The organism is Pseudomonas sp. Y39-6 (assembly GCF_023651955.1).
Classification (GTDB): domain Bacteria; phylum Pseudomonadota; class Gammaproteobacteria; order Pseudomonadales; family Pseudomonadaceae; genus Aquipseudomonas; species Aquipseudomonas veronii.
Map to the genome: position 1 here is coordinate 4,631,286 of NZ_CP069594.1, position 114,848 is coordinate 4,746,133.

At 56.7% G+C, this 114,848-nt stretch carries 104 protein-coding genes and 7 pseudogenes (2 of these 111 cut by a window edge); 64 read left to right on the top strand and 47 right to left on the bottom strand.

What is annotated here, in order from left to right:
• On the top strand, positions 1 to 422 hold the final stretch of the coding sequence (locus JN756_RS20910) for a sigma-54-dependent Fis family transcriptional regulator (protein ID WP_201021288.1). Its footprint begins 1,447 nt before the window's first position; only the last 422 of its 1,869 coding nucleotides appear in the window; its start codon lies off the left edge, out of view; it ends in the stop codon at positions 420 to 422.
• A 50-nt stretch (positions 423 to 472) separates the two neighbouring features.
• Here JN756_RS20910 and JN756_RS20915 read toward each other — a convergent pair.
• Positions 473 to 595: pseudogene (locus JN756_RS20915) on the bottom strand (electron transfer flavoprotein subunit alpha/FixB family protein); the annotation flags it as partial.
• Positions 596 to 835: 240 nt separating this feature from the next.
• On the opposite strand from JN756_RS20915, the gene JN756_RS20920 reads away from it, so the two are divergent.
• The 6 genes from JN756_RS20920 (at position 836) to JN756_RS20945 (ending at position 8,343) form a co-directional block, all read left to right on the top strand.
• The gene (locus JN756_RS20920; protein ID WP_201021289.1) at positions 836 to 1,738 is read left to right on the top strand and encodes an alpha/beta hydrolase; all 903 of its coding nucleotides are present in this window, start codon (positions 836 to 838) and stop codon (positions 1,736 to 1,738) included.
• A gap of 117 nt (positions 1,739 to 1,855) precedes the next feature.
• Positions 1,856 to 3,451 (top strand): flavin-containing monooxygenase, encoded by a 1,596-nt coding sequence (locus JN756_RS20925; RefSeq protein ID WP_268933209.1) that lies wholly within the window; start codon positions 1,856 to 1,858, stop codon positions 3,449 to 3,451.
• A gap of 29 nt (positions 3,452 to 3,480) precedes the next feature.
• Entirely contained in the window at positions 3,481 to 4,233 is a 753-nt protein-coding gene (locus JN756_RS20930; RefSeq protein ID WP_201021290.1) for a glucose 1-dehydrogenase, read from the top strand.
• Positions 4,234 to 4,375: 142 nt separating this feature from the next.
• Positions 4,376 to 5,428 carry an alcohol dehydrogenase gene (locus tag JN756_RS20935; protein ID WP_201021291.1) on the top strand — a complete coding sequence of 351 codons (1,053 nt, stop codon included), beginning with the start codon at positions 4,376 to 4,378 and terminating at the stop codon, positions 5,426 to 5,428.
• Between the two features lie 18 nt (positions 5,429 to 5,446).
• Positions 5,447 to 6,877: an NAD-dependent succinate-semialdehyde dehydrogenase gene (locus tag JN756_RS20940; protein WP_201021292.1), complete on the top strand. Its 1,431-nt coding sequence runs from the start codon at positions 5,447 to 5,449 to the stop codon at positions 6,875 to 6,877.
• A gap of 548 nt (positions 6,878 to 7,425) precedes the next feature.
• Positions 7,426 to 8,343, top strand: a complete 918-nt coding sequence (locus tag JN756_RS20945; RefSeq protein WP_201021293.1) for a transporter — start codon at positions 7,426 to 7,428, stop codon at positions 8,341 to 8,343.
• Between the two features lie 273 nt (positions 8,344 to 8,616).
• Here the strand turns inward: JN756_RS20945 and JN756_RS20950 are convergent, their stop codons facing one another.
• Positions 8,617 to 9,234, bottom strand: a complete 618-nt coding sequence (locus JN756_RS20950) for an IS5 family transposase (protein WP_442966356.1) — start codon at positions 9,232 to 9,234, stop codon at positions 8,617 to 8,619.
• On the opposite strand from JN756_RS20950, the gene JN756_RS20955 reads away from it, so the two are divergent.
• Positions 9,178 to 10,194 carry an IS110 family RNA-guided transposase gene (locus JN756_RS20955; protein ID WP_201021294.1) on the top strand — a complete coding sequence of 339 codons (1,017 nt, stop codon included), beginning with the start codon at positions 9,178 to 9,180 and terminating at the stop codon, positions 10,192 to 10,194. The genes JN756_RS20950 and JN756_RS20955 overlap by 57 nt on opposite strands.
• Before the next feature lie 238 nt (positions 10,195 to 10,432).
• Here JN756_RS20955 and JN756_RS20960 read toward each other — a convergent pair.
• A pseudogene (locus tag JN756_RS20960) lies at positions 10,433 to 10,942 on the bottom strand (IS5 family transposase); the annotation flags it as partial.
• Between the two features lie 280 nt (positions 10,943 to 11,222).
• Between JN756_RS20960 and JN756_RS20965 the strand changes: the two are divergent.
• Positions 11,223 to 12,775, top strand: a protein-coding gene (locus JN756_RS20965; protein WP_250690793.1) for an IS3-like element ISPpu4 family transposase whose coding sequence is annotated in 2 segments (ribosomal slippage) — positions 11,223 to 11,685 and positions 11,685 to 12,775 — 1,554 coding nt in all. Because the reading frame shifts where the segments join, the coding sequence is not laid out codon by codon here.
• Positions 12,776 to 12,901: 126 nt separating this feature from the next.
• Here JN756_RS20965 and JN756_RS20970 read toward each other — a convergent pair.
• From JN756_RS20970 to JN756_RS21000, 7 genes are all read right to left on the bottom strand, one after another.
• The gene (locus JN756_RS20970) at positions 12,902 to 13,804 is read right to left on the bottom strand and encodes a helix-turn-helix domain-containing protein (RefSeq protein WP_250690794.1); all 903 of its coding nucleotides are present in this window, start codon (positions 13,802 to 13,804) and stop codon (positions 12,902 to 12,904) included.
• 270 nt (positions 13,805 to 14,074) lie between these two features.
• Entirely contained in the window at positions 14,075 to 15,004 is a 930-nt protein-coding gene (locus tag JN756_RS20975) for an electron transfer flavoprotein subunit alpha/FixB family protein (RefSeq protein ID WP_250690795.1), read from the bottom strand.
• Entirely contained in the window at positions 15,005 to 15,754 is a 750-nt protein-coding gene (locus JN756_RS20980) for an electron transfer flavoprotein subunit beta/FixA family protein (RefSeq protein ID WP_219060792.1), read from the bottom strand.
• Between the two features lie 61 nt (positions 15,755 to 15,815).
• Entirely contained in the window at positions 15,816 to 17,054 is a 1,239-nt protein-coding gene (locus tag JN756_RS20985) for a CaiB/BaiF CoA transferase family protein (protein WP_250690796.1), read from the bottom strand.
• Between the two features lie 25 nt (positions 17,055 to 17,079).
• Complete coding sequence (locus tag JN756_RS20990) at positions 17,080 to 18,282, bottom strand: 3-oxoadipyl-CoA thiolase (RefSeq protein ID WP_250690797.1); 1,203 nt, start codon at positions 18,280 to 18,282, stop codon at positions 17,080 to 17,082.
• 23 nt (positions 18,283 to 18,305) lie between these two features.
• On the bottom strand, positions 18,306 to 19,835 hold the full coding sequence (locus JN756_RS20995; RefSeq protein WP_250690798.1) for a 3-hydroxyacyl-CoA dehydrogenase: 1,530 nt from the start codon (positions 19,833 to 19,835) through the stop codon (positions 18,306 to 18,308).
• A 3-nt stretch (positions 19,836 to 19,838) separates the two neighbouring features.
• Positions 19,839 to 20,624 (bottom strand): enoyl-CoA hydratase, encoded by a 786-nt coding sequence (locus tag JN756_RS21000; RefSeq protein ID WP_250690799.1) that lies wholly within the window; start codon positions 20,622 to 20,624, stop codon positions 19,839 to 19,841.
• Between the two features lie 237 nt (positions 20,625 to 20,861).
• Here JN756_RS21000 and JN756_RS21005 point away from each other — a divergent pair, with 237 nt between their 5' ends.
• The 4 genes from JN756_RS21005 to JN756_RS21020 all read left to right on the top strand — a co-directional run bounded on the left by JN756_RS21005 (position 20,862) and on the right by JN756_RS21020 (position 25,937).
• Complete coding sequence (locus JN756_RS21005; RefSeq protein WP_250690800.1) at positions 20,862 to 21,728, top strand: IclR family transcriptional regulator; 867 nt, start codon at positions 20,862 to 20,864, stop codon at positions 21,726 to 21,728.
• A gap of 58 nt (positions 21,729 to 21,786) precedes the next feature.
• The gene (locus JN756_RS21010; RefSeq protein ID WP_250690801.1) at positions 21,787 to 22,941 is read left to right on the top strand and encodes an acyl-CoA dehydrogenase family protein; all 1,155 of its coding nucleotides are present in this window, start codon (positions 21,787 to 21,789) and stop codon (positions 22,939 to 22,941) included.
• Between the two features lie 64 nt (positions 22,942 to 23,005).
• Positions 23,006 to 24,280, top strand: coding sequence for an MFS transporter (locus JN756_RS21015; RefSeq protein WP_250690802.1), 1,275 nt, complete (start codon positions 23,006 to 23,008; stop codon positions 24,278 to 24,280).
• Between the two features lie 658 nt (positions 24,281 to 24,938).
• On the top strand, positions 24,939 to 25,937 hold the full coding sequence (locus tag JN756_RS21020) for a phage integrase central domain-containing protein (RefSeq protein ID WP_350339031.1): 999 nt from the start codon (positions 24,939 to 24,941) through the stop codon (positions 25,935 to 25,937).
• Between the two features lie 356 nt (positions 25,938 to 26,293).
• Here the strand turns inward: JN756_RS21020 and JN756_RS21025 are convergent.
• The 16 genes and pseudogenes from JN756_RS21025 to JN756_RS21110 form a co-directional block, all read right to left on the bottom strand.
• Positions 26,294 to 27,347: pseudogene (locus tag JN756_RS21025) on the bottom strand (transposase); the annotation flags it as partial.
• Between the two features lie 381 nt (positions 27,348 to 27,728).
• On the bottom strand, positions 27,729 to 28,835 hold the full coding sequence (locus JN756_RS21035; RefSeq protein ID WP_502941153.1) for a methyl-accepting chemotaxis protein: 1,107 nt from the start codon (positions 28,833 to 28,835) through the stop codon (positions 27,729 to 27,731).
• A 271-nt stretch (positions 28,836 to 29,106) separates the two neighbouring features.
• Positions 29,107 to 29,328 carry a hypothetical protein gene (locus JN756_RS21040; protein WP_250690804.1) on the bottom strand — a complete coding sequence of 74 codons (222 nt, stop codon included), beginning with the start codon at positions 29,326 to 29,328 and terminating at the stop codon, positions 29,107 to 29,109.
• Positions 29,329 to 29,930: 602 nt separating this feature from the next.
• Complete coding sequence (locus tag JN756_RS21045) at positions 29,931 to 30,779, bottom strand: alpha/beta fold hydrolase (RefSeq protein ID WP_250690805.1); 849 nt, start codon at positions 30,777 to 30,779, stop codon at positions 29,931 to 29,933.
• Between the two features lie 140 nt (positions 30,780 to 30,919).
• The gene (locus JN756_RS21050) at positions 30,920 to 32,293 is read right to left on the bottom strand and encodes an OmpP1/FadL family transporter (RefSeq protein ID WP_250690806.1); all 1,374 of its coding nucleotides are present in this window, start codon (positions 32,291 to 32,293) and stop codon (positions 30,920 to 30,922) included.
• 306 nt (positions 32,294 to 32,599) lie between these two features.
• Positions 32,600 to 33,634: a 4-hydroxy-2-oxovalerate aldolase gene (dmpG, locus tag JN756_RS21055; protein WP_250690807.1), complete on the bottom strand. Its 1,035-nt coding sequence runs from the start codon at positions 33,632 to 33,634 to the stop codon at positions 32,600 to 32,602.
• A gap of 20 nt (positions 33,635 to 33,654) precedes the next feature.
• A complete protein-coding gene (locus JN756_RS21060; protein WP_250690808.1) occupies positions 33,655 to 34,575 on the bottom strand; it encodes an acetaldehyde dehydrogenase (acetylating) in 921 nt (306 codons plus the stop codon).
• A 17-nt stretch (positions 34,576 to 34,592) separates the two neighbouring features.
• A complete protein-coding gene (gene dmpE, locus JN756_RS21065; RefSeq protein WP_480416841.1) occupies positions 34,593 to 35,393 on the bottom strand; it encodes a 2-oxopent-4-enoate hydratase in 801 nt (266 codons plus the stop codon).
• A gap of 216 nt (positions 35,394 to 35,609) precedes the next feature.
• Positions 35,610 to 36,542 carry a VOC family protein gene (locus tag JN756_RS21070; protein ID WP_250690809.1) on the bottom strand — a complete coding sequence of 311 codons (933 nt, stop codon included), beginning with the start codon at positions 36,540 to 36,542 and terminating at the stop codon, positions 35,610 to 35,612.
• 10 nt (positions 36,543 to 36,552) lie between these two features.
• Positions 36,553 to 37,383, bottom strand: a complete 831-nt coding sequence (gene bphB / locus JN756_RS21075) for a cis-2,3-dihydrobiphenyl-2,3-diol dehydrogenase (protein WP_250690810.1) — start codon at positions 37,381 to 37,383, stop codon at positions 36,553 to 36,555.
• A gap of 40 nt (positions 37,384 to 37,423) precedes the next feature.
• Positions 37,424 to 37,714: an oxidoreductase C-terminal domain-containing protein gene (locus tag JN756_RS21080; RefSeq protein ID WP_502941154.1), complete on the bottom strand. Its 291-nt coding sequence runs from the start codon at positions 37,712 to 37,714 to the stop codon at positions 37,424 to 37,426.
• A gap of 48 nt (positions 37,715 to 37,762) precedes the next feature.
• Positions 37,763 to 39,315 (bottom strand): IS3-like element ISPpu4 family transposase gene (locus JN756_RS21085; protein WP_250690811.1). Its coding sequence is split into 2 segments (ribosomal slippage): positions 37,763 to 38,853 and positions 38,853 to 39,315, totalling 1,554 coding nucleotides; the frame shifts between segments, so codons are not numbered across the junction.
• A gap of 41 nt (positions 39,316 to 39,356) precedes the next feature.
• Positions 39,357 to 40,328 (bottom strand): NAD(P)/FAD-dependent oxidoreductase, encoded by a 972-nt coding sequence (locus tag JN756_RS21090; RefSeq protein WP_502940987.1) that lies wholly within the window; start codon positions 40,326 to 40,328, stop codon positions 39,357 to 39,359.
• The gene (locus JN756_RS21095) at positions 40,325 to 40,654 is read right to left on the bottom strand and encodes a non-heme iron oxygenase ferredoxin subunit (protein WP_250690812.1); all 330 of its coding nucleotides are present in this window, start codon (positions 40,652 to 40,654) and stop codon (positions 40,325 to 40,327) included. Before JN756_RS21095 ends, JN756_RS21090 begins: the two co-directional genes overlap by 4 nt.
• A 574-nt stretch (positions 40,655 to 41,228) precedes the next feature.
• Positions 41,229 to 41,789 carry a 3-phenylpropionate/cinnamic acid dioxygenase subunit beta gene (locus JN756_RS21105; protein ID WP_250690813.1) on the bottom strand — a complete coding sequence of 187 codons (561 nt, stop codon included), beginning with the start codon at positions 41,787 to 41,789 and terminating at the stop codon, positions 41,229 to 41,231.
• 227 nt (positions 41,790 to 42,016) lie between these two features.
• A complete protein-coding gene (locus tag JN756_RS21110) occupies positions 42,017 to 43,396 on the bottom strand; it encodes an aromatic ring-hydroxylating dioxygenase subunit alpha (protein ID WP_250690814.1) in 1,380 nt (459 codons plus the stop codon).
• A gap of 621 nt (positions 43,397 to 44,017) precedes the next feature.
• Between JN756_RS21110 and JN756_RS21115 the strand changes: the two are divergent.
• The 3 genes and pseudogenes from JN756_RS21115 to JN756_RS21125 all read left to right on the top strand — a co-directional run bounded on the left by JN756_RS21115 (position 44,018) and on the right by JN756_RS21125 (position 46,158).
• Positions 44,018 to 44,766 (top strand): annotated as a pseudogene (locus JN756_RS21115) (IS5 family transposase).
• Between the two features lie 85 nt (positions 44,767 to 44,851).
• Positions 44,852 to 45,020 (top strand): annotated as a pseudogene (locus JN756_RS21120) (IS5/IS1182 family transposase); the annotation flags it as partial.
• Positions 45,021 to 45,159: 139 nt separating this feature from the next.
• On the top strand, positions 45,160 to 46,158 hold the full coding sequence (locus JN756_RS21125; protein ID WP_250690815.1) for an AraC family transcriptional regulator: 999 nt from the start codon (positions 45,160 to 45,162) through the stop codon (positions 46,156 to 46,158).
• Positions 46,159 to 46,493: 335 nt separating this feature from the next.
• Here the strand turns inward: JN756_RS21125 and JN756_RS21130 are convergent.
• The 6 genes and pseudogenes from JN756_RS21130 to JN756_RS21155 form a co-directional block, all read right to left on the bottom strand.
• A pseudogene (locus JN756_RS21130) lies at positions 46,494 to 46,595 on the bottom strand (IS1595 family transposase); the annotation flags it as partial.
• Positions 46,596 to 46,688: 93 nt separating this feature from the next.
• Positions 46,689 to 47,432, bottom strand: coding sequence for an ABC transporter permease (locus JN756_RS21135; RefSeq protein WP_250690890.1), 744 nt, complete (start codon positions 47,430 to 47,432; stop codon positions 46,689 to 46,691).
• 26 nt (positions 47,433 to 47,458) lie between these two features.
• Positions 47,459 to 48,658: an ABC transporter substrate-binding protein gene (locus JN756_RS21140; RefSeq protein ID WP_250690816.1), complete on the bottom strand. Its 1,200-nt coding sequence runs from the start codon at positions 48,656 to 48,658 to the stop codon at positions 47,459 to 47,461.
• Entirely contained in the window at positions 48,645 to 49,472 is an 828-nt protein-coding gene (locus JN756_RS21145) for an ABC transporter ATP-binding protein (RefSeq protein WP_250690817.1), read from the bottom strand. The genes JN756_RS21140 and JN756_RS21145 overlap by 14 nt, the downstream gene beginning before the upstream one ends.
• Positions 49,469 to 50,545: an acyl-CoA dehydrogenase family protein gene (locus JN756_RS21150; RefSeq protein WP_250690818.1), complete on the bottom strand. Its 1,077-nt coding sequence runs from the start codon at positions 50,543 to 50,545 to the stop codon at positions 49,469 to 49,471. The genes JN756_RS21145 and JN756_RS21150 overlap by 4 nt, the downstream gene beginning before the upstream one ends.
• Positions 50,546 to 50,624: 79 nt before the next feature.
• The gene (locus JN756_RS21155; protein WP_250690819.1) at positions 50,625 to 51,185 is read right to left on the bottom strand and encodes a carboxymuconolactone decarboxylase family protein; all 561 of its coding nucleotides are present in this window, start codon (positions 51,183 to 51,185) and stop codon (positions 50,625 to 50,627) included.
• 114 nt (positions 51,186 to 51,299) lie between these two features.
• Between JN756_RS21155 and JN756_RS21160 the strand changes: the two genes are divergently transcribed.
• Positions 51,300 to 52,211 (top strand): AraC family transcriptional regulator, encoded by a 912-nt coding sequence (locus JN756_RS21160; RefSeq protein WP_250690820.1) that lies wholly within the window; start codon positions 51,300 to 51,302, stop codon positions 52,209 to 52,211.
• A 180-nt stretch (positions 52,212 to 52,391) separates the two neighbouring features.
• The gene (locus tag JN756_RS21165) at positions 52,392 to 53,336 is read left to right on the top strand and encodes an ABC transporter substrate-binding protein (protein WP_250690821.1); all 945 of its coding nucleotides are present in this window, start codon (positions 52,392 to 52,394) and stop codon (positions 53,334 to 53,336) included.
• A 2-nt stretch (positions 53,337 to 53,338) separates the two neighbouring features.
• On the opposite strand, the gene JN756_RS21170 is transcribed toward JN756_RS21165, so the two are convergent.
• The 9 genes from JN756_RS21170 to JN756_RS21210 all read right to left on the bottom strand — a co-directional run bounded on the left by JN756_RS21170 (position 53,339) and on the right by JN756_RS21210 (position 61,952).
• Positions 53,339 to 53,626 (bottom strand): DUF971 domain-containing protein, encoded by a 288-nt coding sequence (locus JN756_RS21170; protein WP_219061932.1) that lies wholly within the window; start codon positions 53,624 to 53,626, stop codon positions 53,339 to 53,341.
• The gene (locus JN756_RS21175; protein WP_502940989.1) at positions 53,623 to 54,594 is read right to left on the bottom strand and encodes a HEAT repeat domain-containing protein; all 972 of its coding nucleotides are present in this window, start codon (positions 54,592 to 54,594) and stop codon (positions 53,623 to 53,625) included. The genes JN756_RS21170 and JN756_RS21175 overlap by 4 nt, the downstream gene beginning before the upstream one ends.
• Complete coding sequence (locus JN756_RS21180) at positions 54,591 to 55,439, bottom strand: ABC transporter ATP-binding protein (RefSeq protein WP_250690822.1); 849 nt, start codon at positions 55,437 to 55,439, stop codon at positions 54,591 to 54,593. Before JN756_RS21180 ends, JN756_RS21175 begins: the two co-directional genes overlap by 4 nt.
• On the bottom strand, positions 55,439 to 56,221 hold the full coding sequence (locus JN756_RS21185; RefSeq protein ID WP_250690823.1) for an ABC transporter permease: 783 nt from the start codon (positions 56,219 to 56,221) through the stop codon (positions 55,439 to 55,441). Before JN756_RS21185 ends, JN756_RS21180 begins: the two co-directional genes overlap by 1 nt.
• Before the next feature lie 102 nt (positions 56,222 to 56,323).
• On the bottom strand, positions 56,324 to 57,730 hold the full coding sequence (locus tag JN756_RS21190) for an ABC transporter substrate-binding protein (RefSeq protein WP_250690824.1): 1,407 nt from the start codon (positions 57,728 to 57,730) through the stop codon (positions 56,324 to 56,326).
• Positions 57,731 to 57,861: 131 nt separating this feature from the next.
• The gene (locus JN756_RS21195; protein ID WP_003180418.1) at positions 57,862 to 58,107 is read right to left on the bottom strand and encodes a 4Fe-4S dicluster domain-containing protein; all 246 of its coding nucleotides are present in this window, start codon (positions 58,105 to 58,107) and stop codon (positions 57,862 to 57,864) included.
• 56 nt (positions 58,108 to 58,163) lie between these two features.
• Positions 58,164 to 59,894 (bottom strand): fumarate reductase/succinate dehydrogenase flavoprotein subunit, encoded by a 1,731-nt coding sequence (locus tag JN756_RS21200; RefSeq protein ID WP_250690825.1) that lies wholly within the window; start codon positions 59,892 to 59,894, stop codon positions 58,164 to 58,166.
• Positions 59,891 to 60,652 (bottom strand): GntR family transcriptional regulator, encoded by a 762-nt coding sequence (locus JN756_RS21205; protein WP_250690826.1) that lies wholly within the window; start codon positions 60,650 to 60,652, stop codon positions 59,891 to 59,893. The genes JN756_RS21200 and JN756_RS21205 overlap by 4 nt, the downstream gene beginning before the upstream one ends.
• Before the next feature lie 253 nt (positions 60,653 to 60,905).
• Positions 60,906 to 61,952 carry a LacI family DNA-binding transcriptional regulator gene (locus tag JN756_RS21210; protein ID WP_250690827.1) on the bottom strand — a complete coding sequence of 349 codons (1,047 nt, stop codon included), beginning with the start codon at positions 61,950 to 61,952 and terminating at the stop codon, positions 60,906 to 60,908.
• 222 nt (positions 61,953 to 62,174) lie between these two features.
• Here JN756_RS21210 and JN756_RS21215 point away from each other — a divergent pair, with 222 nt between their 5' ends.
• The 4 genes from JN756_RS21215 to JN756_RS21230 are packed head-to-tail and all read left to right on the top strand — an operon-like array spanning position 62,175 to position 67,775.
• Positions 62,175 to 64,397, top strand: a complete 2,223-nt coding sequence (locus JN756_RS21215; protein WP_250690828.1) for a TonB-dependent receptor — start codon at positions 62,175 to 62,177, stop codon at positions 64,395 to 64,397.
• A 2-nt stretch (positions 64,398 to 64,399) separates the two neighbouring features.
• Positions 64,400 to 65,743, top strand: coding sequence for an LLM class flavin-dependent oxidoreductase (locus JN756_RS21220; RefSeq protein WP_250690829.1), 1,344 nt, complete (start codon positions 64,400 to 64,402; stop codon positions 65,741 to 65,743).
• Positions 65,743 to 66,780 (top strand): L-glyceraldehyde 3-phosphate reductase, encoded by a 1,038-nt coding sequence (gene mgrA / locus JN756_RS21225; protein ID WP_250690830.1) that lies wholly within the window; start codon positions 65,743 to 65,745, stop codon positions 66,778 to 66,780. The genes JN756_RS21220 and mgrA overlap by 1 nt, the downstream gene beginning before the upstream one ends.
• 56 nt (positions 66,781 to 66,836) lie before the next feature.
• On the top strand, positions 66,837 to 67,775 hold the full coding sequence (locus tag JN756_RS21230; protein WP_250690831.1) for a sulfonate ABC transporter substrate-binding protein: 939 nt from the start codon (positions 66,837 to 66,839) through the stop codon (positions 67,773 to 67,775).
• Positions 67,776 to 67,817: 42 nt separating this feature from the next.
• On the opposite strand, the gene JN756_RS21235 is transcribed toward JN756_RS21230, so the two are convergent.
• Positions 67,818 to 68,096 carry an alpha/beta fold hydrolase gene (locus JN756_RS21235; RefSeq protein ID WP_250690832.1) on the bottom strand — a complete coding sequence of 93 codons (279 nt, stop codon included), beginning with the start codon at positions 68,094 to 68,096 and terminating at the stop codon, positions 67,818 to 67,820.
• Between the two features lie 15 nt (positions 68,097 to 68,111).
• Here JN756_RS21235 and JN756_RS21240 point away from each other — a divergent pair, with 15 nt between their 5' ends.
• From JN756_RS21240 to JN756_RS21280, 9 genes are all read left to right on the top strand, one after another.
• The gene (locus JN756_RS21240; protein WP_250690833.1) at positions 68,112 to 69,227 is read left to right on the top strand and encodes an ABC transporter substrate-binding protein; all 1,116 of its coding nucleotides are present in this window, start codon (positions 68,112 to 68,114) and stop codon (positions 69,225 to 69,227) included.
• Between the two features lie 365 nt (positions 69,228 to 69,592).
• Positions 69,593 to 70,414 (top strand): energy transducer TonB, encoded by an 822-nt coding sequence (locus JN756_RS21245; protein ID WP_250690834.1) that lies wholly within the window; start codon positions 69,593 to 69,595, stop codon positions 70,412 to 70,414.
• Between the two features lie 113 nt (positions 70,415 to 70,527).
• A complete protein-coding gene (locus JN756_RS21250) occupies positions 70,528 to 71,253 on the top strand; it encodes a MotA/TolQ/ExbB proton channel family protein (protein ID WP_219061946.1) in 726 nt (241 codons plus the stop codon).
• A gap of 1 nt (position 71,254) precedes the next feature.
• A complete protein-coding gene (locus JN756_RS21255) occupies positions 71,255 to 71,656 on the top strand; it encodes an ExbD/TolR family protein (RefSeq protein WP_250690835.1) in 402 nt (133 codons plus the stop codon).
• A gap of 563 nt (positions 71,657 to 72,219) precedes the next feature.
• Entirely contained in the window at positions 72,220 to 74,442 is a 2,223-nt protein-coding gene (locus JN756_RS21260) for a TonB-dependent receptor (RefSeq protein ID WP_250690836.1), read from the top strand.
• Positions 74,443 to 74,496: 54 nt separating this feature from the next.
• On the top strand, positions 74,497 to 75,579 hold the full coding sequence (locus tag JN756_RS21265; protein ID WP_250690837.1) for an ABC transporter substrate-binding protein: 1,083 nt from the start codon (positions 74,497 to 74,499) through the stop codon (positions 75,577 to 75,579).
• A 39-nt stretch (positions 75,580 to 75,618) separates the two neighbouring features.
• A complete protein-coding gene (locus JN756_RS21270; RefSeq protein WP_250690838.1) occupies positions 75,619 to 76,287 on the top strand; it encodes a class II aldolase/adducin family protein in 669 nt (222 codons plus the stop codon).
• 48 nt (positions 76,288 to 76,335) lie between these two features.
• Complete coding sequence (locus JN756_RS21275) at positions 76,336 to 77,367, top strand: LLM class flavin-dependent oxidoreductase (RefSeq protein WP_250690839.1); 1,032 nt, start codon at positions 76,336 to 76,338, stop codon at positions 77,365 to 77,367.
• A 60-nt stretch (positions 77,368 to 77,427) separates the two neighbouring features.
• Complete coding sequence (locus JN756_RS21280) at positions 77,428 to 78,558, top strand: LLM class flavin-dependent oxidoreductase (RefSeq protein WP_250690840.1); 1,131 nt, start codon at positions 77,428 to 77,430, stop codon at positions 78,556 to 78,558.
• A 107-nt stretch (positions 78,559 to 78,665) separates the two neighbouring features.
• Here the strand turns inward: JN756_RS21280 and JN756_RS21285 are convergent, their stop codons facing one another.
• Positions 78,666 to 79,400 carry a class II aldolase/adducin family protein gene (locus JN756_RS21285; protein WP_250690841.1) on the bottom strand — a complete coding sequence of 245 codons (735 nt, stop codon included), beginning with the start codon at positions 79,398 to 79,400 and terminating at the stop codon, positions 78,666 to 78,668.
• A 387-nt stretch (positions 79,401 to 79,787) separates the two neighbouring features.
• Here JN756_RS21285 and JN756_RS21290 point away from each other — a divergent pair, with 387 nt between their 5' ends.
• From JN756_RS21290 to JN756_RS21335, 10 genes are all read left to right on the top strand, one after another.
• Positions 79,788 to 80,954, top strand: coding sequence for an LLM class flavin-dependent oxidoreductase (locus tag JN756_RS21290; protein ID WP_250690842.1), 1,167 nt, complete (start codon positions 79,788 to 79,790; stop codon positions 80,952 to 80,954).
• Between the two features lie 84 nt (positions 80,955 to 81,038).
• Positions 81,039 to 82,820, top strand: a complete 1,782-nt coding sequence (locus JN756_RS21295) for an ABC transporter ATP-binding protein (RefSeq protein WP_250690843.1) — start codon at positions 81,039 to 81,041, stop codon at positions 82,818 to 82,820.
• Positions 82,813 to 84,666 (top strand): ABC transporter ATP-binding protein, encoded by a 1,854-nt coding sequence (locus JN756_RS21300; protein WP_250690844.1) that lies wholly within the window; start codon positions 82,813 to 82,815, stop codon positions 84,664 to 84,666. The genes JN756_RS21295 and JN756_RS21300 overlap by 8 nt, the downstream gene beginning before the upstream one ends.
• A gap of 223 nt (positions 84,667 to 84,889) precedes the next feature.
• Positions 84,890 to 85,945: an ABC transporter substrate-binding protein gene (locus JN756_RS21305; protein ID WP_250690845.1), complete on the top strand. Its 1,056-nt coding sequence runs from the start codon at positions 84,890 to 84,892 to the stop codon at positions 85,943 to 85,945.
• Positions 85,946 to 86,025: 80 nt separating this feature from the next.
• Positions 86,026 to 87,081: an ABC transporter substrate-binding protein gene (locus JN756_RS21310; RefSeq protein WP_250690846.1), complete on the top strand. Its 1,056-nt coding sequence runs from the start codon at positions 86,026 to 86,028 to the stop codon at positions 87,079 to 87,081.
• An 18-nt stretch (positions 87,082 to 87,099) separates the two neighbouring features.
• Positions 87,100 to 87,870: an ABC transporter permease gene (locus tag JN756_RS21315; RefSeq protein ID WP_250690847.1), complete on the top strand. Its 771-nt coding sequence runs from the start codon at positions 87,100 to 87,102 to the stop codon at positions 87,868 to 87,870.
• Between the two features lie 9 nt (positions 87,871 to 87,879).
• Positions 87,880 to 88,650, top strand: a complete 771-nt coding sequence (locus JN756_RS21320; RefSeq protein ID WP_250690848.1) for an ABC transporter permease — start codon at positions 87,880 to 87,882, stop codon at positions 88,648 to 88,650.
• A 14-nt stretch (positions 88,651 to 88,664) separates the two neighbouring features.
• Complete coding sequence (locus JN756_RS21325) at positions 88,665 to 89,462, top strand: ABC transporter ATP-binding protein (RefSeq protein ID WP_250690849.1); 798 nt, start codon at positions 88,665 to 88,667, stop codon at positions 89,460 to 89,462.
• A 138-nt stretch (positions 89,463 to 89,600) separates the two neighbouring features.
• A protein-coding gene (locus JN756_RS21330) for an IS3-like element ISPpu4 family transposase (protein WP_250690811.1) occupies positions 89,601 to 91,153 on the top strand; the annotation gives its coding sequence in 2 pieces (ribosomal slippage) (positions 89,601 to 90,063 and positions 90,063 to 91,153; 1,554 coding nt in all).
• Positions 91,154 to 91,354: 201 nt separating this feature from the next.
• Positions 91,355 to 92,464: a sigma-54 interaction domain-containing protein gene (locus JN756_RS21335; protein ID WP_201021296.1), complete on the top strand. Its 1,110-nt coding sequence runs from the start codon at positions 91,355 to 91,357 to the stop codon at positions 92,462 to 92,464.
• Positions 92,465 to 92,819: 355 nt separating this feature from the next.
• Here the strand turns inward: JN756_RS21335 and tnpC are convergent, their stop codons facing one another.
• The 4 genes and pseudogenes from tnpC to JN756_RS21355 all read right to left on the bottom strand — a co-directional run.
• Entirely contained in the window at positions 92,820 to 94,367 is a 1,548-nt protein-coding gene (gene tnpC / locus JN756_RS21340) for an IS66 family transposase (RefSeq protein WP_201021297.1), read from the bottom strand.
• Positions 94,368 to 94,448: 81 nt separating this feature from the next.
• On the bottom strand, positions 94,449 to 94,784 hold the full coding sequence (tnpB, locus tag JN756_RS21345; protein WP_236255050.1) for an IS66 family insertion sequence element accessory protein TnpB: 336 nt from the start codon (positions 94,782 to 94,784) through the stop codon (positions 94,449 to 94,451).
• A complete protein-coding gene (gene tnpA, locus JN756_RS21350; protein ID WP_236255051.1) occupies positions 94,781 to 95,113 on the bottom strand; it encodes an IS66-like element accessory protein TnpA in 333 nt (110 codons plus the stop codon). Before tnpA ends, tnpB begins: the two co-directional genes overlap by 4 nt.
• 98 nt (positions 95,114 to 95,211) lie before the next feature.
• A pseudogene (locus JN756_RS21355) lies at positions 95,212 to 95,400 on the bottom strand (transposase); the annotation flags it as partial.
• A 207-nt stretch (positions 95,401 to 95,607) separates the two neighbouring features.
• On the opposite strand from JN756_RS21355, the gene JN756_RS21360 reads away from it, so the two are divergent.
• The 23 genes from JN756_RS21360 to JN756_RS21470 form a co-directional block, all read left to right on the top strand.
• Positions 95,608 to 96,363 (top strand): hypothetical protein, encoded by a 756-nt coding sequence (locus JN756_RS21360; protein WP_201021299.1) that lies wholly within the window; start codon positions 95,608 to 95,610, stop codon positions 96,361 to 96,363.
• Positions 96,364 to 96,474: 111 nt separating this feature from the next.
• A complete protein-coding gene (locus tag JN756_RS21365; protein WP_201021300.1) occupies positions 96,475 to 96,705 on the top strand; it encodes an AlpA family transcriptional regulator in 231 nt (76 codons plus the stop codon).
• A 4-nt stretch (positions 96,706 to 96,709) separates the two neighbouring features.
• Entirely contained in the window at positions 96,710 to 97,552 is an 843-nt protein-coding gene (locus tag JN756_RS21370; RefSeq protein ID WP_201021301.1) for a ParA family protein, read from the top strand.
• An 85-nt stretch (positions 97,553 to 97,637) separates the two neighbouring features.
• Entirely contained in the window at positions 97,638 to 97,847 is a 210-nt protein-coding gene (locus JN756_RS21375) for a hypothetical protein (protein WP_046481915.1), read from the top strand.
• A gap of 14 nt (positions 97,848 to 97,861) precedes the next feature.
• Positions 97,862 to 99,490 (top strand): ParB family protein, encoded by a 1,629-nt coding sequence (locus tag JN756_RS21380; RefSeq protein WP_046481912.1) that lies wholly within the window; start codon positions 97,862 to 97,864, stop codon positions 99,488 to 99,490.
• Positions 99,487 to 100,035, top strand: coding sequence for a DUF2857 domain-containing protein (locus JN756_RS21385; protein ID WP_046481910.1), 549 nt, complete (start codon positions 99,487 to 99,489; stop codon positions 100,033 to 100,035). The genes JN756_RS21380 and JN756_RS21385 overlap by 4 nt, the downstream gene beginning before the upstream one ends.
• Entirely contained in the window at positions 100,032 to 101,222 is a 1,191-nt protein-coding gene (locus JN756_RS21390; protein WP_201021303.1) for an STY4528 family pathogenicity island replication protein, read from the top strand. The genes JN756_RS21385 and JN756_RS21390 overlap by 4 nt, the downstream gene beginning before the upstream one ends.
• 242 nt (positions 101,223 to 101,464) lie before the next feature.
• Positions 101,465 to 102,220 (top strand): PFL_4669 family integrating conjugative element protein, encoded by a 756-nt coding sequence (locus tag JN756_RS21395; protein ID WP_201021304.1) that lies wholly within the window; start codon positions 101,465 to 101,467, stop codon positions 102,218 to 102,220.
• Complete coding sequence (locus JN756_RS21400) at positions 102,217 to 102,735, top strand: DUF3158 family protein (RefSeq protein WP_201021305.1); 519 nt, start codon at positions 102,217 to 102,219, stop codon at positions 102,733 to 102,735. Before JN756_RS21395 ends, JN756_RS21400 begins: the two co-directional genes overlap by 4 nt.
• Complete coding sequence (locus JN756_RS21405; protein ID WP_201021306.1) at positions 102,732 to 103,202, top strand: single-stranded DNA-binding protein; 471 nt, start codon at positions 102,732 to 102,734, stop codon at positions 103,200 to 103,202. The genes JN756_RS21400 and JN756_RS21405 overlap by 4 nt, the downstream gene beginning before the upstream one ends.
• A 226-nt stretch (positions 103,203 to 103,428) precedes the next feature.
• Positions 103,429 to 105,396: a DNA topoisomerase III gene (locus JN756_RS21410; RefSeq protein ID WP_201021307.1), complete on the top strand. Its 1,968-nt coding sequence runs from the start codon at positions 103,429 to 103,431 to the stop codon at positions 105,394 to 105,396.
• Between the two features lie 930 nt (positions 105,397 to 106,326).
• Positions 106,327 to 106,908 (top strand): STY4534 family ICE replication protein, encoded by a 582-nt coding sequence (locus tag JN756_RS21415; protein ID WP_201021308.1) that lies wholly within the window; start codon positions 106,327 to 106,329, stop codon positions 106,906 to 106,908.
• A gap of 71 nt (positions 106,909 to 106,979) precedes the next feature.
• A complete protein-coding gene (locus JN756_RS21420) occupies positions 106,980 to 107,237 on the top strand; it encodes a hypothetical protein (protein WP_201021309.1) in 258 nt (85 codons plus the stop codon).
• 12 nt (positions 107,238 to 107,249) lie between these two features.
• On the top strand, positions 107,250 to 107,552 hold the full coding sequence (locus tag JN756_RS21425; RefSeq protein ID WP_201021310.1) for a hypothetical protein: 303 nt from the start codon (positions 107,250 to 107,252) through the stop codon (positions 107,550 to 107,552).
• A 74-nt stretch (positions 107,553 to 107,626) separates the two neighbouring features.
• The gene (gene radC, locus JN756_RS21430) at positions 107,627 to 108,121 is read left to right on the top strand and encodes a RadC family protein (RefSeq protein ID WP_201021311.1); all 495 of its coding nucleotides are present in this window, start codon (positions 107,627 to 107,629) and stop codon (positions 108,119 to 108,121) included.
• Between the two features lie 48 nt (positions 108,122 to 108,169).
• A complete protein-coding gene (locus JN756_RS21435) occupies positions 108,170 to 108,916 on the top strand; it encodes a DUF5983 family protein (RefSeq protein ID WP_201021312.1) in 747 nt (248 codons plus the stop codon).
• Positions 108,917 to 109,025: 109 nt separating this feature from the next.
• Entirely contained in the window at positions 109,026 to 109,571 is a 546-nt protein-coding gene (pilL2, locus tag JN756_RS21440) for a PFGI-1 class ICE element type IV pilus protein PilL2 (RefSeq protein ID WP_201021313.1), read from the top strand.
• Positions 109,568 to 110,239, top strand: a complete 672-nt coding sequence (locus tag JN756_RS21445; RefSeq protein WP_201021314.1) for a chemotaxis protein — start codon at positions 109,568 to 109,570, stop codon at positions 110,237 to 110,239. Before pilL2 ends, JN756_RS21445 begins: the two co-directional genes overlap by 4 nt.
• 9 nt (positions 110,240 to 110,248) lie before the next feature.
• Complete coding sequence (locus JN756_RS21450) at positions 110,249 to 110,968, top strand: TIGR03759 family integrating conjugative element protein (protein ID WP_052743309.1); 720 nt, start codon at positions 110,249 to 110,251, stop codon at positions 110,966 to 110,968.
• The gene (locus JN756_RS21455; RefSeq protein WP_201021315.1) at positions 110,950 to 111,498 is read left to right on the top strand and encodes a lysozyme family protein; all 549 of its coding nucleotides are present in this window, start codon (positions 110,950 to 110,952) and stop codon (positions 111,496 to 111,498) included. The genes JN756_RS21450 and JN756_RS21455 overlap by 19 nt, the downstream gene beginning before the upstream one ends.
• On the top strand, positions 111,495 to 112,010 hold the full coding sequence (locus tag JN756_RS21460) for an integrating conjugative element protein (RefSeq protein ID WP_201021316.1): 516 nt from the start codon (positions 111,495 to 111,497) through the stop codon (positions 112,008 to 112,010). Before JN756_RS21455 ends, JN756_RS21460 begins: the two co-directional genes overlap by 4 nt.
• A gap of 9 nt (positions 112,011 to 112,019) precedes the next feature.
• Positions 112,020 to 114,179: a type IV conjugative transfer system coupling protein TraD gene (gene traD, locus JN756_RS21465; RefSeq protein ID WP_201021317.1), complete on the top strand. Its 2,160-nt coding sequence runs from the start codon at positions 112,020 to 112,022 to the stop codon at positions 114,177 to 114,179.
• A 23-nt stretch (positions 114,180 to 114,202) separates the two neighbouring features.
• Positions 114,203 to 114,848: the 5' portion of a TIGR03747 family integrating conjugative element membrane protein gene (locus tag JN756_RS21470; protein WP_201021318.1), read on the top strand. 86 nt of this gene lie beyond the right edge of the window; 646 of the gene's 732 nt are visible here — the first part of the coding sequence; the start codon lies at positions 114,203 to 114,205; its stop codon lies beyond the right edge, outside the window.

Genomic DNA, 114,848 nt, shown 5'->3' on the forward strand with positions numbered 1-114,848 from the left:
TACCGCCGCTACGTGAGCGCAAAGACAAGCTCGCGCTGATCAACAAGCTGCTGGATGAAGAGTGCCAGCGTTCGGGAGAGCGGCTCGAACTGAGCGAAGCGGCGCTGGAAATGCTCTTAAACTACAACTGGCCAGGCAATATGCGTCAGTTGCATCACGTGCTGCGCTACGCGTGCGCAGTCTGTGCAAGCCATGTAATTGGTGTAGAGGACTTGCCTGCCACCCTCGGCATAAGTGCCCCAGCAATGGGTCAGGAAACGGTATCCGGCAGCCCGGAACGTCAGGCCTTGATCGATACACTGGTGCGCAATCGGTGGAAACCCTTGCTGGCGGCACAAGAGCTGGGGATTTCTCGTGCCACCCTCTATCGCAAAGTGAACCTGCATGGCATCAAAATGCCAGGCAAAGGTTCCTACAACTGACCATCCACCAGGCGCTACGAACATAGCGCCTGGCCTCATCGCTTCACGCGTCAGATCGACTGTTGCAGTTCCGGCACCGCTTCGAACAAATCAGCCACTTGGAAGATCGGCACGTCTTCGTCCTTGTTGATCGCAACGATCACTTTGGAGTCTTTAATGCCGGCCACGTGCTGCGGTGTCAAGCAGTATGGATTGAGAGGCCGAAAGGGTTTCTCCTATGCGCTAATTTGAGTACTAATTATATGATCTATATAGGGAAATTTCTTAAGTTGATGATATTGACTCTTAGACGGCCCCGAGATTAGCAATTCTATCCAAGAAATATGTAAGAAACGTTCAATATCTCCATCACTTCAATCATCAAAATACATGGTAGCTGTTCAGTATTCACAATAATAATAGAGACAATTACCATGAACACTTCATCCGAAGCAGATTTCCTGCGCGCTCTCTACCAGTCCTGGACCGACCGTATGGCGGCCAATCCCAATCTGACAATTGCTGACTTACGCAGTCTGTTTGACGAATGGCACCAACCCACCTTGGAACCCGAGGGCGTAACCTACAAATCAGATGTTGTCGCTGGAGTCGAGTCCATCTGGGCGCTGCCGGTGGGAGCCGACTCTTCGAAAGTAATTTTGTACACCCATGGGGGCGGCTTCGCGGTGGGATCAGCCGCTAGCCACCGCAAGCTCGCAGGACATCTTGCAAAGCAATTGGGTGTCACAGCGGTCATCATCGACTACCGCCGGGCGCCCGAGTATCCCTTCCCCGCACAACTCGAGGATGCGACCGCGGTGTACCGCGAGCTTCTCGCTCGCGGCTTCAAGGCGCAAAACATTACGACAAGCGGTGACTCGGCTGGCGGCAACCTCGCCATCGCAACAGTGCTCAAATTGCGCGACGACGGCATTGCTTTGCCGGGTTCCGTCATCGCGCTCTCCCCGTGGCTCGACATGGAGCATATTGGCAAGACCCTTGAGGCCAACCACGCAACTGATGCGCTGGTGAGTAAAGCTGTTCTGCAGGGTATGTCGGGCATGTTCCTCGGCGAGACTGTGTCTCGTACCAATCCGCTTACTAATCCACTTAAGGCCGACTACCGGGGCTTTCCGCGCCTGTATGTCGCCGTCGGGTCGCTAGAGACGCTGCTCGATAACGCCACTGACCTGGCACAGATATCCAAGGCCGCTGGCGGGGACGTGACCCTTTCTGTGGTGGACGGCATGCAGCACGTATTCCCGATCTTGGCTGGGCGTGCCCGCGAGGCCGATGCCGAACTCAGCCGTATCGCTAAGTGGTTCAAGTCCGCGTGACGGGATAGCCGCTTGCTGTTCCCGGATTTGACTGCCCGGAGTTTCATCATTCCACCCAATTAATGCGGGCCTAGGCTTCCGCAAGGCGGAGCTTTGTCCGTAATAAGGAGACACGCTGTGATAACAACAAAAAATTTCGACGCCATCGTCGTTGGGGCAGGTTTTGGCGGCCTGTATATGCTGAAAAAACTGCGCGACGAGCAGGGCCTCAAGGTCCGCGTCTTCGACAAGGCTAGTGGTGTGGGCGGCACGTGGTACTGGAACCGCTATCCAGGCGCCCTCTCAGACACCGAAACCTGCGTTTACTGCTACTCGTGGGATAAAGAGCTATTGCAGGAGATGGAAATCACCACGCGATACATCACCCAGCCGCAAGTTCTCAAGTACCTCGAAATGGTGGCGGATCGCCACAACCTGCGCCCGGATATCCAATTCAACACAGGGATCACGCAAGCGCATTTCAACGAAGCTACAAACCTCTGGGAGATAGGCACCGACACCGGTGAGTCGTACACCGCCAAGTTTATCGTGACTGCACTTGGCCTTCTCTCTGCCACCAATATTCCAAAAATCAAGGGCCTCGAGACCTTCCAGGGAGAGTGGCACCACACAGGTAACTGGCCTCAGGGAGTTCAATTCGAGGGCAAGCGTGTAGGCGTGATCGGTACAGGCTCAACGGGTACCCAGGTCATCACGGCGATCGCGCCACAGGTCAAGCACCTCACGGTGTTCCAGCGTTCGCCGCAATACAGCGTACCGGTCGCTAACGGCCCCGTCAGCAAAGAATATGTCGACAACATCAAGAGGAACTACGAAAAAATCTGGGACCAGGTAAAGAACTCTGTAGTCGCCTTCGGCTTCGAGGAAAGTACCGTGTCGGCGATGAGTCTTTCTGATGAGGCGCGCCAGGCAGTCTTCCAGAAAGCCTGGGAAAACGGTGGCGGCTTCCGTTTCATGTTTGAGACTTTCTGCGACATCGCCACAGACGAACGTGCCAACAAGGCCGCGCAGGACTTCATCCGAGCCAAGATTGCCGAAATTGTTAAGGACCCGGAAATCGCCCGCAAACTCACCCCGCGTGAACTGTATGCCAAGCGCCCGCTGTGCGACAGCGGTTACTACGCAACGTTCAACCGAGCGAATGTCAATCTGCTCGACGTCAAGGCCAACCCGATAGCAGAGATCACCCCCAAAGGCGTGAAAACAGCCGATGGGGTCGAACACGAGTTGGACATGCTCATCTTCGCCACTGGCTTCGACGCGGTGGACGGCAACTACACCAAGATCGACATACGAGGCCGTAAAGGCCTGACCATCCAGGACCACTGGAAGGCCGGTCCGACCAGCTACCTAGGCGTTGCGAACGTGAATTACCCCAACATGTTCATGGTACTAGGCCCCAACGGCCCCTTCACCAACTTGCCGCCTTCAATCGAGACCCAGGTCGAGTGGATCAGCGACCTGATCCAGGAAACCAATGCCAAGAACCTCAAGACGGTGGAGCCTACGCCCGAGGCCGAGGCCTGCTGGACCAAGACCTGCCAGGACATTGCGAACATGACGCTTTTCCCGAAAGCAGAGTCATGGATTTTCGGCGCCAATATCCCAGGCAAAACCAACACCGTGTACTTCTACATGGCCGGACTCGGTGCCTATCGACAGCAACTCACCGAAGTCCGAAATCAAGGTTATCAAGGCTTCCAGTTTCAGTAAAAAATCACTTGAAAACTAAGGGGGGCAACATGAATCGCGTACAAGACAAAGTCATTATCGTTACCGGCGGCGCAATGGGCATGGGGCAATCGCACAGCGAACTGCTCGCTTCGCACGGTGCATGGGTGTTTGTGGCAGACATGAATGTGGAATTGGGCCAGACCACGGTGGCCGGTATCCGCAAGAGCGGCGGCAAGGCCGACTTCCTGAAACTGGATGTAACGAACGAGGCTGACTGGCATGCAGCGGTGGATCAGGTTATCGAACGTGCAGGTCGCATCGACGTGCTGATCAACAACGCCGGCATCCTTATTCTGAAGCCTGTGCAAGACACGACCAATGAGGACTGGGACCGCACCTTCGATGTTAACGCGCGTAGTGTCTTCATTGGCACGCGGACGGTCATTCCGTTCATGAAGAAAGCAGGCAAAGGCAATATCGTCAACGTATCGTCCATCTACGGCTTGGTCGGCGCCCCCGGTGCCAGCGCCTATCAAGCATCCAAGGGGGCTGTACGCATGTTCACCAAGTCGTGCGCGGTGGATCTGGCCCCCTTCAACATCCGTGTCAACTCGGTGCATCCAGGCGTAATTGAGACACAAATGACGCGGGATCTGCTGGCTGACTCCGTCATCCGCACGGCCCTGCTCGGACCAACCCTGCTCAAGCGTCCGGCTCAGCCAATCGAAGTGTCACAGGCAGTGCTCTTCCTCGCGTCGGACGAGTCGTCCTTCGTGCATGGCGCAGAGCTGGTGGTCGATGGCGGCTACACCGCCAACTGACCGAACATACGTCAATGCGCAGGCACGGTCGACGAGTTGATCTTGCTGCCGGGCTGCGCATCTGGCTTGGACTTCATGATCGACTTGCCAAACGCTCGCGCTCAGCAGCTTCGACTTCCTATCTTCAATCAAGAGGCATTCCATGCGTTGTTATTGCGTCACACACCACGGCCAGCCGCTAGAGCTGACAGACAAACCGATCCCGCAACCGCAGGGCACCGAGGTGCTGCTGCGGGTGAAAGCCGCCGGTTTGTGTCACACCGACCTTCACCTGTGGGAAGGTTTTTACGATCTGGGCGCTGGCAAGCGCCTGATGCTGGCTGATCGCGGAATCAAGCCGCCGATGACCCTCAGCCACGAAATATGTGGTGAAGTTATCTCTGCTGGCAGCGAGGCGGGACAGGTGAAGGTTGGTATGCGCAGCCTTGTACACCCGTGGATTGGCTGTGGCGAATGCGCAGCCTGCCAGCGCGGCGAAGAAAACATCTGCATCAAGCCGCAGGCGTTAGGCGTGGTGCGGGCGGGCGGATTTGCCGAGTACGTCATCGTGCCGCACCCACGTTACCTGGTGGATATCGAGGGACTCGACGACGCTGAAGCCGCACCGCTGGCTTGCGCTGGCGTTACGACTTTCAGCGCCATCTCAAAGTTTGGTAATCGTATTCATGAAGGCCCGGTGGTCATCATTGGTGCCGGCGGCCTGGGCCTGATGGCCATTGAGGTACTCAAGGCAATGGGTGCCAAGGGCGCTGTCGTGGTCGATATCGACGCGAGCAAGCGCGAGGCAGCGCTCGCTGCTGGTGCGTTAGCGGTCATCGACGGCAAGGCCACTGATGCAGCACAACAGATAATGCAAGCCACCGACGGTGGCGCACGTGCAGTCCTCGACCTGGTGGGCGCCACGCCAACGGTAACCCTGGCCATCGCAAGCTGTGCGCGTGGTGGGCACATCGTCATCTGCGGCCTGATGGGGGGCGACATCACCCTGTCGCTGCCAGTGATCCCTATGCGCCCGCTGACCATTGAAGGCAGCTATGTCGGCTCGCTGGCCGAGTTGCACGAGTTGGTGAAGTTGGTCAAGCGTACAGGAATGTCTGCCATTCCCGTGACGCGCCGTCCTATGTCCGAAATCAACTCCGCCATGCAGGACCTGCATAACGGCAAGGTGATCGGCCGTACGGTCCTCATTCCCTGAAATTTCAAAGGTCCCCCCATGTATACCGAGCTTAGTCTTTATATTGATGGTCAGTTCCTTCAAGGCGGTGGACGTCGTGAACATGACGTGCTCAACCCTGCCACGAACCTTCCGATCGGCAAATTGCCCCATGCAACGCACGCGGATCTGGATTTGGCGTTGTCGACCGCGCAGCGCGCGTTTGAGTCCTGGCGCAAGAGCTCGCCGTTGCAGCGCAGCCAGATCTTGCGCAAGGTGGGCGAGTTGATGCGTGAGCGTGCACAGGTCATCGGCCGCAACATCACGCTGGAACAAGGCAAACCCCTGGCCGAGGCCGTAGGTGAAGTGACCGTCTGCGCCGAACATGCCGACTGGCATGCCGAGGAGTGCCGTCGTATCTACGGTCGGATCATCCCGGCACGCAACAGTCAGGTGCAACAGACAGTCTTGCATGAACCAATTGGCGTGTGCGTGGCGTTCTCTCCGTGGAACTTCCCTTTCAGTCAAGCCTTCCGCAAGGTGGCGGCGGCAGTGGGCGCCGGGTGTTCAGTCATCCTCAAGGGCTCCAGTGACACACCCAGTGCGGTGGTTGCCATCGCTCAACTGTTCCATGATGCCGGTTTACCGCCTGGCGTGTTGAACCTGGTCTCGGGGGACTCAGGAATGATCTCGGACCACCTGATCAAGTCACCGATCGTGCGTAAGATCTCGTTCACAGGCTCGACCCCCGTGGGCCAGCATCTGGCCGCACTGGCGGGTTCCTTGATGAAACGCTGCACTATGGAACTGGGTGGCCACGCGCCGGTGATCGTGTGCAACGATGCCGACATCGACAGCGCTGCGGAAACAATGGCCGGTTTCAAGTTCCGCAACGCGGGGCAGGTCTGTATTTCCCCCACACGCTTTTTTGTTCAAGAAGGGGCCTATGACCGCTTCGTCGAGTGCTTCGTGGCCAAAGCCCAATCCTTGAAGGTGGGCGATGGCCTGGAGGCTGGCACCCAGATGGGGCCATTAGCGCAACATCGTCGCGTCACCACCATGGAAAGGTTTGTTGAGGATGCGCGGCAACGGGGGGCGAGCATCCTGACAGGTGGAAGTGCGTTACCGGGAGACGGCAACTTCTTTGCACCCACCGTAATGACCGATTTGCCGGAAGATTCCCGCTTCATGAACGACGAGCCGTTTGGACCGATGGCCGGTATCGTGCGCTTCAAAACAGTGGAGGAGGCCTTGCAGCGCGCTAATCGCTTGCCGTTTGGCCTGGCATCCTACGCCTTCACAACCTCCAGTAAGAACGCGCATACCATCTCCCGTGGGCTTGAGGCCGGTATGGTGTCGATCAACCATCTGGGGCTCGCCGTCGCGGAGACGCCATTCGGCGGCATCAAGGACAGTGGCTACGGCAGTGAGGGCGGTAGCGAAACCTTCGACGGCTACCTCACGACCAAATTCGTGACCCAACTCAATTAACTGACTTGAATGTGCAGTGGCCAACGAACTGGTTCTTACCGCACTGACCGAGCCCGATGTCGGATCGGATGCAGCCGCGCTCAGTAATCGCGGCGTGAAAGACGGCGACGATTACTGTGGCAACAAGCGCATGTATCAGCGCAGACCTGTGGCATGTCAACGGATACAAGGTTGAGCGCTTTTATCGCGATGGGCGCCTGTATGAAGGTACCACCCAGATCCAGCAACTGATCATCGGCAAGCACTTAATGCGTCAGATCTAATGCGCAGCCAAGCATTGCCGTGATGATGGAGCGGGTTTGAAGCAAGCGATCTTTTTACGCGCAAAGGAAAGTATTGAGTCGCGAGGCATTGCTGGGATTTAGAAAAACAGACGCAGCGAGGACAAAGATTTTGAACGAGTGATGTCGCCTTCAGCCTATATAGCGGCTAAGGCGCACACCGGCGGCCGCGTGTTCTGAACTACACGATACACCGTGCGCGCGACCAATTCGAGGGTGATTAGAAAAGCACCGACCTTAAAATAAAAATATCAAAAGTGGACACCTATGAAAACCAAGAAACTCGTTGCAAAAAAAATCAATCACAAACCAAAAAACAAGTCTAAATTTGCCAGCATTGCAATTAACGTAATTTTGGCAGGTTCAGCAGAAGTTTCTTTACCGTCTTACGCAATTGATATTGATGCCGGCGATTGGGACACCGCTCCCGCCGGTACCGACATGGCAATTATTTATGCACAACACGTAAACAGGGATCAGCTGTTTGCAAAAGGCAATGTCGCAGCAAATAATGCTCAACTAGAATCGAATATATCAATTCTGCGCTACGTACACTGGACAACGCTTGGTGGTCACCCCTTTGCTTTGGAGGCCTTGCTGCCATTCGGCAATTTGAAAGCTGATGGGGATATATCGTCCCTCGGAAATGCTTCTGGAATTGGTGATGCAGTATTCCTTGCCCCGATTTGGCTGATCGACAATAAATCCGAAAGAAATTCTTTTGCTGTAGTGCCGTATATCTTTCTTCCGACCGGCTCCTACGACAAAGACAAACCGCTGAATCTCGGTGAAAATCGCATGAAGTATGACTTGCAGCTCGGCTATACACATGGGATTGGACGCGCATTCAACATTGAACTTGCGGGCGACGCTATGTACTTCGGAGAAAATACTGATACATCACTTAATCAAAAGTTACTCTATCAAGCTCAGGGGCACTTAAGCTATCAGTGGAATCCTGGCACGAGACTGGCCATCGGCCTATCTCATTCCTTTGGAGGTGAAACATCTATTAGTGGGATCGATCAAGATAATAAAATAAACACAACAAAGGCACTGTTCACCGTATCGACTTTTATTGATCAGCGGAATCAATTTTTGTTTTCGTACGGAAAGGATTTAAGTGTTAGCAATGGCTTTAAAGAGGAATCGCGCTTTAATTTTCGTTTGCTGCACGTGTTTTAATTTTCGTCTACTTCGCGTCATGTAACCAACAGTAAATACCCCCCGGCAAAGCCGGGGGTTTTAGTAGGCCATTGAAAAAAACCGACCCTACCTCCCCACCCCGCCAAGTTTTAAGTTTTAAGTTTTAAGGAAGGTCTGAAGTAAGCAGCAGTTTTTAACGGCCTCGCTGTTTGAGGTTCAAAAAACGCCGACTTAATCGAAAATCAGACCTTTCCTCCTCTCAGTTCGCTATTTTTTTGCTGAATAGCCCCTTTTCAGGACTCATTGTCCGCATCACAGGCGCACCTCGCCTGCATTCAACAGCCGTTTTCGCATCATCCACAGGTTCGACAAGGCAAACAGTGTGGTCTGCTGCGCGGTGTTTTTCACCAAGCCTCGGAAGCGGACTTTCGTATAACCAAACTGGCGCTTGATCACCCGGAAGGGATGCTCAACCTTGGCCCGGACTTGAGCTTTCGCGTATTCGATTTTGCGGCGCATGCGACCGATCAGGCTCTTTTTTGCATGCTTCTTATAGCTGCTGGGTCGCGCTGCGATCGACCAGATCATCTGGCGATGTTGATGCTCCGCACGCTTCTCCACGCCGGTGTAACCGGCATCGCCAGAGACGTAAGTTTCCTCGCCATGCAGCAACTGATCGACCTGAGTCACGTCGGCCACATTCGCCGCCGTACCCACTACGCTATGCACCAGACCGGATTCAGCATCGACACCGATGTGCGATTTCATCCCGAAATAGTACTGATTTCCTTTAATGAGATGGTCAGCCCGGCTCGAGAAACCCGGTGAGTCTAAACTTACCGGGCTTCTCTCTTTATCGAAGGAGGATCTCTCATGAGTACCGTGACGCTTCTGGGTATCGACATCGGCAAAAACACCTTCCACTTGCATGGCCAGGACGCCAGAGGAAATCAGCTCTTGCGCAAGAAGCTCAGTCGTAGCCAATTGCTACCGTATCTGGCGCAGTTGCCAAACTGCAAAATTGCCATGGAGTCCTGCGGCGGTTCACAGTGGCTGGCTAGGCAGATCGAAAGCTTAGGCCATCGAGTGCAATTAATCGCGGCGCAGCATGTAAAGGCCTACATCACCGGCAACAAGAATGACTTTATCGATGCGGAGGCCATCTGCGAAGCAGCGTCGCGACCCAGAACCCGCTCGGTTCCGGTAAAGACCCTTGAGCAGCAGATCCTGTCGACCGAGCACAAGCTGCGCAAGTCTTGGGTGGATAATCGCACGGGAATCATCAACCAAGTGCATGGTTTTCTGCTGGAGTTCGGCATCATCTTCCCCATTGGATACGCTGCTCTGGAGCAGGTGCCCGCTCTGATGGAAAACCATGAACTACCAATTCGACTACGCAACGCAGTTGAGCGGATGCTGCTTGATATCCAACGCCTGACTCGAGATATCAAAGCGATCGATGTCGAGATCAAGCAGCAATTGTCTGAGGACGATGCGGGCGTGCGCTTGTTGAGCATCCCCGGCATCGGCCCTCTCACCGCTAGCGCGCTCTTGGCCGACGTCGGAGACGCTTCGACTTACAAAAGCTCGCGCGATTTTGCCGCCTCACTTGGTTTGGTGCCTCGACAGTATTCCACTGGGGGCAAGACCAAGCTGCTCGGTATCAGCAAGCGCGGTGACAAGTATCTGCGCTGCCTGCTGGTGCAAGGCGCTCATGCACTAATGATCCGAATCGACAAACGAAACGATGCAATTGGAGCCTGGGTAAGAAAGCTTTTGGCTAGCAAACCCCCGAACAAGGTCGCCTGTGCGCTAGCCAACAAAATGGCAAGAATCGTCTGGGCTGTATTAGCCCGAGGCGGTAGCTACAACGTGCAACAAATGGTTTGACCTAATCGAGTTACTACCGGCTTTTGCGACGACAGTGATGATGACGATAAACGGCAGACATCCCGACTGAAAACCTGAAGACGAAGATAGCTTTTTTCGTAGCTGATCCTTTTATCAAGGACTGTTGGGAGCGACTTCTCATCAAGGGCCGAGCGCTAATGACTGTGCTCACCATGAGCCCGGATACATTAGCGCAAGCATGTTTTACCGTTCATCACGCTGGGTTGCGGGAGGTGGGCTGACCATACATCTTTGTCTGGTGCATTTCGGGGTCGCGTTTACCGTCCTTGTTCTTGGTCAAACTGGGCGCATGAATAATCGTCGCATCGACCACAGTACCTTGGCGTAGCAGCAAACCTCGGTCGCCCAAATAGCCGTTGATGACCTGCAAAATTCCACCGGCCAGCTCATGTTTTTCCAACAGCCGGCGGAAGTTGAGGATGGTGGTTTCATCCGGAATCCGATCCAGATGCAGCCCGGCAAACTGGCGCAGTATCGTGGTTTCGTAGAGGGACTCTTCCATCGCCGGGTCGCTGTAGCCGAACCAGTTTTGCATCAGATGAACCCGCAGCATGGCCATCAACGGATACGCCGGACGACCGCCTTCACCCTTCGGATAATGCAGTTCGATCAACGTAACTAGGCCTTTCCAGGGCACGACCTGATCCATCTCAATCAGGAAACGCTCGCGGCGGGTCTGCTTACGTTTGCCAGCGTATTCGGCATCAGCGAAGGACATTTGCTTCATCGGGGCTCAACCGTTCAGTTCGTGGGACAGGCGTATTTCACCAGATTTGAAAGTCTTTTCCAGAGTTTCCTTAAGTTTTAAGTTTTTCAGCATTATCCTTTCTTTTTGGATCGCAGTCCGGACGATGGAAAGCTGTTCCTCTTCTAGGCGAAGATGAACTATATTCTGTCTGCGCAAATTAGGATTGGTTTGAAGAGGCATCCTTCCCCCGGTGTCAGGCTAGTTGTCGCTTGAGCTGATTTATCAAAACGATAGATCGGGGGCGTCAAAGAGAGCTGTAATGTCGAGCTATTCACCTGAGCGTAAAGCGGCCCTTATCAACAAATTGCTGCCGCCTCAAAACATGTCCGTGGCCGAGTTGTCGCGTCAAGAAGGCATCTCTCAAGCCACCCTGTATGCTTGGCGAACCAAGCTCAAAGCAGGAGGCGCAGTGGTGCCCGGAGATAAAAGCAGTGCCGATAACTGGTCGGCTGAAGCCAAGTTCGCAGCGGTGTTGCACACGGCCACGTTGAGCGAGATCGAGCTTAGCGAATACTGTCGCAGCAAGGGTTTGTACCCCGAGCAAATCGGCGCTTGGCGACAGGCCTGCATCAGTGGCCAGCTAACAGCCCAGGCACAGCGCCAGGCCGAGCGAGAACAGGCGCGCGCCGACAAAAAACGCATCGCCGAGTTGGAGCGTGAACTGCGGCGCAAGGACAAGGCGCTCGCAGAAACCGCCGCGATTCTGGTGCTGCGAAAAAAGATGAATGCCTTCTGGGGAAACGACAGCGAGGACGTCTGACCTCGCTGCCAGAACGGCAACAACTCGTTGAACGTTTTAACCAAGCCGTTGCTTCTGGTGCACGCAAAACTATTGCCAGCGCGGAGATCGGGCTGTCGCTGCGCAGCCTGCAACGCTGGGCGCTGACGCCTGTGATGCAGGCCGACGTGCGCACCACCACGTCACGTCCGCGACCACTTAATGCCCTGAGTGAACAGGAGCGTTGCGCTATTTTAGAGGTCTGCAACAGTCCGCCATTCGTCAGCCTGCCGCCCAGCCAGATCGTCCCGATACTGGCCGATCAAGGTCGTTATCTGGCCTCAGAGGCAACCTTTTACCGCGTCCTGAAGGAAGCTGATCAGCAGCACCGACGTGGCCGCAGCCATGCACCGCACAAGCATGCTGCGCCGACAACTCACAGCGCAACCACAGCCAATAAGGTCTGGTCTTGGGACATCACCTACTTGCCATCGCCAGTGCGTGGGAAGTACTACTATCTGTATTTGATCGAGGACATCTACAGCCGAAAGGCCGTGGGCTGGGAAGTTTACGAGCAAGAAAGTGGCGAGCTGGCGGCCGAACTGATGCAGCGCACCGTGCTCACCGAACGCTGCGCCGGACGGCCCTTAGTGCTGCACTCGGACAACGGTGCACCGATGAAATCGGTGACGTTGCTGAGCAAACTGTACGAACTCGGCATCACCCCGTCACGCGGACGACCACGGGTGAGTAACGATAATCCCTACTCAGAATCGCTGTTTAGAACCCTGAAATATTGCCCGCAATGGCCTCCTGGTGGTTTTGCAGATTTGGACACGGCACGCAGCTGGGTGCGCGATTTTATCCGCTGGTACAACCACCAACACCGCCACAGCCGCATCCGCTTCGTGACCCCGGCGCAGCGTCATCGAGGCGATGATCAAGAGATCTTGGCCAAGCGTCATGCCCTGTATCAGCAAGCTCGTAATCAACATCCACATCGCTGGTCAGGTGCGACACGCAATTGGCAGCCCATCGGCGCGGTCACACTCAATCCGGAAAGGGAGTTACCGACACTGAAAATAGCCGCATAAAACACAGCTGACGCGACAACTACCTTGCAAAACGCCGCCTTTGATGCGCAATAGCATCCGAAATGGCGGCGTCATGATCGCGCGTTCGTGCACGTAGAACTTCCTCAAATGCCCCATCGCTGGGGGTTATTTTTTAAATCCACGCATTGCAGTCGAACGACGATACTCAGTGGGCGTCATGTTGAAAAAGCTTCGGAAGAGGCGCGTCATGTGGCTCTGGTCGGAGAATCCGCTACTGGCAGCGATAACCTTCAACGGCATATCCTGGCGCGCAAGTAGCCGCTTTGCATGCTCAATCCGTTGCCGCATCACATAGGCATGCGGCGAACAGTTGAACTCGTTTTGAAATTTCCGGATGAGACTGAATACGGTGAGGTGTGTCAGCCCGGCCAGATCCTCAAGCGAAATGTTCTGCTCGATGTTCTCTTTCACATATTGGACAAGGAGCCCGCACTGTGCCGACGAGAGCCTCCCATAGGCGCGATGCTCACGAAAAATGATGTTCGCGTAGCGGCGCAATATATGAATACACAATTGGTTTTTCAGCGACTCCACGTAGAGTTTCCCGCCAAGCCCGTCCTCTTTCAATTCATGTTCAAGCATCGCCACCAAGGTTGGTAGAACCGGATCTTTGGTGCTGACCAGATCGCACATTTCGATATCCTTGATGTCGCGCTCGAACACCTCGCCTGCGACACGCGCGACGGCGGCTTGTGACAGGTACAGATGGGAAACATCGATCGGTTTGTTCCAGCGCCATTGCGATTGCTCGCCACGGGTGAGGATCGACATGACGCCGGGCTCGACCGTTTCGGAATGCCATCGCCCGCTGCTACGCCGACTCATCTCGGCTATGCCGCGTTTATAGATGACGATCATGAAATCACGCATCTCTGGTATCGCAACGTCCAAATCGGAGTAGCGATACCCCTTAAGCGCCATGCCTTCCCAAGATAAGGGAGCACTGTCCAAGGTAAGGTCACCCGGAATCCACTGTGGTATTTGTTCTGGTGAGATCAATTCTTTCATATTAATGTCTGCTCCTTATGCCTCCAAGTGAGCTGGAGCCAATGCTCTCTCGCATTATTTTTCCACTCCATCAAAGACTTTCTTGTATTTTTGGTTTTTAAGACTTTTGTAAGGCTCAAGAAATTATCTTTTTCAGTATGTCAATTCTATGTTTCAAATGCTTTAGCCCTGACACACGCATGCTGCTTGAGTATGCACAAATAGCGCATGCGACTTGGGGGCTACTAAACCAGCCCCCAAGTCGCACTCAATGGCCAGGGTTGACCTGTATCAGACGGTCAAAACCAGCTCAGGAACCGCTTCGAACAAGTCAGCCACCAGGCCGTAATCAGCCACCTGGAAGATCGGCGCTTCTTCATCCTTGTTGATCGCAACGATCACTTTGGAGTCTTTCATACCGGCCAAATGCTGGATCGCCCCGGAAATACCGACCGCAATGTACAGCTGTGGCGCAACGATTTTGCCGGTCTGACCGACCTGCATGTCGTTGGGTACGAAACCTGCGTCGACTGCGGCGCGCGAAGCACCCACAGCAGCGCCCAGCTTGTCAGCCAAGGCATACAGGTGTTTGAAGTTCTCGCCGTTCTGCATGCCACGACCGCCGGAAACGACGATTTTGGCAGCCGTCAGTTCTGGACGATCGGACTTGGCCAGTTCTTCGCTAACGAAGGTGGACTTGCCAGCATCGTGAGCAGCCGAAACGGCTTCGACCGAAGCCGAACCGCCTTCAGCAGCAACCGGATCAAAACCGGTGGCACGCACGGTGATCACTTTGACGGCAGCCGAAGACTGAACCGTCGCAATGGCGTTACCGGCATAGATCGGACGCTTGAAGGTGTCAGCACTTTCAACGGCGATGATCTCGGAGATCTGATCGACATCCAGCAGCGCGGCAACGCGTGGCAGGGTGTTTTTACCGTTGGAAGTGGCCGCAGCCAGGATGTGGCTATAGGACTTGCCCAGCTCCACGATCAGTGGTGCAACATTTTCCGGCAACTGATGGGCATAGGCCGCATTGTCGGCAACCAGAACTTTCGAAACACCAGCGATTTTCGCTGCTGCTTCGGCAACCGCGCCAACGTTGGCACCGGCCACCAGTACGTGAATATCACCACCGATTTTTACAGCGGCAGCCACGGTGTTCAGGGTTGCCGGGGCAACGACACCATTCTCATGTTCAGCAATAACCAAGATAGTCATTTAGATTACCTTCGCTTCGTTTTTCAGTTTCTCGACCAGTTCAGCCACCGACTTGACCTTGATGCCTGCGCTGCGGGTAGCCGGCGCTTCAACTTTCAGGGTTTTGGTCGTGGAGGCGGTAGAAACGCCCAAAGCGTCCGGAGTCAGCACTTCAAGAGGCTTCTTCTTGGCTTTCATGATGTTTGGCAAGGAGGCGTAACGTGGCTCGTTCAGACGCAGGTCTGTGGTCACGATCGCTGGCAGGCTCAGGGACACCGTCTGCAGGCCGGCGTCGACTTCACGCGTGACGCTGACTTTGTCGCCAGACACTTCTACTTTAGAGGCGAAGGTGCCCTGGGCGTAGCCGCTCAGTGCAGCCAGCATCTGGCCGGTCTGGTTATTGTCGCTGTCGATGGCCTGTTTACCCAGGATCACCAGCTGCGGTTGTTCTTTGTCGACCACAGCCTTGAGCAACTTGGCCACGGCCAGGGAGTTCAGTTCGTCGGCGCACTCAACGAGAATGGCGCGATCAGCACCCAGAGCCAATGCGGTACGCAGTTGCTCCTGAGCGGTGGTCGGACCAATGGAAACGACGACGATCTCGGTCGCAACGCCTTTTTCTTTAAGGCGGACGGCTTCTTCCACAGCGATTTCGCAGAAGGGGTTCATCGACATTTTGACGTTAGCGAGATCGACGCCGGAGTTGTCCGCTTTGACGCGAACCTTGACGTTGTAGTCGACCACTCGTTTGACAGCTACGAGGACTTTCATGGCAGGTTCCATTTATAAAATTTGCCCCGACAGCACCTGATCATGCTCGGGGTGCTTATGTTCAGCGGTCGCCAAGCTGCTCGATCACGCCTTGAGCCTTCAATTCGGCCAGGCGTACATCACCAAGACCCAATTGGCGCTTGAGAACTTCGTCCGTGTGCTCACCCAGCATCGGCGCGGGACGCAGGTACTCCACCGGCGTGCCCGACAACTTAATGGGGCTACCAACCGTGACAAAGTCTGGATTCAGTGGGTGAGGAATGTTTACCAGCATGTCTCGTGCTTTTACCTGCGGCTCGTCCAGCGCCTGGGCGATGCTGTTTATCGCTCCCACTGGCACGCCCTGCGAGTGAATCCGTTTCACCCACTCATCGGCACTGTCGCCGAGGAAGTGCTGCGACAGAATGCTGATGATCTCCTCGCGATTGGTCACCCGGTCAGCGTTGCGGGCAAAACGCGGGTCTCGGGGCAACTCAGAGAGACCGATGGCGTCGCACAAGGAGATGAACTGGCTGTCATTTCCGCAGGCAATGATGAAATCACGATCACTGGAACGGAACACCTGATAAGGAACGATGTTGGCGTGAGCATTGCCATAGCGCCCCGGTGGCTTCCCTGAGGCCAGGTAGTTCTGGCTTTGGTTGCACAGGGTGGCGACCTGCACATCAAGCAGAGCCATGTCGACGTGCTGACCCAAGCCGGTTTTTTCGCGACTGAGCAATGCGGCCTGAATGGCTACGGTGGAGTAAAGCCCTGTCATCAGGTCAGAGAATGCCACTCCAACTTTCTGCGGACCGCCCCCCGGTAGATCGTCACGTTCGCCAGTGATACTCATCAGTCCGCCGATGCCCTGGATGATGAAGTCGTAGCCTGGCTCATCAGCGCGTGGGCCGGTCTGACCGAAGCCGGTTACGGAGCAGTAGACCAGACGCGGGTTGATTTTGGATAAGCTTGAATAGTCCAGCCCGTATTTGGCCAGTGAGCCAGCCTTGTAATTTTCGATCAGTACATCGCAGTTAGTGGCCAGTGCACGCACTAACTCCTGGCCTTCGGTGCTGGCCAGGTTCAGCGCCACCGATAACTTGCCGCGGTTGGTCGATTGGTAATAGGAGGCTTCGTAGGTAACCTCTTCGTTCTTGCCCTTCATCCACGGTGGCCCCCAGCCACGGGTATCGTCACCCACACCAGGCCGTTCGATCTTGATCACTTCGGCCCCCAGGTCGGCCAGGGTCTGGCCACACCAGGGACCGGCCAGCACACGGCTCAGATCAAGCACGCGGTATCCAGTCAAAGCACCCATTTCATTTCACCTTTGTTTGCCGCGCTCATACGCGCTCGATAACCATCGCCAGCCCTTGGCCAACACCGATGCACAGACTGACGACTGCGTAGCGCTTGCCGCTCACTTGCAACGCGCGGGCGGTACTGAGTGCCAGCCTCGCGCCAGACGCGCCCAATGGATGGCCGACCGCAATGGCGCCGCCATTGGGATTGACACGCGGGTCATCGAAGGCCAGACCCAGGCCCTTGAGGCAGCCCAGTACTTGGCAAGCGAAAGCTTCGTTGATCTCGATAATGTCCATATCCGCCAGACTCAGCCCGGCGCGGTCCAAGGCCTTGTGGATCGCCTCGACCGGACCGACGCCCATGATGCGAGGCTCAACGCCCACAGCGGCGGCAGATAGAATGCGAACCATCGGCACCAGACCATGGCGTTCCCCTGCAACCCTGGAGCCAATCAGCAGCGCAGCGGCCCCGTCGTTGAGGCCCGATGCGTTGCCAGCAGTGACCACGCCGCCCTCGGACAGGGGTTTGAGCCGCGCCAAGGCCGCCAGATCAGATTGCGGGCGGGGGTGTTCGTCCTGCTCTACGACATTGGGCGGTGTCTTGCGACCGGTGGGTACGCTCACCGCGAGCAATTCGTCCGCGAAGAAACCGGACAATCGCGCTGCTTCGTATCGGGCCTGGGACCCTGCGGCAAAAAGGTCCGCTTGAGCACGGTCGATGCCATAATCGCGGGCCACGTTGTCACCGGTCTGCGGCATGCTGTCATTGCCAAACTCGGTAACGATTTTCGGATTGGGGAAGCGTGCGCCGATAGTGCTGTCAAATACCGTCAACTCGCGGCTGTAGGCTGCCTCCGCCTTGGCCATGACGAATGGCGCGCGGGACATGCTTTCCACGCCTCCAGCGATGAACAGATCACCTTCCCCGCAGGTGACCGCACGTGCCGCGTCGATCACCGCCGCCAGGCCACTGGCGCAAAGGCGATTGACCGTCTGCCCCGGTACCGTCACCGGCAGTCCGGCAAGCAGCGCAGCATGGCGAGCGATGTTACGGCTGTCCTCTCCCGCCTGGTTAGTGTTGCCAAGAATCACGTCCTCGATGGCATCACCGGGAATGGCATGACGGGCGAGCAGTTCGCGGATAACGTGAGCAGCGAGATCGTCCGGACGTACCGGTGCAAGTGCCCCACCGTGGCGGCCGAAGGGGGTGCGTAGCCCTGCGAAGATATAGGCGTCGAGCATGGAAAATTCCTGAATGTCAGAGATCAGTTGAGCGTCGGTTCAATATGGCGCAGCGATAGGCCCAGAGCCGCTCGGCGGCGCAGCCAAGGGCCTGGGCGATAACGAGGATCCCCAGTCAGCTCGGTCATACGTTCGAGAATGGTCAGCAAGCGCTTTGCTCCGAAACTATCGCCCCAGGCCAGCGGACCCTGCGGATAACCCAGGCCACGGCGGACGCCCTCATCCAGGTCGTCAACACTGGCGATGCGTTGCTGGACGATGTCGCCAGCCAGATTGACGATCATTGCCAGCACGCGTTGGGCGACAAAACCAACGCTGTCATTGATCACGCTGACGCCGACGCCATCGCGTGCCAGCAAAGCATGAGCTGCATCGCGCATATCGACTCGCGTGGCCGGTGTCGGCATCAGCGTGCGGTAGCGACGAGGGTCGAGCAGCGGGTCGATACACACGGTGCGTGTCGGGTCGGTGGCGAACAGGCCAGCGGCAGCAGTGGCATCCAGGCCGTAGGGCGCGAGCAGACAAAGCGCCTCGCTGCTCGGTGTGACACCCTGCTCCACCTGCGCGCCCAACGCTTCCAGCAGCGCACTCAAGGTGGCACGATCCTCCTCGTTCTCGGTACCAAGCCATACCGGTGGCATAGCCTCGACAACCGGCACTGGCTGCGCCGACGGCGGATCGATCATTTGCCCGTTGGTATACCGGTAAAACCCGCGTCCCACTTTACGGCCGACATACCCGGCGTCTAGCATCTGCCGAGTCAGCGCCGCCGGGCGATAACGCGGTTCCTGGTAAAACTGGTTATAGATAGACTCGATCACCGGGTGAGATACGTCCAGAGCCGTAAGGTCGAATAGCTCCAGTGGCCCCATGCGAAAACCCAAGCCCTCGCGCAGGATGCGGTCGATTTCCGCAGGCTCGGCAATGCCTTCCTTGAGAATTTGCAGGGCTTCGGTGCTATAGGCGCGACCCGCGTGGTTGATGATGAAACCGGGCGTATCCTTGGCCCGAATACCTAGGTGGCCCATGCGCGCCGCCAACGCCTGCAGGCAGTCACCGACCAGCGGATCGCTGGCTAAGCCGTCGATCACCTCCACCACTTTCATCAGCGGTACCGGGTTGAAGAAGTGGAATCCCGCAACACGTTCGGGATGCCGACATCCGCGCGCGATGCTGGTAACGGACAGCGACGAGGTATTGGTTGCCAGAATGCAATCGTCACCGACGACGGCTTCAAGCTGTGCGAGCAAAGCCTGCTTGGCATCGAGTCGCTCAATAATGGCTTCGACTACCAAGTCTACGTCCTTGAGCTCGCTCAGAGCAGCCGCTACCTGCAGGCGATCGAGTGTGGCCCGTGCGTCAGCTCCGAGAACCTTGCCCTTGCCCACCAGCTTGTCCAGCGTCTGTTTCAGGTTATCAAGAGCGGCCTGGGCGGCGCCTTCGCGGTTATCGAAGAGCAGGACCTGAATACCGGCCTGGGCTGCAATCTGGGCAATGCCCATGCCCATGATGCCAGCCCCCACCACAGCCATATGGTTGATCTCGCGTGTCATGAATCACTCTCCCGAGAAGGTGGCTTTGCGTTTTTCAAGGAAGGCACTGGCACCCTCTTTCTGATCCCTGGAATCGAACAGCAACTGAAACGCCTTGCGCTCCAACGCCAGGGCGCTGTCAAGGGGCAAGTCGGCACCAAGCAGCATCACTTCCTTGATCTGAGCCACAGCCAGTGGCGGCAAGGCGGCTATTTCAGCAGCCAGCTCAAGTGCTCGCGGCACTGTGCGTTCATCACTCACCACCTCGCTGATCATGCCCATGGCAAGCGCTTCGGGGGCCGCGACCAGACAGCCTGTCAATGCGATACGCATTGCCTGGAATTTGCCGACTGCGCGAATCAGACGTTGGGTGCCACCGGCTCCCGGCATCAGGCCAAGCTTGACCTCCGGCTGACCGAAGCGTGCAGATTGCCCTGCAACGATGATGTCGCAGTGCATCGCCAATTCGCAGCCCCCCCCGAGTGCAAAACCATTCACTGCGGCGATCACAGGTTTAGGGCAACGAGCGATGGCCTCCCATAAGTACTCCGTGTGGCGGCGATACATCTCGATAGGACTGGCCTTGGCGAACTCACGGATATCGGCACCGGCGACAAAGCACTGTTCACCACCCGTGAGGACGATCACACGCACCCGTTCATTGTTGGCGAGCGAGCGAAAGATTTCTGCCAACTGTTCGCGCACTGCGCTATTGAGCGCGTTCTTGACCTCGGGTCGCTGGATCCGTACGACAGCGACGGCATCATCGCGAATTTGCAGATCCACTACAGCTTTAAGCTGAGAGTCCATACCTACCTCTTATTTTTGTTTCGCTATACGAAACTGAATACCGTAATTACGATCAATCATAGATACGCTTCTAAATTTCTGTAAACAGGAAAACCAATAAATCTGTATTAATCCTTTATTTACAGTTACTTAGATTAGACAAATAAAAATATTGGTTTTTTTTAATGCACCGAATACAATTTCGCCTGACGAAACTGTATTTTATTTTCTTGCATTTATCGAAAGCGAGGTTCTACCATGGGTCGCAACAAGGCTGATCACCAGGCCGTGGACAAGTCGAAAGGAACGGATGAAATCGGCTTACTGAAGATGGGCATGCTAGATCCCGCCAGCGCGCTGAGCGAAGACGAAAGCAGTGGCCAGTTCGTAACTGCCTTAGCACGCGGACTTGAGCTGATGAGGTGTTTCACCCCGCGCGACAACGTGCTCGGCAATCAGGACCTGGCGCGGATGACCGGGCTGCCCAAACCGACGGTGACGCGTTTGACCAATACGCTGATGCGGCTGGGCTGCCTCAAACGTGAAGTGCATTCAGGCAAGTATCAGCTGGACGTGGGTGTATTGGGTTTCGGTTACGCCATGTTGTCGAATCTGGCGATTCGCACGGTGGCTCATCCCTTGATGGAGGAGTTGGCCAATCACGCTCAGGCGGCCGTCGCCATGGCCGCCCGTGATCGACTTCAAATGGTGTACCTGGATGTGGTTCAGGGTCAGGGCAACATGACCATGCGCCGTCAGATCGGCAGCTACTTGCCGCTGGCACAGAGTTCGGTGGGCCGAGCCTGCCTGGCAGCAATGCCGGAAACAGAGCGGGAGTTTCTACTTGACCACATTCGCCAGCGCGAATCGGAGCAATGGCCAGCCATCCGCAAGGGACTGGACAAAGCGTTCAGGGATTTCGCCGACTACGGGTTCTGCCTGTCGATCGGTGAGTGGCATCGTGACGTTAACTCCGTTGCCGTGCCGTTGCTGCACCCGCAGTACGGGTTGCTGACCTTCAACTGCGGTGGACCGAGCTTTCAGCTACCCCGTGAACAGCTCGTGGACGATATCGGGCCTCGCCTGATCAATATGGTCAACAACATTAGCGCCGCTGCTCGCTGACGCAACGGAGTAACGGCGCCCTAAAAAACCGGCTCGCTTGCGAGCCTCAGGAGCGCACATGATCCGTGATACCGAAACCCTACAGATACTGTTGGATTCACTTCGCCAGTTCGTCAACGAAGCGCTGATCCCAAGGGAGAACGAGGTTGCCGAGACCGACAATATCCCGGACGACATCGTTGTCCAGTTGCAAGAAATGGGGCTGTTCGGGCTGACTATCCCGGAAGAATTCGGCGGCATGGGTGTGACCATGGAAGAAGAGGTAAATATCGCCTTCGAACTGGGGCGCACCTCTCCAGCCTTCCGTTCCTACATTGGCACCAATAATGGTATCGGCTCCATCGGCATTCTGCTCGACGGCAGCCAGGAGCAGAAACTCAAATACCTGCCAGGCCTGGCCTCGGGCGAGCTACTCAGCGCCTTCTGCCTGACCGAGCCGGACTCAGGTTCCGATGCCGCCTCGCTGAAAACCAGTGCCGTGCGCGATGGCGATCACTACATCATCAACGGCACCAAGCGCTTCATCACCAACGCCCCCCACGCCGACATTTTCACCGTAATGGCGCGCACCAACCCGGACATCAAGGGTTCCGGCGGCATCAGTGCATTCATCGTAGAGCGCGACACGGCCGGTATCTCCCTGGGTAAACGCGATCACAAGATGGGACAGAAAGGCGCTCACACCAGTGACGTCATCTTCGAAAATGTCCGCGTTCCAGCCAGCCAGTTAATCGGAGGTGTTGAAGGCGTGGGTTTCAAAACTGCCATGAAAGTACTGGATAAAGGTCGCCTGCATATTGCAGCCCTGAGCGTCGGCGCAGCCGAGCGCATGCTGGCGGACTCGCTGCAATACGCAATTGAGCGCAAGCAATTCGGCAAGCCGATCGCCGAGTTCCAACTGATCCAGGCGATGCTCGCCGACAGTAAGGCGGAAATCTACGCAGCACGCTGCATGGTCCTGGATGCGGCAAAAAAACGCGACTTGGGCCTGAACATTGGTACCGAAGCCTCCTGCTCGAAGATGTTCGCCACTGAGATGTGCGGACGCGTCGCCGACCGCTGCGTACAAATCCATGGTGGCGCAGGCTATGTAAGCGAATACGCCATCGAACGCTTCTATCGGGACGTTCGCCTCTTCCGCATTTATGAAGGCACCACCCAGATCCAGCAGTTGGTGATCGCCCGAAACATGATCCGCGACGCTCAAAGCTGAGGCCTCAGGCCTTCAAACTCTGGTTCAAGCCCCCCTGTTCCCATAAATATAATAAGGTGACGTGATGGACGCTGCTGCTCAGGTCAGTGCAAATACACTGGCCAAAACCAAAACCTGGGTGTTGGTATTTATCTTCTGCTTTCTTGGATTGTTAATCGACGGCGCCGATCTGATGCTGCTTTCCTACAGCCTCAGCAGCCTGAAGGCTGAGTTTGGCCTGAGCAACGTCGAAGCCGGCAGCCTGGGTAGTTTCACCCTGGCCGGCATGGCCATCGGTGGCATCTACGGTGGCTGGGCTTGCGATCGTTTCGGCCGGGTAAAAACCGTGGTCTGGAGCATCGTACTTTTTTCCGCCGGCACGGCTGTGCTAGGCCTGACGCATAACTATTGGCAGTTCGCGATCACCCGATTGGTGGCATCGCTGGGAATTGGCGCACTGTACGTGGCTTGTAACACGCTGATGGCCGAATACGTACCTACTCGCTACCGCACAACGGTACTGGGCACCCTGCAAGCGGGCTGGTCAGTGGGCTATATCGTCGCGACGCTGCTGGCCGGCTGGATCTTGCCTAGCCATGGCTGGCGCTGGCTTTTCTACATTGCCATTATCCCGGTGATCCTGGCCGTGGTGATGCAACGTTTCGTGCCGGAGCCGCAAGCCTGGATCAACGCTCAGGCCGAGCGCGCCAAGAAAAAAATCAAGGGCATCCAAAAGCCATCCTCCGAAAAACGCGAGAGCATGTACAAGCTGATCTTCGGTGATCCGCAGGCTCGTCGGATGTTTATCTCCTGGGCCCTGACTGCCGGCTTTCTGCAGTTCGGCTACTACGGCGTAAACAACTGGATGCCGACGTATCTGGAAAGCGAACTGGGCATGAACCTCAAATCCATGACCGGCTACATGGTCGGCACCTACACCGCCATGATCCTCGGCAAGATTCTCGCGGGCCTGGCCGCTGACCGTATCGGTCGTCGTACCGTGTTCGCCTTTGGTGCCCTGGGCACCGCGGTATTCCTACCGGTCATCGTCCTGTTTCAAAGCCCTGAAAACATCCTGTGGATGCTGGTGGTGTTCGGCTTTTTGTATGGCATTCCTTACGGCGTGAACGCCACCTACATGACTGAAAGCTTCGAGGCCAAATTCCGCGGATCCGCAGTAGGCGGCGCCTACAACATCGGGCGCCTGGGCGCAGCGATTGCTCCGGCAGCTATCGGCTTCCTCGCCTCTCATGGCTCGATAGGCGTGGGTTTTCTAGTCATGGGCGCGGCCTACTTCATCTGTGGTGTGATTCCGGCGCTGTTTATCAAGGACAAGCAATTCGACCCACAGAAGCAATAGAACCGATAACTCAACAATTCAGCAGCAGTCTGTTGGCGCTCCTTATCCGACTGACCGCTGCTATTGAACATACTAAAGATACACCAACTTTCGTTCTAATCTGTTTGAACCGCCATATTCCCCGCAACAAACCTCGACCATTTAGCCCGGATCTTTCTGGCATTTTCGAAAACTTATCCTTCCAGCGCGCTTTGGCTAGGGTGAAAAAATACGCCTTGAAGAAGCCTGTCGCGACCGACAGCTATCGGCCAATACCGCCGATAACGTTCGACAGTAATGAACCCCAAAAAAACCGTCATCAACTCAGTTATTTAGCTGGGACAACACCCACCGGACGGGTTCCGAGCTCGGTGTCCGCTGAAGATTCCACCGAGAGCCAGCCGTTTTCTGGGGGTAAAAACACTTAAAAATAAAAAAGGGTCGCGAGATAAAATCTCGCAACCCTTTGAATTATATGGTCGGGACGGAGTGATTCGAACACTACCCCTAGTACCCCATAAAGGTGAATAACCGTCCAATAGAGTCCTACAAAATCCAAGCTTACAGCTTACCCCCTGAAAATACTGGACAAGCCTCTTACAGACGTCCATTGGCATCCGCTATCATCCGCTTAAAGCTCCTTTCAATTCACTACCAATTCACTACCAAGGATATAACCGTGGCCAATCTCACAGATAAGGCGATGAAGGCGAAGCCTGGCCACACTCATAAATGGATGAGTGAAGTAGCAATTTGGGGCCATGGCTCCCTCTTGGCGCGAATCACCCCGGCCGGGGATCGCCTTTTCTATTTCCAATACACAAACGAGGCAGGCAAGCGATACGCTCTGCCAATTGGTACGTATGGTCCGGGGGACGATGCCGCTACCATGACTCTGTCAGATGCACGACAAAGAGCAATGGAACTCGCGAGCCTGCACAAAACAGGCATCAAAAACATCCGTGAACATCTTGAGTCCGAAGAAGCCGCACGTATCGCTGCCCGCGACGCTAAGGTGGCACAACTAAATGCTGAGAAAGCTACTGCAGCAACCGAGCTCGCCCGCCAAGCTGCCCGAAAGAGCGTTACTGAACTATTTGAACACTGGGCCAAAGTCGACTTGATCAATCGCAAGGACGGAGGTGCGGAGGTGCGCCGAATGTTCGAAAAAGATGTATTACCTTTTCTAGGCAACATCGCGGTAGCTGACGTGAAAAAGGGACATATCACAGAAGTAACTGATGTAATGCTCTCGCGTGGCGTCAATCGTGCAGCAAAAATAGCCTTCTCCCTTATGCGTCAGATGTTCCGATTTGCAGTAGATCGCGACCTGATCGAACACGATCCCAGTGCTGGGATTCGCAAAGCCAAAATTGGCGGTAAAGATGTCGAGCGTGATCGAGTCTTAAGTGATGACGAGATACGCAACATTTCCCAAAAAGCTTCGGAAGCCGGTCTGCTGGTGACAACCGAAGCGGCCATCTGGATTGCACTATCCACTTGCTGTCGTATTGGTGAGCTGCTGAGCAGCAGATGGGAGCATATCGATCTTGAGCAGCGCACTTGGTTAATTCCCGGCGAAAACAGCAAGAATGGAAAACCACATCTCGTCAGCTTGTCGAACTTTGCAGCTGCACAGTTCAAGCGAGCACAACATATCAACAGTAAATCAACCTAGTGCTACCCAAATACAGATAACAGCGGCCCTGTCAGCCCCAAGACCGTGACCAAACAACTAGGGGACCGTCAACGCCAGCCTGAAGAAGGGACCCTGAGCCGGCGTAGCGCGAAAGCCCAGGCCCTACTGCTTCCAGGTGGTAAATGGACACCTCATGATCTTCGACGCACAGGCGCAACACTGATGACCGCGCCGGGAGTGCTACCCGAGGTGGCTGAGCGCTGCCTAAATCACACTGAAGACAACAAAATGAAACGAATCTATCAGCGTCACAGCTACGCTGCCGAAATGGCCACGGCTTGGAATCTACTTGGCGAGCGCTTGGAGATGCTCACAAACGTTAAAACAGATAGATCAGCCAGCTCGCCACTTTCTTGCTCGTAAACCTCCCAGCCCACGGCCTTTCGGCTGTAGATGTCCTCGATCAAAGACAGATAGTAGTACTTCCCACGCACTGGAGATGGAAGGTAGGTAATGTCCCAAGACCAGACCTGATTGGCGGTGGTTGCGCTGTAAGTCGTCGGCGCAGCATGCTTGTGCGGCGCATGGCTGCGGCCACGTCGGCGCTGCTGATCAGACTTCTTGAGGACGCGGTAAAAGGTCGTTTCTGAGGCCAGGTAACGGCCTTGGTCGGCCAGTATCGGCACGATCTGGCTCGGCGGCAGGCTGACGAATGCGGGCTGTTACAGACCTCTAAAATAGCGCAACGCTCCTGTTCACTCAGGGCATTAAGTGGTCGCGGACGTGACGTGGTGGTGCGCACGTCGGCCTACATCACAGGCGTCAGCGCCCAGCGTTGCAGACTGCGCAGCGACAGCCCGATCTCCGCGCTGGCAATAGTTTTGCGTGCACCAGAAGCAACGGCTTGGTTAAAACGTTCAACGAGTTGTTGCCGTTCTGGCAGCGAGGTTAGACGTCCTCGTTGTCGTTTCCCCAGAAGGCATTCATCTTTTTTCGCAGTACCAGGATCGCGGCGGTTTCTGCCAGCGCCTTATCTTTACGCCGCAGCTCGCGCTCCAACTCGGCGATACGTTTTTTGTCGGCACGTGCCTGCTCTCGCTCGGCCTGGCGTTGTGCCTGAGCTGACAGCTGGCCACTGATGCAGGCCTGTCGCCAAGCGCTGATTTGCTCCGGGTACAAACCCTTGCTGCGACAGTATTCGCTGAGTTCGATCTAGCTCAACGTGGCCGTGTGCAACACCGCTGCGAACTTGGCTTCAGCCGACCAGTTATCGGCACTGCTTTTATCTCCGGGCACCACTGCGCCTCCTGCTTTGAGCTTGGTTCTCCAAGCATACAGGGTGGCTTGAGAGATGCCTTCTTGACGCGACAACTCGGCCACGGACATGTTTTGAGGCGGCAGCAATTTGTTGATAAGGGCCGCTTTACGCTCAGGTGAATAGCTCGACATTACAGCTCTCTTTGACGCCCCCGATCTATCGTTTTGATAAATCAGCTCAAGCGACAACTAGCCTGACACCGGGGGGGGCGCTCAGATCGAGACACCGATCAATGCTGCGCAGGAGATGATTTGGTGGGATGTGATCTTCAATCTTGAACGAGTAAAACAGCCGTTCCTGTCCACTCGATAATTGTCCCATCATGCTGCGAATCCTCCCGCCGGCCGATGTCCATATTTTGCCGCAGGCCGAGTTGAAGGTCTACTTTTTCAACAGAATCGGCCAGAAGCGATCACTGAGTATCATCCATCACGCTATAACAAATCGCGAGCATAATGAAGCGTCTCCAATGATGCAGCATGAGTCGGATCATGAGCGAAACCCAAAGCTGTTTACCAACGAAAGCGCCCGACTGACTGTTGCAAGTCACTACCTAAACGAGCTAGCTCTACTGAAGAACTCATCGTTTGCCCTGACTTAATTGCGGACAGGTCAGCCATGCTGTGAATCTCGATGATGTTTTGGTTGATCTGAACCACTGTAGCACCCTGCTCTTCTGCACCGGCAGCGATCTGATGGTTCATAGCCTGAATATCAGCTACTGCTTGAGTGATTTCGAGCAACGAGGTACGTGCTTGCTGGGCTAGGTTTACAACATCTCTGGTTCGTAAATTGCCGCGCTGCATAAGCTCCCACGCCGTATGGCTTCCCTCCTGAAGCGAAATCACGAGACTTTCTATCTCCTTTGTCGATTGCTGAGTACGCATCGCGAGCGCACGAACCTCGTCCGCGACGACTGCAAATCCCCGCCCCTGCTCTCCTGCTCGAGCAGCCTCGATTGCCGCATTTAATGCCAAGAGATTAGTTTGCTCCGCCACAGCTTTTATTACATCAATCACCTGATTGATGCATCCACTATCGTGCTGAAGTCTTTCCATAGCCCCACCTAACTTAGCCATATCCTCAGAAAGGCATTCTATATAATCGACTGCACCATTTACTACTCGCTCTCCGTCGCGCGCCTTTTCATCCGCCATACTTGCCAATGCGGCTGCTTCCTCTGTGCTTTGTGCAATCGCTTGAACGGTTATCACCAGTTCATTCACAGCAGCAGAGACCTGTGCTATTGCAAATTTCTGCTGCTCATTATCAGTTTGAGCCTGCGCGCAAATCGACGAAAGTCCTTCGGAGGCAGCTACCAATTGCGAAGCTCCCTGATTGATGTCTCCTACGAGATGACGTAAACCATTCGCCATTTTACGAGTAGCGCTTTGCAACTGCCCTATCTCGTCGTTACGGCAGCTTTCCTCCACATCGACCAAGTCACCAGAGGCAATACGCTCAGCCAACCGAACAGTTGCTTTTAGAGGAGGAACCAATTGACGCGATATGAACCAGACACCACACGCGGCGATTAATATAGCAATCACTGAAGCGCCAGCCAAGAGCGTGTATATCAAAGCCACCTTATCATCACGATCCCTGACCAGATCCGACATCAGCTTGTCTACCGACTTCTCCAAGCTCGCATATTGACCAGCCAATTGTTCAGCTTCTTCACTCCAAGTAACCAGCACCCCCTGCGCCAATCCGGAATTATTAGGCACTGAAGCGCGGACCAGTCCAGAAAACGTCCGATCATGGGCAACTAGCTCGCCAGTCAATCCATTTAAGTCATTTGCCGCCGGAGACACAAACAAAGGCAAAGCTACTTCAACGCTACTTTTTATCCGCTCCACTGCAGAGTTTCTATCCTGAAGAGTTTGTTCATCATGAAGAAGCAGGTATTGTCTTTCCACTGCCTTTAGATTTCGAATCTTCTACCTTAAAATCACCAATAAGCCCACTTTTTTCTAGCAGACCAGAGAGTGCGTAAACACTGTAAAACCCAGAAAATGTGACAATCATCCCAACACTAATAACTAGAGAAAACATGAGCATCAACTTGAATTGAACACCAAGCCCTCCCAGCATACGATCACTATCCTCCACAATCATCCCCTTATTTTTATTATAAAATGGTAGTTTTGCGTTTCGAATACACAGCCCTTAAGAAGACTCTGAATAAGTCAGCCCTTTTCAACCAATTGCCGGTCAATTCTCCTTCGACCCTCCACATCAGAACTGTGATCCTAGCAACAAGGATCGCGATTAGATCTAGGCCGACCGAGTCAATAGCCAACCTCATGACCATACGAGGGATTCCGCCTTTTAATTTATTATTTAATGCTTACCCAAAGAGTGAAAGCGGTCGTCAGGGATAGGAGGAAACCTGGCCATTTGCCGAGCCTTGGTCCAGGATCATGTAGTAACCCTGCCGGGCACCACATGCCCGGAAGGCGATGCGTATTTCACACCCCACACTTGGACTGCTCCCGGCTCCACCAAATCTACATCTAAAGACGTCCGCAGACGTCCGCAGACGTCTTTTTTGTGCCTTAAATCCAGACAGAATAAGCGCGAAAAATGAGACTATTCCAGCCCTTTCCTGAGGCCCCGCGCAGAAAACTCAACCTAAAATATAATGCTAAGTTGCCAAGCGGGGTGGTATTGGCGGAGCCAAAGTCGCATCCGCCTTTGCGAACCACTCGGACTTACAAGACATCCAGTTTAGGCACTACGCTAGCCTCATCAAAAAACTCGACCACAAGCCGATTGAATCGGTCGGCCTGCTCAATTTGTGTCCAGTGCCCACAACGCCCGAAAACATGCAACTGCGCACGCTCAATGATTTCGACTAAACGCAGACTGCTGGATAGCGGAACCACCTGATCCTCGCGTCCATGAATAATCAGTGTCTCGTTGGAAAGCCCTTTTATATCTGCATCCGAACTAGCCAGCGCGGCTACCCAGCGCTGACGCGGTGCTGGAAACATCCGGGAAAAAGATTCTTGGAAGCCTGGCTGAATACTCGCTTCATATCGTAGCCTGGCCAATTCATCGCTGACCAAGCTACGGTCATAGGCGAAAATGTCGAGGAGATCACGCATGTTTTTGATTGACGGCGTGTAACCCCAAACCGCATCCAAACCATCCGTGAGTTCGAATTGCGTTCCAGCTGCCCCCATCAGGACCATGCGGTCTATCCGACCCGGATGCCGTATCGCAATTGCAATCGCCAGTGCCCCGCCAAACGAGTTGCCTACGATGTGGGCTTTTTCAATTTCCAAGGCATCCATGACGCCAATGATGTGCTTGACCCAATTATCCATGGAATAAATATAGTTTTCAGGCCTATGTGTGAAGCCGAAACCAACTATATCTGCGGCAATAACTCGAAAGTTCTTGCTCAGGGCAGGCATCGTCAGTCTCCAGTTGGCATAAGCACTTACGCCGGGGCCGGAGCCATGAACGAGGAGTACCGGCGTCCCTTCACCAAGATCGTGATAATTTGTTTGAATACCAGCAGCTACAATACTCTTACCTATTTCAGGATTAGCCATTCTTCTATCCTCGGTCACTAAAAATTATTTATGCGTTGAACTGAATAAATAGAAAAGCACCAACGTATCATGGCAAGGACACTATCCAACTCATGAAATGCCATGGATGCTGTCTTCGCCCTAAAGAAAGGGCGGGATATTCAGAATTCGTAAACATAAGCCGTACTTATACTATCCTGAGCATGCGCCACCCTTATTGGCTCGGATGTGTTGGGCTGGCTGGAGTTATCCATCTCCTTTTTAAAAGAATGGATCCAGGCAAAGTCCATCTTACTTGCCCGTGTGAATTGATAAGAAAACCCTGCAGAGCCGAACGTGGTAGGAATAGCAGGAATTACCGCTAACACAGTATCGGAGCGCAACGCCTGAGTCGCTAAGCGCCCCCCTCCTCGCAGCGTCCACTTGCCAGTCTGATAGGCAGCGCCAAACGATAGAGCGGTCTGATCCCTATAATTCTGCGGCAATAAAATATTTATATTCGAGCCATTATCTGCAACAAAATCAACATCAATATCTTTCATTGCGTGCTTCCAGAATATCCGGGAAACGTCGGCAGCAATCAGCCATTGGTCATTAAGCTGATGGCTTATACCCAGATTCAATTGCGCGGGAGTTTGAAAGTCACGTATCTTAATTTTGCCTGCCAGCGCAACCTGGCCAACTACAGCATCTACTGCCGTAAGAGTTGCATTACCTTCCATGTCAGCTAGCTTGCTCTCCATGGAATACGCGGCACCAAAAATCGTAGCTTGCGTGATTTTATATATCATACCTATGCGTCCGCCAACACCCCACGCATCCGCACCACTCGCCACTGGCTGGTTCTTGGTAAAACTCAAATGAGCGCCGCGCAAGTCAGGTAGTTCCCCAAGCACAGGAACAAGGCTACCACTCACCCGCCCCGCCCCGATCAGCGAACCAAGCTGGTCCGCGCCCATCAACATATCCAGGTTCAAGCCCTGCCACACGGCATCAACACTCGCCCCCACAGTCAGCCTATCATTGACTTCGTAGCTCGCCGCAAAGGGAATGTTCAAGGTCAGTAGGCGACTCGAATTCTCGAGACCTGTATCAAGTCCCCCGGTAGCGCGAGAAAGAAAACTCTTGGTCCCATATTCCGTTCCCACCCCACCTTGGGCGAAGACACCTAGGCCAAATGCCCAGGGACCACCGCGATACGTAAAAGCCAGTTGGGGAGCCGCATAAGGGCCGCGGTTTTTGGAGTGATCATTGGAGGAGGCAGTTTCTCCTGTTGCTTGATTCTTAACTGATAAATCAGGAACGATAACATCTAGGCCTAGATGAATTTCAGAACCTGGCGCCATCAAAGAAAGCGTTGCAGGATTCGTCATCATACCAGCCGCGCCCACATCAAACGCCGTCGCAGCCCCCCCCATCGCACTCGACACTGGGCCATACCCAACGAACCGAAATACATCGCTGCTAGCCAGTGTCGCTTGAGAGGCAGTTGCCGATATCGCAATGGTTATAGCCCGAATAAGTCCTTGATTCATTTTTCTATCTCTTATATTTATAAGAAAAATTATAATTTATGTCCGGATGAAGATTTTCCAGCCTTCCCCTTTCTTGTTTATCGCAAACAAATGCGTTCCCTCGCACTTGCTGCAAATGCATATCGCCGAAGTAGTGTTACCACTCGAAATTTACATGAAAAAACTAGAAGCATAGAAGACAGCACACATCAAATTAGAATATGTAGTGACACAACTAATAGATTTGACAATCTATTTTATATATTCGATAACTCGCTCAAGCTTTTGTATACAGACGATAAATTAACGAACTAATAACTCACTCAACTAGAGTGACGCTAGACTGCGGGCCCGCGCCATGGTCAGCGCCGTATCTTCGATCATATCCTCTTGGCCACCGACCATGCCGCGCCGACCCATCTCAACCAGAATGTCACGTGCCGACACCCCGTATTGTTTCTCAGCTCGTTTGGCAAACAGCAAGAACGAACCATATACACCGGCGTAACCCAGCGTAAGCGAGTCGCGATCGATCCGGATTGGGAAGTCCATCATCGGTACCACAAGGTCTTCTGCTACGTCTTGGATTTTGAACACATCAACTCCGGTCTCAATCCCCGATCGGGCGCAGACCGCGATGAAAACCTCCATCGGCGTATTGCCTGCACCGGCACCGAGTCCGGCCGCTGCGGCGTCGATCCTGTTAGCCCCGTATTCTACCGCCACCAACGAGTTAGCCACGCCCATCGCCAGATTGTGATGGCCGTGAAAACCGAGTTCAGTTTCAGGATTAAGTTTCTCGCGCAGTAGCCCTATGCGTGCTTTAACATCTTCCGGCAGCATGTAGCCAGCCGAATCGGTGCAATAGATGCAATTGGCACCATAGCTTTCCATACGGCGCGCTTGTTCCAGTAGTTGCTCGGGCGATGCCATGTGCGACATCATCAGAAAGCCGACCGTGTCCATTCCTATCTTGCGAGCATATTGAATATGCTGCTGCGAGACATCGGCCTCGCTGCAATGGGTAGCCACACGAATAGTACTTACACCCAATTCATATGCCATCTTCAGATCATCTACGGTGCCAATACCGGGCAGTAGCAGCGCAGACACTTTTGCTTTTTTCATCAGTGGGATCACCGACGACAGATACTCCTCGTCGGTATGGGCGGGAAAGCCATAGTTGATTGACGAGCCGCCCAAACCGTCGCCATGAGTGACCTCAATCAGCGGCACGCCAGCAGCGTCCAGGCCCTGTGCGATGCTGGTCATTTGCTCCAGCGTCATTTGGTGCCGCTTCGGGTGCATGCCGTCACGCAGTGTCATGTCATGAACGGTAATTTTTTTGCCTTTGAGTGCCATGTTTATTCCTCACGGAGCAGTTATTTTTGCTTCTTTTTCGTCGAGTCAAGTGTAAGTTTTCCGCTGAGAACTTCTTCGGCGAACATCTCCGCAGTGCGGACAGCGGCGGCAGTCATGATGTCAAGGTTGCCAGCATATTTGGGTAGGTAATCGCCCAGACCTTCAACTTCCAGGAACAGCGAGATGCGCTTGCCGTCAAATACCGGACCGTTGACCAGCTTGTAACCGGGCACGTATTTCTGGACTTCCTTAATCATTGCGTGCACCGACGCAGTGATTTTTTCTCGATCAGGTTCGGTTTCGGTCAGGCAATGAACGGTATCGCGCATCATCATCGGCGGCTCGGCCGGGTTAATGATGATGATAGCCTTGCCCTTTTTGGCTCCGCCGACGATTTCAACTGCACGGGATGTGGTGCGGGTAAACTCATCAATATTGGAGCGGGTTCCGGGGCCTATCGATTTGGATGCCGTGGTAGCTACGATCTCGCCGTAAGCTACCGGCTGTACACGCGATACCGCAGCGACCATCGGGATAGTGGCCTGGCCGCCGCAGGTCACCATATTGACATTCAATTCACGCTGACCGACATGCTTGAGCAGATTCACCGGCGGCACACAAAAAGGGCCGATAGCAGCCGGGGTCAAATCGATCATCATCACGCCCAGCTCATTAAGCTTGCGTGAATTTTCTGCATGTACATAAGCCGAGGTGGCATCGAAGGCAATTTGTATCCCATCTGCGGCGACATGCGGCAAAAGACCATCAACCCCATCGGAGGTAGTTTTCAATCCCATGGCGGCAGCGCGCTGCAAGCCTTCGGAAGTAGGGTCGATACCGACCATCCAAACAGGCTCCAGCACCGTGCTGCGCTGCAACTTATAAAGCAAGTCGGTTCCAATGTTCCCCGGGCCGATGAGTGCGCATTTAACTTTCATCATCTGACATCCTCTCTTTTTTAATGAAAACGAACTGAACAGCAACCGATGCCACCTATCGCGACATGCAAGTTGTCGCCGGCCTTGACGGGCACCATCGCACCGAGTGCCCCGGACAGAATCACTTCGCCAGCTTTCAGCGAGATGCCCAGCTTGCCCAGTGTGTTTGCGAGCCAAACTACCGCGTTGACAGGTGAGTTCATAGTTGCGGCGCCTGCTCCGGTAGCCACCGTTTCGCCATTTTTTTCCAAAACCATACCGCAAGTCCGCAGGTCGAGCCCGCGCAGATCGACCATGCGGTCACCGAGCACGAAGATCCCGCAGGATGCGTTGTCGGCGATGGTGTCCTGGATCTTGATTCTCCAATCGGTGATGCGTGAGTCGACGATCTCGAAGCAGGCCATAACGCCTTCGGTGGCGGCCAACACATCGGCAGCACTGACCCCCGGCCCCATCAAGTCTTTCTTAAGCACGAAGGCGATTTCGCCTTCAGCCTTTGGCTGGATAAGCATAGCAATGTCAACATCTGCGCCGTCGTCGTGGATCATGCCATCGAGCATGTAACCAAAGTCGGGTTGGCGCACGCCTAGCATGTTCATCACTGCGGCACTGGTGACGCCGATTTTCTTGCCGACGATGCGTTCGCCGGCCTGTAGGCGGCGAGAAATCATACGCAGCTGGATGTGGTATGCATTTTCAATAGTGATATTGGGGTAACGGCTAGTCAGCGGCTCTACCATTGTGCGTGTGCACAGGGCAGAGTAGAGCTCGTCGCCGAGAGTTTGGATGAGTTCAGGTAACATATCGGCCGTGGCTTCCATTGATTAATAAATAGTTCTTTATTTCTTTTTGGAGGGCAACATTCTCAAGTCGTCATCCTAAACTTCACCGAGCCCCCCCGAACGCCATAGCTGACTCAGCCTTCTTTCTAGCCTGATCGAACTTGATAAGATCGAAACCCAAATCCAACTCCTGCGGCATAATAAAAAGCAAGCGCAGGACTACAATAGAGTCTCACTTAGGACAAGTTGCATTTTTCAGGATTTCTGAGACTTGCTGCGCAAGGGCTTGTGACCCCACATAGCGGTCCGCTTATGCCGCGTCATCACCCAAGACTGATCATCGACATCTCGCGCCCCCCAGCCAAACTCAAGTTCAAAGCCGGATGGCGTCTGGGCATAGAAGGAAACCATGTGATCGTTAACGTGGCGTCCGATCGTCGCCGTAATGCAGCTAGAAGTGCTATCCCCAAGATTGGAGTCGGTGGTTTTACCACCTATTCCATCAAGACGGTCATATGCATGCCCCATATCATCAAGCGTCAAGGCCTGCAGCAAAAAATGGTGAATGCGCTTTGGTAACGGAGCCTCTGCGATCGCTATTGTGTGATGGCGTCCGTTGCAATGTAGGAAGTATCCTCGCGCAGTCAAATCCGGGCCCATCGCGATATCAATGACGTCAGACATCTGGAAGCCCAGCACTCCTGTATAAAAAGCTAGTGCCTCTTCAATATTCGGTACAGCGTAAAGATAATGCCCTGCACCGTGTGCGCCAGTCAGGAATCCCGTGATACCTGTACCAGAAACGAGAGGCCGCTCGAAATAATCGGTAGCCCCATAGTAGATTTCCAGCGGCATTCCAAATGGATCTTCAAAAGAGATCAGTTCCATCACGTCACGTTTCTCTGCCAACTCAGTGTCGCCGGTCTTCACCTGGACACCAGCCTGCCGTAACCGCGCCGTCATCTGCTGCAACGCCAGCGGATTGGCCACTTCATAACCGGCGAACGCTATATCATCAGCCTCTCCCTTTTGCACGGCAATCCGCCAACTGCGTGAATCCATGCGGTATTGAGCACTATCATCGGAGCCGATGACCTCCATCAAACCCACTTTTTCGGAGAGGAAAGAACGCCATGCTGGCACATCACTTACAGAGAAACCCATGTAACCTAGGCTTTTGATGCACATTGTCATCTCCTTAATTGATGTTCAGTTTTTCGAGAAGATCTTTACCACCTACCGCGGAAAAAATTCCGCGAACGCCCATGCCACCGTCGTAATTCAGCAAGGCCCCGGTGGCCGGTACCGAGTCGCACCGCGTAGCGAAAAACACATAGGCGCCTGTATATTCTTCAGCGTCAGGCATACGGCCAATTGGCAGTACGTCCTGCAGCAACTCAGCCAACGGCAGGCTCGATATCGATTGCTCGCTCATACCCAGCGAGCAAGGTCCTCTCAAATCCGTGCTGATACCACCCACCCCCACGCCATTGACCCTCACATACGGTGCCAGCTCGAATGCCAGTTCGCGCACCAAGCCCACGACCGCATGCTTGGCCGCCGTGTAAAGAGGGCCTCCGCCATTGGGGTAGAAACCTGCATTCGAGATCGTGCAGATCACGCTGCCACGACTCGCGACCAAGGCCGGCAGACAGGCCTTGACGGCATGGATATAACCCTTGACATTGATCTGAAACACTTCATCAAATGCAATATCGATACTATCTTCAGACAGATCGACTAATGGCGTGTTGTAATCCCAGATACCAGCGTTGGGGATCAAAGTGTCGATTTTCCCGAACTTAGCAATGCAGCAGTTGGCAGCTCGCTTCTGGTCTTCCAGATAGCGCACATCGCCGACGATGCATACCACTTCTTCGCCATGATCCGATTCCAACTGTTGCAGGCGTTCCGCGCACTTGTCGAGCACAGCCACCTTAGCACCTTCGGCCACGAACCGATCCACAAGAGCGCGCCCCAGTCCAGCGGCACCACCCGTTATCAATATCACTTCACCTGTCAATCTCATGTCTTGAGCTCTGCTTATAATGGTTAAAGGAAATTGCCGGTCATGTGCATCTCTGCGCTTTAGCTTTCAGCAATTCCCGCAGGTTCAAGCTAGCGTCCTGCAGCTGTTTGGCCGAAACAGGAACCCGACCAACCACCAAGCGGGTCGCAATGGAAAATTCTTTCAAATCATTGATCGCTATTGCTGCTTCAATACGGCCATCAAGGAGCCTGAACAGCACCAACGGTTGACCATTTTGTATGTCACCGCGCAGGACGATTTCTCCGGGGCCTCCGAGGTCGCCAATCATCTGCATTCGATGCCCCGCAATCTCAGTCCACGAGGTTGGCACCTGAGGGGCCGCGGCGTTTTGCAAGGTAGTTGTCGCGTCAGCTGTGTTTTATGCGGCTATTTTCAGTGTCGGTAACTCCCTTTCCGGATTGAGTGTGACCGCGCCGATGGGCTGCCAATTGCGTGTCGCACCTGACCAGCGATGTGGATGTTGATTACGAGCTTGCTGATACAGGGCATGACGCTTGGCCAAGATCTCTTGATCATCTCCTCGATGACGCTGCGCCGGGGTCACGAAGCGGATGCGGCTGTGGCGGTGTTGGTGGTTGTACCAGCGGATAAAATCGCGCACCCAGCTGCGTGCCGCGTCCAAATCTGCAAAACCACCAGGAGGCCATTGCGGGCAATATTTCAGGGTTCTAAACAGCGATTCTGAGTAGGGATTATCGTTACTCACCCGTGGTCGTCCGCGTGACGGGGTGATGCCGAGTTCGTACAGTTTGCTCAGCAACGTCACCGATTTCATCGGTGCACCGTTGTCCGAGTGCAGCACTAAGGGCCGTCCGGCGCAGCGTTCGGTGAGCACGGTGCGCTGCATCAGTTCGGCCGCCAGCTCGCCACTTTCTTGCTCGTAAACTTCCCAGCCCACGGCCTTTCGGCTGTAGATGTCCTCGATCAAATACAGATAGTAGTACTTCCCACGCACTGGCGATGGCAAGTAGGTGATGTCCCAAGACCAGACCTTATTGGCTGTGGTTGCGCTGTGAGTTGTCGGCGCAGCATGCTTGTGCGGTGCATGGCTGCGGCCACGTCGGTGCTGCTGATCAGCTTCCTTCAGGACGCGGTAAAAGGTTGCCTCTGAGGCCAGATAACGACCTTGATCGGCCAGTATCGGGACGATCTGGCTGGGCGGCAGGCTGACGAATGGCGGACTGTTGCAGACCTCTAAAATAGCGCAACGCTCCTGTTCACTCAGGGCATTAAGTGGTCGCGGACGTGACGTGGTGGTGCGCACGTCGGCCTGCATCACAGGCGTCAGCGCCCAGCGTTGCAGGCTGCGCAGCGACAGCCCGATCTCCGCGCTGGCAATAGTTTTGCGTGCACCAGAAGCAACGGCTTGGTTAAAACGTTCAACGAGTTGTTGCCGTTCTGGCAGCGAGGTCAGACGTCCTCGCTGTCGTTTCCCCAGAAGGCATTCATCTTTTTTCGCAGCACCAGAATCGCGGCGGTTTCTGCGAGCGCCTTGTCCTTGCGCCGCAGTTCACGCTCCAACTCGGCGATGCGTTTTTTGTCGGCGCGCGCCTGTTCTCGCTCGGCCTGGCGCTGTGCCTGGGCTGTTAGCTGGCCACTGATGCAGGCCTGTCGCCAAGCGCCGATTTGCTCGGGGTACAAACCCTTGCTGCGACAGTATTCGCTAAGCTCGATCTCGCTCAACGTGGCCGTGTGCAACACCGCTGCAAACTTGGCTTCAGCCGACCAGTTATCGGCACTGCTTTTATCTCCGGGCACCACTGCGCCTCCTGCTTTGAGCTTGGTTCGCCAAGCATACAGGGTGGCTTGAGAGATGCCTTCTTGACGCGACAACTCGGCCACGGACATGTTTTGAGGCGGCAGCAATTTGTTGATAAGGGCCGCTTTACGCTCAGGTGAATAGCTCGACATTACAGCTCTCTTTGGCGCCCCCGATCTATCGTTTTGATAAATCAGCTCAGGCGACAACTAGCCTGACACCGGGGGGCCGGGACAGGCGTGCCTAGCATGGCCGCGGCAGCTGTTTCAGCCTGCATTTGGCTGTTCAGATAGGTCTCCAGCGAGCGCTGTCCGCCGGCCCTCAAAGGCCAGACTGCTACGTCACCGACGGCAAACACCTCCGGGCACGAACTTGCACCCGTCGCATCAACCAGCACGCCGCGTTCACATGCTATGCCGGCCGCCCGGGCTAGCTCGTCGGCTGGCTCTGCACCTATGCTGATGAGCACTGCGTCAGCGGCCACCCGACGCCCATCAGCGCAGACGACGGCACACACGTGTCCCTTGCCCTCGAAGTGCGATGCCTGTGCGTTCAGCTCAACCCGGACGCCCATGAGCTCAAGCTCGGTTCGGCACCAGGCCCCAATTTTGTGGCCCAGCACACGCAGCAGCAGTTCGTCGCCAGCCTCCAGAATTGTTACCTTGGTACCGGCCTTGCTGGCGGTGGTCGCCACCTCGCAACCGATCAGGCCACCGCCAACAATGACCAGCGACTTACCCGGCTCAAGCACATGCCGCAGCGCTAAACTGTCGGCGCTGTCACGCAAGGTGTGGATGCTGGCCAATTCGCATCCCATGATCGCCATGCGCCGCGCGCGCGCGCCGGTAGCCAGCAGCAATCGGTCGTAGGCCAAAGTATCACCGGATTCGAAAAGTACCTGGCGGCTGACCACATCAATACCGGTCACGCGCACCCCAAGATGGAGATCGATATCGGCCGATGCATACCAAAAGGGGTCCATGATCAAAGGGGGCTCGACCAGCTTGCCAGCCAAAACGTCCTTGGATAGGGAGGGGCGATCGTAAGCCACACGAGCCTCCTCCCCGACCATATGGATCTTGCCCTGATATCCTTGGGCGCGAAGGGAGCGCGCGGCCGTTGCGCCAGCCAAGCCCGCGCCAATAATTACTATGGTTTTAATCATGGCGCTAGATACCCAGCATCCAAATCGACATACACATCGTTACCATCGATTCGAATCGGAAATATTTTCAGTGGCTCACAAGGCGGTGCTGCTTTGACCTTGCCCGTGCGAACACAAAACTTGCCCATGTGCAGCGAGCATTCGACAACGTCACCATCTAGATAGCCGCCTTCGGACAGCGACCAGTCGCCATGGGTACAATGGTCTTGTGTTGCGAACAAATCTCCATCGACGTTGAAAATTGCGACGGCTTCGCCGTCACCTCCAACCTTAAAAGCGTCACCAATGGGAACATCCGATAAGTCACAAACTCTGGAAAACGCCATACTACTTACTCACTCTTATAATTAATTTTAATTCCTGATTAAGCGAAATACCAAACCAGCACATCAGACAACTGATGCATTCCAAGATCGCATCAGTATTTCAATGTGGATGCATAGTAGGCGCGCAAGCCCTAGGCAATATAGCCAAAACGCATCATCAGCGTTAACATCCTGAACCACAACACTTCGTAACTCCGCACAATACTGTAAAAACCCCAAATGCCATCTGCACTTCCCATTGCAATGACCACTTAGATAACAGCACCGTAGCGGCTTGGTTCGCGTGCGCCCAACAAGGCAATCACGCGGATGGCACCCAATTTCCGGCCAACAAAACCCTAAGCATCCTACCGGTGGGTGAGAACCGACTCGCGAATGTGCAGTTAGACGCTTGGATACATCATGTCGAACAACCCCAAGGTTCTAAAAGAAAACGCACCCATGAGATCTTTGATGTAAAAAACTCTTATGCCGATAAAAAATGCGTACTTTCCTCATAGCCGTCTCTTTTAATCGCACCCCACTAACAAAACCCGAGCGGCGCGATTAATAGTGAGTGGCCAACGCTCTTTCTTTAGAAAAACAAGCTGAGATTGTTAGCTGTTATCGTGCTCTGATCAAGCAAGATCGTCCGCTTGGCAATCTTAAATCCAAGGCCGTTGCTTACACGGCGCAGTACGTCCCGACGCTCGCCAACATAGATATCCGTCATTCGCTCCAATCGGTTGCGATAACAAAGGAATGAAGAACTAACTTCCACCGTATTGGGTTCCTCAGTTTCGCGAACGATCACGTTACTGACAATGTGCCGACTGCGCGATGGCGGATCTTCCGTCCAGTTCAACCCCGAAACTCTTCCACGAATACGCGCGCGCATACTCTCATATGTATCGTCAAAATGGGCATTCCCACCCGCGCGCACGTACTCCAACGCCTTGTTTCGGGAGGTATGGCTAGTACGGATTGGCATCCAGTATTGAATGTCTTCGGCCAGCAAAGTCAACCAGGTCTCATATCGTTGATGATCAAGCAACTGCGCTTCGCGGTAGTAGAACTGTTCAACTGAGTTTTGCAACTCAAGACTAACGGCTTTCTCTGGCCATTCAAAGGCCTGAGTCAAATCAGTGGATGGCATAGTTAATATCCTATATGCATATATTGGGCGACTGAAGTTATCCGCTCACACATAAAACTAAAAACCTTAATAAGATTATCACCCAACTAAAAGCTGTACGTTTTGCATGAACCTGAATAAAAAGCTTTCACGAACTTACAGCAACCATGAGTCCGGCTAAAATACTTACCTAACAAATTGGTAGCACGATAAAAACACTATTGCTTTTCTTCGATCACTTAACCCGCTCAAGGTTTCAGCGTGTCCCAGTTTGGCTCGGACATCATGCGACTCCAGTGATGGTAGAACCCACGCGCGGCTTCCTCGCTATAAACGTAGCTGGTGTTGCCAGGAAAGTCCGGGTTGTTTTTGTTCGGCACACCGACCCCCATCTGAGCACAAAAAGGTCGACTTCTAGCCATATGACCGCGCAACCCTCGCTGAACCTCAACCCAGTTTTCGCCGTCATCCTGCTCGTAGGTTCCACCTTGATTGAAGGTAAAGATGTTCTTCCGGCGATATTCTTCCTTAATTTCTTCAGGTGCATCAGCATCCACTAAGATGAAAGACCAGACTTCGACCTCATTAGGGCCGCGCGGGTGCCAAGTACGGATCGTATTGATTCCCGGCAGAAATGAGCAGGTCGGAAAGATGGTCATATGCTGCGCAACCATGCGATTCGCCGGGAGCTTATCCCCTAATCGTTCTTGTGCACGCTCGGCGTTAGGACCCTTGGTCCAGTAGTCGACAATCTTGGGGCCCATAATGGCTCCAAGAAGTGAGAAATCATCATTGAACCAGCCTGTTCCGTGGCCGCCCCATTTGGCCCGGAACTGATTTCCAGATGTAGGTAACTTCACTTGGGACAGGTCCATATCAGGCGGCAGACTGGACACAACACCAGCCAGATGCGCTACCGTGCCAGCATGGTACATGTCACTGCAGAACTGCTCGGCGGCAAATTTCCAGTTGCAGGGAATCACCGTCTTTTGCATGCCAGTGATGACCTGGGTACCCGCCTCTGTGCGATCGAGCATCACGTCCATGTATGGAGTAGCATCGCTTAGATAAGTCAAGAGGTCAGGCGCTTCGGCATCCCAATTGGCAAAAATCAGCCCTTTGTAGGTGTCCACACGAGCCTGCAACGGCCCCCAATCAGCCTTGTCGAAGCCACAGTCCCCTTCCTTTTTGTCACAAAAAGCCTCTTTTTCATAGGGCACATTCACCAGATTACCAGCAGTGTCGTAGGCCCAGCCGTGATAAGTGCAGGTGAATGACTTGGCATTGCCAAAGTCCGAGCGTTCAAGGCGCATTCCACGGTGCCGACATTGGTTGAGGAACACCTTGATGCTGCGGTCCTTCTGCCGCACTACGATGACGGGGTCTTCACCCATGTAGGTGGTCAGGTAGTCCCCGGCTTTGGGAATATGCCCCTCGTGCCCTAGCAGCAACCAGGATCGGGCAAAAACTCGCTCAAGCTCAATCTCGTACAGATCCTGATCGGAGTAGATACGGGGATCAAGCAACCCATTTTCCTGATCAACGAGTGCACGAACCTCATCGGGAGACCAGTTTCTCACCCATTTTAAAGGGACTTCCTGCGCTTCTATTTTTATTGTTGAACTCATGACCTAAGTCTCCTTCATGATGCTCTAGCTAGAGCCAAGATAACCAATTTTTTATCTTTCCGCGCCGAAAGCCAATACCCATGATGCTGACGCATTACCGTAAAAATCCAATTTACGAATCTCTGAAATCTATAGCCCAACACACACCTGAAATAGGTGAAACTGCACATTAGAATACCGTGAGAAAGTACTGATTAGAGTGCCCATGCGGTAAATCCGCGCAACTCCATGTCGCGCTGACGTATTACACCACTTCCACCCTGTCTTGTTACTGGGCCTGGCTTACTGTCACGCCGTACTGTTGCGACTCTTGGCGCCTTGCTCCGATCAGTATGGGTGAGTGAAACCACCGGGGTTACTCTGAAGGAACTCAAGAGCTTGCTTCGAGTCGCGCGCCTAATGTATGCGGACACTTCTCGCTGGGTAGATACCTTCACTCTCCGCTGTTATTTGTTGTTAAGACTACGATATGGAGATACGGGGGGATATCCGTTATTTAATTATCGATATCCGTTTTTTGGAAATATCCTAGGATCTGTTCCCGTTTCGTACTAACCAATTGATCTTTAAGAGAAAACTCGTATCGTTGTAGTTCTCACACAACACCAACACGAGTTTGCAATGCCCCGATTGATGCTCAGCGATGAGCACGGGTCGAAGCTGCGGGAAATTCTGCTGCACAAGACCATCTACAATAAGCGTGATCTACGGATAACCGTCGAAGGCATGCTGTATCGCATGCGCACAGGCTGTCCCTGGAGAGACTTGCCCGAAGCATTCGGCGGCTGGAGCAAGGTCTACAAGCGCTTCAATGCGTGGTCGACCTCAGGCAAGTGGCTCAAGGTGTTTCAAACGCTTGTAGCTGATCCTGATATGGAGTGGGTTTTCATCGATGGCAGCTATGCCAAAGCCCACCAGCACAGTGCAGGGGCTGCCGGCGGTATGGATCAGGCAATCGGGAAAAGTCGAGCAGGCAACACCAGCAATATTCACCTGGCTGTAGGTGCCTGCGGGCCGCCCGTCGTGTTTGAGACCACGGGAGGTCAGATCAACGATCTGCACACAGGCGCCTGCCTTGATTGCCAAGGTTCCCGCTGCGCAAGCGATCATTGCGGACAAGGGCTACGAGTGAGGCCATACGGGAACAGGTTGAACAACAAGGTGCCAAAGCCGTGATTCCCAGAAAACGCAACGCAGTGAAAGGTAGCGCGGATCTGGATAGAGGGCTTTACCGCAATCGGCACCTGGTAGAAAACGCTTTTGCCCGGCTGAAGCATTACCGGGCGGTCGCATCACGCTTCGACAAGCTCAAGACAAATTACGAAAGTGTAGTGGCCATGGCCTGCGCCTTACTCTGGCTACCCATGTGAAACGGGAACAGACCCTAGGAACTACTCTCCGAACAAGTCCTCAAACGTGCTGAAGTACAGACTCATCACCTAACCCGAGCCCTTCATGAACCAGATGAGCTTTTCCGACTTCGGATATGCCAGCAAGCGCAAGCAAACCCGCCGTGAACGCGTCCTTACCGAAATGGATCAGGTGGACGTCCTGGAGTGGTTTGTTGGCGTTGATCGAACCGTATGACCCGAAGGCTGGCGGCTGCCGTAAACCGTATCCAGTTTTTGCGGCCGCCCTGACTAACTTTTTTTTGCGAGAGCAGTTGCTAACAACATAAAATTGGAATACAAATTTAAAAAACGTAGTGCCTTGTGCTTGGGCTTTGTTCAGTGCGTATAAAAAATATAAGAGCGTTTTGAATTATGGACTTTTATCTGCTAGGCGAGAACAGCCAAGTTTTCGTCAATACTGATCCCGATGCCGTTTCGAGCTATGCTAACCAGCATGCTGGCCCTCACCGGGTGAACCAGCACCACACCAGTTATCCGCAGGCGAGCCTGAAACACAAGACCATTGGCAGCTTGGATCTGTTTCAGATGAGTTACGGCAATGGAGTGCAAATCACCTCGCCAGAGCGGGAGGCCGTTTACCATTTGCATTTCCTGCTCAAGGGGCACTGCCTGTGGCGCAGCCGCGGACAGGAACACTGCTTCGCCCCAGGCGAGTTGCTGCTGCTTAACCCTGATGCTCCGTTCAACCTGACCTACTCGGACGACTACGAGAAGTTCATCATCAAGCTGCCGGCCTCCTTCATTAACAAGGTCTGCGGCGAGAACCACTGGAGTCACTCCGACGCAGGAGTGGTCTTCGCCCCGGTTCACCGCCTCAAGCAGCTGGATGGCTTCTTCAATCTGCTGAGCCTAGTCTGTCAAGAGGCGGAAACTGAGCCAGCCACTCCTCTTCAGGTACAGGAGCATTATGCTAAAATTATCGTTAGCAAACTACTAAGCTTACCGGGCAGCGACGTTAGTCGCGAGCCGTTGCAGGGGGTTTGTCGGTCATTCGAACTCCTCGCTGAGCTCATTGAGATGAACCTCAAGAAGGACATAAGTGTTGTGCGGCTGGCTGATCTGGCGCACATGAGTGTGCACTCGCTGTTCGCGTTGTTCGACAAGCACGCCGGCACTACACCCAAGCGCTACATACGCCACCGCAAGCTGGAGGCGATCCGTGCTCGTCTGAGCGACTCGCAGGCGGTAGTGACCAGCGTCACCGAAGTCGCCCTCGACTATGGCTTCCTGCATCTCGGACGCTTCGCCGAGTACTACAAGAATACTTTCGGCGAGCTACCCTCAGTCACCCTGCACCGTCGCAACTTGATCGCGGGGAACTTCCCGCACTCTGATAAAATAATATATTAGGCCATCATTTTTTGGAATGATGAGAAATGTTACGGTTGGTACTGCAATCCGCTGCATATATGGAAGCATGAAAGCTTGGTAATTTTTACCGAGCGCGTTTTGGCGTCAGTAGTAACGCCGCATGTCGCGTTGCGCAATCGCCAAAAAATGCAGATTGGACCGTGCGTGCCTAGGGAAACTCCGAACAAGTCTGTTGACGCTGACGCCGAATTGACCCAGTTGCCGAGATGTCACTGACCCAGTCTGATTCCTCGAAAAACATTGTCTGTACAGGGTTTGTGCCGATTTTGAGGTGGGGCAGTCTTGCGTCGGCACGTGGGTCAATTCGGCATTGGTCTCAACAGGCTGTGATAAGCATTGACGTTCTGAATATGAAAAGCACCCGCCGTACGACGCTTTTGACGTAAGTTCAGGCAGTGATTAGTGATGCCTTCGGCCCCAGACGTGAGGCACTCTCCACGCATGGCCAGTGCCTCATCACTTAACGCAGACATAGCCAATTCATTCGCAGTTGTTTAGTTCCCGTCCATTCATCCATGTGCCCAATGCCGATGTAGGCTACGAGCAAACGCATCCAGCGCGAAACCAAGGACCCCAATCAACACCACCATCGCCATCAGCTCCGAGTACGCCAGCCGGTCACGAGTGTCTAGGATGTAATAGCCAAGGCCAGCACTGACCCCGAGCATTTCGCACGGCACCAGGACAATCCACAGAATGCCGATGGACAAGCGGACCCCGGTCAAGATATGGCCAAGCACCCCCGGAAAAATCACTTGGCGCAGCGTTTCCCAACGGGTGGCGCTGAGGCTGCGGCTCAGTTGTAGCCAGCGCGGGTCCAATTGCCGAACGCCTGCCACAGTGCTCAGCAGGATCGGCCACACGGCAGCGAAGGCCAGTAGAAAATAAATAGGCTGATCGCCAACGCCCATCAGCATCACCACCACCGGCATCCACGACAGGGGCGAAATCATCCGTAGCAATTGAAATGCCGGAGTGGTCGCCGCTTCCAGATTGCGTGAGCTGCCGATCAATAAACCCAAGGGCACGCCGACCAGCAGAGCCAACAACAAGCCAATCAGAATGCGCTTGAGGCTGACCAGCACGTTTTCGTACAGCTCGGCGCGCCCAAGCAACTCGATCAGGCTGGTCAACGTTGCCTGGGGGGAAAAGCGTGCTGACAACCCGTCCGGCTCGCCAAACACGCCAACGCCCAGCCACCACAGCGCCAGTAAGAGGAGCAGCCCCGTGATACCCAACGCCCACTGCAGCATGGGTGAGGCGTGCTTATGCTGGCCAATCAAATGCTGAACTCCTCGGTGCGCTCAAAGCTGTCCGGCAGGCCAAACGCTTTCAGACCACCGACTGCCGTGATGCTATTTTTGACGAAGCGGTCGTCCACCAGATCGCGGGCGATGTGTTGCGGGTCAAGACTGGCGAGAAAACCTTTGTCGCCTTCTATCAACGTGTCCTTCAAGCGACGTACCAGTTCTTCGGTGTAGCTGGGGAATGGATACGGCTGGAAATCGATGCGCTGCTCGTCCCACGTCGAGTGCTGAATCGCCCCATTCGTCACGTAGCCCTCCCGTTCGCCGGCACTCGGAGACAACACCCGACTCAGGACCTGTTGAGTGTGAGGCGTGTAGCGGTTTTCACCGTCCCGGGACAGCAATTTGGCGGCTTCGGCGCGGTTATCACGGGTCCAAAGCTGGGCTTTGACGATGGCATTGACCACTTTTTGCGACCACTCAGGCCGGTCGTTCAAATCATGCTCGTGCATGAACACCACACAACAGGCGTGGTTACGCCAGATATCACCGGTAAAGCGTTGCACCCGACCGACCTTAAGATCCTCAGCTAACGCGTTGAACGGTTCGGCGACGATATACCCGGCAATGCGTTTGCTGGCCAGCGCCGGTGGCATATCCGAAGGTGGCAGCACCAGCAAATTGACTTCGTTGGCGGCCAATGGGCTGTTGGCCGACTTGGTCACCGGTTGCAAGCCGTGGTCGCGAAGCAACTGCTGCATCACCACGTTATGGATGGAGTACCAGAACGGAATAGCCACCGATTGGCCGCCGAGCTGTTTCACATCGGTAATACCCGGCGCTACCGTCAGGCCGGAGCCGCCGACATGGTTCCAGGCCACGACTTTGGCCGGAACCTTGCTGCCGTAACGCGCCCAAACCGTCATTGGCGACAGCAGATGGATCACGTTGACTTGCCCTGAGATGAACGCCTCGATCACTTGCGCCCAACTGCGCAGCAATACCGGGCGCTCGGCCTTGATACCTTCGGCTTCGAACAAGCCGTTGTTATGCGCCACCAATAAGGGAGTGGCATCGGTGATAGGCAAGTAACCGATTCTTACCGGTGCATCCGGTTCGGCGGCGGCGCGCGCTTGCAGGCTATTGAGCAGCGGTAACGCGCCCGCAGCGGTCAGCAGCGCGCTGAGTTTTAGAAAATCACGACGTGTGTGAGTGAAGTCATCCAGGCACATGTACAGCCTCCAGCGGGTCGGGCAGCGATTCGGAAAAAGTGTTGGAGTTGCGGCTCGCCCGCCGAAGGGTTTTGAGGATGTCGATGCGCAATGCGCCCAGTTCTTCGACCAACTCGGCGCGTGGCTGAGGCAGGTCGATGCGCCATTCACCGAGGGTCCGCGCCGGGCTGTTACCCAGTAGCAGAATACGCTCGGAAAGCAGTAGGGCTTCGTCGATGTCATGGGTGATCAATACCGCAGCGGTATTGTGTTCAGCGATGACCTTGAGCAGCAGGTGTTGCATGTCGGCACGGGTCACTTCATCCAGGGCGCCGAAGGGTTCATCCAGCAGCAACACTTGCGGCTGCCGCGCCAGGCAACGGGCCAATGCCGTGCGCTGGGCCATGCCGCCGGACAACTGCGCGGGGTAATGTTCCTGTGCATGTTGCAAGCCGACCTCGGCAATCGCCTGATCAATCCGGGCCTTGCGCTCCACGCTACTCAGCGATGGCTGACTAACGAAATCCAGGCCGAATGCTACGTTCTTTTCCAGGCTCAGCCATGGCAGCAGGCTGGGGTCCTGAAAGGCGACCGCCACTCGCGGATGGGGCCCCTTCAACGGTTCGCCGAGCAGGCTGACCGAGCCGCTGTGAGCCGTTTGCAAACCGGCCAACACCCGCAACAGACTGGACTTGCCGACCCCGCTGGGGCCAAGAATCGAGACCACCTCCCCGGGTACCAATTGCAAGTCGAAGTCTTCCAGTACCGATTGCCAGCCGTGATCACGGGGATACCCCAGGCTAATCTTGCGCGCTTCGAGCAAGAGCTCGCTCATGCTGCGGTGACCGAGGCTTGAGCCTGACGTTGCAGTTCGGCGCGCAATTGCACCAGACTCGGCGTGACGATCGGCACAAAAGCCGACTCGCGCCAGCGTCGGGCAAACGCGCTGCCGTGGGCAGACAGGAACGCTTTGCCACCGCTGGCTTGCAATTCCAGCTGTACGGCACTGGCAGCGGACTCGGCGAGGGCGATTCGCAGGCGGAACAACGCGGAGGGCTGAGTGAGGAAGCGCTGGTCCAACAGGCCTTGCTTCAACTGGTCGACGGCCGCTTCGAGCTGCTGGCGTTGCTCGACTAACTCACCGCGCAGTACCGAGCGGGAGTCCTCCAGGTGGGTGTCCACCTCTGCGAGCGAACGCCGGGCCAGACCAATCGCCAACCCGCATTGCAGACCGAGAAATGCCGGGCGTACCGTTGGCAGAAACGTGCGAGCGTCATCATGCAGCAGCCAGTCACGACTTAACGCCACGTTCTCCAGACTCAGCGCGGCGGTGTTGCTCGATTGCAAGCCCATCAGGTCCAAATCGTCGGAGCGCTGCAAGCCAGCCACTGCATCCGGAATAGCCAGAATGAAGGGGGCGCTACCGTCTTCTTGCTCGATGGCAGCGGCCACCACATAGCCGCTTTTACGCAGGTTGGTCACCCAAGGCAGACGGCCGTTGAGTGTCCAACCCTGATCCTGCGACCGGGCTCGGATCTGTAAGGCTTCGATGCCGGACAAATACTTCATTGCGTTGGACAGCCCCGTCGCTCCGGCCAACCGGCCACTTAACAAATCCGGCAACAGATGTTCACGCAACGCTACGTTCGGGCTGTGCAGCAGGTACTCGATAAAGGCTCGCTGCCCCCAAAAAACGAACGCTGCGGCCAATGAATGACTGGCCACCTGGGACACAATTTCCACGGCATCAGCAAGATTGCCACCTCCACCGCCCAGTTCCTCGCTGATGCCGACCCGCAGCACATCAGCACCGGCCAATTGCGGCAGAACCAGCTCCGCATCGCATGTGCCCAGGTCCAGGGCGTTTGCCTGTGCGTCCAGCCATTGTTTCAATTCAGGGTCGAGCATATGTTTCTCCTTTAGGCGGTGTATCTGGCACGCCGCGTCAAGCCATTCGCGAATAAATTCGCCCCACAGCCTGCACAGTTCAAACCGCAGTCTTATCCCAGCGATATTTCGCCAGTTCAGGGTTGAGCGGTGTACGCGCAAAGACATTGGCGAAGTTACACAGGGTCGCCAGGCTGACGCCCAGAATCACCTCCAGCGCATGGCCCTCGGCGTAGCCGGCGGCTTGAAAGGCGCTGAAGTCTTCGTCGCTGACATCGCCACGCGTGGCGATCACTTCCCGAGTAAACGCTGCCAACGCTTCGAGCTTTTCTTGAGGCAGTTGTGTACGCGCACGCAGTGCGGTGACCACCTCATCCGGCAATTTCGCCTTATTTGTTGCGACGGCGGTATGCCCTGCGACGCAAAAATCGCAACCATGTGTGGTGGCAGCAACCAATTGCACCACTTCCCTTTCGGCCAGACTTAGCTCAGCCTTGGCGTTGATTCCCGATACAGTCACATAGGTTTCCAGCGCGGCTGGGGCATTCGCCAACACTCCCAGCAGGTTGGGAATGAAACCGGAGTTCTTCAGCGCGGTTTCAAGGAGTGGGCGAGCTGCTTCGGGTGCGCTTTCCAGCGTGTGCAAGGTAACGCGAGACATGAAGTGACTCCTGATGTTGGGCCCGGTGTGGGGATGCCTCCATTTCTGTTGGTTATAAGAATTTCATTCCATATTCTAAAGTCGCTATTACTTGCTTCTGAGTCTTTCCATTAGATGATTTCGTCCAGCCCCCTTATTGATTGGTTATTAGAAAGCCTTGAACTTGACGCCAGCCTCTTCCACGTGGGTCGCTATTGCGGTGGCTGGCATGCCAGTACCCAAGGACTGGCGCGTGCCAGCTTTCATCTGGTGGTACAGGGGCATTGCTGGCTGCACATCGACGGCCAAGCCCAGGCGCAACAACTGAACAGTGGCGATGCCGTTTTTTTGCTGCGTGATGTGGGTTACCGCCTGTCCAGCGCTGAATCCGTTGAGGACGCCCAACATCAGCCGCAGAGGACGATGCAAGCGCTGGATAGAGACGCGGGTGATGACGTTGGACTGGTGTGTGGTTTCTTTCATTTTCAGTCCGGGCTGTCGTCGTTGATCATCGAAGCGCTGCCCGACTGGATCATTCTGAAGGCGGGTGATCCATCCTCAAGCGCAGCACGCAGCCTGTTCGAGCTGATCCTGGAGGAGTGCAACCGGCAACCGGCCCCTTCCTCGGTGTTGCTGGAACGCCTGAGCCATTTGCTGTTTCTGTATGTAATGCGCCAACAGGTCACGAGCAACCCCAACCTTGGCGGACTCGTGGCACTGGCACGTCACCCGACCTTTGCCCCGCTGCTGGGGCAACTGATCGAACACCCGGAACAGCCATGGCCCCTGGAAAACATGGCCGCCAGCATCGGCCTGTCGCGTTCGGCGTTCTTCAAACGCTTCAATGAACTGTCCGGGCAATCGCCCGGACAGGTGCTGCTGGCCTTGCGCATTCGTCACGCCTGTCAATTGTTCAAAACTAACAAGACCGTGGAGCACGTCTGCGCGGCGGTGGGTTATCAATCGATTGCCGCCTTCACTCGGGCGTTCACCAAGGTAGTCGGCGTGCAACCGGGGGCCTATCGCAAGCAGCAAGAAGGACGGTAAGTGTTGCCAGTCGAACACTGAGTCAACACTGTGCGCCACAGGATACATCCCCGCCCGAAGAACAGCCTCTAAATCAGACTTTCTCGTCCGTTTTTTGCTGGCATGCACCGTGCAATTGCTCTTCTCAAACCTGTTGCCGACGGCATTGAAGCCAGACCGGCCAGACCTTGAGAGACTGCAATGAATTTATTTCGTTTTATCCGCCACGGCCTGGCAACCCTCGCCCTCGCAGCCCCTTTGAGCCAGGCCGCAGAGCCAATCACGTTGGTGATTGGCGACCAGAACTACTACAACGTTCAGGCCTCGGTAGAGGCGTCAGGCGTGCTGGACGGCGCACCTTACAAAGTCGACTGGAAGCACTTTCAATCCGCAGCTCCGGTCGCTGAAGGCTTGGAAGCCGGGGCACTGGACCTAGGTTTTCTCGGCGATTCCGGGTTTATCTTCCTCGCCGCCAAAGGCGCGTCGGTCAAGTTGATCGGCGTATCCCGACAGAACCCCGACACCATTGCGTTATTGGTACCCAAGGATTCCCCGGCCAAGACCATTCAGGACCTGAAAGGCAAGAAAGTCGCCTATTGGCCGGGCGCCTGGAGCCAGCAACTGACCTTGCGTGCCTTGGAGAAAGCGGGTCTGCCCAAGGACTATGTGGAGTTCGTCAAGTTGATGCCCATCGATGCCGCCGCCGCATTGCCACAAGGCAGCATCGACGCCTTTCCGGTGTGGGAACCCTATATCTCCCAGCAGCAAGTATTCTCCGGCGCTCGCACGATCCTGACCGCTCGCGGCCTGATGCCCGGACTGTCCAGCATCGCGGCCAACGCAAACTCTATCGAACCCAAGCGCGCCGCTATCGCCGATTTCCTCGGACGCTTGCAAAAAGCGCGGGCCTGGGTTCAAACGCACAAAAATGCTTATGCCGACACCTGGGCTGCAAAATCCGGTCTGGATCAGGCGGTTTCGCGGCACTGGATTGGTCAGGCCGACATGACCGTGGGCCCGGTGGATGCAGGTGCTGCGGCTGACTACCAAGGCACGGCGGACTTCCTGCTGACGACCGGCGCGCTGCAAAAAGCCTTTGATACCAAGGCCGTGATCGACAACTCATTCAGCAAAGCCTTCAACTGAATTTACGCCTCGCCGAGGCCTGCCAGATAGGCCCACGGGTAGATTCCCCGCTCGTGGCCGTCACTGAACACCAACTGCAGGCCATACCCCTGGGGATTCACTTCCAACAGCCGAATGCCGGGCGACACTACCGGCTTCAACCCCTGCAGTCGAAACGCGCGGCATTGCGAGCAGGGGCACTGACGGCGTAACTGAGCGTGACCGATCAACTGCACGCTGCCGTCGGCCCAGTCCAGCCGCAACTGCTGTTTGCCCCGAGAATTACCGATGGCCTGCGGTGCCTGACTCATTGCAGTTGGCTCAGTGCAATTCGCACGGCTTTGCGCACCTCCGGGTCGCCATCGTTCTGCGCAGTTTGCAACGCAGCCAACGCCGCTTTGTCGCCAAGTTCACCGAGTGCCAAAGCGGCTTCCTTGCGCAGATTACTGATGCTGTGACCAAGGGTCTCGATCAGGCCCGGCAGTGCCTGCACATAACGCAAGCGGCCGAGGCTGCGGGTTGCACGCAATCGCACTTGCCAGTAATCGTCCCCCAGGGCCGCGATCAGCGCCGGGCCGGCATCGTCGTGGCCGACTTTACCTAAAGTGGTCGCGGCTTCTTCGCGAACCTGCCAGGCTGCATCCTGCAAAGCCAGGCGCAAGGCAGGTAAAACCCGCGCATCAATGGCCAACCCCAAAGCCCCAGTGGCTGCGCGGCGCACATCGGTATCCGGGTCTTCGCTGGCGAGTCTGGCCAAGGCATCCAGAGCCTCGGTTTGCTTCAGCCAGCCGAGCACGCCGACGGCCTCACGGCGAACACTGGCATCCTCATCGTTAAGTGCGATCACCGCCGCTGGCGCCGCGGCGGGCAAGCGTAATTCACGCAATGCCCGGAACGCTGCGATGCGCACAGTGGCGTTTGCGTGCGCGGCCCACGGCAGAATCACCTCACCTGCTTCTTGTGTCTTGAGCACGCTCAAGCTTTGGGCCGCAGCGTCTCTAACGGCGTGGGCGGGATCGGTCAATGCCTCGCACAGCACCTGGACGACCTTGACCTCTTCCCAGGCTTCAAGCAGGCGCGCCGCCTCCGTACGCACCTCAATCGAAGGGTCCGCGCGCAACCGGTCGACCAACCAAAGCAACCCGTCGGGCTCCTCAAAGTCAGCGAGTTCGATCAAGGCAATGCGCCGCACGCCAGGGTCTTCGTCTTCAAGGCGTGGACGCAGGGCAAGAATGTCGGGATTGTCGATGTCATTCAGGGTGTCGGTCATATCAGTCATATGGCGAATCGCGGTCGATTATTTTCAATGGGAAGCCCGAGGGGATTCAGGCGAGGTAATTGCCTACCGTCTTCATGACGCAGCAGTTCGAGGCAATGACGCTTCAAACTTGAAAATTCAGGGCTGGTGACCAGCTCAGTCAAACGTGGGCGAGGAAAATCAAGGCGCAAGTTTTCGATGATACGACCGGGGCGCGAACTCATCACCAGCAGGCGATCGGCCAAAAACAAGGCTTCGTCGATATCGTGGGTGACAAACACCACCGTGGTGCGGATGCGGGTCCAGATATCCAACAACAACTCCTGCATTTTCAAACGGGTCAAGGCATCGAGGGCACCGAACGGCTCGTCCATCAACAACAGGCGTGGTCGGTTGATCAACACACGAGCGATTTCCACCCGTTGCTGCATGCCCCCGGAGAGCTGATTCGGCCAGCGATCAGCGAAGCCATTCAGGCCCACCAGCGAGAGCATTTCATCGGCGGCGGCTTGCCGTTCGGACTTGCCAACACCGCTCATCTTCAAGCCGAAGGCAACGTTGTCGCGAACCGAACGCCATGGGAACAACGTGTGTTGCTGGAACACCATGCCGCGTTGCGGCGACGGGCCTTGCACCGGCACGCCATCGACCTCCAGCCGACCCTGGCGCGGTTGCAGATGGCCTGCCAGGGCGCCAAGCAAGGTCGATTTGCCGCAGCCTGACGGCCCGAGGATACAAACGAACTCACCGGGCTCTATCTGGCACTCCAGCGCCTGCACCGCCTCGAACGCGTCTTTCTGTTCGCCAAGGGTGATGGACAGGTCATGGATGTCGATGCGCCCTGCAGGGATTTTTGCAATGTTCATCAGGCTTTGCCTCGCGGTCGATACCAAGGGGTAAACAGCCCACCCAACCGTTTGATCAGTAGACTGCTACCCATGCCGAGCACGCCAATCAGCAACATACCGACGACGATGTCGGCGTAGTTCTGGATGGTGTACGACTCCCAGGTGTAATAACCAATGCCAAACTGGCCGGAGATCATTTCCGCCGTCACCAGACAGAACCATGAAGTGCCCATACCAATCGCCAGGCCGGTGATGATGCTCGGTGCCGAGCCCGGCAAAATCACCTCCGACAGAATCGACAGACGTCCTGCCCCTAGGCTTTTTGCCGAGGCTATGAGGCGTGGATCGACACCTTCGACACCGTGCACGGTGTTGAGCAGGATCGGAAACAGCGCACCGGTGAAGGTGATGAAAATCATCGACAGCTCCGATGACGGGAACATCAAAATCGCCAGAGGAATCCAGGCTACGGCCGGGATCGGGCGCAAAACTTCCAATGGAGGCAGCAAGACATCTTCGGCCCATTTTGAACGGCCGATGGCCACACCCAGCCCGATGCCGATCACAGCGGCTACTACATAGCCGGCAAACACCCGGCCCAGGCTCGCGCTCAAATGCTGGCCGAGTTTGCCCGAGTCCATCAGACTCGCTGCCGCCTGCGCCACTGCCAGAGGGGTAGGCACATTGGCGAAGGTCACCACGCCCAAATTCCAGTGATGGCCGGCGGCGAGTTGCCAGAACAACAGGCACATCAGTAAAGATGCCGTACGCGGGATCCAGCGAATAAATGATGCAGACATAAATATTTTCCGGGACATTCTGTGCTGCAGCCTTCGCGAATGAATTCGCTCGCGCAGAGATTGCATGCTTTCTGCAGGAGCGGATTTATTGGCGAATGGTCCTCAACGACTGGCGATGGACTTGGCACTGGCATCGGTGAAATCGAGCACCTTGCCGCCCTTGGCCCTGGCGTACTGTTGCGCCTGCCCCTTGAGCAGAAAAACGCTGAGCCCCCCCTTGGCATCAGTGGCGAACCAGGCCTGATCGGCCAGTAGCTTGATCCCGCTGTCACTGGCCTGGGCATAGATCGCGCGGATGCTTTTGCCTTCTTTCTTTAAGCTGTCCAGCGCACTGAAGGCCGATTCCGCCGAAGCGTAATGGCGCACTTTCGGCTCACCCTTGACCCATATTTCAGCCACACGCGTGAGGTCGGTGATGGGTTTACCGCTGATTGCGTCATTGGCGTTGAGCGGCGACTGGACGTAGTTGGCCAATTGCGCGGTGTAATCCAGTCCCGAGGCTTTAAACGCAGCGCGGATGTACTGATCGTCGATGAAACTGTTCAGATCCAGCCCCCTGTCGGCCTTCTTCAGCAGCTTGAGGGTATCGATGGCGGTGCCTACGGCCTGACGGTATTCGGGCTTCCAGGTCATCTCGCGGGTCTGCACGCCCAACGGACCGTGGAACAGATAATTGACCTCGGCTTCGATACCCGTGACTTTCTCAATCAGCTCGCTATATTTTTCCGGTTCGGCGGCCAGCAATTGATTGGCTTCGACCCCCGCGCGCAGATAGGCGACCACCACTTCCGGGTATTGCCTGGCGTAGTTTTCGTCAACCAGCGCGCCATGGAAGGTCGGGCTGTTGGACTGGGAACCGTCGTAAATCTTGCGAGCGAAACCACGATTGGGGAACAACTCGGCATAGGGCACGAAGTCGGCGTGGGCATCGATTTTTTTCGCCTGCAAGGCCGAGCCCGCGATTTCAGGAGCCTGGGCGATGATATTCACATCCTTGAGCGGGTCCCAACCTTCGGCGGCGACGGCGCGCAACAACATGCCATGGGCGGTCGAAGCGAACGGAACAGAAATACTCTTGCCCTTGAGTTCGGACAACGACTGCACGGTTGAGCCGCTGGGCACCACGATACCGTTGCCGCTGCCTTTGATGCTGCCGGACAACACGCTGATGAACAGGCTGTGTTTGCCTGCGGTTTCGAATGCCACACCGTTGAAAGCGCCAGGGAAGTCAGCCATGGCACCGAAGTCCAGCTTGCCGGCGACCATTTCATTGGTCAGCGGCGCACCGCTGGTGAAATTTTTCCATTCGACGTCGTACGTCGCGTCCTTGTATTTACCATCGTGGGGCAAGTATTTATCCAACAAGCCCAGCTCACGAATCAACAAGCCGCCAGCGGCGCAGTTAATGGTGGCGTCTTGGGTGCCAATGGCGATGCGGATGGTTTCTGCCTGGACAGGCAAGGTCAATGAGGCCAGGACAAAGCCGGCCAGGACTACACGCAATAACATGGGTTTATCCCCTCGTAATTTATAAGAGTCGTCTCCGCCACGATCAGGCGCGGTGGGAAACGAGGGGTGGTGCACTCAGGCGTCCGGTAGTTGCCGGATGGCTTTGCTCGGTCAGCAGACCAGCGATGGGTTCAACGCAGCAAGTAAGGGATTTCCACTTTCACCGCGCCAGTCGGGCAGTCTTTTTCGCACGGCATGCAGTACCAGCACTCGTCGAACGCCATGTAAGCTTTTTGCGTGGCTGGATTGATCGCCAACAGGTCCATCGGGCAAACATCGACGCAAACGGTGCAGCCTTTATGGGCGATACATTTGTCCTCATCGACGGTGACGGGGGCGTTGGAGCGAAAGAAGATTTCCTGGGGCTGGTAGGCCATTTCACGGTGTCCTCGGAGCCTTCAGCTCTCTTGGGTAACGGGTTATTTCGCGCCAGTCAAGCTGCATTGGCACAGACTCGCAGCCGGTCATAAGCCTGCATTTCGTGGGCGTCGAGAGGAATCACATAGGGTTCGACAGCTTTTTTGAAGCTGATCATGTTGCCGTCCTCGCCCTTTTTCAGGTGACAATGGCAAAACCAGTCGGCGTCATTGCGGTGCGGGTGATCGACTCGATAGTGGTACAACCCCCAACGGCTCTCGGCGCGGTACAACGAGGCACGTGCAGCCATTTCTGCGCAGTCGCGGATCATGCTCACTTCCATGGCGCGCATCAGTTCGTGGGCATTGCTGGCCTTCATCTGATCGAGGTCGTGCTCGATATCACTGAAGCGTTGCAAACCGATCTGCATTTTTTTCGTCACTTTCGGCGGTTGCAGGTAGTCGTTGACGAAGCGCCGCAGCTTGTATTCGACTTGAGCCGGAGGCAGGCCGTGTTCGCGATCAAGTGGTGCGTAAACCCGCACCTGTTCGCGCTCGATCTGCTGCGTATCCAGTGTCGTAAAATCACGATCAGCCACAAAGTCTGCGGCGTTGGTGCCAGCGAACCAGCCATAAGTGAACGCGCCGAGCATGTAGTTATGCGGAACCGCCGCCATATCCCCGGCCGAATACAGGCCTTTGACCGACGTCTCGGCCCGCTCGTTGACCCACACTCCCGAGGCCGAATGCCCGCTGCAAAAGCCGATCTCGGAGATATGCATTTCGACCATGTCGCTGCGGTAATCAGTGCCGCGATTGGCATGGAACTGACCCCGACTCGGGCGTTCGTTGCTGTGCAGGATCTGCTCGATGTTCTGGATGGTTTCTTCGGCCAGGTGATCGAGTTTGAGGAACACCGGACCGTTGCCGCTTTCGAGTTCCTGGTGGAACTCCCACATCATCTGCCCGCTCCAGTAGTCACACTCGATGAAGCGCTCGCCTTTGTTGTTAGCGGTGTAGCCGCCCAAGGGACCGGTGACGTAGGCACAGGCCGGGCCGTTGTAGTCCTTGATCAGCGGGTTGATCTGGAAACACTCCAGGTTCGCCAGCTCAGCACCCGCGTGATAGGCCATGGCGTAACCGTCGCCAGCATTGGTCGGGTTTTCATAAGTACCCATCAGGTAACCCGAAGACGGCAACCCTAATCGCCCAGCCGCGCCGCAGCAGAGGATCACCGCCTTGGCCTTGATCACATGAAAGTCCGCCGTGCGGCAGTCAAAACCCATCACCCCGTTCACCGCGCCGTCGGCATCGGTCAATAAACGGGTACAGACCAAGCGATTAGTGATGCTCACCCGTGCCCGCTTCAACTGGCGGTACAGGACTTTTTTGATGTCATGCCCTTCCGGCATAGGCAGCACATAGGCACCCATGTGGTGAACCTTTTTCACCGCGTAGTCGCCGGTCTCGTCCTTTTCGAACTTCACGCCCCAGCGGTCCAGTTGCTCAATGGTTTCGAAACTATGGGTGGCGTAGGCATATACCGCCGCTTGATTGACGATGCCGTCATTGGCGATGGTGATTTCCTTGGTGTACTGCTCCGGCGTCGAATGGCCGGGAATAATTGCGTTATTGAGGCCGTCCATGCCCATGCTGATGGCGCCGCTGCGTTTGACGTTGGCCTTGTCGATCAAGAGCACGCGCAGGTTGCGATTGCGTTCCTTGGCCTTGATTGCCGCCATGGGCCCGGCAGTACCGCCGCCGATCACGACGATGTCGTATTCCTGTTCAAGTACGGCTCGAGTCATGCCTGAGGGCCTCGGTTACGGTCGATACGCAGGCGGTACTGGAACGCATCGCCACGATAATAAAGATGCTCGAAGTCCAGGGGCTGGCCATCGGCAGAATGGGTCAGACGCTCAATGCGCATGATCGGCGAGCCAGCTTCGACGTTCAGCGCCTGGGTCAGATCGCTGTCAGCCAAAACGGCATCAATGGCCAGATCGGCATGGCCCAGCGACAGCCCGCAGTCGTTTTCCAGAATCAGAAAAATGTCCCGGGTCACCAGATCGGCACTCTCCAGCCGCTCGCCAAGGGCTTGCGGCAGGTAGGTCACTTCCAGGGAAATCGGTTCGCGGTTGATCAGTCGTACACGCTTGATCTGCGCCACGGTCTCGCCTTCTAGCAGTTGCAGACGCTCGGCGACCAGCTTGTCGGCGGGGATGAATTTGAAACTGCGCAGGCGATTGATCACCTCGTAGCCACGGCCGGTCATCGACTCGGCGAGCCCCTGTAAGGTACTGACGTTCTGGAAGGTCTTGGGTTTGGCGACAAAGGTGCCTTTACCGTGGATCTTGAAGATCAGCCCTTCTTTCTGCAAATCGCCCAAGGCCTGGCGCACGGTGATGCGACTGACCTTGAACAGACTGCACAACTCGCTTTCCGAGGGCATCTGGCTATCTTGGGCGTATTCGCCATCAAGGATCCTGCTGCGCAATAAATCACGCAGTTGGGTGTGCAACGGTACGCTGGACAGCGGCAGTAAAACCTTGGCTGTGTCGTTCATTAAGATCACTTGTCATAACGAGTAATGACGTGATCATAAAGAGCTAACTGCAGAGATAACAAATATCGTTTAGGTATAAGGTTAGAGCCAAGCACGAACGGCTCACCCCTAAAAACTCACTGCTCGAACGACCGGGTAGTACGACACTCAGCCGACCATCGTCAGGATCGGATTTCGGCCCAAAGCTTAGCCCAAGCCGAATAATAAATGCCTGACGCAGATTTTTTCGTCTGCGTGTATTCAGCCAAAGCACTCAGGCACTTTCGCGCTCGATCAATCGACACTCCAGGAGATTCAAACGCTGCAACTCTCCCTCTAGCCCCACTACCCCAAGGCTCTGCAACACCCGTGTCGCCGCTAGCACACCTATTTCCAGTGCCGGCGGCTTGATCGTGCTCAGACTGGGCAACAACATCTCGGCAAATGGATAGTCGCCAAAACCCAACACCGCGCAGTCCTCGGGTATCCGCAAGCCGGCACGCTGCCCCGCTAACAGCCCTCCAGCCGCGATGTTATCGTTAGCGAATATAAGCGCATCGGGCCTATTTTGAGCCGCCATCAACACCTCCATCGCTTGCTTGCCTGCCTCAAAAGGTGCGCAGTCAGGGCTGGGAGCAAACACGATAGGGACCAGCCCCAATGAAGACATGGTCGTCGCATAGCCATCCCGTCGCTCCAGGGCACTGAGATCTCCAGCTGCACTGTTCTCCACGAAAGCGATGCGCCGATAACCTTTACCGTGAAGGTAGCGAGCGGCCATGACGCCAACTTGATAGTGCGAAAAGCCGATCTGGATAGGCCCACGCTCGGGCTGATAATCCCAGGTCTCAACCACCGGAATGTCGGCTTCGGCGAGCATTTTTTCCGTGGCCTGGCTGTGGAAATGACTGGTCACCACCAACGCTGCTGGCGACCAACCGAGGAACGCCCGGACCGCATTCTCTTCCTGCTCGGCAGAAAAATAACTTGAGGCCAACAGCAACTGATAACCATGACGGCTGAGCGTATCGCTGAAGCCTTGAATGGTGTTGGCGAAGATAGGCCCGGAGATATTCGGAATGACCATGCCAATGATCCGCCCACGCGCCGAGGCAAGCCCGCCGGCGACCAGATTGGGCACATAGCCTAATTCGTTTACGGCCAGAGCGATCCGCTCGCGGTGCTCCAGGGATACTTGTTCCGGCTGGTTGAAATAGCGCGAAACCGTCATTGATGAGACGCCCGCCCGTTCAGCCACAGTACTGAGGGTGATGCGCCCGGCGCCACGGCGTTTGCGCGGCGGATTTTTGTGATCGCTCAAAGCGTTCGTCCTTATCCAACCAAAAAAGAATATAAAAGTAATTTTTCAGTATTTGACGATCTATATATCTCTTGAAGATACTGGCGATGTTAGCGCTAACGAAGTGCTTTGTCTGCTACTCGCTCGAGCGAATGCCCCTACAAGTCACCCCGTTTCAAATCATCAGGCGCAGTGGCCGCAGAACCACGGTGACCAAAGCATTTTTATCGAGCGAATATCAATATGCACCACACTTTTAGGGAACCCGTAAGACCTTCGCGACTGGCCCAAGCCATTGCCGCCACTTTGGCATTGAGCACGCTACCCGCCATCCAGGTATTCGCGGCAGATGAAGCGACGGATACCGCGACCCTACAAGCGGTAACTGTCACGGCCACCCGCCGCGAGGAATCGCTGCAGAAGGTACCGGTGGCGATATCGGTAATCGACGGTGAGCAATTAGAGCGTGACAACCGCAACAGCGTGGCCAGCATCGTCCAGCAAGTACCGTCTTTAAACTTCCGTACGGGTGCCTCGAACAAGGACACTTCATTATTCATCCGTGGGGTTGGCACTATCTCCACTTCGCCCGGTGTCGAACCCACCGTGGCTACGGTCATCGACGGGGTTGTTTATGGCCGCCCGGGGCAGGCCACTCTGGATCTGCTTGACCTGGACCGCATTGAGGTACTACGCGGCCCGCAAGGCACGCTATTCGGAAAGAACGCGTCTGCTGGCGTGCTGAACGTCATCACCAGAGCACCAACCGCCGAAACCCATGGTTACATTGATCAGTCTTGGTTCAGCGGCAACGAAAGCCGCACCCGCTTCGGTATCGGCGGGAGCCTGATCCCCGAGACCCTCAAAGGCTCTCTGACCACCCTGTTCGGTAGCTATGACGGCAATGTGCATAACAAGGCCAACGGTCAAGAGGTTAACGGTTACAACCGCAAGGGTGTTCGTGGAAAGCTGGAGTTTACCCCCAGTGACGATATCAAGCTGACGGTTGCCGCCGACTACATACAGTCCCATGACGACACTCCTAATGGCGTAATCAGTAAGGCCCTTACCCCTTCTTTCGCCGCCGCACTGGCGCCGGTAAACGCAAACAACGACAACCGCAATATCGAAAGCGACTACCGCAGCCATGTCGACGACACCAACAAAGGCTTGTCCGCTCAGCTCGACTGGAACCTCGGCGATTACACACTGACCTCCATTACCGCCTGGCGCGGCTGGGACAATACCCAGTGGCAGGACGGCGACCGCTTGAGCACGATCACTGCGACCTTCCCCGGCACCGAGGACAAAGGAGACCTGAATTACAACCAATACTCTCAAGAGCTGCGTCTGGCCTCACCAAAAGGGCAGTTTCTGGAATACGTTGGCGGGCTGTTCTACATGCACGGCAAGGACCAAGAGACTTATCGCCGCACATTGATCACACCAGCCTCGACCAACCGTGGCGTAGCCGACTACAGCACCACCAGTGACAGCTATTCGGCATTTGGCGAGACCACACTCAACTTTACCTCTACCTTTCGCGGCATCGCTGGCCTGCGCTGGACCCATGATGAACTGGAATACGATCACCGTCGGGTATCCACATCGGCCACTACCGTCAGCGGTATCCAGCCAAGCACCAGCAGCACCGGCTCGGTGGATGAAGACGGCTGGTCGGGACGGCTGGGCGTGCAATACGACCTGACCGACAGCATCATGACCTACCTGACCTACTCCCGTGGCTATAAGGGGCCGGCCTATAACGTATTCTTCAACATGCAGCCGCGCGACACCGATGCACTCAAGCCCGAGACCTCCAACACGTGGGAGCTGGGGGTCAAGGCAACCAGTTGGAATAATCGCCTGACCACCAACGTGGCGGTGTTCCATAGCGACTACGACAACTACCAGGCGAACTTCTATGACACCGTTGCCGGGCAGGTCGTGACGCGGCTGATCAACGCCGGCAGCGTCAGTACCGAAGGCGTCGAAGCTGACTATGCATTGCAGGCAACGCAGAACCTGAAGCTCTCAGGGGCGCTGGCTTATACCAGAGCACGCATCGACCAGTTCTCCTGCCCAGCGGGTGCTGCGGCGTCATGCAATGTGAATGGCAAACCCCTGCCCTTCAGTCCTGACTGGAAAAGTTACGTACGCGCCGACTACACCATCCCGCTGGATAACGGACTGGATGTCGAACTGGGCACCGACTACAACTGGCAAAGCGAAGTGCAGTACGACATCAGTCAGAACCCCGAAACCAAACAAGGCGCCTATGGCATCTGGAACGCCAGCGTGGCATTGGCCGACTACACCAATGGATGGCGTGTTGCGTTGCTGGGCAAGAACCTCGCCGATAAGTCCTATTCTCCGCTGCTGGCAAGCGGCGCCGGTTATATCTACCGGGCAGTGCCACGGGATGATGAGCGTTACTTCGGCATTCAACTGCGCAAGGATTTCTAAGCATGAGCCATGCTCCAAGACAACTGAAACTGGGTGCGTTTCTCATGGCGACAGGTCACCACGTCGCAGCCTGGCGCCATCCTGAAGTGCCCGCCAATGCCGGGTTGGACTTCTCCCACTACAAGCACCTGGCCCAGGTCGCCGAAGCAGCAAAATTCGACACCCTGTTTATCGCCGACAGCGTGGCAGCGGCCACCGGCGACATTGCTAGCCGCATGGCCCGCTCCGATCACTTCGAGCCCATGACCCTGCTCTCGGCACTGAGCGCAGTGACCGAGCGCATTGGCCTGATCAGTACAGTCACCACCAGCTACAACGAGCCTTACCATGTGGCGCGCAAGTTCGCTTCGCTCGATCATCTGTCTTATGGCCGCGCTGGCTGGAATCTGGTGACTTCCGATGCCGCCGCCGAAGCGCAGAACTTCGGTCGGGACGAACATATTGGTCACGCCGAGCGTTATAGCCGTGCCCGGGAGTTTTATGAGGTCGTGACCGGTTTGTGGGACAGCTGGGCGGATGACGCTTTCAGTCGCGACAAGGCCAGCGGCGAATACTATGACCCGGCCAAGCTTCATGTACTCAATCATCAAGGCGAGCACTTCAGGGTCAAAGGACCGCTGAATGTGGCGCGCTCGCCGCAAGGGCGGCCGGTGATTGTCCAGGCGGGTTCCTCCGAAGCGGGCCGCGAGCTGGCAGCGCAAACGGCCGAAGTGGTGTTCACCGCACAACCCTCGCTGGCCAGTGCCCAAGCGTTCTATGCCGACCTCAAAGGCCGACTGGGCAAATTCGGACGCAGTGCAGATTCGCTAAAAATTATGCCGGGGGTGTTCGTGGTGGTCGGCGAAACCGAGGCGTTGGCACGGGAGAAATTCGAGTCGTTTCAGGCGCTGGTCGAGCCTGAGGTGGGCGTTGCCCTGTTGGGGCGCATGCTAGGTAACTTCGACCTGTCAGGTTATCCGTTGAATGAGCCATTGCCCAAGTTGCCGCTGACCGACAGCGGCCAGCGGAGTCGCCAGCAGTTGCTGACTGAACTGGCTGACAGAGAGAACCTCACACTGGGGCAACTCGGTCGCCGTATCGCTGGAGGCCGTGGGCACTACAGCCTGATAGGAACCGCTACGCAAATTGCTGACCAGCTGCAGATTTGGTTCGAACAGGGCGCTGCCGACGGTTTCAATGTGTTAGTGCCGCACCTGCCGGGTGGCCTAGTGGACTTTGCTCACCACGTGGTGCCCGAATTACAGCGGCGTGGGTTGTTTCGCACCGAGTATGAGGGCAAAACCCTGCGTGAGAATCTGGGTTTGAAACGCCCAGCCAACCCATTCTTTGAACACGAGAGGGATTGATGACTTATATCGCTGCCGAAAACCGCTATGAATCCATTCCGTACCGCCGCGTCGGCCGTAGCGGCCTAGTTTTGCCGGCCTTGTCCCTCGGGCTGTGGCACAACTTCGGCGACAGCACGCCGATGGACACTCAGCGTTCACTGCTGCGCACCGCGTTCGATCTGGGCATCAACCACTTCGATCTGGCCAACAACTATGGCCCGCCCTATGGCAGCGCCGAAATCAACTTCGGTCGTCTGCTGCGCGAGGACTTCAAGCATTACCGAGATGAGCTGATCATCTCCAGCAAAGCCGGTTGGGACATGTGGCCGGGGCCTTATGGTCAGGGCGGCGGCTCGCGGAAATACGTGCTGGCCAGCCTCGATCAGAGCTTGCAGCGCATGGGCCTCGATTACGTCGATATCTTTTATTCGCACCGTTTCGACCCGCTGACCCCGCTGGAAGAAACCGCCAGCGCGCTGGCAACCGCCGTGCAGCAAGGCAAGGCTCTGTACATCGGCATCTCGTCTTATTCCGGGGCGAAAACCCGCGAGATGGCGGCGTTGCTCAAAGAATGGAAAGTGCCGCTGTTGATTCATCAACCGGCTTACAACTTGCTCAACCGCTGGGTCGAAAAGGACCTGCTGGACGCCACCGAAGAACTCGGCGCGGGTGTGATCGCCTTTACGGCGCTGGCGCAAGGTTTGTTGACCGACAAATACCTGAATGGCGTGCCGAAGGATTCTCGGGTCAATCGCCCGGGCGGTGGGTCATTGCAGGCGTCACACCTGTCCGAGAGCAACATCGCACACGTGCGTGCCCTCAATGAAATCGCCCAGCGTCGTGGCCAGAGCCTGGCGCAAATGGCGCTGGCCTGGACGCTGCGTGATCCACGCGTGACCTCGGCGCTGATCGGCGCCAGTCACCCGGAGCAAATCATCGAAAACGTTGGCGCTTTGAAAAACCTGACGTTCAGTAGCGAAGAACTGGCCGAAATCGACCGTTTCGCTGTTGAAGGCGGGATCAATCTTTGGGAAAAACCGTCGACTGCCGAATAAGCCCTTCCTCACCCGGGGTGAGCATTCACGCTCCGGCTTAGCAAAGCGAGACAGCAATGAAACCTTTAGCCCTTATTTGCGTAGGCCTTGCCCTGGTCGGGCAAGCGAATAGCGCCATAGCGGCAGACCCAGCGACCCTGAGGGTCGGCTACCAAAAAAGTTCTATCGCCTTGGTGCTGGCCAAGGAACATGGCCTTCTGGAGAAACGCTTTGCCCAGACCGCGGTGCAATGGATTGAGTTTCCAGCCGGACCACAGATGCTTGAGGCTTTAAACGTTGGCGCGCTAGACGTCGGATCCACCGGCGACATTCCACCGTTGTTCGCTCAAGCGGCCGGTGCCGATCTGGTCTACATAGGTGCCGAACCGGCCAAGCCAGAAACTGAAACCATTCTGGTGCGCGATGACAGCGATCTACATAATGTCGCTGAATTGAAAGGCAAGAAAGTCGCCTTTCAGAAAGGCTCCAGTTCGCACAACTTGATCCTCCGCGCGCTGAACAAGGCAGGCCTGAACTACAAGGACATAAAGCCGATCTTCCTCACGCCTGCCGACGCCCGAGCCGCATTCGAGCAAGGCAGCGTCGACGCCTGGGCAATTTGGGACCCTTACTCTTCGCTGGCACTGAGCGAAGGCCATAGCCGTTTACTCGCCAGCGGTGAAGGGCTTGGTCTATCTGGGCCTTTCTACACGGCCAGGCGTGATTATGCCGAAAGAAATGGGCCCTTCCTCCACTCACTGCTCAATGAACTCACTACGGCCGAAGCGTTGACGCGTAGCCAGCGGGAAGAGAGCGTGCAGGTGCTGGCGAAATCTATGGGATTGCCGACAGCGGTAGTCACCCGCTATGTCGACAATCGGCCACCTTCACCGGTGTTGCCAATCAATGAAAAAATTATTGAGGCGCAACAGATGACGGCAGACCTATTTTATGAAAATAAATTATTACCCAAGCGGGTGGAGGTTAAGGACGCCGTCTGGAAGGAACTGGACTAGAGACTGGCCTGGACACGAAGAGTTAGAACACTGCCAAACCGCTCAAACAGGCGTGTCCAACAATTGCGCAAGTGCCCGAAGCACTTGCTCCGGCTTTTCCAGCATCAATTGATGACCGCACTGACTCAATAGTTCGAAGCTGGCGTTCGCAAGATACTCGGCCAATGCCTGACCGCCACTGGCGGGCGTCAGTCCATCGCTGTCGCCAGCCATGACGCAGACTGGAACCTTGATGCTGTCCAGTTCGGCCAGGGTCGGCCAACTGGCTTGAGTCATCAGCGACTTGAACACATGCAGCCGATTGCGTCCACGTGCCATCATCCAAGGAGCCTCAACATGCCGTTCAATACACCTGCCACACCGCCGACGTTCAATCAGCTGTGGTTCACCCGTTGCCCGGTGCCGACCGCCACTGGCGTTGCCTATCAGTTGGGGTGGCTAACCGAAGAGTTCGCCGCCGATGGCATCAGCGTCGACACCTTGCAGGACAATCGGGAGCTTGGCCGCCATCACTACGATCATCAATTGCCGTCACTGATTCGCGAGGGCGGAAATATCCTTGCTCTGGCTGCTCGCGCCCAAGGCGCACAGACCCGTCTGCTCGGTTTGACCTGGATCGATGAATGGCAAACCATTCTGGTTCGCCCCGACTCCGGTATCAGTCAGCCAGCCGATCTCAAGGGCAAGCGCCTGGCACTGCCCGACTGGATCGAACATGAAATCCCCAGCCATGCCCGGGGCAGCAGCATCGCTCGAGGCATGTCCTTGCAGGGTTACCGGGGCGCGCTGGCCTATGCAGGGCTGGGCTTTGACGATGTCGAGCTGGTTGAAGTGCCCGCCAACCGGGACGAGCGCGGCACTGTCCGGCAGGGCCTGGGAAACCTCTGGTCAGGTCTGGATTATCTGGCCAATGGTCGGGTCGATGCGGTGTACGTCAAGGGCGCTTCGGCGGTCGATGCCGCACGCGCCGTGGGTGCGGTCGTCGGCATCGACCTGGATGCCATGCCAGACCGCAAGTGGCGAGTCAACAACGGAACCCCGAGGCCGATTACCGTTCACCAGGACTTCATCGACAACCACTTCGATGTGCTGGTGCGCTTCCTGGACCAAACTCTGCGCGCGGCGGATTGGGCAGCGCAAAACCTCAGCGGCGTGCATGACATCCTGAAAAGCGAAACCCTTGGCAGCCTCGATGGCGTCGCCGCAGCCTATCGCAACGACTTCCATCGCTCGCTGCATCCAGACCTATCGGCCGAGCGCCTGCATTTACTGCAATCGCAGAAGAAGTCGCTGTGGTTGCACGGTTTCCTGGAACACGACTTCGACTTGCACGACTGGGTTGACCCGCGCCCTCTACAAGCCGCGCTGGCGCTGGGTGAAGAGCGCCGCAAATCTGCGCTTTTGCCACACCTATCAAACAGCAAGAGTATTGGGCACCATCCGGATAGATAGATATCGTGGATGAAACAATACAACCTGCTGGTTGATGCGTGATGCTGCTACAGCAGCAACGAAGCAGCAATCAGTGCTGCCTCAATAGCAGCCCTGATTTTTCAGCGCAGATTAAAGCAGTCCCCAGCCCTGAAAACAGGCACTTATCATCGGCCAACAGTGAAGGCACAGTTATTGCTGTAGTGCCAACGAAGCTTTTTAAAGTTCATTAACAAAGTCATGCCGGGAAGATTCAACCGCAGAAATTGATTGCCTATTGATTCGCAGGTCAGTGGTGTTGTTTTTCTAATTCTTACGCCGGGCTGCTGTTGTTTTGATCGTTTAAATCCAATTGCATGAAATGCGAAGTTCGCAGGAGTTAATCAATGGCCAATGTCCAGACCGCAGCCGACGCACCTGAAGCGCTGTGGCGCCAGGCACCCATCGGCGAGTTGGTCGATCTGGGCCGGACGTTTCGCGGACCGTTGGCGCTTTCGCGTCTGCACACCACGCCCAAGGGCGTCCTAAGCCGTCGTGAAGGGATTTTGCTGGGCGTACTCGCGCTGGTATTGCACGGCGCGGTGATCTATTGGGTCAACCAGAATCCACCGCCAGCGCTGCCGATCGTGCCACCGGAAATCCCGCCGATGACCATCGAGTTTTCCCAGCCTGCGCCGCCTGTAGTGGCTACGCCGCCGGAGCCAATCCCGCAGCCTGTGGTCGAGCTACCGCCGCCGGTCGAAGATGAATTGGCTGTAAAACCGCCGCCGCCTAAACCGGTCCCCAAGCCAAAGCCCGTGGTCAAACCAGTACCCAAACTCGTGGCTAAGCCAGTCGCGCAACCGCCTGCACCACCAGCACCTGCACCTGCACCGGCACAACCGGTCGCAGCCCCGGCCCCTCCAGCCCCTCCTGCGCCCAAGCCGGTAACCCCTGCTTCGGCCAACGCCGGCTACCTGCATAACCCTGCACCGGAATACCCGTCATTGGCCATGCGCCGTGGCTGGGAAGGCACCGTGTTGTTGCGGGTGCATGTACTGGCCAGCGGTAAACCGGGTGAAATCCAGATTCAGAAAACCAGCGGGCGTGAGCAACTCGACGATGCCGCACTCGCTGCCGTCAAGCGCTGGAGTTTTGTTCCGGCCAAGCAAGGCGATGTCGCCCAGGACGGCTGGGTCAGCGTCCCCATCGATTTCAAGATCAAGTAACCGTTTAACCCAGATCAAACCGTCATCACAGCAGTGCATTCCAGCCGCGGGCCACCTGACAAAAGGAGCATCGCCACAGCAGACCTCAACACACTAGCAAGAGTACACACGCCATGAACTTACTCTCTTCGCCCTTCGAATCCATTGAACATGCGGTCATCTGGCTGTTGGTCATTTTTTCCGTCGCCACCTGGGGGTTGGCCTTGCTCAAAGGGGTGCAGTTCACCCGCCTCAAGGCGCAGGACCGCAAGTTCCACAAGCAGTTCTGGGCCACTTCGAGCCTCGAATCCGCTGCGGAGCTGGCCACTCGCCAACCTGGCGCGGCGGCGCGTGTTGCTCAGGCCGGTTATGCCGCAATCCAGGTTGGCGATGCCCCTCATGCCGCCGACCTGAGTCAGGCGATCAACCATCAGGATCGCCTCGAACGCGCCTTGCGTCAGCAGATCGTGCGTGAGCGTCGTTCGCTGGAAACCGGCTTGGCGATCCTTGCCAGTATTGGCAGCACCTCGCCCTTTATCGGCCTGTTCGGTACGGTCTGGGGGATTATGTCGGCCTTGAAAGGGATCAGTGCAGCGGGTTCCGCGAGCCTGGAAACCGTGGCCGGTCCGATTGGTGCAGCCTTGGTTGCCACCGGTGTGGGGATTGCGGTCGCGGTCCCGGCGGTGCTGGTCTACAACTACTTTTTACGGCGTTTGAAACTGACTGCCGCCGACCTGGACGATTTCGCCCATGACTTCTACAGCCTGGCGCAGAAGAGTTCATTTCGGGTACTGATCCATCCGGCCGCGAACAAGGCCTCGGCCAACACCGCCGCGCAGAAAGTGAAGGAGGCATCCTGATATGGCTTTTTCGACCCAAGACAGCGATGAAGTACTCAGCGAGATCAACGTCACACCGCTGGTCGACGTGATGCTGGTGCTGCTGGTGGTGTTCATCGTCACCGCGCCGCTGCTGACCAATGCCATCCCGATCAGCTTGCCCAAGACCGAGTCGGTCGCCCCGGTGGAGCAGAAAGACCCGTTGGTGGTGAGTATCGATGGCCAAGGCAAGGTGTTCATCAACAAGGACGAGATTCAGCCGAACTTGCTGGAGATCAACCTGGCAGGCGCCAAAGCCAAGAACCCGGACGTGCGCGTGCAATTGCAGGCCGACGACGGTGTCAATTACGGCGAAGTCGCCCGCGCCATGGCGTCCATCGAGCGCGCGGGGATTACCAAGCTGTCGGTGATTACTGCCAAGTGATTACGACTCAACGACTAAACGATTAGTAAAGACAAGCTGCCTCTCTCTGGATCGACAAAAGGGTGCCGGGCGATCCCATCGCCCGTCCTGCCTGCAAAGCATAAGCTGAATGTCTCGTTTCCCCTCCTGCCTCACGCCACAGTACTTTGTGTACCCGACACGAACTCAAATTAAGCTTTAACTTCGTCAGCTAATCGATAGCAACCTGCCGGGTGCAATCGGCTATTGCACTGACTTGATCGCCTTCAAAGCCAGCGGCGCCTGAGCACCGAGTGCTGTTCGGCGAAATCCTTGAGCGATAAAAGAGCTGCTGCTGTAGCAGCACCCTCCCAGCACCTGCTTCTGTATCAGCACCCCAATAACGACCCGCCTTTCAGAATTGCTCTAACTTGCTAAAAATATCCTTTATTTTCAATTAGATATATTTTATTCGCAGCGCACCACTTTCCGGTACGGTTGTTGCGATAGCCCCTTGCAGCAGGCACTTATATCGACCTGCATTCAGCCAACTGACAGCATCGAGAGCATTCAAACCTCTCGTTTAAGCAGTAACGGGGAGCACTATGTTTATCCGCAGCAAACTACCCATCGCAATCGCCGTCAGCCTCGGCACTGCCTATATGGCAAGCAGCTTCGCCGCCGACGCTGTCGACCAGGATGCACAGACCAGTTCGTCGACAACACTTGAAAAAGTCACGGTGACCGCCCAGAAGCGCGAAGAAACCGTGCAGGAAGTGGCCGCACCGATCTCCGTGCTCAGTGGCGATAAAATTCGCCAGGCATCGCTGAACTCAGCCAATGAAATCACCCGCTATGTCCCGAACGCTTCGGCGGGTACCGTCGATGGGCACGGCCGGCCGCGCTGGTGGATACGCGGGCTGGGCACAGGCGATCAAGGCGCCAATACCGTCAGCCCGGTTGGCATCTATATGGACGATGTGTACATCTCCAACATCAGCGCCACGGGTTTCCCGCTGTTTGACCTGGACCGGGTAGAGGTCTTGCGTGGGCCGCAGGGCACGCTATGGGGCAAGAACACCACAGGCGGCGCGATCAACTTTATCTCCAAGAAGCCATCGTTCAATCAGGACGGTTACTTCAAGGTCGACATGGGCAATTACGCCAGTCGTACCGTCGAGGGCGCCGAGGGTGGCTCGTTGATCGACGACAAGCTCGCAGCCCGGGTTTCGGTCCGCCATCAGGGCAATGAGGGTTATAACGAGAATAAGGCCAACGGCAACGACCGGGGCGCACTGGAAGACGATGCTGTTCGCCTGCAATTTCTAGCGGAGCTATCGGACAATCTGGAAGCCAATCTGAATTTCCACAGCCGTCGCTACCACGACACCGGCAGTACCGCCAGCGTCAACTACGGCCTGGGCGCCAACGGCAACAACCAGTTCGGCTATCACGTAGATCCCAAACAAGGGGATGTCTACTACAACGCCAAGAACACCGCCAGTATCGAACAGAACGGCGCCAACCTGAACCTGATTTGGCAATTGGGCGGCCTGGAGCTGACCTCCATCACGGCGGTCGAATCCTTCAAGCGCGATGCGCTCAGTGACAGCGACAATACGCCCCTGGAACTGCAACGCAGCTATGCCTATGCCGACAGCAAGCAGTTCTCCCAAGAGTTTCGCCTAGCCTCGCCGCGTACTGACCGCCTGAACTGGGTAGCCGGGTTTCACTATTTCAACGAAGACCTGGACGCCAAAGGCGCCAACGGAACCCTGGACAATACTTACGTCAACCGCAGTTACAACCTGATCGCCTACAATCAGAAAACCGAAAGCTATGCGCTATTTGGCAGCCTGACCTACAACTTCACCGACGCCTTCAGCCTCACGGGCGGGCTGCGCTGGACCCGGGAACACAAGTCGATTGATCTCTCCCGGATCGCCAGCGTCGGTGCGGCCACTTTTGGTAATGGTGACTGGTGGAGGCCTAGCGACGTGACTTCGCGACTGGCAACCACTGCGGCCCAGGACGAGAGCAACACCTGGAGCGACTGGACCTATGACGTGACCCCCGAGTACAAGCTGTCAGACCATGCACGGGTGTACTTCCGCTACTCCAAGGGCTTTCGCTCCGGGGGTTACAACACAGGAGTCACCACCCAGAGCACCGTGGCCACGGTCGACCCGGAATTTCTTACAGCTTATGAACTGGGGTTCAAGTCCGAGTGGTTCGATGGCCGCCTGAATGCCAACGCCAGCGTGTTCTATTACGACTACAAGGACATCCAGCTGAACATCGTGAGTGCCGTCAATAACCAGACCGTTTCGCGGCTGGCCAACGGTGCTCAAGGTGAAGCCTACGGCGGCGAGTTCGAACTCGAAGCCATCCCCCTGGAAAACTTACACGTCAATTTTGGCCTCGGGCTGCTGCACACCGAGTTCACTGACTACACCTCCGGCAGCAACGATTACTCGGGAAACAACTTCGTTCGTGCGCCGAACGTCTCGGCGGTGCTGGGTGCCGATTACCGTATCCCGCTTAACATCGGCGGAGCCGTGGTGCTGGGTACCGATTGGGACACGCGCAGCCGCCAATACTTTTTCACCAATGACCAGACGCAAAACATGCGCAGCGGCGGCTACACCCTTGGCAACGCGCGAGTCACCTACGAGCTGCAAGGCAACAAGACCGAAGTCACTACCTATGTGCACAACCTCACCAACAAGGAGTATCGCGCTCATACGTTACCGGGCGGCTTCCAGAGTGCCGGGGTGATGTACGGTGACCCACTGACCTTTGGTGTATCGGTGACCACCAAATTCTGATCAATCCAGCCATGGCCACCAATGGCTGGCCATGGCCCGACAGGGCCAATAACCATGATTTCCCTCCGCCTCTTTTCACCGCGATTGTTTGCATCTGTCTCGCTGCTGCTGGCCTTGTTCGCGAGCCTGAGCAGCTTCGCAGCAGAGCCGCTCAAGCTCAAGACTGTGCGAATTGCCACCGTGGTTTTCTCCAATGCCGGAAAGGTGACCTTCAATGGCCCGACCTATCTGATGGACAAAGACCCCTGGCTTAAACAGGAATTGGCCAAGCGTGGCGTGGAGCTTGAGTGGGTTCCCGCCGCCACGGCCTCGGTGGGCACGTTCATCAACGAAGAGTTCGCCAACAAGCGCATCGACTTCGCGTTCTATGGCGACCTGCCCACTATCATTCTCAATTCTTCCGGGGTGTCGACCAAACTGCTCGCCGCCGGGGGCATTGGCAACAATGTTTATCTGGTGGTGCCGCCCGATTCTACCGCCAAGTCCATCGACGACCTCAAGGGTAAACGCATCGCCCTGCATCGTGGTCGCCCCTGGGAATTGTCGTTCGCCAAGCTGCTGGACTCAAGGCATCTGGGTTTCGACGACTTCCGCATTTTCAATCTCAACCCGCAAGCCGGTGCTGCTGCGCTGAGCGCCGGACGGGTGGATGGTTTCTTTACCTTGAGCGACGCCTTCCTGCTGGAGGACAAAAAGGTCGGCAAGATCATCTGGTCCAGTAAACAGGCACCCGCCGACTGGAGAATGCGCGCCGAACTGTTCGGAGCCAGTGACTTCGTTGCCCAGCAGCCGCAAGTCACCCAACTGATCGTCACCGCTTACTTGAAGGCACTGAAGTGGGCCAGCGAAGAACAGAACAAGGCCGAGTACATCAAGCTGCAAGCGCAATCGGGCCAGCCGGAAAGTGTTTTGCTGCGCGAGGTCGCAGGCGAGTCCTGGAAGGATCATTTCAGCCCGTTGATCGACGGGAATCTGCGCCAGCATTATCAGGACGGGATCGCCTACAGCCTCAAGGCCAAGCTGATTCGCAACGACATCAAAGTCGATGACCTGCTCGATGCACGGTTTGTCGAACAAGGGCTCAAGGATCTCAACCTGAGCGATGAATGGAAGGCCCATTCCTCCACCAACCCCTGACAGGGCGCACCGGCGCCCAGAGCCAAACGGAGATTATTCATGAGCCAACTTCTTGATGCCGCCAGCCTGACGGCGATCATAGAACACGCGCGGGCCGATGCCGTCCATGCGTTCCAGACGCTGCGCGAAAACGGTACGTTGTCGGCCAGCCTGACCTTCCATATCAGCCATCGAATCCCCGGTACAGACCATTTGCTCGGGTTGCGCTTTCCGGGTGGGCTGGCACGCGATCAGACACCGAAACTAAGCCTGACCTCCTTCGCGCAAACTCCCGACTCGCTGCTGCAAGAAGCGCGTCTGCAAGCTGACACCCTGATCCATGTCCATACCTCCTGGTTATCGGCTTGGTCGTTGGCGCACCGGGACTTTCCGATCTTGTATGTCGCAGCCGCGCGTCATCTTCTGGCCCGGGTGATCCCCAACCATCTGGAGCGTACCCGCAGCGCCCGGGAGGTCATCGGCCAACGGCTCGATGAGCACCCGGAACTGGCGCCGCCTCCGGCGTTGCTTGAGTCCAACGGGGGCGCCAACTTCTGGGGCCAGGGGATCATCAAGACCGCGGAAACCATTCTGTTCGTCGAGGAAGCCGCACGCTTCCAGGCCATCGCCGAGCAGATTGGCGGCGCTCAAGCCTACACCCCCGGCGCACTGGAGTTGCAGTGGAAACGCACCGGGCTGCTGGAGCAAGCCCTTCGTTATCAGGGCTGACCAACGCGAGTCGATTTCAAACTGTTGTAAACCTATAGGGAGCCTGTAATGGCCGAGTTCATCTGGCAATTGCCAAACAACCGCGACACACGCTATGGCGACGCCACATCGCGCAAAAGGGGAGAACGCCTGGACGGCGATTCTGCGCCTTTTCGCCCGGGCGTCAGCGACCCGCGTGGCAACGCGTTCAACTACCTCGATTACCTGCATCAAATCGCCAGGGCAGCAGAGCTAACCGGCTTCGACGGCATCAGGATCAGCAACGATCTGGACGGCGATGAACCCTGGATCATTGCTGGCTACCTGGCCCGCAGTACCCGCCGCCTGCGCTTGCTGACCGAGTTCACCGCCGATAGAGGCTCGGCAGTCTACGCCGCGAAAAACGCGGTGAGTTATCAGCGCTTCAGTGAGGGTCGGTTCGCTTGGCAGATCAGCAGCGTGAACGATCCACTGCGGCGCCGGCAACAGGGCGACACCGTTGCCCAGGCGGACCAGCTACCGCGTATCGATGAATTTCTCAGCGTGGCCAGGGGTGTTATTGAACAGAACCCGTTCAGTTTTAAAGGCCGTTTCTTCGAGGTGCTCGATGGTGGCTTCGAAGGCCCATTGAGCGCTCAGCCGGTGCCGCGTATCTACTTGTCTGGCAACAGCCCTGAAGCCTTGCAGTTGTCGGCGCGTCAGGCTGACGTGCACATCTTCGAACCAGCGCCAATCGACCAACTCCACTCATTGATCGAACAACTCGGCCGGCTCGCCAATGCTCAAGAACGCGTGGTGACCTTCGGCTTGCCGATTACCCTGCTGGCCCGGGAAAGCGCGGAAGAAGCGCAGTTCGATGCCCAGCGACTGGTCGAACAACAGCAACGCCTGGGCAGCGTGCCGTCACCTGCGCAAACGTCACTGGTCGGCAGTTATCAGCAGGTCGCCCAACAGGTGCAAGCGTACCGAGAGGCGGGCATCGATACCTTCCTGTTCAGCGCCGGACCGCATCTGGAAGAAGCCTATCGAATCGGTGAAAACTTGCTGCCGCTGTTGCGCGGTGTCCCTGTCGCAATCGCAAATACCCACTTCGCCAACTGACCCCACCCGATCAGCGGCCCTATTGATTAAAGCTGCCCTATTAATTAAAGAGTATCAACCATGGCGATTGACTTTTACTGGCGCCTGCCAACCCACGGCGAACCCAGCAGCCACCGCAACCGGGAGCCCTTTCGAGGCGACTGGTTCTTCGGCAACGGCCAGCCCCGCAGCAAGGGCCTGAGCACCCGCGACGACCACTACAGCTACATCGACTATCTGGCTGAAATTGCCCGCGCCGCGGAGATCTCCGGGTTCCAGGGTGGCCTGATTCCTTCATTCCCAATGACCGACGAACCTTGGGCAGTCTCCTCGTTCCTGGCCCGGGAAACGCGCACCTTTCGCTTCATGATCGCGTTCCAGCCGGGCTTTCTCAACCCGGTGACCGCTGCGCGCATGACCGCAAGCCTACAGCGCGCAACCGGCGGCCGAGCGCTGTTCAATATCATCACTGGAGGCGGTGGCCCGGCGCAACTATGGTGGGGCGATTCGGTAGCCCATGATGATCGTTACCAGCGCACCCAGGAGTTCCTCGATGTGCTGCGCGGCGTATGGCAAGGCGGACCTTTCAACTACCAAGGCAAGTTCTATCAGGTCAGTGATGCCGGGCTGGCAGAACCCTTGAACCACGAGAGCTTTCCAGAGATCTATTTTTCCGGTTCCTCCGATGCAGCCCTGGCTTCGGCGTCACAGCATGCCGATTACTATTTGTCATGGCTGGAGCCATTCGCCCAACTCAAGGAGAAATTCGATCGCGTCAAACAACGTACACAGACGCTGGGTCGCAAGATCAAATGCGCGGTGCGGGTCGATATCATCGCCCGACCGACCGAGGAAGAAGCCTGGGCCGAGGTGCGCAAGGGCTTTGAACGGCTCGATCCACACGAAGTGGCACGCCTCAGGCAAGGCCAGGCGGGCGACTCGGTCGGCGTCAGCCGCCAGCAATTGGGGCAACCAGGCAACATCTCCAGCTATCGCGACCTGATCATCGAACCCAATATCTGGTCCGGCTTCAACCTGCTGCGCGGGGGTCAGGCAAACGGGATTGTCGGCAGCTATCAACAGGTCGCTGAACGCCTGGACCAACTCGTCCAGCTGGGTGCCGACGCATTTATCCTGGCCAGTACCCCGCACCTGGAAGAAGCCTACCGCGTCGGTGAGGAAGTGCTGCCGCTGGTCAGGGGCCACCATTGACGGCCTTTGATCCGGCAAGCCGGTGAAGGGATGCCACTCGTTTTATGAAAATCCTGTGTGACGCTTGGGTCACACAGGCAGTCCTCAACGGCAAAAACAGTCGACGGTCAGGCCACACTGCTCAGCAGTTTCTGACCCTGAGCCCAAAGCCCGGTCATTTTCCATTGCTGCTCCAGCACCCCAGGCCCGAACTCTTTGGAGCCACCGAGAGATTCGGCCAGGCCCTGGAAGTAGGCGCCCTCCTCGATCAGCAGGATCAGTTTGGCAACCTGAATGATCCCCACACCCCAGAACGTCGAACCGCCATTGGCTTCGAGAATGGCCGGGGTATGCGGATTTTCCTCGATCTTTTCAACGATAAAGTCCGCTTCCTCCTGACGGCGGTCGATGTAGATCGGTAATTCCCGGGCCAGTGTCACGCGCTGCGAAGCCGCGTAGCGCAGAGGCAGGGTCCGGTGAGCGCTGGCCCAGCCGCCCAGGTAGGGCGAATGGACGTGCGTGACGACGTTCACTTCCGGGCGTTTGGCGAACACCGCCGCGTAGCGCTTGCCGTTACCGCCCGCCTTGCTGCCGCTAAGCAGGCCGGAACCTTCGAGGCTTTCATCCAGGTACAGGTGGCCCGAATAGTCAGCGACTATCGCGCGAATTTCTTCGTCATCCGCCCAAGGGCTGGGCGCGTGCAAGGCCACCACCAAATCGCTGTCCGGAACCCGCAGGTAGGACTGGTACGTATTGGTGGCGGTCAGTGTGCGACTGTCCTTGAGTACCCGGTAAGCTTTGGCGAAATCACGCTTGGCCTGTTCGACATAGGCAGACTGTTGAGGATTGAGTTGCTGGGTCATGGGAAGAGTCTCTGTAGATGGAGGATTAAACACGACGCACCTCGCCTCACCCGTAACGGAAGATTGGCCGAGGAAACTGCTAACTACTCAGCAGTTCCTGTGCCAGTCACTTAAAATAATCTCAACCTATTGTTTTTGCTTATTTATTTTTTAACATTGCGGTTATTTTCAACGCATGAACCGCGTTCCCGCCACCACCTTGCTGAACGACCAGCAGCCCTGCTGATCAACTGCTGCAAGATCAGCAGTCAACTCCCCCATGCCCACCCCCTTCTCACTCCGGCTCAGCAAAACCGGGCACTGCAGAGCAGTCAACGGCTTGGCACACGCGTTGCACCTGTCTTTTGTTGTACCGATTTTCTTTTTTTTCGACCTTGGGAGTGACTCATGAGTACCGAATTCTTCTGGCGCTTGCCGCTTGGCAGTGACGGCCCGCAACTGGCCTCCGACAAGAACAACCGTGGCAGCGCCCAATACCGCCCCGGCAATATCGCCCCTGGCCGTTTGCCCAATGGCGAACCTGACGGTTTCACCTATATCGACTATATCGCCCAGGTGGCCAAGGCGGCGGAAATTGCCGGTTTCGAAGGCGCCCTGTTGCCCACTGGACCCGAGCCGTGGATCGCCGCCGCAGCGCTGGCTCGCGAGACGCGACGGATCAAGTTTCTGGTCGCTTTCCAGGCCACTTGGACCCTTCCCGCCTACGTTGCCCAACAGGCAGCGATCCTGCAAAACCTCAGCCGTGGTCGTCTGGACTGGAATATCATCACCGGCGGCAACCCCGCTGCCCAGCGCGCCAACGGCGACTTCCTTGAACATGACCTGCGCTACAAGCGCACGGGAGAATTCCTCGACATCATCAAGGGGCTCTGGGAAAACGAAACCTTCTCCTACAACGGCGAAATCTACCAACTGGAAAACGGCGCGCTGCCCCGTGGCCTGACTCAGGAGCGCAAGCCGAGCGTTTATTTCTCCGGTTTTTCCGATCCGGCCCTGGACGTCGCCGCACGCCATGCCGATGTTTACCTGAACTGGGCCGAACCCGTCGATAAGCTCAAGCCGCACATTGAGCGGGTCCGCGAGCTGGCCGATAAACAAGGCCGGGAAATACGCTTCGGCATCCGCATTGACGTGCTCGCCCGGGAAACCGAGGAAGCGGCCTGGAGCGAACTGCGTCGCCAATATGAACTGATCGATGCCAAGACCAGCGCCTTCATCAAAAACTTCGCCAGCGGTTCGGATTCCATCGGCGCGGCGCGCCAGACCGCCTACCACCAGAACTCCCAGCGCTTCGACGACCTGATCATCGGCCCAAACCTCTGGGCCGGTTTTGGCAAGGCCAAACCAGGCCCTACCATCGGTCTGGTCGGTAGCCACCAAAACGTTGCCGAGCGTCTGGCCGAATACCGCGATGCCGGCTTCTCGACATTCATCCTGGCGAGCAACCCTCATCTGGAAGAAGCCCTGCGCATCGGTCAGGAAGTGCTGCCGCTGGTACACGATCGCCCCGTTGCCAGCGCTGCGCCGCACAGCGTGTTCAAAGTCGCCGGTTGAGTTTCCGGCCCGGATCCAAAGCCCCGTTCGCGGGGCTTTTCTCGGTCTGCGGACCTCTCTCGACACCCCGCCAATGAGACACCCATGATCAAGCACTACCCCTTGCTGCGCAGCCTGCTGATATACCGCGAGATGCCCTGGCGCTTTCTGCTGACCAACCTGTTGTTTATTACCGTGAGCATGGGTCTGGCCGCCCAACAGTGGCTGGTCGGCCATGCTCTGGACGACGTTAACAATGGCCGCGCGGTCATGCGGCTTGACGATGGCAGCCTGGACGTCAGCCTCGCCTGGCGCTGGTTTACAGTGCTATTGGCCGTCGCAGTCGGTCGCGGGCTGTTGCAGTATGTCGCCGGTGTGCTCTCGCTGATTCTCAGCCAGGAACTGCTGACGCGCTTGCGGGCTCGCATTCTGGATCAGGTCCAGGGCTTGCAGCTGAGCTATCACTGGCAGCACGGTATGGGGGAGATGATCACCCGCACCACCCGCGACGCCGACAAGCTGCGCGATGCGCTGATCAACTTCTGGCGACAACTGGTTGAAACGCCACTTATCGTACTGGCGACCGTCAGCCTGTTGGCCTGGTACAACCCTTTGCTGGGGCTGGTGCCGTTGTTGTTGACCGGCCTGGCGTTATGGATTTTCGTCACGCAGACCGAACGGCTGCTGGTTCTGGATCGCGAAGTCGGCGCGGCCTACGACCGGGTGAACCAGGACCTGAGTGAGGGTATCGGCGGCGTCCGGGTCATCAAGTCCTTTTCCCTAGAAGCCGGGCGAATCGAACGCTTCAGCCAGCAGGTCGGCTTCTTTGCCGAACAGGCGCGTGTGGCACTGGCCTACGCCAGCTCGCGAATACCCTTGCCGCAGGTAGTTGTCGCCCTGAGCCATGTGTGGATTTTCCTCTACGGCGCGCTGCTGGTGCGTGACGGCAAACTGGGGCTGGGCGAGCTGGTCACTTCACTGTTGATTGCCACCACGCTGGTGTTCCGGGTCGAAGGTATTGGTCGGGTGATGCAGGTCTTCGCCGATGCGCGCTCCTCGGCCGAACGGATCTGGCAACTGCTGGACACCTCACGGGAAATCCGCGATGGCGATCAAGAGCCGCCAGCCGGGCCACTGGGTTTGCAACTGGAAGGCGTAAGCGTGACCTCGCCAACAGGTGGGCGCAGCCTCTTGCAGGGCTGTTCGATGCAGATAGAACCCGGCGAAGTCGTCGCCCTGGTGGGTGCCACAGGCTCCGGCAAAAGTCTGCTGGCCAGTCTATTGCCGCGCCTGACCCAGGCACAGGTTGGCAGCGTGCGCATTGGTTCATCCGCTCGGGGTTGGCACGACCTGCGTGACCTACGTCTGGCAAGTCTGCGCAAACGCGTGCATGTGGTGCCGCAAGAAAGCTTTCTGTTCTCCGACACGCTGGCCGCCAACTTGCGCCTGGCGGCACCGGAGGCGAGCACCGCAGACCTGCTCTGGGCGTTACGCATGGCCGCCGCTGAAGACATTCTGGAGCGCTTGCCCCAAGGGCTGGACACGGCCCTGGGCGATCGCGGCGTGACGTTGTCCGGCGGCCAGCGGCAACGGATCAATCTAGCTCGGGCGCTGTTGGCGCAGCCGGATATTCTCTGCCTGGACGATGCCACCAGCGCGCTGGACTCGATCAGCGAGCGGACCCTGCTGAACAATATCCGCAGCCTGCGTCAGACCCTGAACAAGACCACCACGGTCCTGCTGATTTCCAGCCGGCTATCGACCATTGAGCTGGCTGATCGGGTGCTGCTGCTCGAAGACGGGCATATCGTCGACAGCGGCAGCCACGCAAGCCTGACTCGGCGCAACGTCCATTACCGTGATCTGTTGGGGGTCGAACATGTCTAACGTCCTGCCCGGCAAAGCGCTCAGCGATATCGAAATCGAGGAACTGCTCGCCAAAAAAGCTCTCGACCGCAGCATGTTTCGGCGCCTGCTGCCGCTACTGGGGCCGGTACGCGGACGGATCTTCGCGGTTATCGGCCTGGAATTGGTCCTGGTGGTTGCGGTGTTCCTGCGACCCTGGTTCGTACGCCAGTTACTCGACTACGGTCTGGTCCGACACAACGGCACCTGGGTGCTGGACATTACCTGGGTGGCAGTGCTGGGTGGCGGGCTGGGGCTGACCTGGGTCGCGCGCTTTTTGCTCGCCGGGTTTTCCCAATATCTGGCGGGCAGCGCAGCGATCCAGGTACTCAATCAACTGCGTATTCGGGTCTTCAGCCACGTCCAGGCCCTGAGCATCGGCTACTTCGACCGGACCAAAGCCGGCCGGATCATCTCCCGGGCCGACCGTGATGTCGACAGCCTAGAACCCCTGTTGATCCAGGGCCCGCCTGAGCTGCTGGGCGCACTGCTGCGCTGCATCGTTGCCTCGATCATGCTCTGGCTGATTTCGCCGCTGCTGTTCCTCGGGCTGGCGAGCAGCGTGCCCCTGTTGTTCTTCGCCACCTGGGCCTTCAAGCGTATTTCCCAGCGCACCTGGGCCAGGGTCGCGGAAAACCGCAGCCGTTTCACTGCGCATCTGGTCGAGACCGTGGCGGGTGCGCGAATGATTCAGCAATGCGTACAAGAAGCCCCCAACCGCTTGCGTTACCGGCGCCTGCTGGATGATTTCAATAACGCGCTGATCCAGGGCAACCTGCGCTCGGGCTGGTTTGCGCCTTTTACCGGAATCCTCACCGCCACGGGCATCGCCTTATTGCTGCTGCTCGGAGGCTATGGATTGGCCGAAGGCCGGATGAGCGTGGGCCAGGTCGCAGAAAGCTTGTTCTACGTGATGCTGTTTCTCGGCCCGTTGCAGGAGCTGTCGGAGCTGTTCGAGCGCTACGCGACCGGCTCGGCTTCGGCCCAGCGGATTTTCCTGTTGCTAGACACCCATGCGCAGATCGTCGACGACCCTTCGCCCCTGAGCCTTGAGCAGGTACGCGGCGATGTGCATTTCGACCATGTCAGCTTCTCCTACGTGCCCAAAGGCAGCCCGGTTATCGACGGCTTCGACTTGCATATCCCGGCAGGCGAAGTGTTGGCCATCGTCGGGCCCTCCGGTCACGGTAAAAGTACCCTGGTGCAATTGTTGACGCGGTTCTACGAAGTCGACAGCGGTGCGATACGGCTCGACGGCATTGACATCAGGCAACTGACCCAACAGCAATTGCGCCGTAATGTCGGGGTGGTCCTTCAAGAAAACGTGTTGTTCAGCGGCACTATTCTCGACAACCTGCGTCTGGCGGCCCCCCAGGCCAGCGACGAGCAATTGATCGCCGCAGCCCGAGAGCTGGGCGCCGACGAGGTACTGGAACGTCTGCCCCATGCCTACCAGACTGAAGTCGGCGCGCTGGGCGCCCACCTCAGTCATGGCCAGCGACAACTGGTCTGCCTGGTCCGGGCCTACCTGGCTGATCCGGCGGTACTGGTGCTGGACGAAGCCACCTCGGCGGTCGATGTGCATACCGAACGACGTATCCAGCGCGCGCTCCGACGGCTCTGCGAAGGCCGGACGGCGATCATCATCGCGCACCGTCTGGCGACCATCCGTGATGCTGACCGGATTGCCGTGGTCCGCAATGGTCGGCTGCTTGAGCTGGGCGATCATACCGACCTGATCCGCTTGCAAGGCGTCTACGCTGGGCTGTATCGCGCTCATGAACAGACCACAGCGCCTGTCGCCCCTAACGACAAAGTGATTGCGTGACGCAGTGCCAACCCCAACGGCACTGCTGCTGATCACCCACCCTGGCTGCTGATCGATTGCTGCTGGAGCAGCAGTCGGCATCTGCAAGGTTTTCGGGCTAAGCCCCGGAACGCAGTGCAGCCGGGCCTTCAGGGGATTTAAAAGCAGCATGGCATGGGCGTTGCAATTACCCGTACCTGGACCACAACCACCGCTTCACCCTTCACTCATCCGGAGAACATTCATGAGTCAACCCCTCGATACCCTCTGGTATACCCGCTGTCCGGTTCCGACCGGCCTTGGTATTGCCGTGCAAAAAGGCTGGCTGGAAGAGACCTTGAGCGGTCAGGGCACGCGCATCGAATCACTGCGCGAATCCAGCGAGCAGGCCGTGCGTGAATCGCATTTCGACCACACCTTGAAAAACTCCGTGCGCCACGGCGGCAATATCCCGGCCATCTGGGCCCGCGCCAGCGGTCGGGCAACCCGGGTCATCGGTTTGTCCTGGGCCGACGAAGTGCAACTGATCCTGACCACCCCCGACACTGGCATCAAGAGCGCCAAAGACCTCAAAGGCCGCCGCTTCGGCTTACCGCATTGGGCCAGCGCGCAGATCGACTTCACCCGCGCCCAAGCCCTGCGTAGCCTGGAAAATGCCTTGAAGCTCGATGGCCTGGAGGTCAAGGACGTCGAACTCGTTGACTTCATCCATGGTGGTACGTTCAGCGACGAGGCGCCGGAGGTGATCAATGGGGTGAGCAACTTCAGCGGCTCACGGCGGCGTGGCCAGAATGCCGAACTGGTCGGACTGTTGCGCGGCGAGGTCGATGCGATCTTCCTCAAGGGCGCCCACGCGGTGCAACTGGCTTATCAATTCGGTTTGCAGACGGTGATCGACACCGGCTCGCACCCCGAACCCCTGATCCGCTCGAACAACGGTACCCCGCGCACCCTCAGCGTTGACCAGAACCTGCTCGATGAGCACTTCGATGTCGCGCTGAATATCCTCACCTCGGTGGTACGTGCCGAAGAATGGGCATGGGCACACCCCGAGGATACCCGACGCTTTCTGGCCCACGAAACCAACAGCAGCGAGTTCTGGGTCACCGCCGCTTATGGCACGGACGCGCACCAGCGCCTTCGGACCAATCTCGACGAACGCTCTGTGGTTGCGGTGCAAGATTTCACTGACTTCCTCGCTCGCTGGAACTTTATCCCGCAGAGCTTTTCGGTACGTGACTGGATTGACCCGCGCCCACTTGAAGCGCTGCGCAGTTCCGTAGCTACCCTGGCCGGATAACCTGCTTACCGCCGGGCGGTAGCGCTGCTGCCCGGTTATTGGCCCCTAATAGCTTGAATGAATGTTTGGATCGTGAACGAATGAGTAACCCTCTCGATACGCTTTGGTATACCCATAGCCCAGTCCCCACAGGTCTGGGCATCGCCGTTGAGTCTGGACGACTGGCCGAAGCTTTTCGCCCTTACGGCACCAATATCCAGGGGCTGCGAGAGTCTTCGGATCGCGAAGTTCGCGAAGCCCACTTCGACCATCACCTGCATAACTCGGTACGTCACGGCGGCAATATCCCGTCCATCTGGGCCCGCGCCAGCGGCAAGGCCACCCGGGTGCTGGGCTTGTCCTGGAGCGATGAGGTGCAACTGATCGTGACCACCCCGGAAAGCGGGGTGAAAACCGTGCGTGATCTGCGTGATCGGCGTTTCGGCGTGCCCAAGTGGGCCAATGTGCAGATTGATTTCGGTCGTGCCCAGGCGTTGCGTAGCCTGGAAAATGCATTGAGCCTGGAAGGCCTGCAAGTCAGCGATGTTGAGTTGGTCGATTACCCCTATGGCGGCACTCATAGCGACGAGCCTTTGCGGCACATCTTCGGCGCGCAGGTAGCCCTCAATCGCAGCAGCCAGCGACGACGCAATAACGAACTGATCGGCCTGCTCAGGGGCGATATCGACGCTATTTTCGTCAAAGGTGCCTACGCGGTGCAGATGGCTGACGAATTCGGCCTGCATGTGGTGATCGATACCGGCTCGCACCCCGACCCGATTATCCGCAGCAACATCGGTACACCCCGGACCCTGACCGTCGACCAACACCTGCTCGACGAACATTTCGATGCGGCGGTGCTGATTGTCGAGACGGTACTGCGTGCAGAGCAATGGGCCTGGACCCACCCCGACGAAACCCGGCGCTTTCTCGCCCGGGAACTGAACACCAGCGAGTATTGGGTAGCGGCGGCCTATGGCGAAGATGCCCATCAGCGTCTGGTCACCCGACTGGAAGAGCGATCACTCGATGCGCTGCAGAACCTCACTGACTTTCTGCAACGGCACCGTTTCATCGAAAACAGTTTCAATGTCCGTGATTGGGTGGATGATCGCCCGCTCGAAGCGGTCCTCGGCAAACATAAGCTGGCGATCTAGCCCATTAAAGGACCGCTCATGTCACACGCACGCATCTTGCGCAACCTGAACCGGCTTAGCTGGCTTATCTCGCCCCTGCTGGTGTTGCTCGCCTGGATCTGGGTGGCCCGTTCCGGGGCCTATTCGGCTCAACTGCTGGTTCCGCCCGGCGATGTGCTGACCAGCCTGCGCGAGCTCTGGGACAGCGGCGAGTTGCAGATGAACCTAGGTTTCAGTCTGAGCCGTCTGGGCATCGGTTTCGCTTTCGGGGCCAGCGCCGGATTGCTGTTCGGTGTCATCCTGGCGCTGTCGAAAACCGTCGAGGTTTATTGCTCGCCGCTGTTTCATACCCTGCGTCAGATACCGTCGATTGCGCTGATTCCGATGTTCATCCTGGTGTTCGGCGTTGAAGAAACCTTCAAGATTCTGATCGTCTGCAAAGCGGTGTTCTTTCCCGTGGCGTTGGCCACCAGCGAAGGCATCAAGGCCATCCCGCGCAGTTACTTCGAGGTCGCCAGCGTCTACCGGCTGCCGCTGCCCTCGTTGATCATGGACGTTGCTTTCCCAGCTGCCGCACCGACCATCCTGACCGGCCTGCGCGTTGCCTTGAGTCGGGCCTGGATGGTGCTGGTGGCCGCCGAACTGCTGGCGGCGGACAGTGGCCTGGGGCAGATGATCGAGATGAGCCGGCAGATGATGCGCATCGACATCGTGATGGTCGGCGTGGTGGTCATCGGCCTGGTCGGTTTCGTCCTCGACTACGGCCTGCGTTTGCTGGAAGTCCGCTTGTTTCGCTGGAAGACCCGCTAGGAGCCCGCCATGAAAAACACCGCACGCTTGCTATTGCCGCTACGCGGTTTTGTGCTGCCCGCCCTGCTGATCGCACTCTGGGAATACCCGTCACGCCAAGGCGCCTCGCAGGCGTATGCCTTCGTGCCGTTGGCAACGATCTCCAGTGGGCTGCGCGAACTGCTCGCCAACGGCGACTTGCAAATCAGCGTCCTGGCCAGCCTGCAACGCACCTGCACCGGGCTGGCGATTGGCGCCAGCCTTGGCGTAGTGGTCGGCGCGCTGACAGCCTTGTCGCGGGTGGCCGACAGGTTGCTGGGGCCGCTGTTCCATATCATGCGTCAAGTGCCGATCCTGGGCCTGATTCCGTTGATTGCCCTGTGGTTCGGCAGCGGCGAATTCGCCAAGGTCTTGATCGTCAGCCTCGCCGCCTTCTACCCCATGACCCTTAATACCCATGAAGGCTTCAACCATGTCGAAAAACGCTACAGGGAAGTCGGGCGGGTTTTCGAGTTCGGTCGCATCCAGCAGTTCACCCAAGTCCTGTTGCCCAGCGCCCTGCCCAGCATCGCCACCGGGCTGCTGCACGCACTGGCATTCGCCTGGGTCAGCTCGATAGGCAGCGAACTGTTTCTTTCCACTGGAACCGGGCTGGGCAACCTGATGATGAACGCCGAAGCCGGTTCGCGCATGGAGGTGGTAGTAATCGGCGTGCTGTGCATCGGCCTGTTGGGCTATGCCATGAATCAGTTGTTCACCCGCCTGAGCCAGCATCTGCTGCGCTGGCGGGATCTTCGTTAAGGGTTGGATAGACCATGAATGCATCACTCAAGCAAAACCTGCTGGGCACCGCGCTCAACGTGCCGGGCGCCCTGGAAATTCGCGGGCTGGGCAAACAGTATTTGATCGATGGCGAACCCTTGACGGTATTGCAAGACATCAACCTGCACGTCCACCCAGGCGAGTTTGTCAGCATTGTCGGGGCCAGTGGCTGCGGCAAGTCCTCCCTGCTACGCCTGATCGTCGGCCTGGAGGCGCAGTACAGCGGCGACATTCTGCTCGATGGCAAGCGGATCGAATCCACCAGCCTGGAACGCGGCATTGTCTTTCAGGATCACCGCTTGTTCCCGTGGAAAACCGTCGAACAGAACATCGCCATGGCGCTGAAAAACCACAAGCTGTCGAAGGCCGAGAAAGACCGGCTGGTGGCGGAACACATCGAACTGGTTAACCTCGAGGGCTTTGAAAACGCCTATCCACACCAACTGTCCGGTGGCATGGCGCAACGCGCCGCGATTGCCAGGGCACTAATCAATAAACCGAAAATCCTGTTGCTCGATGAGCCCTTCGGCGCCCTCGATGCGCTGACCCGCATCCATCTACAGCACGAACTGCAACGCATCTGGGTCCAGCAACGCAGCACCATGATCATGGTGACCCACGACGTCGAGGAGGCGCTCTATCTGGGTGACAGGGTAATCGTCATGGAGGCCAGGCCAGGCCGCATAAAACATGAAGTGAAAGTCGATCTACCCCATCCACGGGAAAGAAACTCGCCACTGCTGCAACAACTCAAGAACCAATTACTTGAAGAACTGGTGGGCGACAACTAGCGCAACACCCGCAAGCGCGAAACAACCTCTTTGCACAGGCTTGCCCGACCATTTTCAGGCCCTCCCCCGGTGTCAGGCTAGTTGTCGCCTGAGCTGATTTATCAAAACGATAGATCGGGGGCGCCAAAGAGAGCTGTAATGTCGAGCTATTCACCTGAGCGTAAAGCGGCCCTTATCAACAAATTGCTGCCGCCTCAAAACATGTCCGTGGCCGAGTTGTCGCGTCAAGAAGGCATCTCTCAAGCCACCCTGTATGCTTGGCGAACCAAGCTCAAAGCAGGAGGCGCAGTGGTGCCCGGAGATAAAAGCAGTGCCGATAACTGGTCGGCTGAAGCCAAGTTTGCAGCGGTGTTGCACACGGCCACGTTGAGCGAGATCGAGCTTAGCGAATACTGTCGCAGCAAGGGTTTGTACCCCGAGCAAATCGGCGCTTGGCGACAGGCCTGCATCAGTGGCCAGCTAACAGCCCAGGCACAGCGCCAGGCCGAGCGAGAACAGGCGCGCGCCGACAAAAAACGCATCGCCGAGTTGGAGCGTGAACTGCGGCGCAAGGACAAGGCGCTCGCAGAAACCGCCGCGATTCTGGTGCTGCGAAAAAAGATGAATGCCTTCTGGGGAAACGACAGCGAGGACGTCTGACCTCGCTGCCAGAACGGCAACAACTCGTTGAACGTTTTAACCAAGCCGTTGCTTCTGGTGCACGCAAAACTATTGCCAGCGCGGAGATCGGGCTGTCGCTGCGCAGCCTGCAACGCTGGGCGCTGACGCCTGTGATGCAGGCCGACGTGCGCACCACCACGTCACGTCCGCGACCACTTAATGCCCTGAGTGAACAGGAGCGTTGCGCTATTTTAGAGGTCTGCAACAGTCCGCCATTCGTCAGCCTGCCGCCCAGCCAGATCGTCCCGATACTGGCCGATCAAGGTCGTTATCTGGCCTCAGAGGCAACCTTTTACCGCGTCCTGAAGGAAGCTGATCAGCAGCACCGACGTGGCCGCAGCCATGCACCGCACAAGCATGCTGCGCCGACAACTCACAGCGCAACCACAGCCAATAAGGTCTGGTCTTGGGACATCACCTACTTGCCATCGCCAGTGCGTGGGAAGTACTACTATCTGTATTTGATCGAGGACATCTACAGCCGAAAGGCCGTGGGCTGGGAAGTTTACGAGCAAGAAAGTGGCGAGCTGGCGGCCGAACTGATGCAGCGCACCGTGCTCACCGAACGCTGCGCCGGACGGCCCTTAGTGCTGCACTCGGACAACGGTGCACCGATGAAATCGGTGACGTTGCTGAGCAAACTGTACGAACTCGGCATCACCCCGTCACGCGGACGACCACGGGTGAGTAACGATAATCCCTACTCAGAATCGCTGTTTAGAACCCTGAAATATTGCCCGCAATGGCCTCCTGGTGGTTTTGCAGATTTGGACGCGGCACGCAGCTGGGTGCGCGATTTTATCCGCTGGTACAACCACCAACACCGCCACAGCCGCATCCGCTTCGTGACCCCGGCGCAGCGTCATCGAGGAGATGATCAAGAGATCTTGGCCAAGCGTCATGCCCTGTATCAGCAAGCTCGTAATCAACATCCACATCGCTGGTCAGGTGCGACACGCAATTGGCAGCCCATCGGCGCGGTCACACTCAATCCGGAAAGGGAGTTACCGACACTGAAAATAGCCGCATAAAACACAGCTGACGCGACAACTACCTTGCAAAACGCCGCCCTTGGTTATGGGCCTTCCGGTGCTTCTCAATAAGCAGAGAGGGCGCTTGGCGGGCACGTTTTTATATTCGATAAAAGAATATATGCATAATAATTAAGAATTTTTTTATCTATGCGATTTTAGTGCATCATTCTCCAGCGCACTCTGCTTCAGGAATGTCTCATGCCACTGATTACCCATCCACATGCTCGTGAACTGACCAAGTCGGTGCGAGCTACCGTGCTGATTTTCAAGGACCCTCGCTCGCAGGAACTGCTCAATCGTATCGAGCGTCTGGCGCCCAGCGAAGCCAATGCCCTGATCATGGGTGAAACCGGCACAGGCAAGGAGTTGGTCGCGCGGCATATCCACAATCTAAGCCGCCGCAGCAAGGAGCCATTCGTCGCGGTCAATTGCGGCTCATTCCCCGAATCACTGGTGGAAAGCGAATTGTTCGGCCACGAAAAAGGGGCGTTCACCGGAGCCACCAGCACCAAGGCCGGCTGGTTCGAAGCGGCACGCGGCGGCACCCTGTTCCTGGATGAAATAGGCGACCTGCCGCTGAACATGCAAGTCAAACTGCTCAGGGTTCTACAGGAGCGCGAAGTGGTTCGGCTTGGCTCACGCACGCCCATCCCGATCAACGTGCGTCTGGTGGCGGCCACCAACGTCAACCTGGCTGACGCAGTGGTCGCCGGTAACTTTCGTGAAGATCTGTTCTACCGCCTGCATGTCGCGACCATCCGCCTGCCGCCGTTGCGCGAGCGCCCCGGCGATACCCTTCCGCTGGCCGAGTTCTTCCTTGAGGAACATAGCCAACGGCTTGGCTACAACCGCGCCACCCTGAGCCCGGCGGCTGAGAGCAAACTGCTGGCGCACGGTTGGCCGGGCAATATACGCGAACTGGAAAACGCCATTCATCACGCGCTGCTGGTCTGCCGCAATCAACTGGTACAACCCGAAGACCTGCACTTGGTCGACATGCGTTGCACCACAGGACGCCAACAGCACAACGCGATAGCAGTAGCAGTAGCAGTAGCAGACCCGAACCCGCAGCAGCCGGATCTGGAAAGTGTATTGACCACACTGTTCGAACAGAACATTCCCGATCTGTACGAACACATAGAGGAAACCATCTTTCGCACCGCCTACCGTTTCTGCCATGGCAACCAGTTGCAAACCGGGCGAATACTGGGGATAAGCAGAAACATCGTGCGGGCGCGGCTCGAGAAGATGGGTGAGCTGTCACCGGCGCCTTCAAGAATGCTGATTCAAAATCCCCCTCTCAAATAAGAGACCTACAGAACGTCTGACAGCGCTGGAAACCTCGTATGCAGCCCTAGGCACTCCAGCTCCCACTCCCACTCCCACTCCTCCGCAATTGTGACGCGTCGGGCTCGACGCCTTGATGTGGTGACGATCAAGATAGAAACATTCGCTCTAATCCGTTGCCTTGACCATGTACTCAATCACTTTCTTAGCATCGCCGAGCACCATCATGATTTTGTCCAGCTAGAACAGTGGTCTTACCCCTGAGATACGTCCCTCATAACCAGCGTCATGGGTTGCTTTGCTGAAGCTGCATAACCTGCCATATTTTTCCAACAGTCGACGGAAGGTATGCGTCCGGGCATCCCGTCTTGCGTAACTAAACGGGTTGCCATTTATGCGGCAGCAACTCGGAAATCTCACTCGCCCGCTGCGTCGGCAGGCGCGTGAGAACGTCCTTCAAATAGGTATACGGATCATGCCCGTTTAGCCGTGCTGATTGGATCAAACTCATGATCGCCGCCGCACGTTTTCCGCTACGCAGGGAGCCTGCAAAGAGCCAGTTTTTTCGACCCAGAGCCCATGGTCGGATTTGGTTTTCGGCCCAATTATTGTCTATGGGTACGGCCCCGTCATCGAGGTAACGCAACAGCGCCGCCCAGCGTTTTAGGCTGTAATCTAAAGCTCTGGCGATAGCCGAACCATCGTGCACGATCTGACGCTGGGCGATCATCCAGGCATGCAGGGCATCCATCACCGGCACGGCTTTTTCTTGCCGTCTCAGGCGGCGAAAATCAGGCTCTAGATCACGGACTTCACGCTCGACTTCATACAGCAGCTGGATGTATCGCAAGGCTTGTTCTGCCAGTTGGCTTTTGTGCGTGGCGTGCAATTCGAAAAACTTGCGCCGCGCATGGGCCATACAGCCGATCTCGGTCACGCCGAGTTCAAAACTGGCCTTGTAGCCGCCAAAATCGTCGCAGACCAACTTGCCTTTCCAGCCTTCCAGGAAGTTGCGGGCGTGTTCGCCTGCGCGGCTGGGGCTGAAGTCGTAAACGACCGCCGCCAAGTCCGAAAACTGGCTGGTAACGTAGGCCCAGACATAGGAGCGATGGGTTTTCTTTGCGCCGGGCGTGAGCATCTGTACCGGCGTTTCGTCGGCGTGGATCACGCCGTGTGCAAGAACGGCATCACGCAAGGCATCCACCAGCGGCTGCAACTGCACACCACAGTTGCCAACCCATTGCGCCAAGGTTGAGCGAGCGATGACCAGGCCAGCTCGACCAAAAATCGATTCCTGACGATAGAGCGGTAGATGGTCGGCGAACTTCGCAATCATGACATGGGCCAGCAGCCCTGCGGTCGGGATGCCCTTGTCGATAACGTGCGCCGGAACCGGTGCCTGGATCAGCGTTTCGCAGTCATCACAAACCCACTTGCCTCGGATGTGGCGTTCGACAGTGAACACGCCCGGCGTGTAGTCGAGTTTTTCGCTGACATCCTCGCCAATACGCTTGAGGGCGCAGCCACACTGGCAATGGCTATTGTCGGGTTCGTGATGGATCAGGGTGCGCTGGAACTCCGGCGGTAACGCTGTGCGCTTAGGCTTTTGCTTTGTTTCGGTAGGAACGGAAGGTGTTTGCAGTGCCTGAAGCTCAGCTTCAATCGCAGCGATATCGGTATCGATCAGATCGTCCAGCAAGCTGGCTTGTTGCGGATTTAACTGCTCGCTGCGCTTGGCAAACTTGAAACGTTTGAGCTGTGCAATCTCGTGGGTCAGCTTCTCGATCACCGTTTGGTTACGATGAATCTTTTTGCCCATTGCCTCGACTGCCTGATCGAGACTTTCGACACGCTGCATCAACTGCGCCGCCAAAGCACGCAGTTGTTCAGGGTTTAGTTGGTCGAGATTGGGGAGCGAATTCATACCGCCGATTTTGCCAGAACAGGCTAATACCGACGATAGATCCATCGGACAATTGCACGGCCCGACTGGCTATGGCGGGCGTTATAGGATGGAAATTGCGCCACTTGGCCCGACTCTTTGCCAAGGCAAACCCAGCACCAAAGCTTGCAACTGTTCCGCACCCAACTCCACCTGAGTACCGTGTCGAGAACCCGGCCAGACGAACTTGCCCTGGTGCAGACGGCGGGCCGCCAGCCAGATACCCAACCCGTCATGCACCAGCACTTTCATGCGATTGGCGCGGCGATTGGCAAACAAATAAGCACAGTGCGGCTGCGCCGCACCGAACACTGCCACCACTCGTGCCAGAGCAGTTTCGGTGCCGGCACGCATGTCCATGGGTTCGGTGGCGAGCCAGATTGAATCGATGCGGATCATCGCAACAGATCTCGAAGAAAAGTTGCACAGGCCGCTGCGTTTTCGGTTGGCCAGCTCACTTTGACGGTGCCACGCGGGTGTGGGATTTCGAGGCAAATAGTGGCTGGATTGATATCTGAGCGAGAGACGGGCGATTGTAGAGCCAGCGGAATGAAGGCTGGTTGCTTGGCAACACTTGTCTGCGATTGCAGTCGAATCCACTTATGGACGAGGTTTGCGTTGATGCCGTGGCTCAGTGCGACGCTGGCAATCGAAGCGCCGGGCTGGGCGCACTCTTGGATGACCTGGGCCTTGAAGGATTTGGAGTAAGAACGACGTGGTGGTTGCATGCGATACCCGCTTAAAAGGCTAGAACTGGTGTCCACTTCAATTTAGGTGGACACCATCGCCTTTGGCTCTGGGGTCAGGAAGATGTGTTGGCCGGACGCATACGACGGAAGTTGAGGATCGCGGTTTCATCCGGAATCCGATACAAATGCATCCCGGCAAACTGGCGCAGAATCGTGGTTTCGTAGAGGGACTCTTCCATCGCCGGGTCGCTGTAGCCGAACCAGTTTTGCATCAGATGAACCCGCGGCATGGCCATCAACGGATACGCCGGATGGTGGGCCCCACCCCATTGATTGCACTCGTCCGCTCGGGCTTGATTAGAGCTTTCCAATACATCAAAGTACTTGTAACATTTTTGAGAATCCACACTCATCCTCACCAAAAAATACAAAGCCTCGGCAAGCATTAGAGCGTAGAAAAAATGCCACCCACTTGATTTAAAAGAGGATATTGGCAAATAGAACCGACAGAAAATTCTTGAGGACTTTTCTTTATGGATGAAGAAATTGGCAATTATCCCCACGCTAAACTTTTTTATCGGCCTGAAGAAATAGCTTTTCGGTGGTGCCACCTAATGGCATTAGAACAGCAAATCTTGAGAGATGTTAGGCACTTACAGGGTTTTCCTAATCGAAAGTTTAAACAGTGGCCTTGCCTGGACCAAAAGCTAGAAATCCTGTGGGATGCTATTCGTAATAATGAGCTGTTGTACGGATCGCTGGGCATTACGGTGAAATCCGACGAAACGGTCGATCCTCGCTACCTCACCATTCGCCATACCGATTTGAAGCAATGGTTCAATCAGTACCATCCTTTGGACAAACCTGAATTTCTGTTTACCGACATAGAGAGACAAACCACCTCGGCTCTTACGATTGATATTTATCAGGCCTTGTTAATTGAACTAGAGGCGCTCAAAGCCCAACGAGACCGAAACCAACTTTTGCTAGAAGAGCTGAAGACCGAGCGAGAGAAGTTGCAGCAGGAAAATATCGCTTTGCTGTCACGCCTACGCACCACGAGCCCTCCCAGTGAGCGAAGCGAAAAAGCTTACTTGCGCCTTATTGGCGCATTTATTGACATCATGCTGGGGCACTCGCCTGGAGGTAACGCCTACTCCTCCTTCACGAGCCAAGCATCGATCATCTCTGTCCTTTTGGCCCACAATTCAGGAAAGCAGGGCTTCACGCAGCGAACCTTGGAGGATAAGTTCGCAGCGGCCAAACGCAGCGTCGCCGGATCAGAATGAAACCGAAAATTGCGAGCGCTGCTGTCGCATTTTGCGGTGTGAAACCGTGCCCGATCCTTTTTAATGCCTGTCACGTCCTAACCGTACCATCAGTGCCTAGGAGTGATCCGTATGCCCATTCAATTGCCAGCTTCCGAAGCTACTACCGCCCCCCAGATTGAACGCCACATCATGCGCCGCGACGAAGTGGAAAGGAAAACTGGCTTCAAGCGCGCGCATATCTACAACATGATGAAGGAAGGCCGGTTCCCGCAGGCAAAACGCATTGGACTGCGTGCTGTGGGTTGGGACTCGCTGGAGATCGAGCAGTGGGTCACCGAACGCTTGGCGCAGCAGGACTGATGCTATGCGTGTGGTATCGGTGGTTTCCACAAAGGGTGGCGTAGGCAAGACCACGGTAGCCGCCAATCTCGGCGGTCTTCTCGCGGATGCTGGACTGCGTGTACTGTTGCTGGACTTGGATAGCCAGCCTACCCTCTCCACCTATTACGCGATGCACCATGCGGCTCCTGCGGGTGTTTACGAACTGCTCGCACTCAACCTGACAGATCCTGCACAGGTGTTTTCCAATACCGCGATCACTGGACTCGATCTGATCCTCTCCAACGATGATCAGGGTCGACTGGGCACGTTGCTGCTGCATGCCCCTGATGGACGACTGCGGCTGCGCAATCTGCTCGATACCTTCCGCCCCAGTTATGAACTGCTTTTGATCGACACCCAAGGTGCGCGCAGCGTACTGCTGGAGATGGCCATTCTGGCCTCGGATATTGCCCTCTCCCCCATCACACCGGAAATGCTCGCTGCCCGCGAACTCCACCGCGGCACCTTGAAGCTGCTCAGTGAACTTGAACCATTCCGCCACCTAGGCATTACGCCGCCACCCTTGCGACTGCTACTGAACCAGGTAAATGGCAATCGAGTGGACACCCGGATGATCATCCGCAGCCTGCGCGAGAGCTTCGCCGAGGCTACCAATATCTCGGTGCTGGAAACCGTGATTCCGGACCGGGTGGCGTATCTCAATGCCGCCTCCCTCGGCCAGCCGGTCCACCGAATCGAGACTCGTCAGTCGTTTAGACGACGCACACCATCAGCGTTGGAAACCATGCAAGCGCTGGCCATCGAGCTGTTTCCTGAATGGCACGAAGCGATCTCGGCGGTGGACAAATGTGTGGAGGCTCGATGACACGGATCGCCAAGCCAGCGTTTCTCGCAAAGTCATTTTGTTTGATCGACCTGGATGCCAATAGCGTTTGGCAAGGAGTTTTTTGATGCTGGATCAGCGTCCCATCATCATTCAAAAGTCGGCTCGACCAGACCCGCCACCTTGCGAGGAGTACTGCACCGTGGTCTTTCGTCTGCAAGGCGGGCGCTCGGCCATGGGTTGGTTCTTCGCTGAACTCTCCCAACATTTCGAAGGTTCGGGGACTGTCGAGATCGTCAAGTTTGAGGTCGGTGATCATTTGCGCAGCCAGAGTTAACTGAGGTTTTTCAAATGAAGAAACCCAGCCAGGAGGATATCAACAGCAAGCTGCAGCAGGACCACTTTCCTCGGGGCCCGGAGCTGGAGCGGCTGTCCGATCCACTCACCGACACTCCCATGCTGGTCACTTTGGAGCAGTTGCGGCCCTATGAGCACAACCCGCGCTTCATCCGGAATCCGCTGTACGACGATATCAAGGCATCTATCCGTGAACGTGGTTTGGATCAATCGCCACCTATTACTCGCCGCCCAGGAGAAACCTATTTCATCATCCGCAACGGTGGCAATACTCGTTTGGCGATTCTCGGCGAGCTGTGGCAAGAAACCCGCGACGAACGCTTCTTTCGTATTCACTGCCTGTTCCGGCCATGGACCAATGAAATCAATGCTCTACTCGGCCATCTGGCCGAAAGCGATCTGCACGGCCAACTCACTTTCATCGAGCGTGCGCTGGCCGTGGCTAAACTCAAAGCCATGCTCGAACCGGATGGGACGATACTCTCGCAACGGGAACTGGCAAAACGCCTCGCGGCTGGGGGGTATCCGGTTTCGCAGTCACACATCAGCCGAATGCTCGACACCCTCGAATACCTACTACCTGCCATTCCGCAAACGCTGTATGCGGGATTGGGTAAGCCCCAGATCGAGCGTCTGATCAGTCTGCGTAGACAAGCAGAGCAAACCTGGAATCGCTATCCAACCGCCGCCCTTACGTTCCCAGAGTTCTGGCTCGATACCCTAGCCTACTTCGATGCCGAACTTGAGGCCTTCAACCTTGAACATATTCAGGATGAGCTGCTCGAGCGAATGAGTCGACTGCTCGGTCAGCCCTACCGTATGTTGGCCTTGGATATGAGCGATACCCAACACGCCATATCGACGCCTGGCGTTGTCGTCACCACGCCTTCAGAGAACAGCCATCTGCCGAGCGATGATGAAGCCGCGACTGGACCTCCACCCTCCGAGTTTAGGACCTCGGAGCACAAACTCCAGCCCATTTCTCACGAATCCCACTTCAAATCGACCGAGCCTGGAGCCCAGGTCAGACCGACGCCAGAAGAGCTGCCCAAACTGCCTGAAACGAATGTCGCATCAGCGGTCAGTCCTCTATCACGCGTACAGCAGATCCGCGAGCAGATCAATCGTGAGACGCTCACTGAAGCAGCACCGACCGTCGAAGCCTGCGCGATCGACGATATCTGGACCATCGCACCAGCGCTTGATACCCCAGAGCAACTGCGTTTAGCCATCGCCGCTCTGGCGCGGGAAATGGCGACGTATGCCGGACGTCCCGAGAGCATCATCAATCAGCAATATGGATTGGGTTTCACCCTCGATATGGAGCGACTGGATCTTGCAACATCGCGCGCGACCGGCGTTCATCTGCTGCTTTTAGCCCTGTTGCGCGCTCAAGACGAGGTGAACTGGGAAGATCGCAAACAACTGCCCTCAGCTTTGTTCGGCCAACTGTTGCTGGGGGTCTACCAACTCCCGCTGACGGATCGTCCGGTCATGGACGTGGGCCTGGAGCGACTACCCGACAGTCTATTACTCAAACTGTATCGCTTGATCCGCTTGGCCCGTCGTCTGATCGACTTAACGCTTATCCCTGAAGACGACTCACCGGAGGAACTGCCATGAGCCTGTCATTCAATGCGCTCAACCAGGCCATGCTGACCCAGGTACTGCATGAACTGCGCCTGGGTAATTTGCAGCGCTGCAAAGCGCTCGGACTGGGCGAGGAAGACATCTACTTGCTCCAATCCTTGCCGCCCAGCACGCTGTCGCGCCTGGCCCATGCCACCGTGTCCTGGGTCGAGATCAAGATCGACTCGCAGGTACTCCACCGGCTTATCGAACAAGCCGATCGTGACGAGCAGAACGAGCGCTTGATCAACCGAGCGCTCAAACTGGGTGCCAGCAGCACCATCATGTATCAATATTTCGGCTTGGCGCATTCGGAAACGGCCATGCGTCGGCGGCTGCTCAAAATAGAAACCCGCAAGGGGCGACCTCAGCACTTGAGCGAAGCGCAGGAGCATGCACTCTGGCAGCGCTGGTGTCAGCTGCGCGCGCAAGACGGTACCGAGGATCAGCTCGATGCCATGATGATGCTGGCGGAGGAGCAACAGATCAGCTTGACCATCGTTTGGCAGCAGATCGACCAGTACAGCAACGGAACATGAACACTGCCCCTTCCAATCGCTGGCAGCGCGTTTTACTCCAGTGTACCCAGCAGATGAGTGACCGCTGGCCCACTCACCCTACTGCTGAAAAACCCTCCAACCAGGCTCTGCAGGCTGGCTTTCTGTTCAGCGGTCAATCACACGAAGTCGTACCGCGGCGCTTGCTGCTGGATCATCGACTGACGCCGCTGGAGCGAAACGCTTGGCAGGTGTTTCGACTCATGCTGCAAGGCCAGGGCGTGGTCGCACCGCGCTATGAGGACCTGCAGCCCTACCTGTCGAGCGTGCCCTACGGTGCATCAGCCTCCCGTGAAACCATTGCTCGCGTCTTGACCATGCTCAGATTGACGCGCTGGCTCAGCTTGGTGAGTCGTGGCCGAGACCAGCTCAGCGGGCGCCTACAAGGTTCTCTGTACGTCCTGCACGATGAGCCGTTAACCCCCGCCGAAGCCATAGAACTGGATCAGGATTACCTGGAGCTGGTCGGACATGCCCTCGGTCATGCCACCAAGGTGGTGCGCGTAGTTGCCCAGCACGTTGTGGAAGAAATTCGTCAAGACACGCATATCGATGTCGGTCGACTACCATCGCGGCTCGATAGTTGGGGGGAACACTGGACGCAGCAAGGATTGGATCTGACAACCAATGACGCTTTACACGACTCCGAACTGGGTGGTGATCACCTAGTTCGGAATCGTGCAGTCCCTGGTTCGGATTCCGAACCGGGCCTGAACACTAGGATTTCCGGCACCGTTCGGAATCCGAACGCCGCCTGTACTGTATTAAAAGAAAGTATTTGTACAGTACCGCGCGCGACCCCAGCGGTGGATAACCTGCACTGGCCCGATCCGTTGCACCTGAGTCCAAGCGAACGGCAGGCCGTCGCCGTGGCGTTGAACAAGCTCAAGCCGAAAGATCGGCAGGCGGTGCTCAACGAAGCCGGTGCACGCTGCGCGGCCGGCAGTATCCGCAAGCCAGCGGCCTATCTAATGGGCTTGGTCCAGCGTGCGCTCAAAGGCGACTTTCATCCGTGGGCAGGTCTGACAGAACCGTCACCTATTGCGGAGCCTCCCCCTCCAGCACCCTCACGCCCGGCCCAAAAACAGGGCGAACCTGCATCCGCCCTCGCACAAGCGTGCCTGAGTGAGCTACGCCAACTGCGCGGCAAACGCCCTGGACGTCAGTAGATTTGATGCCAGTGGCATCAAATCTACTGAGTTCTAATGTGAGATCAAAAAGGTACGAACCTATGCAAGCCGAACAGCATTTCCATAGCTATCCATGAAAATGATGCAGCTGGCATCACCCTTCCCCCTACAAAGGTTGCACCGACCGAACCAAACCGAACAGACAGCATTCAGCTTTTTGACTGCCCTCGACCATCATCTGTCGCAACGTTTTCGCCCAAGCCTTATGCGAGGACAACACCGTGGCCGATCATTATCAACTCAACCTGGGTTCATTGCGCAGCAGCATCACCCTGACCCTGCACACTCACCACGCTGCCCGCATCTGGCAAGGTCGGACGGCACGCGAAGGTGTCCATTCGATCATGGGCATGGCCGGCTACATCAGCGTCACCAACCTGATCAAACAAATGGCTGCGCAAGACGACCCCTATGCCGACTGGGCCATGGTGCAACTCGAAGAAAAACTGATGCAGGCCAAGGCTGGGATGCTGGACCTGACCCAACAGTTGGATCGGATCAGACAGGACCTGCCGACACAGATCGACATGAGCGACAACCTCAACATCCACCCGGTGACCTTGCCGTTGTACATCGGCAGCCAGTTGGGTTTTCTGGCGGTCTACCTGCTGACCGACTACGACACCCTGGTGCGCCGTACCCTACTGGCCCATCACACCGCCCTGATCGGCCGCATCGACATGGAGGCCTGGATCGACGACGGCGCCCATCTGCTGCGCAGTCTGTTCGGTCAGGCACAGCGCTATCGTCATGCCGGTGTCACGCGCGATGACATGGCGGCAAACAATGCCCGTGCCTGTGCGGCAGTCGAAAAGTTCGGTGTGCCTCCGCAGGACATCCTCACGGGTATTCGTCGCTCCCAGTTCGCACCGCCGATCATTCGTCATGGTGCTGTGCCAGTGGATGACGCTGACGCATTGGCAGAGGAAGCGGGAGAATCGTCTGTGACTGTGGATGAGCCGGAGGACGAAGCGTGAATCCCCTGACCCCGGCTCAACCGATGCCCCTTGATGCGTTGACACCGGATGCCTATCGACAGCTTGAACACGCTGCCTCCCTAAAAGGCCTTTTAAAGCCCTTTAAGGGTAAGGGAGAGTTGGAGCACCTGGCGCAGGTGGCGAGGGAAATCGAGGCGCAGTTATGTCGCCTGATGGAGACCGTCGTGCAGCAGGTCGGACGACCACCTTACTCGCTGCTGGATATTCAATTGGTACTACAGAACACCCGCGCTGGCAGCACCTTCCTGCGTTGGCGTACCCGTGACTTCGCCCACATGGGCGTTGCGGTCTGGGAGCGGCAGATCTGCAACAAAGCCCTGTCACAGACCATACGCGAAGGACTGCACCGTTTTGAAGGCGACCGCATTGCACTGAATCTGCAGATGAGCGTCGTGCATTCGCTCTACCGCCAGGCCACGACCTGCGCGATCAAAATGGCCAGTGCCGAACGGTTACTGCGCCAACTCACAACCGCAGTGGAGGTATTAGGATGAGCACTTTTTTCGTTGGCGAAGGCAACATCGGCAGTGCGCCAGAGTTCCAGGAGTTTCCATCAGGCAATGACGAGCCACGGCGTTTGCTGCGGCTGAATGTGTACTTCGACAACCCCGTGCCACGCGATGGCAGCTATGAAGATCGAGGAGGCTATTGGGCGCCGGTTGAGCTCTGGCACCGCGAGGCTGAACACTGGAGCACGCTGTACCAGAAAGGTATGCGTGTGTTGGTCGAAGGCCGCACAGTGCGCGACGAATGGGAGGACAGCGAAGACAATGCGAGGGTGACCTTCAAGATCGAGGCCCGTCGAGTCGGCATTCTGCCTCACCGGGTGCACAGCGTGGTCATGCGGGAACGATCCAGTGAATCGGCGACATCTGCGACACACGTCGGGCAAAGTACAGAACAGGCCAGTTCACCTGCGTCGAAACCCAAAAAGCGTAGAGGGCCGCCACCTTCGGAATGACGAGCATTAGGCATAGAAAATGCGCCTTTGCGCGAAGTTGCTGGCCTGTCATTACTCACTGCTCGTGAGGATCCACACTGTCGTCCACGCTACAACGGGGTAGCAACCTCGGACTCTTCAAGCCTGCCCTTACGGACTAATATGAGGAACCTGCAATTCAGGTTTCTCATATCTCGCAACTGCTGTTTCCAACGACTCTGCTCCGGACCCCATCCGGAGCAGTTCTATGCGCCTCTTCCTCTGCGAGAAACCGTCCCAAGGTCGAGACATCGCCAAGGTACTCGAGGCCACTAGACGTGGTGATGGTTGCCTGATCGGCACAGAGACAACCGTCACCTGGTGTATCGGCCACCTGCTGGAGACAGCACCGCCTGAAGCCTATGGCGAACAATTCAAGAGTTGGTCGTTGGATCATCTACCGATCATTCCCGCGCAGTGGCAGGTTGAGGTCAAACCCAAGACTGCGGCACAGTTCAAAGTCATCAAGCGCCTGCTCAGTGAAGCTACCACCGTCGTCATCGCCACCGACGCCGATCGCGAAGGTGAAATGATTGCCCGCGAGTTACTGGAACTCTGCAAGTATCGAGGACCCGTTCAGCGCCTCTGGTTGTCCGCACTCAACGAGGTGTCGATTCGCAAAGCACTGTCCTCGCTGAAGTCTGGTCAGGAGACCTTCTCGCTCTATCACTCAGCCCTGGCCCGCAGCCGTGCCGACTGGCTGATCGGCATGAACCTGAGTCGTTTGTTTACCCTCCTCGGCCAGCGGGCGGGCTACGACGGTGTATTGTCAGTTGGACGCGTCCAGACACCCACTTTACGTCTAGTGGTCGATCGGGATCGTGCGATTGCCAGCTTCGTCCCGATGCCCTACTGGGATGTGGATGTGCACTTGTCGTCGATGGGGCAGCGATTCATCGCGTCGTGGTTACCGCCAAGCGAGGGACGCGATGAGACGGGTCGTTGCCTGCAGCAGGCACTTGCCCGCCAGGCGGTCCAAAGAATTACTGATGGTCGCGCCGCCACGGTACTCTCGCTGCAGACTGAGCATTTCCGCGAAGCGTCGCCCCTGCCCTTCGACCTGAGCACGCTACAGGAAGTCTGCTCGCGCAAGCTGGGGCTTGGCGTTCAGGAAGTCCTGAACATCGCTCAAGCTCTGTATGAAACCCACAAAGCCACCACCTACCCGCGCAGTGATTGCCGCTATTTGCCGGAGAGTATGTTCGACGAGGTACCCGCAGTACTCGATGCGTTACTCAAAACGGATCCCGCGCTGCGGCCCGTATTCGGTAGACTTGACCGATCATTGCACTCCCGCGTATGGAACGATGCCAAGGTCACCGCTCATCACGGCATCATCCCCACCACCGAACCGGCGAGCCTGGCGCGGATGTCCGAACAAGAACGCAATATCTACGAGTTAATCCGTAGCCATTACCTCGTGCAATTTCTTCCGCATCATGAGTTTGATCGAACCCAGGTCGAACTGGAGTGTGGTGGACAGCAGTTGACCGCCGTTGGCAAACAGATCCTGGTCCAAGGCTGGAAAGGCCTATTCTACGACGCCGCCGAGGACGAAGATCCCGGTCAAAAGTCTCAGGTATTACCGGTATTGCAACAGGGCACGCCGTGCGCAGTGAGCGACGCCGAACTCAAGGCCATGCGGACCACCACACCCAAACCACTCACCGAGGGTGATCTGATCAAGGCCATGAAAAATGTGGCCAAGCTGGTCAACGACCCACGCCTGAAACAAAAACTGCGGGACACCACCGGCATCGGCACCGAAGCCACGCGGGCCAGCATCATCAAAGGTTTGATCGACCGTGGTTATTTGCTGAAGAAAAAACGTACTTTAATGGCCTCTGCGGCTGCCCATACCTTGATTGAGGCAGTACCTGCGGCGGTCGCAGATCCGGGTATGACCGCGATTTGGGAACAGGCCCTGGACGAAATCGAAGCGGGACGCCTGACCCTCGATGCATTCGTCGCCAAGCAGGCTGCTTGGATTGTGCAATTGGTCGAACATTGCGGGACGCTCACGTTGGCAGTGCCTGTCGAAACCGGCCCGGCCTGCCCTGTTTGCAACGCCTCAATGCTCAAACGTAAGGGAAAATCAGGGCTGTTCTGGTCTTGTTCCCAGTACCCGACCTGCAAGGGAACTTTGCCCGTCAGAAAAGAGACACATCGCAAATGATGCACCGCCTATAAGTCAGGATCGATCTTGGGAAAACGGTTGAAAGATTGGCCGCACATCTGGAGTTGTGCCGTTGACTTGACGCTGTCACGCCCCCTCTGCTGTAGTACCTCCGGTTCATCGCCAATGGCGACCCAAGACCGATTAGCTCCGGGCAGCTCGGTCGGACTCTTAGAGTTCGGAGCCTTTTCCTCATTGGAGTAACTTTCCCACTTTGTGCGTGACCTGATCGTGGCAGCGGATGACCACTGTTGCCTCCTGCAGGCTATAGCGGTCATCCGCTTCGGCGATCGTATTCAGTCCCGGAGCCCGCCGGGGAAATACTGGGCACCCTTTGTGCGCGGATGCGTGCCAGCTTATTCCGACCTAGGCCACGACAAGGGTCGGTTGGCGAATCGTGACGCAGTGAATCCAGTTTTGCGAGGAGCTTTTCGACTGCGCAAGACCGTCAAAGGTGGCTTTTCTGTTCCTCGCCTGGCGCCCTGTCAGGCCGACTCTTCATTTTTTCTTTCCAGTGATAGCCACTGTATTCCAGGCGTAAAAAATCGGGAGGAAGCGCCTTGACGCTCTCCTTTGACAGGCTTATACAAAAGGCGTGGTTCGCTGTCGTTGACAGCCCAGCCCAGGTAGCTTGAACCTTCAAGGCTACGCCACGCTCGTGGTGGTTTACCCAAGTGCGATCAGCGTTCGGAAGCTCGCACGGTTACCGCTTCAGCGGTAATGAATGCCTACTACCCCAGGTCTGCGGCCCACTACTGCGGACCCTCTTTTACTTTACCGCTATTCCCCCAGAAGCATCGACCTGATCGTCATCGGCTTGCCGGTAGCGGGAAGTTCGTCGTTCACCTTTACCTTACCCACCCTGACGGGGGCTCACTTCCCGTCTAGGGGTTGTGCGTCTCCGTTTCCCCTTGAAACAGGAGAATTACCATGGCCCACGCCAACCAACCCCAAGAAGCGTCCACCTACTTCAATCTGCACACCGTCGGTATCGGCTACCTCAACCGTGTTCGTGAAGTACAAGTCCGCCGCGGCCAGCCGTTCATGGCCTGCGATATCGCCGCCCTGCACGGTGCCACCGATGCGGTGGAATACACCCGCTTCGACTGCAAAGTTGCGGGGGGTGAAGCTGAACGTTTGATCCGACTCTATGCGGATGCCGTCCAGGCCGAGAAAAAGGTCTTGGTGTCATTTCGCATTGGGGACTTGTGGATCGATCCCTTCCTCTACACCAAAGGTGAAAAACAGGGCCAACCCGGTGCAAGCCTAAAAGGCCGTTTGCTGTTCATCGACTGGATCAAGGTCAACGGCACGTTCGAATACAAAGCGCCCGCCAAGCAGGAAGCAACAGCGCCTACTGAGCAAGCGCCGAATGATGAGCCATGCCCAACGTCGGCTGATGCCGAAACCGAGGAGCGCAAAACCCCAACAGAGGCTCGGGTCGAACCTGAATCTCCACCCACTCCCCGCACGGCTCGCCGTGACGCCACCCGTACCGTTCAGTCCGTCTGAACAGTCCGCGATGTTCCTCAGCAAGGCGCTCCGTCGAGCGCCTTTTCTTCACTCAGAATAGGAGACCCCTCATGGAATCCTTCTGGCTTTGCGACGACTGCCTGTTCGCCTCGGCCTACGAGGACTACAGCACACTGTCGCTCTACTACACGACGGAAGAGGTCGACAAACGCATCGCCACTCTTCGTGAAAGATTAGTGCGACTGATGCCCATCAGTGCTGACTTCGACGCCGAGACAAGGTTGGGCATACACAGCTTTTCCCAAACATCCTGCGACGGTTGTGGCTCCTGCCTGGTGGGCCAACGGCACCGATTCACTCAATTGTAAAAGGAGCCTCTCATGAACAGCGACTTTACCGATTCACCCTTCGCCAAGCATGGAGACCTTCTGCTGCAGCATGACTACAGCGTCGTCCAACGGTTGTCGCTCTGCGTCTTGAGCCTCTACAACGGTGAGGAGTGGAAATGCAGACTGGACTGGATTGCCAGCTTCGATACCAAGCACCTGCAGATCCTCATGGACATGTTGGCGAGCTACAACCGTTACGGAGAAAACGATCCGTACTTCATGGACCTGGGACGCAAGCTCTGGGATCGATACGAGCCGACTCGGCGTAAACGCAGATCACGCCGAACGCACTGACTCAACCACTCATCCACCTTGGGGATACCACTCCCCAAGGGTGTGTACCCCGCTTTCACTATGGAGGTACCACCATGAACATCCAGCTCACGCTGATTGAAACACCACACATCGAGGCCGAACGTATTGCCCAAGAAAATCGGGTGATTGGCGAGGCCCTGACGATTCTTGATCGCAGGCTGTTCACGCAAGGGCCTGAACTCACCGCGCCTGACGCAGTGGTCGATTACCTGAAACTGCACCTTGCCCAGCAAGAGCATGAGGTATTCGCAGTGATGTTTCTCGATGCCAAGCACCGTGTACTGCAGTTCGAAGAACTGTTCTACGGCAGCATCGATGGCACCAGGGTCTATCCAAGACAGGTCGTCAAGCGCGCACTGGCCCATAACGCCGCAGCTGTCATTCTGGCCCATAACCATCCCTCAGGATGCTCTGAACCCAGCCAGGCGGACCGTGTCTTGACCGCACGGCTAACAGAGGCCCTGGCATTGGTTGAAGTCCGCGTGCTCGACCACTTCATTGTTGGCGCCGGCCGACCTCTTTCCTTCGCCGAATACGGCTGGCTCTAACCCTCACAGGCGCTCTCGGGCGCCTTGTTTCTTTTCCGGAGAAGCGTCATGAACTCAACACTTCGAGCTCCAGCCCAGCAGCCCGACTTAAACCCATTTGTTCGCGGTTACGAACGACTGCATATCGAACGGCTGTTGCTAATCACCTATGAAGATGATTGTCCACCTTGCTACCGACCACTGCATGACTCACAAACTGACCTGTCCGACGATGAGGTGCAGTTGTTCCCCTGTCTCTTCAACGACGATTTTGCCTTGATCAACGAAGGGCACTCCGTCCCTGAGGATCTGGCGGAACACTGCCCTTGCACTGGACTGATTCGGCAGGTGATCTACGCCGTGATCGGCGAAACACTCAATGAGCGGCATCACGTCGGCGATCTGTACTCCATGGAGCAAGCCCAAACGCTGATAGAGCGCTTGAACTTCGAGACCGGACACTACAGTCGGGCGTGGGAGATCAGTACGGTACACCTCCCTGACGACGCGTTGCACTACTTGGAAAGCCGAGTTGGCAATTTCGCGTCCAGGCCAACGGGGCTGCTGTTCGAACCCTTTGCCCTGCCAGACTGCAACGGCGTTGGGTGCAAGCTGATCGGCACACCCTGGACCGACGATAGTTTGCTGAACATCGAGGACCGTCCTTACTCATCCCTGAGGCAAGAACAACTCGATGCTGGCACACCTGCAGCGTTGGTCGAAGTGCTGTACCTCGCGGCATTGGCAGATGTGCGATTACTGATTTTCGATCCCGACGCCGCCGTCTTGGCTGGGCTTACGGTATTCGATGAATGACGACATGACACCATCGGTTTTAAACGACCTTTCGTGAGTCGACTTTTACACTGATGTGCCCATCTCCTCATGCCAGATTCTGCACTGAATCTGGCATGAGGTTTTTTCCATGGATCGTCGTCTCGTTTCGGTCTGCCTGCTGGGCCTATTGACCGCCTGCACCACCCAGTCTCCCAAATCATTGCCCCCTTCCATGGCGATCAGCAGCACGCCGTCGAGTCAACTCCAGACCTTGGGACCGATGGCGGAAGACAATCTCCAGCCCGAGATTCGTTATGGCCGCTACACGTTGGTCAGCACCGCGCCCACCCCGGAGCAACGGAAGCTTCTCGCCCAGATCATCGACGTGAGCATCCCCTCCAACCTGAACCCCTCGGTGCAGGATGCCCTCCAGTACGTTTTGCAGCGCTCGGGTTATTCGCTCTGCCCAGTAACCCCGTCGGTGAAGATTCTTTTCACTCACCCCCTGCCGGCAGCCCATTACCGGCTTGGGCCGATCACCCTGCACGACGCGCTACAGGTGCTGGCCGGTCCGGCGTGGCAACTCACGGTTGATGAAGTCAGCCGCTCGATCTGCTTCGAACAGCAAAAAACAGCTATTGCCATCTCGCCGGTCATGCCTGCCCCGGCCCTCCAGTCGCAGGCGCGCCCATGAAAGCCTCGACATTTCAAACGTTCATCATTGGATTGCTTTGTCTGGCGGTCGCCGGGCTGAGCGGTGGCTTGTATAACCAGTATCAGCGCGTGTCCGGACTGCAGAGCACGACCACCCAACACCTACAAACGCTGGACTCCCTGCAACGTGATTCAAGCGCCCTCAAGGACGTACAGGAGAAACTGCAGTACGCGCTGAAAGACCTGAGGCAGATGGTCGATTCCGGTGAGCAACAGGCCAATACCCTCGATCCGATGCTGGATCAGTGGGCGCAAGAGATACAGAAACTGCGCGATGGTCTGGCAGCCCGTGCCACCGAGGCAGACATGACGGCGCTACGCGCACGCCTTGAGCACGTCGAGCAGCAGCTCCTGGACCTCAAGACCCAATTACCAATCCCACCACCGACGTCTTCCGCAGCCAAACCGAAACAGACGGCTCGCCCCAAACCTATCCCGCTCTCACCACCGTTCTCGGTGTTGAGTATCGAGTCCCGTGGTGGTGAGCGTTTTCTGGCGGTCGCACGTCATGACAGTCGCTCTCTCATGGATGTTCGGCTGCTGCATAACGGCGAGCAACTGGGAGCCTGGCACCTGAAAGTGCTGGAGCCGAACTCAGCCATCTTCGCGGTGGCCGATCAACCAGACCAGACCGTGCTACTCCCTTGAGAGGCGATCATGAACAGAGTGCTGCTGCCCGCCGTCTTCTGCCTCACGTCGATGTTTGCCATCGGCTCTGCGGTGGGTGATACCGCCACGGCTCAGTCACTGCCCCAGGACATACAGTCGATTCCTCTGGAACGCTCCCACACGACGCAAGCCGCGAACTGGGGGCTGACAGAGCAGGAGTGGTCACGCTTCGAGCAGATCCAAGCGGGTCCCCGTGGTTTCTGGAGCCCGAATCTCGATCCGTTGACTGCACTCGGGGTCGAAGCCGAGACCGATCAGGAACGCCAGCGTTACGCCGAATTGCAGGTAGCACTGGAAGCCAAACGGGCTGAGCGCGAACTGGCCTACCAGAGCGCCTACACCGCTGCCTGGGCCAAGCTGTTTCCCGGACTGCTCCCGATCCAGGGCATGACGTCCCCATCTCCGGCCAGCTCAGCGGTCTCCACTCGCCCAGCCTTGTTTGTAGAGGATCACTGCCCAGCGTGTAACGCCGAAGCGCAGCGCCTGCAAAGCAGTGGCGCGGAGTTCGATATCTACCTGGTGGGCAGCCAAGCTGAGGATGAACGCGTCCGCACCTGGGGTCGGCAAGCAGACATCGACCCAGCCAAGGTTCAAAGCCGGCAGATCACCCTGAACCATGACCGTGGTCGCTGGTTCAGTTTGGGCGCACCGGGGCCATTGCCCGCCACTTTCCAACAGGTGAACGGACAATGGCAACGCCTCGACTGAGTGGCCTTGCGCTCATGCTGACAATGCTCGCCGTCCAGGCAGACGAACTTCCGCCACCTGCCTACCAACTGGCGGCGCATGACGCCGACATCCCTTCTATGGTTCTGTTCGCGATTGCCCTGCAGGAAAGTGGTATCCGCGTCCGTGGTCGACTGCTGCCCTGGCCTTGGACCCTGAACATAGCCGGCACACCCTATCGCTTCACCACTCGCCAGGGCGCCTGTCACGCCTTGCTTCAGGCGCTCGCCCAGAATGACGCCACGCGGATCGATGCCGGCCTCGGACAAACCAATCTGGGCTACCACGGACAACGTTTTTCCAGCCCCTGCGAAGCCCTCGACCCCTACCGAAATCTTGCGGTCACTGCCGCGCTGTTGCATGAGCATCACGCCGCCACCGGTGATTGGGTGTCAGCTGCTGGACGCTACCACCGCCCGGCAGGAGGCGCGTCAGCCGCACGCTACCGCACCGGTTTTTCCCGGCAACTCGAACGGCTGCTAACGTCCTTAGAACAGGGCACACCACCATGAAACGAATACCCCTTACCTGGTATTTCATCCTGCTCTCGGCACCTTTCGCCCAAGCCGAACTGAGTACTGTCAAGGGGCTGGGCGACGATTTCACCCAGCCCTACCTTCGAGTGTCGGGAGTTCAAACGAATGACAGAGCTCAGGTTAACGGGCTTATTCATGCAGACCTGTCCGTGGTTGCCGATGAGGCCTGGATACTGCCCGTCAGCAGTTCTCGGCTGAGCCCCGGCCCGGTCACGCCTCGCTCCCTGAACATGCCTGGCCTGCACCCCTTCTTTCTGGTGGGTGACGATCCCCAGTCGCTGACTTGGCTGAGTCAACGCGCTGCTGAACTGCAGGAAATGGGTGCCGTCGGCCTAGCTATCGAAGTGGCCGATACCGAAGCCTTGGCCCGGATCCGAGCAGTAGCTCCGGGCGTCACCATCCTACCGGTCAACGGTAACGACATCGCCAGCCGCTTGCAGATCGAGCACTACCCCGTCTTGATCACCGCCACCTCGCTGGAACAGTGAGTCCAGGTCATGGCCAAGCATGCGATGGAGTCCAAACTCCGGCCAGCAGTGGAGCTGTACACCGTAGCGATCTGCATCGCTGCTGCAGTGTTGTGCGTGTACTCGCCCTGGGCCGTGGCCCTGTCACCCGAGATCGGACTGGTTGCAGCGCTGGCCTATGCCCTGTTCGGCCTTATCCGGCTACGACAAGCCTGGGAGGTGCTGCGCTATCGGCGCAATATCCGTCGGCTGCCCCGCTACGAACTGACCAGCCGACAGATTCCTGTCAGCCGTAAGCATTTGTTTATGGGCCTCGGCTTTCGCTGGACTCGCCTGCACACCCAGCGCCTGGTCGAGGCCCAAGATCCGGCTGTCGCACGCTATGTCGATCAACCAACCCACTACCGCTTGGCTCGTGGACTCGAACGGCGCCTGGAACATGCACCGTATCCACTCTCGACACTGGCACGTGTCACTGCCTGGGACAATACCTTCAATCCGTTGCGCCCGTTACCTCCAGTAGGCGGCTCACCACTGCTACATGGGGTCGAGCCCGATGAAACGGAGGTCAGTCTGCCACTGGGCGAACGGGTCGGGCATACCTTGGTGCTGGGCACCACCCGTGTCGGCAAAACACGGCTCGCCGAGGTATACATCACCCAGGACATTCACCGCCTCGAGCACGAGGTAGTCATCGTCTTCGATCCTAAGGGCGATGCCGACCTGCTCAAGCGCATGTACGTCGAAGCCCGGCGAGCCGGCCGGGATAAGGAGTTCTATGTTTTCCATTTGGGTTGGCCGGAGATCTCTGCCCGCTACAACGCCGTGGGACGTTTCGGACGCATCTCGGAGGTGGCTTCACGCATCGCCGGACAACTCAGCGGTGAAGGCAACTCTGCGGCCTTCCGTGAATTCGCCTGGCGTTTCGTCAACATCATCGCCCGTGCACTGATCGAACTGGGCCGACGCCCGGACTACCTGCAGATCCAACGGCATGTGGTCAACATCGACGCACTGTTCATCGAATACGCCCAGCAGTTTTTCGCCAAGACCGACCCGAAAGCCTGGGAAGTGATCGTCCAACTCGAAGGCAAGCTCACCGAGAAGAACATTCCCCGGCATATGATCGGGCGCGAAAAGCGCGTGGTGGCCATCGAGCAGTACCTGGCAGTGAAGCGGGTATTCGATCCGGTACTGGACGGACTGCGTTCCGCGGTGCGGTATGACCGCACCTACTTCGACAAAATCGTTGCTTCGCTGCTGCCGCTGCTGGAAAAACTCACCACCGGCAAGACCGCCCAGTTGCTGGCCCCCAACTACACCGATTTAGATGACCCGCGACCAATCTTCGACTGGATGCAGATCATCCGAAAACGCGGGATCGTCTACGTCGGTCTGGATGCGCTGACCGACGCAGAAGTGGCCGCCGCCGTGGGCAACTCCATGTTCGCCGATCTGGTCTCGGTGGCTGGGCACATCTACAAGCACGGTATTGACCATGGCCTGCCCCAGTCGGGCAGCAGCAGCGATAAGCTGCCAATCAACCTGCACGCCGATGAGTTCAACGAGTTGATGGGTGATGAATTCATCCCGCTGATCAATAAGGGCGGTGGCGCCGGCATTCAGGTGACGGCCTACACCCAGACCCTCAGTGATATCGAAGCGCGAATCGGTAACCGCGCCAAGGCCGGCCAGGTCATTGGTAACTTCAATACCTTGCAGATGCTCCGCGTGCGCGAGACCGCCACCGCGGAGCTGCTCACCCAGCAGTTGCCCAAGGTCAACGTGCTAACCAGAACCCTGGTGTCGGGTGCGACTGACACCTCCGATCCTGAAGCCAATACAGACTTCACTTCATCCTCGCAGGACCGTGTTAGCAGCACCAGCGTGCCGCTGATCGAGCCAGCTCATATCGTCAGTTTGCCCAAAGGGCAAATGTTCTCCTTTCAGGCCGGTGGTCAGCTGTGGAAAATCCGCATGCCGTTGCCCAAACCCTCCAACGACGATGCCATGCCCAAGGATCTGCAGGAGCTCACTCAACGGATGCGGGCGGCCTACAACGAGCAGGCCGGGCAATGGTGGAGCACAAGCGGCGGCGGTCCAACGCTCGACTTTGATCCAGATCGAGTAGGAGTGCCACGCTCTGTCGAGGCGGGGGGCTCGAGTGCTCCCACTCAGGAGGCGCCGTGACGACGTCAGCCCCGGAGTAAAGGATGGCGACTTCAGCTAACAGCCCCCCGCCGCAACCGATCCAGCGCCCAGGGCTGATTGTCTCGGCGATTGGCTCGGTCTTGCACATCATCGGCTTGCTGTTCGCCTCGCTGCTGTTCTCGATCCTGATCGAGTTCGCTGGCCTGCTACTGTTCTGGGGCGATCAAGGCTGGAGGCACAGTCAAGCGATGCTGAATAGCGAACTAGGCTGGCTCAGTGAGCACTTCAAATCGTCACTAATCATCCAGCAGCCAGGGCAAACGGTTGTCCAGGTGCTGGATTTCCTCTACCAGTGGCTGCTGGTCAAGACCGGCTTTGCGGACTTCGCCCAGCAAGCGCGGGTATCGGGCCAGGGCAACGGTTTCTGGGGCTGGATCAATCAGCTCTACATAAGCATTGAGGACTTTGTGCTGGCGGCGATGTATGTCACCTTCACCTTCGTGGTGCGCCTGATTATTCTGGCCCTGGCCACACCGCTGTTTTTGCTGGCCATGTTCACCGGTTTTGTGGATGGCTTGATGCGCCGTGACCTGCGTAAATTCGGCGCGGGGCGAGAAAGTAGCTTCGTCTATCACCGAGCTAAACGAGCAGTGATACCACTGCTAATCGTGCCCTGGATCATTTACCTGTCCCTGCCCTTTTCGATCA

What these genes read in the sequence shown, in the direction of transcription:
- JN756_RS20920 (WP_201021289.1), top strand. Translation starts at nt 836, where the DNA reads ATGAACACTTCATCCGAAGCAGATTTCCTGCGCGCTCTCTACCAGTCC.
- JN756_RS20930 (WP_201021290.1), top strand. Translation starts at nt 3,481, where the DNA reads ATGAATCGCGTACAAGACAAAGTCATTATCGTTACCGGCGGCGCAATG.
- JN756_RS20935 (WP_201021291.1), top strand. Translation starts at nt 4,376, where the DNA reads ATGCGTTGTTATTGCGTCACACACCACGGCCAGCCGCTAGAGCTGACA.
- JN756_RS20940 (WP_201021292.1), top strand. Translation starts at nt 5,447, where the DNA reads ATGTATACCGAGCTTAGTCTTTATATTGATGGTCAGTTCCTTCAAGGC.
- JN756_RS20945 (WP_201021293.1), top strand. Translation starts at nt 7,426, where the DNA reads ATGAAAACCAAGAAACTCGTTGCAAAAAAAATCAATCACAAACCAAAA.
- JN756_RS20955 (WP_201021294.1), top strand. Translation starts at nt 9,178, where the DNA reads ATGAGTACCGTGACGCTTCTGGGTATCGACATCGGCAAAAACACCTTC.
- JN756_RS20950 (WP_442966356.1), bottom strand. Translation starts at nt 9,234, where the DNA reads ATGCAAGTGGAAGGTGTTTTTGCCGATGTCGATACCCAGAAGCGTCAC.
- JN756_RS20970 (WP_250690794.1), bottom strand. Translation starts at nt 13,804, where the DNA reads ATGAAAGAATTGATCTCACCAGAACAAATACCACAGTGGATTCCGGGT.
- JN756_RS20975 (WP_250690795.1), bottom strand. Translation starts at nt 15,004, where the DNA reads ATGACTATCTTGGTTATTGCTGAACATGAGAATGGTGTCGTTGCCCCG.
- JN756_RS20980 (WP_219060792.1), bottom strand. Translation starts at nt 15,754, where the DNA reads ATGAAAGTCCTCGTAGCTGTCAAACGAGTGGTCGACTACAACGTCAAG.
- JN756_RS20985 (WP_250690796.1), bottom strand. Translation starts at nt 17,054, where the DNA reads ATGGGTGCTTTGACTGGATACCGCGTGCTTGATCTGAGCCGTGTGCTG.
- JN756_RS20990 (WP_250690797.1), bottom strand. Translation starts at nt 18,282, where the DNA reads ATGCTCGACGCCTATATCTTCGCAGGGCTACGCACCCCCTTCGGCCGC.
- JN756_RS20995 (WP_250690798.1), bottom strand. Translation starts at nt 19,835, where the DNA reads ATGACACGCGAGATCAACCATATGGCTGTGGTGGGGGCTGGCATCATG.
- JN756_RS21000 (WP_250690799.1), bottom strand. Translation starts at nt 20,624, where the DNA reads ATGGACTCTCAGCTTAAAGCTGTAGTGGATCTGCAAATTCGCGATGAT.
- JN756_RS21005 (WP_250690800.1), top strand. Translation starts at nt 20,862, where the DNA reads ATGGGTCGCAACAAGGCTGATCACCAGGCCGTGGACAAGTCGAAAGGA.
- JN756_RS21010 (WP_250690801.1), top strand. Translation starts at nt 21,787, where the DNA reads ATGATCCGTGATACCGAAACCCTACAGATACTGTTGGATTCACTTCGC.
- JN756_RS21015 (WP_250690802.1), top strand. Translation starts at nt 23,006, where the DNA reads ATGGACGCTGCTGCTCAGGTCAGTGCAAATACACTGGCCAAAACCAAA.
- JN756_RS21035 (WP_502941153.1), bottom strand. Translation starts at nt 28,835, where the DNA reads ATGTCGGATCTGGTCAGGGATCGTGATGATAAGGTGGCTTTGATATAC.
- JN756_RS21045 (WP_250690805.1), bottom strand. Translation starts at nt 30,779, where the DNA reads ATGGCTAATCCTGAAATAGGTAAGAGTATTGTAGCTGCTGGTATTCAA.
- JN756_RS21050 (WP_250690806.1), bottom strand. Translation starts at nt 32,293, where the DNA reads ATGAATCAAGGACTTATTCGGGCTATAACCATTGCGATATCGGCAACT.
- dmpG (WP_250690807.1), bottom strand. Translation starts at nt 33,634, where the DNA reads ATGGCACTCAAAGGCAAAAAAATTACCGTTCATGACATGACACTGCGT.
- JN756_RS21060 (WP_250690808.1), bottom strand. Translation starts at nt 34,575, where the DNA reads ATGATGAAAGTTAAATGCGCACTCATCGGCCCGGGGAACATTGGAACC.
- dmpE (WP_480416841.1), bottom strand. Translation starts at nt 35,393, where the DNA reads ATGGAAGCCACGGCCGATATGTTACCTGAACTCATCCAAACTCTCGGC.
- JN756_RS21070 (WP_250690809.1), bottom strand. Translation starts at nt 36,542, where the DNA reads ATGTGCATCAAAAGCCTAGGTTACATGGGTTTCTCTGTAAGTGATGTG.
- bphB (WP_250690810.1), bottom strand. Translation starts at nt 37,383, where the DNA reads ATGAGATTGACAGGTGAAGTGATATTGATAACGGGTGGTGCCGCTGGA.
- JN756_RS21090 (WP_502940987.1), bottom strand. Translation starts at nt 40,328, where the DNA reads ATGATTAAAACCATAGTAATTATTGGCGCGGGCTTGGCTGGCGCAACG.
- JN756_RS21095 (WP_250690812.1), bottom strand. Translation starts at nt 40,654, where the DNA reads ATGGCGTTTTCCAGAGTTTGTGACTTATCGGATGTTCCCATTGGTGAC.
- JN756_RS21105 (WP_250690813.1), bottom strand. Translation starts at nt 41,789, where the DNA reads ATGCCATCCACTGATTTGACTCAGGCCTTTGAATGGCCAGAGAAAGCC.
- JN756_RS21110 (WP_250690814.1), bottom strand. Translation starts at nt 43,396, where the DNA reads ATGAGTTCAACAATAAAAATAGAAGCGCAGGAAGTCCCTTTAAAATGG.
- JN756_RS21125 (WP_250690815.1), top strand. Translation starts at nt 45,160, where the DNA reads ATGGACTTTTATCTGCTAGGCGAGAACAGCCAAGTTTTCGTCAATACT.
- JN756_RS21135 (WP_250690890.1), bottom strand. Translation starts at nt 47,432, where the DNA reads ATGCTGCAGTGGGCGTTGGGTATCACGGGGCTGCTCCTCTTACTGGCG.
- JN756_RS21140 (WP_250690816.1), bottom strand. Translation starts at nt 48,658, where the DNA reads ATGTGCCTGGATGACTTCACTCACACACGTCGTGATTTTCTAAAACTC.
- JN756_RS21145 (WP_250690817.1), bottom strand. Translation starts at nt 49,472, where the DNA reads ATGAGCGAGCTCTTGCTCGAAGCGCGCAAGATTAGCCTGGGGTATCCC.
- JN756_RS21150 (WP_250690818.1), bottom strand. Translation starts at nt 50,545, where the DNA reads ATGCTCGACCCTGAATTGAAACAATGGCTGGACGCACAGGCAAACGCC.
- JN756_RS21155 (WP_250690819.1), bottom strand. Translation starts at nt 51,185, where the DNA reads ATGTCTCGCGTTACCTTGCACACGCTGGAAAGCGCACCCGAAGCAGCT.
- JN756_RS21160 (WP_250690820.1), top strand. Translation starts at nt 51,300, where the DNA reads ATGATTTCGTCCAGCCCCCTTATTGATTGGTTATTAGAAAGCCTTGAA.
- JN756_RS21165 (WP_250690821.1), top strand. Translation starts at nt 52,392, where the DNA reads ATGAATTTATTTCGTTTTATCCGCCACGGCCTGGCAACCCTCGCCCTC.
- JN756_RS21170 (WP_219061932.1), bottom strand. Translation starts at nt 53,626, where the DNA reads ATGAGTCAGGCACCGCAGGCCATCGGTAATTCTCGGGGCAAACAGCAG.
- JN756_RS21175 (WP_502940989.1), bottom strand. Translation starts at nt 54,594, where the DNA reads ATGACTGATATGACCGACACCCTGAATGACATCGACAATCCCGACATT.
- JN756_RS21180 (WP_250690822.1), bottom strand. Translation starts at nt 55,439, where the DNA reads ATGAACATTGCAAAAATCCCTGCAGGGCGCATCGACATCCATGACCTG.
- JN756_RS21185 (WP_250690823.1), bottom strand. Translation starts at nt 56,221, where the DNA reads ATGTCTGCATCATTTATTCGCTGGATCCCGCGTACGGCATCTTTACTG.
- JN756_RS21190 (WP_250690824.1), bottom strand. Translation starts at nt 57,730, where the DNA reads ATGTTATTGCGTGTAGTCCTGGCCGGCTTTGTCCTGGCCTCATTGACC.
- JN756_RS21195 (WP_003180418.1), bottom strand. Translation starts at nt 58,107, where the DNA reads ATGGCCTACCAGCCCCAGGAAATCTTCTTTCGCTCCAACGCCCCCGTC.
- JN756_RS21200 (WP_250690825.1), bottom strand. Translation starts at nt 59,894, where the DNA reads ATGACTCGAGCCGTACTTGAACAGGAATACGACATCGTCGTGATCGGC.
- JN756_RS21205 (WP_250690826.1), bottom strand. Translation starts at nt 60,652, where the DNA reads ATGAACGACACAGCCAAGGTTTTACTGCCGCTGTCCAGCGTACCGTTG.
- JN756_RS21215 (WP_250690828.1), top strand. Translation starts at nt 62,175, where the DNA reads ATGCACCACACTTTTAGGGAACCCGTAAGACCTTCGCGACTGGCCCAA.
- JN756_RS21220 (WP_250690829.1), top strand. Translation starts at nt 64,400, where the DNA reads ATGAGCCATGCTCCAAGACAACTGAAACTGGGTGCGTTTCTCATGGCG.
- mgrA (WP_250690830.1), top strand. Translation starts at nt 65,743, where the DNA reads ATGACTTATATCGCTGCCGAAAACCGCTATGAATCCATTCCGTACCGC.
- JN756_RS21230 (WP_250690831.1), top strand. Translation starts at nt 66,837, where the DNA reads ATGAAACCTTTAGCCCTTATTTGCGTAGGCCTTGCCCTGGTCGGGCAA.
- JN756_RS21235 (WP_250690832.1), bottom strand. Translation starts at nt 68,096, where the DNA reads ATGATGGCACGTGGACGCAATCGGCTGCATGTGTTCAAGTCGCTGATG.
- JN756_RS21240 (WP_250690833.1), top strand. Translation starts at nt 68,112, where the DNA reads ATGCCGTTCAATACACCTGCCACACCGCCGACGTTCAATCAGCTGTGG.
- JN756_RS21245 (WP_250690834.1), top strand. Translation starts at nt 69,593, where the DNA reads ATGGCCAATGTCCAGACCGCAGCCGACGCACCTGAAGCGCTGTGGCGC.
- JN756_RS21250 (WP_219061946.1), top strand. Translation starts at nt 70,528, where the DNA reads ATGAACTTACTCTCTTCGCCCTTCGAATCCATTGAACATGCGGTCATC.
- JN756_RS21255 (WP_250690835.1), top strand. Translation starts at nt 71,255, where the DNA reads ATGGCTTTTTCGACCCAAGACAGCGATGAAGTACTCAGCGAGATCAAC.
- JN756_RS21260 (WP_250690836.1), top strand. Translation starts at nt 72,220, where the DNA reads ATGTTTATCCGCAGCAAACTACCCATCGCAATCGCCGTCAGCCTCGGC.
- JN756_RS21265 (WP_250690837.1), top strand. Translation starts at nt 74,497, where the DNA reads ATGATTTCCCTCCGCCTCTTTTCACCGCGATTGTTTGCATCTGTCTCG.
- JN756_RS21270 (WP_250690838.1), top strand. Translation starts at nt 75,619, where the DNA reads ATGAGCCAACTTCTTGATGCCGCCAGCCTGACGGCGATCATAGAACAC.
- JN756_RS21275 (WP_250690839.1), top strand. Translation starts at nt 76,336, where the DNA reads ATGGCCGAGTTCATCTGGCAATTGCCAAACAACCGCGACACACGCTAT.
- JN756_RS21280 (WP_250690840.1), top strand. Translation starts at nt 77,428, where the DNA reads ATGGCGATTGACTTTTACTGGCGCCTGCCAACCCACGGCGAACCCAGC.
- JN756_RS21285 (WP_250690841.1), bottom strand. Translation starts at nt 79,400, where the DNA reads ATGACCCAGCAACTCAATCCTCAACAGTCTGCCTATGTCGAACAGGCC.
- JN756_RS21290 (WP_250690842.1), top strand. Translation starts at nt 79,788, where the DNA reads ATGAGTACCGAATTCTTCTGGCGCTTGCCGCTTGGCAGTGACGGCCCG.
- JN756_RS21295 (WP_250690843.1), top strand. Translation starts at nt 81,039, where the DNA reads ATGATCAAGCACTACCCCTTGCTGCGCAGCCTGCTGATATACCGCGAG.
- JN756_RS21300 (WP_250690844.1), top strand. Translation starts at nt 82,813, where the DNA reads ATGTCTAACGTCCTGCCCGGCAAAGCGCTCAGCGATATCGAAATCGAG.
- JN756_RS21305 (WP_250690845.1), top strand. Translation starts at nt 84,890, where the DNA reads ATGAGTCAACCCCTCGATACCCTCTGGTATACCCGCTGTCCGGTTCCG.
- JN756_RS21310 (WP_250690846.1), top strand. Translation starts at nt 86,026, where the DNA reads ATGAGTAACCCTCTCGATACGCTTTGGTATACCCATAGCCCAGTCCCC.
- JN756_RS21315 (WP_250690847.1), top strand. Translation starts at nt 87,100, where the DNA reads ATGTCACACGCACGCATCTTGCGCAACCTGAACCGGCTTAGCTGGCTT.
- JN756_RS21320 (WP_250690848.1), top strand. Translation starts at nt 87,880, where the DNA reads ATGAAAAACACCGCACGCTTGCTATTGCCGCTACGCGGTTTTGTGCTG.
- JN756_RS21325 (WP_250690849.1), top strand. Translation starts at nt 88,665, where the DNA reads ATGAATGCATCACTCAAGCAAAACCTGCTGGGCACCGCGCTCAACGTG.
- JN756_RS21335 (WP_201021296.1), top strand. Translation starts at nt 91,355, where the DNA reads ATGCCACTGATTACCCATCCACATGCTCGTGAACTGACCAAGTCGGTG.
- tnpC (WP_201021297.1), bottom strand. Translation starts at nt 94,367, where the DNA reads ATGAATTCGCTCCCCAATCTCGACCAACTAAACCCTGAACAACTGCGT.
- tnpB (WP_236255050.1), bottom strand. Translation starts at nt 94,784, where the DNA reads ATGATCCGCATCGATTCAATCTGGCTCGCCACCGAACCCATGGACATG.
- tnpA (WP_236255051.1), bottom strand. Translation starts at nt 95,113, where the DNA reads ATGCAACCACCACGTCGTTCTTACTCCAAATCCTTCAAGGCCCAGGTC.
- JN756_RS21360 (WP_201021299.1), top strand. Translation starts at nt 95,608, where the DNA reads ATGGATGAAGAAATTGGCAATTATCCCCACGCTAAACTTTTTTATCGG.
- JN756_RS21365 (WP_201021300.1), top strand. Translation starts at nt 96,475, where the DNA reads ATGCCCATTCAATTGCCAGCTTCCGAAGCTACTACCGCCCCCCAGATT.
- JN756_RS21370 (WP_201021301.1), top strand. Translation starts at nt 96,710, where the DNA reads ATGCGTGTGGTATCGGTGGTTTCCACAAAGGGTGGCGTAGGCAAGACC.
- JN756_RS21375 (WP_046481915.1), top strand. Translation starts at nt 97,638, where the DNA reads ATGCTGGATCAGCGTCCCATCATCATTCAAAAGTCGGCTCGACCAGAC.
- JN756_RS21380 (WP_046481912.1), top strand. Translation starts at nt 97,862, where the DNA reads ATGAAGAAACCCAGCCAGGAGGATATCAACAGCAAGCTGCAGCAGGAC.
- JN756_RS21385 (WP_046481910.1), top strand. Translation starts at nt 99,487, where the DNA reads ATGAGCCTGTCATTCAATGCGCTCAACCAGGCCATGCTGACCCAGGTA.
- JN756_RS21390 (WP_201021303.1), top strand. Translation starts at nt 100,032, where the DNA reads ATGAACACTGCCCCTTCCAATCGCTGGCAGCGCGTTTTACTCCAGTGT.
- JN756_RS21405 (WP_201021306.1), top strand. Translation starts at nt 102,732, where the DNA reads ATGAGCACTTTTTTCGTTGGCGAAGGCAACATCGGCAGTGCGCCAGAG.
- JN756_RS21410 (WP_201021307.1), top strand. Translation starts at nt 103,429, where the DNA reads ATGCGCCTCTTCCTCTGCGAGAAACCGTCCCAAGGTCGAGACATCGCC.
- JN756_RS21415 (WP_201021308.1), top strand. Translation starts at nt 106,327, where the DNA reads ATGGCCCACGCCAACCAACCCCAAGAAGCGTCCACCTACTTCAATCTG.
- JN756_RS21420 (WP_201021309.1), top strand. Translation starts at nt 106,980, where the DNA reads ATGGAATCCTTCTGGCTTTGCGACGACTGCCTGTTCGCCTCGGCCTAC.
- JN756_RS21425 (WP_201021310.1), top strand. Translation starts at nt 107,250, where the DNA reads ATGAACAGCGACTTTACCGATTCACCCTTCGCCAAGCATGGAGACCTT.
- radC (WP_201021311.1), top strand. Translation starts at nt 107,627, where the DNA reads ATGAACATCCAGCTCACGCTGATTGAAACACCACACATCGAGGCCGAA.
- JN756_RS21435 (WP_201021312.1), top strand. Translation starts at nt 108,170, where the DNA reads ATGAACTCAACACTTCGAGCTCCAGCCCAGCAGCCCGACTTAAACCCA.
- pilL2 (WP_201021313.1), top strand. Translation starts at nt 109,026, where the DNA reads ATGGATCGTCGTCTCGTTTCGGTCTGCCTGCTGGGCCTATTGACCGCC.
- JN756_RS21445 (WP_201021314.1), top strand. Translation starts at nt 109,568, where the DNA reads ATGAAAGCCTCGACATTTCAAACGTTCATCATTGGATTGCTTTGTCTG.
- JN756_RS21450 (WP_052743309.1), top strand. Translation starts at nt 110,249, where the DNA reads ATGAACAGAGTGCTGCTGCCCGCCGTCTTCTGCCTCACGTCGATGTTT.
- JN756_RS21455 (WP_201021315.1), top strand. Translation starts at nt 110,950, where the DNA reads ATGGCAACGCCTCGACTGAGTGGCCTTGCGCTCATGCTGACAATGCTC.
- JN756_RS21460 (WP_201021316.1), top strand. Translation starts at nt 111,495, where the DNA reads ATGAAACGAATACCCCTTACCTGGTATTTCATCCTGCTCTCGGCACCT.
- traD (WP_201021317.1), top strand. Translation starts at nt 112,020, where the DNA reads ATGGCCAAGCATGCGATGGAGTCCAAACTCCGGCCAGCAGTGGAGCTG.